The following is a 113,214-nucleotide window of genomic DNA, read 5'->3' on the forward strand; positions in this document are numbered from 1 at the left end:
CTAAGATTATATAAGGACGTTGGGGTAAAAATAATACGGATTCTAGGGAAGGTCGCACCAGACGACCAGTCCCTGCATTCCATAACCCAGCGAGCGCTCTCAATAGAGAACTTTTACCTCGACCACTTGGTCCCACAATCAATAAACCTTCTCCAGGCTGAACTGACAATGACAAGTTTTCGACAATTACCTGCTCATAGTTGGGTGTTTGTAAGGTGAGATTCTCAAAAGCGAAATGATTCTCTTCTATTGTTTTAATAGTACTCACATTTTTGGGTTGTTTAATCACTGCTTCTACGGCATTTGAAAACTCAGATAAACGCTCAACATAACTGGAAAAGCTGCCAGAAGTGCCAAACTCCTCTATTAATTGTCCTAAAGCAGTAGCAAATAAATGACAAGATGTAGCGGCTAGAGTAATTTCTCCAAATTCTATTTCACCTCTAATATCTGCAGGTCCAAATACTATAAAAGGGAATATTTGAATAACAGCTTGATATCCTCTATTAAAAATATCTTTATTTTTCTCCCAGTTTATTTTCTGCCGACTCACTGTTATCAAATGATGAAATCGACGCTGAATAATATTTAATTCTTGCTTTTCTCCACTAAAGAAGGCTATGGATTCAGCATGATTGCGAACATGAGTCAAGCAGTAGGTGTAGTCACCTTTAGCATCAAGTTCTTCTTGGTTAATTTTATTCAATTCTTGATTTAAATAAACAGCGATTAAATTGCCTATGACAGTATAACAAACTAAAATCACTGCAACTTGTTGAGAAATTGACCAAAGAATTATTAGAAATGCTATCATTTGTAACACTTTTTCTAAAAAAGTAGCTGAAAAACTGAGAGCATTACTGGCAATGGGTTCAATTTCTTGAGATAAACGTTGATCGGGATTATCTATATCGGTAGAGAAATTTATTTTATAATAAGCTTGCTCCTTTAAATATTTTGATAAAATCTGATGATTTAGCCATTGATACCAATCAAGAGAAATTAATTTTCTAATATTTTTAGACAATCCTACCAAGAGCGTTACTAAGGTCAGGGCAATGCCGTAAAGAATCAAAAATTTCCAGAACTTAGTCAAATCTTTCTCGACAATAACAATATCGAGTAAATAACGATTCATAAAGCTACTAAAAACAGTTGCACTTACCAGTGCTATTATTAATATAATTAAGAAAACGAGCATTCCCCATGCACGAATCACGTCTGAAAATGCTCTTCCTCCTACTTCTGTAGGATACCAGTAAGGTCCAGCGACTACTTTTACATCTTGCCAAAATTGAGTAAAAGCTGAAGAAGTATTTGTTAATGATTTTTCTTGAATAACTTGAGTTGGCATATCTGGAAATAAACAAAAATTATTGTGGACAAATTTCTTTTTTTTCAGCTAGTTAATGAGTCATAAATTTTCATGAAAAATAGATATACGTTTAACCAGCTTGAATATAACAAGTTGCATGGAATTGACTTTGGCAATTACCATTTTCATCCACTGCGACAGTGTAGAATTTGCAAGAGAAGTATATAGACTGGTTGAATCCAAGCTGGTAAATTTCTGGCTAACAAATTTTGCATTCTATACATTGCTTGACTTAACTTCTGACAATGATACCACTTAAGTTTTTGGTTGACTATCTTGACTGACAAATATATATCTGACGTCTTCTCCAATCGCGCCGACTCACTTGAGTTTCAGTTCGTAAACATTCCAGAATGCCCCTGCCACAGCAGAAAATTTTATATTATGAATATGATTTCGCACTGCTGCCATAGCGAAAGGGTTAACTATATAGATAAATGGCAGATATTCCTGAGCAATCCGTTGAGTTTCTGCATAGATAGCTTTACGCTTTACTGCGTCCAATTCCCTCGCCCCTTGAATATAGAGATCGCCAATTTTCTGCTCCCATTCTGCTACTTCGTGCCCCACTATCAACGGCTGCCCTTTTGAAGGTTTTCTGTTAAAATAGTGCCAACTACTTTCAGGTAACCAAACATTAGCCAAATCATTCGGTTCCATAGTAGCACTATTACCAAACAAAAGAAATTCCCAATCCCAAGAATTAAAGATTTTATCTAGAAAGAGGCTATTCGCCAGGGGATTCAAATCAACTTGAATACCAATTTGACTCAAATTTCGTTTAATCTGTGCTGCCATTGGCTCGCGGATTTTGTTGCCAGCATTCGTCATTAAGGTAAAACGCACCAAATTTCCTTCAGAATCTAATAACTGTCCTGTACTAGTGTATTTAAAACCTGCTTTTACAAGCAATTCTTTGGCTTTTTGAGGGTTGTAGTCATATACTTTTAAACCTTCTTTAGGAGAAAGATATTCGGGGCTTTGTACAGGAAACGAAGAATTTTGTAAGTTACCCAATCCCCTAAAGATATTGTTAAGCATTTGCTGACGATCGATTGCATACGCAATTGCTTGTCTAAATTCGAGTGTATTGAACCAGCGGGATTTGATTGGGTCAACAATTGGTTTACCGTTCCTAATTCCTTTGTTGAGGTTAAAACTAACAAAAGTCATAAATCCACTCGAACCACCATTATAAATAGTGAATTTACCTCGCTTTTCTTCACGCTTCAGTAAAGAAAAATATTCAGAAGGTACATCTATATAATGTAATCCGCCAGAGCGAAACTGTATCAAAGAAGTACCGGTATTGTCAACAATTTGCCGAATCACGCGCTTAATATAAGGCTGAGAATTGCCTTGGGCATCTTTTCGCCAATAATAAGGATTCTTTCGGAAAATTATCCGTTCGCTCGCGGTGAAAGCCTCTATCTTGTAAGGACCATTAACAATAATTTTTTCTGGCGGAGTATCTATACCCCAAGTTGAGAGAAATTTCGGTTTGCCCTCAGCGTCTTTTGTATTAACTGATTCCTTCAAAGCGTGCTCTGGTAGTATTGGCAACCTGGTTGTGCGAAGGAATGGGGTAAATGGTTCGGGTAAGGAGAACTCAACTCGCAGTTCGTCAAGCTTTCGTATAGTAGGTAAGGCTTGATTTTTACCAATTTTTAGCAAATCTCTAGCATCTGTAGGAATAGCTTCATTAAGGTAAACGTCGTTGTAAGTGAACAACACATCATCTGCCGTTAAAGCTACTCCATCTGACCATCGAAGACCTTTTCTCAAAGTAAAAATAATCCTTTGACTATTTTCTGAAATTTCCCAAGCTTCGGCGAGATATGGTTCAACTCCCCCCTGACTATTTTCTCCTACTAGCCCCTCAGAGGTGAAGTTTAAAGTATCGGCTTCCGCTTGGGCAAGAGCCGGGTTAAAAGTCTTGGGAAAGATTGGAGAACTGAAAACCAATTGGGATACTGAGGCGGGTGCAGTTTTTAGGCTAACTAAGTTGCAGCTAATGAGTGCAATCGCGGTCGTTAAAGCCAGTAGAATCGCCAGCCAACGACGGTAGACGGCAGTGAAAATACTATAAAGCCTCATACATAGTTTTAGCGTAAATTACTACTGTTTAGATAAGCAAAGTTAGGAGACAGGAGTCAAGAGTCAGGAGAGAAACATTTAGAGGGTGTTTGAAAAGTCGGGTATTTTGTAAAAAAGCTCTCTCAGTATACGTCAGTAAAACCCATGTGACGGTCTCCGTAAATTTAACCACAGCCCTAATTTGTAAATTAAATTAGTATTGTCATCAGGTAAGGATTCTTCTTTTGTATTTTATGAAAGTATCTAAGTTTATTTACTATCTAATGTTTCGTTGAATTCTTTGGGTGACATTACTGGAATTTCTGCATTTACAAAACCAGATGCATCACGAGTTACAATTATATCCACCCCGTTCGCTATTCCAGAAGCAAACTGTACCGCATCCTCAAAATCTCGAAAATTTAACGCAAGCGCTTGTTCCAAAATACTTCTGTCAATCGCACAAATGCGTAAATCAGTCAATACTTGAGTAATTGCATTTTGAGCAGCTTGCAAACCTGCGGCTCTGCGAACGATATAATAAATATTGGTGATTGTTGTTGCTGCAATAAACCCTTCAACCTCACCAGTATCAACCCTCTCGAAAAGTAGCGCAGCATCTTCCACAAAAGGCTGTCTTTCTTGCAGAAAATCAAGAACAATATTTGTATCAATTAATGCTTTCATTATTTATATTTCTCAGTGAGATAATACACATAATCTTCTGTAATGCTTTCATCATCGGATAGGGTAACATTTTTAGCAATACCTCGTAACCTAGACAAATTTCCTTTCTTCTGCACTGGGTTAGTTTCTTGCTTTAGTGATTCGAGCAAAGTTTGCACTAACTGCCAACGTTTATCAATTGGTAATTTTAACGCTTGTTTTTGCAATTCTGGCAATGTCATTAGTTTCTTCCTACTTACTACTATGTGTATACTTCTCGGACATAAAATTTATTACTCCAACTACATTTGTAGTTTTGAGTATGCAACCTGAGTGTAGACTCTTAATTATAATCTACACTACCTGAAGAAAGTGCAAGACAGTGCAATTTAAAACTGACTTTCAATTACCCCTTCTGCTTCATTGACTAAACAACGCAATTTATCAATAATTTCTCCTGACACATTCTCCCACAAACCTCGTTGGTGAGCCTCTAATAATCTTTCTGCCATATCCCGCAATACCCAAGGATTATTTTGTTGAATAAATTGTTGAACTTTGTCATCAAATAAATAAGCCTCAGCTATTCCTTGATACATGAAATCAGCAACACAGTTAGTCGTAGCATCAAAGGCAAATAAATAATCTAGGGTTGCTGCCATTTCAAAGGCTCCTTTATAACCGTGACGCATGGCTCCTGCAATCCATTTTGGATTCACAACTCTGGAGCGATAAACGCGAGTTATTTCTTCTGTAAGCTTGCGGACTTTTGGCTGTTGAGTACGAGAATTGTCACCAAAATAAGTGACGGGAGCTTCTCTGGAAACTGATTTGACAGCAACAGTTAAACCACCTTGAAATTGATAGTAATCATCAGAGTCTAATAGATCGTGCTCTCGATTATCTTGGTTCTGCAAGACGATTTGCATGTTGTGCAACCTTTGGGTAAAAGCTTCTGGTGCAAATTTCCCCTCAACTTTACGGCTGTAGGCGTAAGCACTCCAATTAATATAAGCACGAGCTAGATCGTCTTCGTTTGTCCAGTTTTGCGATTCAATTAAACCTTGTAATCCAGCACCATAAGCACTCGGTTTTGAACCAAAAATTCGATAGAGCGATCGCGCTTTTGCTTGTTCTGCTGTTAATCCTTGGGTTTGCCAAAACTCTGTTTCTGTTTTCACTTTAGCAGCCAAGGGATTTATATCTTCAGGCTCATCTAAATTAGCAACAGCAGTGACAGCACTATCGAACAAATCCATTAAATTAGGGAAAGCGTCGCGGAAAAAACCGGAAATTCTTAAAGTCACATCCACACGCGGACGACCTAAAATTGAAGGAGGTAAAATTTCAAAATCTACAACTCTTCTAGATATACCATCCCAAACGGGTTTAACTCCTAATAATGCCAAAGCTTCCGCAATATCATCTCCTCCTGTTCGCATGGTAGAGGTTCCCCAAACAGATAAACCTAATGTTTGAGGATATTCTCCGTGTTCTTGGGTATATCTTTCTATTAATGTTTCTGCTGCTTGACGACCTACATCCCATGCAGTTTCTGTGGGAATAGCACGAATATCGACAGAGTAAAAATTCCGTCCTGTGGGTAACACTTCTGGTCTTCCCCTGGTTGGAGCGCCAGATGCACCACTCGCGACATATTTACCATCTAATCCTCTTAATAAATTAATAATCTCTTTCTCTGTTTGTTTGAGTGCTTTTAGGAGATAATTTTGAATCCATTTTAACTCTTGAGTTGTTGCTTCACCGCTTTGAGGTATTTCTTTGGTTTCAATTAGATAAGTTACTAAGTCTGATGCATAATTTTCAATGACTTGAATAACATCACCTGTAATTCGGCAGTTTTTTACCCCCCTTAATCCCCCCTTGTAAAGGGGGGAAACTTCGGCTCCCTCCCCTTTACAAGGGGAGGGTTGGGGTGGGGTAATCTCAAATCTTTGACTAAAATCTACAGTTAAAGGGTCAAAATCTAATTGCCAATCCTTTGCGGTCGCCCTCGTTAACCCCAATCTACCAACACCAGGATTTCTGGCAATAGCAACAATTAAATCTCGTAATTGTTCTCCTGATGGACATCGACCAAAAATGTGCAACCCATCACGAATTTGAGCTTCTTTTAATTCACAAAGATAACCATCAGCCGCGTTCAGAAATGAGTAAAGAGTAGTTTTATCAAAACAGGAAATATCTATTCCCAAATCTTGATGGAGATTTTCTTGCTCAATCAATTGAGTGATGCGATCGCTAATTGCGGGTAATCGTGATGGCTCTAAACTTTGAGCTTCATAATACTCATCAATCAATCCTTCTAAAGAGTTTAAACCGCCATATAATTCCGCACGAGTCATGGGGGGAGTTAAATGGTCGATAATGACTGCTTGAGAACGTCTTTTGGCTTGGGAACCTTCTCCCGGATCGTTGACAATAAAAGGATATAGATGAGGAATTGCTCCCAAGACTGCTTCGGGATAGCAATTTTCAGAAAGTGCTACACTTTTGCCTGGTAACCATTCCAAATTACCATGTTTGCCAACATGAACGATCGCATTTGCACCAAAATACTTGACGAGCCAATGATAAAAAGCCACATAGCTGTGGGGAGGCTCTAAGTCAGATGCGTGATAATTCAAAGATGGATCGCGATCGTAACCCCGTGCTGGTTGTATTCCAACAAAGATATTACCCAACTGTATACCAGGAACGGGGAATGAATCAGTCTCTTCAGGGAAACCCCAACGATTTTTTATTCCTTCTTGTACTGCTTCAGGTAAGCTATGAAAATGTTCTAGATACTTCTGTAAAGACAAAGATTGTCGCACGTTTCGGAATGGATATCCCTCTAAGTCGTTAGTGACACCAGTTGTTAATAATTGAATTAATTCCTCTCCCGTATTGGGAATATTATCCACATAATACCCCGCTAACTGTAAAGCCTTTAGAATTTCTATGCAACTTGCTGGTGTATCCAATCCCACACCATTAGCTAACCGTCCATCACGATTGGGATAATTAGCTAATATCAAGGCAATTTTGCGATTTTGTGGTGGAGTGTGTCGTAATTTTACCCAATTTGCAGCCAAGTCTGCTACAAATTCAATCCGAGAAGCAACGGGTTCGTAGGTAACAATATCAGTTTGTAGTAGAGGGTTTTGAGTTTGTACTGCTTTGAAAGAGACTGCTCTTGTAATAATTCTGCCATCTACTTCCGGTAAAGCAACATTCATCGCTACATCTCTTGGTGTAAGTCCAGACGAGCTAGATTCCCACTGTTCGCGACTGCTACCACTGAGAATGACTTGTAACACTGGGACATCTAATTGTTCCCAAAGTTCTACTTGTGGCGTTTCTGCTTCTAATTTTGCTAGAGAAAAACTCGTTGTATTTAATAAGAGCTCGGTATTTTGACTGCAATATTTTAACAACTCTGCTTGAACATCTGGCTCTCTCAGGGAAGAGACAAAAATAGGAACTGCTGTGAGATTTCTTTGTGCTAAAGCTTGACAAAGTGCATCAATGGCTGCTGTATTTCCAGCTAAATAATGCGCTCGATAAAAGATAATGCCAATAACACCAGATTGTGGATCTAGTTTGTGTGGAGATGTGAAATTATTCTCTTGTTGCTCGTAAATAATGCGATCGCGTGGCGAATATATTCCGACACGAGGGACTGGCTGGGGTGGATTAAAAGTATAGGTACAACCAAGGAAAGTTGTCGCGACAAATTTCAGACTATTAAGATAATTTTCCGTACCACCCTCATTGAAATACTGCCATATCCGATTAGCTTCTATTAAAGAAACATTAGAGTGACCGATTAAATTTGGGTCGGGTCGTTCGTCTCCTGGTAAGACAATTAATTTAGCCCCTGTCTGCTGAACCGTTTGTTCGACAACTTCTAATCCGTAACTCCAATAAGCACGACCGCCAAGTAACCGTACAATAATAATTTCGGCTGCACTTAATACATCTTCAGCATAAGTATCAATTGTCAGTTGTTGCTGGAGTTGTAGCAGATTGACAACCCGTAACTGTGGAAATTCAGAGGGGAGTTGAGTCACAGCGACAGATAGAGTTTGAATGTCCGTATCTGCAGCTGTAATCAGGACAATAGGTGCTCTTTGCTGTTCGATGAACACTACGCCTTCTACAGACGGATTCCAACCTCCTGGTGTAGTTGCAAGACGATGCATAGATTTTAATTAATGGATTTTCCGGTTTTGAGTGAGAGAAGTTTAGCATAAGAGCAGAATATTACCAACATTTTCGCGTCAAAGCCTCTGTCATTTTTTTATGACTTACGCATTGGTTTGTGACTAAGACGGGCGGGGACGCCCGTTCCACAAGATTGATGTCATTTTTTATGACTTATGCATTGGTTTGTGACTGTGACAGGATGAGGGAGTAAACAAGGGCTGGTAGAGATTTACACTTGGCGTTTGAGCAAACAAAATTACATTTCCACGAGTATCGAGCGCCCAGCCCTGTGCCTCTACAATTGAGGATGGGGAGATGTTTTCTCTTGCTTCCCTTGTCCTTTGTTCTCCTGCTGTTTCCTCATCCAGCTTTACCCAGTCTGCCAGTACATCATCACCCATTAACAGCTCGGTTGGACTGGGCGGTAACCCTCCGCGTCCAGAAGTGGAGCAAGAACGCCAGCACCGTTATTGAAGATGTTCCCCCTGTCGCTATAAGGAAGGTTATCCGAACTAGAAATTGCCAGGTAGTAAACACCAGAGTTAGAGGGAGTCAACAAATCATTTGCTGGCAAAGTAGATTGAGGACTCCTTCCACCCGCATCATTGCCATAAATTCCCCTACCGCTAGCATCGAACAGAAACAACCGGGTATCTACTTCAGTTCCACCAATGGTGGTTGCTGAGAAAGTCCGATCGCCAGCTAGGAAAATTTTGTATAAATCAACATCATTATCGTTACTCAGTTTTCCTGAGATGCTGGTGATAATTGTACCTGGTTGGGTGGACAAATCTTGAGCAGAGTCAAGGAGCGAACCAGCCTCACCATCTTCTTTTGCCGCAACGCGATTACTTGTGCTAACAGATGCCTTAGTGCTGGCGAGTAATCCAGTATTCTTACCAGAAAGAAAAATGTCTTCTAATACGTTAAGTGTAATATCACCGGCTTTTCCAGAGCCTGCCGTACTGGTAACAACCTGAGCACCATTGGATAATGAGAGCGATCGCGCCCCTATTTTAATCTCACCTCCATTTCCTGTAGCTCCTGGTTCCACACTGCCACGGATTTGTGCGTTATCCCTTGATAAGAATGAGTCAGCTACCTGTACCCGAATATTTCCAGCATTCCCACGTCCAAGAGTCTGCGTTTGCACAACACTTCCTGAGGTTAACAAAAACGAACGACTTTGGAGATCGATCGTCCCGCTATCACCTACTGCTCCTGGAGCTACTCCACTGAGGATAGAGCCGTTGCTAATAGAGATGTCGCCTTTTGCCCGCACAGAAATCTTACCTGCGTTTCCCGTACCAAATGTAGTGGCGGCGATCGCTGAGAGATCGCGAATCATCAGTTGTCCTGCTTCGATCGACAAGTTTCCCGCATTGCCAGTAGACCCAACAGAAGTTTGCGTGAATATCCCACTGGGATACTGGGTGTTATCGGAGAGAGGTTCGCCTAATTAATCCGCCAACCCCAGAAGTCGATGAAACTGCTGATGAGGAAACTTGTGTAAATGAATCAGTTGTTAACCCGCCAGTGCTGATATTATCATTGGCATCAATGTTTATACTACCTCCATTTCCAGAAGAAGTAGGTAAGGGAGAAGATAAAGAAAGGGAACTTGAAGAAGTGGAAGTGTCTATATTCTTTGTAGTGATACTGCCGTTAATAGCTTGAAGGCTAACATTACCTCCATCGCCAGAAATATTTGTTGCTTCAGCCAAGTAAGCGGGAAAGCCAGAGTAAGAGTCTATACTACCTGCATTAATGTTGCCATTAGCAGCTAGCAATCTAATCGCGCCTCCACTACCAGAGGGAGCAAAGGGAGAGGCAGAAGAGGTGTTTAAGTTACCAGTACTAATACCGCTTCGAGCATCAATAGTAATGTTGCCCCCATAACTCTCTCGCAAGTCAGTACTTGTGTAGATCCCTTGAGTACTTATTGTTCCTCCAGAAAGAGTTGGATTTGGTTGATACTGGTTTGTTAAAAAGACTGCTCCTCCTGAATTTATAACTGTACCGCCGATAGAAATGTTTCCACTACTACGCCCACCTGTTTCCGGAAGTGGTGAGAAACCATCGGTTGCTCCCGCAATCCCGGTAGTCCCAAATGCTGTTGTCCCCGCTCTAATATCCAGTGTCTGTTGAGTATTGCCATTGATTGTTACTGAAGTCTTACCGTCCGATAACAGTACATTCTCGACGAGTGCATCTCCGGTTGTATCTGGACGCGCGATCGTAACATCTCCGGTTATAGTTACACTTCCCCCTGCTAAAATATGCAGTGATGCTCCTGTGTAGCTATTTAAGCTAACATTGCCACTGGCATGCACAATAGGGTCGAAGGGGCTGAATAAATTCCCCAAACTACCATTTAACTGCTCAATTCTGAAATTTCCTCCACTAAAATAGTGAGCATCGCCTTCAATTTTATTGGCACGCAGCACCATATCTTTTCCAGAGAAGAAACCGCTGTTTTGATGATTAATGGCAGAAATATCAACTTCGCGATCGCCTTGAATCACCATTTGACCTTTCGCTGTAGCAATGAAGGGAGCAGCGACAGTATCTCGAATTTGTAACGTATCCCGTGCTTGCAGGGTCAAGTCCCTTCCCGAGCGCAGTTGACCTTGCAACTCAAGCCTGTCAGCCACCAACGTCAAATCCTGTCCCGTTGTTAAATTTCCGGTACTAGAAATGGTTGCGCCTTGTGGACTCGTCCCATACTGTAATCCTGGCTTGAGATTTACTATCAGCAATGGCGGTGCTTGGGGATTCGTGGCACTAAATTTGCTACCATCAGGAAAGATAAAATGGCTTGCTGTACTTGCAAAAAAGGAACCAGCTACATCCAGCCGCGCATTGGCACCAAAAATAATACCATTAGGGTTGAGCAGGAACAGATTTGCCCCACCGTTTACCCCCAAAGTTCCTAAAATCTTTGAAGGGTTAGTTCCGGTAATGCGACTGAGAATATTTTCAATTCCACTGGGATTAGCAAAGTATACTCGCTGACCTTCCCCCACATTAAACTCTTGGAAACTGTGGAACAGGTTTACACCTCTGAGCGCCCCGCCCTGAATTATACTGGCCGGGAGTTCCCGAACACTAACGTTCGGGGTAATGACAGACGATTCAGTACCTAATGTATTGTCAGGTATAATTTGGGCAGTAGCATATTCCATGAAAAAACTGACATACGCCCCAATCACCACCAACCCAGACATTAATCTCCGATGGAGGGAAAGACGCATATATTTACCCGGTGGCAACACTTGATGCCATATTATACCTAAGAGCTAGCTCGCAAAATGTTTTGTTTTGCTAAATTTTGAAAAGCTTGTGTTGTGAGGTGAATAACTAAATGCACGATTAATTATCAGTGATGAGCTTTTGAAACTTCTCGTTTTAAGAGGTACTTTCCAGGCTGCAAGTGAGAGGAGCATACCACAAGAGCGAAACATTACCAACATTTTCGCGCTAGAATATTACTAATGGAAGAATTGCGTAAATTGGGTTTTTATATTATGAAAGAAGCAGGTAATCCTACTTACTTCGCTTGCTAAAACCAAAATACTTTATGCGGATATTACTGGTAGAAGACGACCCAGAACAATTAGAGCCATTACAAGGTGTGCTATCGGAAGCTGGATATATAGTGGATGGTGTTGAAGACGGAGAAATTGCACAGTGGTTATTGTCCAAAAAAGAGTACGATCTATTAATTTTGGACTGGATGTTGCCCACCGTGAGTGGGTTGAGTCTGTGTCGTCAATATCGACTTCTTGGCAAAACTGCACCCGTGCTGATGCTCACAGCCAAAGATACCACCCCGGATAAAGTCACAGGTTTAGATGCAGGAGCAGATGATTATCTTGTCAAACCTGCTGACTTGGTGGAACTATTAGCGCGGGTACGTGCGCTGTCGAGGCGATCGCCCAGTTGGCAGGGAGATATCCTCCGTGTTGCTGATTTACAATTGCACCTGAGTCAATTAACTGTTGAACGGAATCAAGTAAGTGTGGAATTATCACCACGGGAAGCTCAATTGCTAGAGTACTTGATGCGTCATTGCAATCAAGTCTTAACCCGCGAGCAGATTGAAGAAGCATTGTGGGAGTGGGGTTCGGAACCGGAAAGCAATGCTTTAACCGTCTTAGTACGCAAGTTGCGCCAACGTTTGCAGTTGGTTGGTGCAGCAGATTGGATTAAAACTGTCTACGGTATGGGTTATCGATTTAACCTCCCGGACAATTGAAAATTTTCAATGCGTGCTAATTTTTTATCCGGTAGCTGACTAACATTGTGGCATCTTTATCGGACAGTCCAAGTTCCCGAGCGATCGTAGCTTTTACAGAGCTTAATTCTGTGGCTGGAAACTCAAATTCTAACTTTTTCAGTACGGAATTGGCTGTGTTGACCTCAACTAAAGTAAACCCTTGCTTCTTTTTAATTTCAGCGAGAATTCCTAATACCTTGACGGTAGATCGCACCTGCATTTGTGTATTAGCTTGCATTTTTACTTCACCAGACAGCCCCAGTTCTTGAGCGATCGTAGCTTTTACCTTGTTTAATTCTGTAACTGGAACCTCGAATTCTAATTTTTTGAGTAATGAGTTAGTTGTTTTGAGTTCAACTAGGGTAAATTCTTGCTCTTTTTCAATTTCAGCTTCGGTTACTAACACGTTGAATACAATTGGTGTCTTTACCGTATGTGTATCAGCTTGAAGCTTGTTTGCTGTACTATACGAACGGTTCAATAGCAGGTTTGTCAACGATTCACCACCCAGTCCAAAAGCAATTAAAAGCAGTGGCAGAGGCAACAAAAATTCTATCTTTAAAGAGTGCAGTTTTTGCAACCAGTGAGATAAAGACATAGGACAATAAACTTGGTTTGATAACAAATAAATCTTCTTTTCCACGTATCTTACCTCTGGCATAAGCGTGATGTTTCATCGTAGTCGTAGCAATTTAGCTCAGTGGTTTACCTTAACAATGGGGAGTATTTTGGTCGTTTTTGCAGGAGTACTTTACTACCAAGCAGTCTTTAACGAGTTAAAGGATCTCGATCGCTTACTCTACCAAAAATCTAGGCTGATAGCAGTGAACGCGAGGTACGATCCGCGCCAGCGACAACTGGATCTGGAAAATGTGCCGTTTATTGGGAGTAACGTGCCTCCCTTGGGGAGTGAAGCTGTATATGCGCGTTGGTACGATACCAAAGGGCAAATTGTGCAATTTTTCGGTGCTGCTCCAGAGGCGCATTTAGCAATCACTCCTGGATTTCACACTATCAAAACCGCGCTTCCTTCTTCAAGAGCAACGCTAGATACTATTTGGCTGCGTCAGTTAACACTGCCCGTCTACCAGGATAGTTTGTTAATCGGCTATCTCCAAGTTGCAATCCCCTTGACATCCGCTCAGAATAATCTAGCTCAGTTACGGTTAGTTTTGCTTTTGACAGTGCTAGTAACTTTAGGAATAATAGGTTTGGCTGGCTGGTTCCTAGGAGGGCTAGCTATGCAACCGATTCGTGAAAGCTACAACCAGCTACAACGCTTCACAGCTGATGCTTCCCATGAATTGCGATCGCCTCTGTCAGCTATTACCAGCAATGCCCAATACGGATTAATTTCTCAATCTAGTAGTCTCGAAATGCAGCGTCAGCGCTTCGAGAAGATTTTTAATATCGCTAAGTCAATGAGCACTCTAGTGAATAATCTACTTGTTTTGGCGCGTTATGCAGGTCGATTATCTGCTGAATCTTTACTTGAAGTTGACTTGAGGAATTTGCTAGGAGAGATAGCAGATAATTATACAACACAAGAAGCTGGACAACATCTTAATCTAACTTATACTTTACCAACTGATAGTGTGAATGTACTGGGTGATGCAGAGTTGCTGCGTCAAGCAGTAGTTAATTTGCTCAATAATGCCTGCAAATATACGAACGCCGACGGTCAAGTTCAGTTGCAGCTGTTCATTCAGTCAAATTGGGCTGTAATTCAAGTTACAGACAATGGAATCGGTATTCCCGAAGCTGATTTGCCACATATTTTTGAGCGATTTTATCGAGTTGATAAAAAGCGAACGCGCAAAACTGGTGGATATGGTTTGGGGTTAGCAATTGTCCAGCAAATCGTCTTTGCACATGGTGGTCATATTAGTACCAAAAGTATAGTAGAGAAAGGGTCAACTTTTCAAATTTTTCTGCCGCTTAAGTAGCGTTGTCATTAATCCAATACTTAATTGTTTCAATTCATAGGAATGTCAAAAACGCGCCACTCCTGAATACCACAACGCCTTAGAACAGGTTCTGCATAACGAATATCTTGCTTTGTGCCTTCTAGCGTCATCAAATAATTACCTTGGAAGACTCTGTTGTTATAAAGTTGGGCGAATTCTTTGGGAACAAACCAACCCTGTAGCGCACCAACCAGACTACCAGCTGCTGCACTAGCTCCAGTCCCTAAAAGGATGAGTAGAATAGATTCTGCTGCTAGCGCCAGACCAATTCCAGGAATGAGCAAAGCAGCTAGACCACCGACTAAGGCAAGTGAACCTCCTGTCGTAGCGCCAGCCACCGCACCCGCAACCGCACCTTCAGATGGAGTGAGAGCGGGCTCACTCATATCCACTCCATCAGATTGCTCATCAAGTTTGGTTTTTTTGGTGATGACAGAAACTTTTTCCATGGGAAAGCCATTACTGCTCAATTCGTTGAGTGCCTGTAGCGTACTTCTACGGCTAGGAAATACACCAACGGCGTGCTGAAGTTGATTGGACATTGTGTCTTTCAAAAAGTGTACTGATGATCCGTAAAGGCTGTTGCCATTACCTGATTTATCTCCAGTCTTGACAACAAATGTGAGCAGAAAGTGATAGTACTTAATAGGATTCAGGGTAGATAGGAAATTTTTTCTCTACGGAGTGACAGAAGAGGGATCGCCCGTTACGAATAAACCGAAATTGAAAACGCAAATTGGTAAAGCTTTATTGCTTTGAGCTTCCACCACCTGCGTTTGAATCTCCTGAAAGGAGCAAAGGCGAAGTTCCATTGCGATTTCGCCACAAAGCTAGTAGTGTACTTGCAATAAAAATACTGGAATAAACGCCTGCGGTAAAACCAACCATGAGTGCTAAGGCAAAGTTTTGCAGCGTTTCTCCACCAAACCAAAAAATGGCTATCAAAGGCAGTAAGGTTGTGAAACTGGTGTTGATAGAGCGGGTTAAAGTTTGATTTACAGCGTCATCCACAACTCCATCGAACGACCTACTAGGATTCATTTTAATATTCTCCCGCACTCTATCATAGATCACCACGGTGTCATTGACCGAGAAACCCACAATGGTAAGCAGGGCAACAATAAATAAGCTATCTACTTCAATCCCCTGAACCAGTCCCAAAAGGGCGAAAATGCCAACCGTCACTAAAATATCGTGGAAGAGAGCAATAACGGCAAAGAAGGCATAATCGAACTGAAATCGGAAGCTGAGGTAAACAGTGATTCCGACAAAAGAAACCAATAGAGCCAGTAGTCCAGAGTTGAAAAGCTGACGACCTAGGACAGGTCCAACACTATCAACCTGAGTCTTTTGAGGATCAAAGACACCAATTGTTTCACTGAGCGCAGTTTGTAGCTGTATTCGTTGCTCTCTACTCAAAGGTACCGTGCTGATTGAGACAGCCTGTTGGTCACTACCCAGAATTTGAATGCTACTGTTCGCCTGTAAACCCTGACTTATCAAGACATTACGTACAGAAGCAGTATCAATCGGACTAATACAGGCATTAGGTTGGGTACAATCTCGTTCAAACTGCAACCGGGTGCCGCCCGTAAAATCAAGACTGGGTCTTAGAGGTGTCCCAAGCTGCTGCCAAGAGATTACCATTGCTATCAATCCGACCAAGATAATGATTCCTGAAATAGTCCACCATAGCGCTCGCCACTTAATCACGTTTAACTTCATTGCTTCCTTTGTTTGTCGAGGAGACTACTCTACAGATTTTGAATCTTGATAAGATCGGCTCTTTCAAGGTGCAAGTCGAAAGATTAAGGTGCTCTTCGTGTCTTCATGGTATAAAAAATTCTTTTAAACCGTAAAGGAACGAAGAGCGCGAAGGTCAAATATTGAAAATTGGGTATGATTTTCCAGGTTTTTGGTTCACCTTGAAAGAGCTAGTCCTACCTGATTGCTCAGTTTTCTATAACTTTATTGCTTCCATCTGCTTAATCCAAAGGAGCAAAACGCTTTAACAAGAGGGCTAAAACAATCATAGGTAAGCCTGCCCCAACGCAAATTAAAACTTGAGTTAAACTCAGTGGTGCAGTACCAAATACTTGATTCATAACGCTCCACTGACTGAAAGGAACTTGCAAAATGACAACAGTGATAATACCAATTGCGGGTGCATAACCAATAGATTTCGTTTTTCCCCGAGCAAGAGCAAAAACTGAGGGTAAGAATCGGCTGATTCTCAGTAGATAGAAGATTTCTGCTGCAATTAAAGCATTAATTGCCATTGTACGGGCTAAATTCATGTTCTCCGTTGCTCTTAGTATCCATTCATACATACCAAAGATGACAATCCAGTTAAAAATAGAAATTGCCACGACGCGCTTGAGCAAACTGCCTGAAAGTAAAGGTTCATTGGGGTTACGTGGTAATAAGCGCATGGCTTGAGGAGATTTTGGCTCAAATGCTAATGGTAAGGAGAGGGCAATAGAACTTACCATATTGAGCCACAGTATCTGCACGGGTATAATGGGCAGGGTTTCGGCAAAAAGCATACCAATCAAAATCGTCATGGATTCTCCGCCGTTGATCGGTAAGATAAAGGCGATCGCCTTGAGCAGATTTCGATAAATTGTCCTACCTTCTTCAACAGCAGCTTGTATTGAGGCAAAATTATCATCAGTCAGGATCATGTCAGCTGCTTCCTTGGCAACTTCAGTCCCAGCCATCCCCATAGCAATACCAATATCTGCTTGACGTAGAGCGGGAGCATCATTGACACCATCCCCCGTCATTGCCACAATTTCGCCTTTGGATTGTAGAGCTTCAACCAGCCGTAGTTTCTGTTCCGGTGCGACACGGGCAAAAACCATACTATCTTCTGCCGCTTGAGCAAGTTCCTGCTCGTTCATCTGAGCTAATTGCTGTCCGGTGAAAACACGAGATGTTGCACCTTTTTTTATACCAATTTTTTGAGCGATCGCATCGGCAGTTAAGGCATGATCCCCCGTAATCATCTTGACTTGAATCCCTGCATCTTGGCAGGCTTTCACGGCACTAATTGCTTCAGGTCGAGGAGGGTCAATCATACCCTGTAAACCCAGCAAAATCAGTTGCTCATTGATATCAGAACGAGCTACAGAATTTTGGTTAGCTGTTGCAGGTTTTTTGGCAAAAGCTAGCACTCGTAAACCTTTTTGTGCCATTGCATTTGCCTGGTGCTCTACCTGTTTGGGGTCTAGCGGTGACATTTCCCCCCTTATGTCAAGCATCTGATGACAGCGATGCAAAATTGCTTCCACTGAACCCTTAACATAGATAACCTTGCCTGAATTGGTTTTGTGCAAAGCCGCCATGTATTGAAATTCAGATTCAAATGGTATAGAATCTACTCTAGGCATTTCAGAATCAAGAATTGACTGGCTCAACCCTGCTTTACCAGCGACGACAATCAATGCTCCTTCTGTTGGATCTCCAGCCACCACTAGCTGTCCGTCTTGTTCTTGTAAGTGAGCATCATTGCACAACAGCCCTGCGAGTAAACATTCATGTAAAGCCGAATCCTCCCTCACATCAACGGGCTGTTCATCCAATAAAATTTCACCGTCAGCAGCATAACCCACGCCACTCACTGCATAATGCCTACCGCTGACAAAGATATCTTGAACCGTCATCTGGTTTTCAGTAAGTGTACCAGTTTTATCAGAACAGATAACAGTCGTACTGCCTAAAGCTTCAACAGCTGGCAATTTCCGGATAATCGCATGACGACGAGCCATGCGGGAGACACCAATCGCCAAAGTAATTGTGATAACTGCAGGTAACCCTTCTGGAATTGCACTGACTGCTAGAGCAACAGCTGCTTTAAAGCCATCAACCCAAGATTCTCCCCGTCCTAAACCAACTACAAACGTTAAAGCAGCTAGTACCAGGATCGCGTAAAGCACTTTTTGACTGAATCTATCAATCTTGCGCGTCAGGGGTGTTTCTAAATCTGTACTTCGATCGATCAACTGTGAGATTCTGCCTGTCTCAGTTGTGGAGCCGATCGCCACAACAATGCCGCTTCCTTGTCCAGAGGTCACCAGAGTGCCAGCATATGCCATATTCGTTCGCTCTGCCAGTGGGACTTCTGTTTCAAGTGGCTCAACTGCTTTCTCAACCGGAATAGATTCCCCAGTTAAAGCTGACTCATCAACTTGTAAGTCCCGGACTACGATGAGCCGCAAATCGCCTGGTATTCGGTCACCGGAAGACAGCAAAACTAAATCACCTGGTACTAACTTGTTGGAGGAAACACGTGATTTTTGACCGTCGCGCATCACAGACGCCTCTGTGGTTGTCATCTCTGCCAAGGCGGCGATCGCACTCTCCGCTTTGGATTCTTGGATAAACCCAATAATTGCGTTAAGCAGTGTCACAGTAAAAATCACAAAAGCATCTACCCAATCTTGAAGTAAAGCTGTGATGGCTCCAGCTACTAACAAAATGTACAGTAGAGGCTGATGAAATTGCAGCAGAAATCGTAACCAGGGGCTTTTCTTTTCCTGACCAGACAGTTGATTAGCACCAAAACGCTCTTGCCGATTGGCTACTTCATCAGAGGTTAGACCATTTTCACGGTCACTGTCTAAATGCCCTGCCACTTCCCGTGTAGAGAGAGTGTGCCATTCGTTTTTCAATAAATCCTTAGTAGCTGTGACTGGCATATCGGCTCCAAAATCTAGTAAATGCGTCGCTTAATTGGCTTAATCCCTTCAATTTATGGAAATATCAAAAACACGCCAATTCTGAATGTTGCACTGTTTTAAAATAGGTTCGGCACGACAGATATCCTCCTGTGTACCTTTTAGCGTCAACAAATAATCTTTTTGGTAGACTGGGTCATTGTAGAGTTGAGCGACTTCTTCAGGAAAAAACCAACCCCGTACTGCGCCAATAAGACCACCAGCAGATGCACTTCCCAAAAGAGCTATTAAAATAGATCTTGCTGTCAGTGCCGAACCAATTCCAGGAATTAGCAACGCAGCAAAACCTCCGCCTAAAACAAGTAAACCTACCGCCGTAGCTCCTGCTACCCCACCCGCCGTCGCACCTTTTGCTGGAGTCAGATTATTTTCAGTTGTGTCAGCACTATCAAGTTCAGGTTTTTTGGTGATTACAGACACTTTGTGCATTGGGAAGTTAATACTTCTCAATTTGTCAAGTGCCTGTACCGCACTTTCACGGTTAGGAAATGTACCAGTAGCTTGTTGGAGTTGATTGGAAGCCATTTGCTGCTCAAAAAGTTCTGATGAACCAAGATTTTTGCGTTGTCTGCGTTATCTTGAATGTAAACAACAAATGTGACCAGAAAGTGATCGTCTCTGAATTTTTTGTCTTTTCAGTAAGTGGCTAAATGCATAAATGGTTATCAGTAATCAGCTTTTGAAACTGCTCGTAGTCGTTGCGGGTATCGAGATCGAATAGACCTTCTGGAAAAGGAAGACTGACAACTTCCCTAGCATATTTTTTAATCACCTGTTTTGCACCTGCAGCACCACTAAGTGTCAGTAATTCTGCCAACAAAGTGCGTTTGAATAATGCTGGTACACCTTGGACTCCTCCGTATTCTGAAGCAACAATTTGTCCACCTGTATCCCAGAAGACGTTAACAATCGTTGGAGAATTCATGATTATTCAGAAGCGCTCGCACAACTTTGTTAACTTTCGTTTGTCCACATCATAATCACGTTACCACTGCTTGGATACGGTCTTTGACCTGTAGCTTGCTCAGAATTACTGAGCGACTACTCTCAGTAAACCAAAAAGTTTTTCCCAAGAGCGATGCCTGGGGCAGGCTACGCCTACGCCAAGAATAAATATCAAGTCGTTCAAGGTATTTATCTTCCATCGAGTTAATATCAATAATTTGCAACTAGTTATGCATAAGTAATCTTAATACATACTCTGTTAAGTGGTTAACAAATTTGGGATTAAAAAGTATTTTAGGCTACAAAATATTCGACAATTACCTTTTGGAAAAAACTTTTTGCTTTACTGACTCTTGTAAGACTTGTTTAATGTCCAAAAAAGGAGAATCAATATCTAATTGCCAATTCTCATCTATGAATTCTAGGTTTTCATCATAAATTAGATCCAAGTTGCCAACTATTGTTAGTAGTGCCAAAATCGGAAACAGAGACTCATTACTTCAAAAGTACCGTATTATGAACGTACATCTTGGCGAAACTCTGGATAAATTCGTTGCCAATCTCATTGACTCCGGACTCTACCAATCGCAAAGCGAGGTCATCCGCGAGGGACTTCGCCTTCTCAAGGAACGAGAGGATTTGCGCGTGCTCCGTCTTGAGGAACTTCGTCTAGAGGTACAGAAAGGACTCGATTCTCTAGCGCGAGGCGAGGGTACTCCGCTTGATATGGAGCATATCAAAGCTGAGGGACGTAAAAGGGTTGCTTCACGGCGCAACAATGGAGTGTAATCTGTGGGACAAGTCATCAAATCACCAGAGGCAGAAGTTGACCTCATCGACATTTGGGATTACATTGGGCAGAACAACGAAGTTGCCGCCGACCGGGTTCTTAATGAGATTGACCGAAAGCTCAAACTTCTGTCGAATTCACCCTACATAGGGCGCGAGCGAATTGACCTAGGTAACAATTTGCGTAGCTTCCCAGTCGGAAACTAAGTCATTTTTTATGTCCCCATTGAGAATGGTATCGAAGTTGTCCGCGTCCTTCACGGTGCAAGGGATATCGAAAACCTCTTATAAGAACCTTCCTCTTTGTTCTTATTTTTACCTCTTGCCACAGACTAGATGCACAATCGGTTATCAGCGATAAGCTTTTGAAACTGCTCGTAGTCGTCGCGGGTATCGAGATCGAATAGACCTTCTGGAAAAGGAAGACTGACAACTTCCCTAGCATTTTGTTTAATCACCTGTCTTGCACCTGCAGCACCACTAAGTGTCAGTAATTCTGCAAACAAAGTGCGTTTGAATAATGCTGGTACACCTTGGACTCCTCCGTATTCTGAAGCAACAATTTGTCCACCTGTAGCCCAGAAGACATTAACAAGTTGATTGATGATTTGGGTAGAAACGAATGGCTGATCGCACAGCATCAACACAACAGCATCCACATCCTCATTGAGGGCTTCTATCCCAGACCGAATTGAAGTACTCATACCTTCAGACCAGCAATGGTTTTCAACAATTCGTACATTGGATAACTCTATCTCCGATCGAATGCGGTCAGCATATGCTCCCAACACAACGATAACGGGGTTGCAGACTGAAGCCACCGCTACCTCAACCATATGGCGAAGCAAGCTCTGCTGTTGGTACTGTAGCAATTGCTTTGGTGTACCCATGCGAGTGGATGCACCAGCCGCTAGTAAAATCAAACCAATATTAGACATTTTTGTTGACTTTCAGTAAGCGGACTTGATTTATTTCACCATAATTTTCAAATGCTAGCAACTACGAGTGTGGCAAATCTCTCACCTTATTTACTCTAAAAAATAAGTTCCTAACTCTTTTATTCTCTCTACCCAACCTTTCACCTCATCAGCCACTTTATACTTCCATTGAAGTTGAAGTACTTCTCTGGTATGAGAATCATCAAATATAACTTTGTCTTTGTTTTCAAAGACTGGCGCAATAAATTCTACCCTCGCAGCCCGGGCAAACAAAGTTGCCACCTGGCTAATACTCAAATTTTCAGGCGCAGCAAGGTAATGTCCTCCTTTAGAGCTTTTGAGCGCTGCGGCAATGTAGCAGTCTGCTAAATCTTCAACATGAATCCACGCTGTCATAAAATCTGGTGGAAATGGCTGAGAGCCTTGGTATGGTTTCCCTGTAATGAACTGCTGAATTGCAAAATCCCAGAAACCGCCACGAGTTGGTGCCCAACCATACACTGATGAAGGATACACAATCGAGGCGTTACCTCCATTGCTGATATACTCTTCTACTAGCCCATCTTTCAACGCATTTACACCTGCGAGTAAGTCAAGACATACTAAATATTCGGGCAGTGTATAACCTTTTGGCGGAGGTATTTCTGTTATTCGTCCTCCATTGGCGGTAATCAAAGAGAAATTCCCACTAGTTGTAATTACATGAATATCTGGTGAAACTGCACTAGCACCGTGTAAAGCGGCTTCTAATGGTATACGGTCACGAGCGAATTGAGCTTCTTTGGTTGATTCTAGAGGCATGTGCCACGCTACATTAATTACCGTTGTAATATCATGCTTACGAATTGCTCTAATAACATCATTGCTGGAAATTTCTACCTCTTGAGAGCGGATTATTTCCTTGCAGAAAGGCTTTATACCCTCAATATCACTACTTGGACGCACAAGTGCCAATACGGCAAAATCTTGTGTTTGAGAAAACCGACGGCACAGTGCTCCGCCAATATAGCCGCTTGCACCTATAATCAAAATATTTTTAATGGAAGAGCTTTTTTCGTCTGAAAATTCTTTGTTGTCTGACATATTTTTGTCTATTACCCTTGTCACTCACTTTCACAAACGGAAACCTATTGCCTAAAAAGACATTGTAAACTTGTAAGGGAATAGTTAACCATAATGTAATCAAAATACCACAAAGAGCCACTTATGAAGAAAAAAGAAATAATTGTTGATGCCAGTCGAAAAGAGTCTGTGAGTCAAGTTTCTTCGCATCAACCTACATTATCTAGCTACAGTACACAATGGGCAAATATCAGCTTGGTTTACCTACAAAACCCACAGAATGAAACACCAGAACATTCTTGCGTCAATCATATTATTGGAATACAACTCAAAGATGTACTCGGTTCGGAGCGACGATTGGATAATATCCACAAGCATGAAGACCGCAAGTTAGGTGAGATGGCGATTGTACCTGCTAATGTATCCCATTGGTCTTATAGTGGTGAGGATACTAAGCTCCTCATTCTCGCACTCAATCCAAGATTTGTTTCTCACATAGCCTACGAATCCGTCGATCCAGATCGAGTTGAGATTATACCCCAGTTTTCCCAACCAGACCCACTTATTTATGGAATCGGATTGGCTTTGAAAGCAGAATTAGAGTCGGGGGAAGCTGACAATCAACTTTTTATCGATTCCTTAAAAAATTCTTTATGTATACATCTATTGAGAAAATATTCTTCTCGTCAGCACTCTATTAATGAACAGAGTCATGAAATACCAAAAGCTAGTTTTAGGAAAGTCATAGAGTATATTCACACACATTTGCACACCAATATTAACCTTGCTACTCTCGCGGAGTTACTGGGGATGAGCCAGTGCTATTTTTGCGATATGTTCAAGCGATCGCTAGGTGTTTCTCCTTATCAGTACGTGTTACAACAACGAGTTGAACGAGCAAAGGAGTTGTTGAGACAAGATGTCCCGATTGTTGATGTTGCGCTTGAATGTGGCTTCGTCAATCAAAGTCATTTTACCAAACAGTTCCGCAAACTGACAGGAGTTACACCTAGTAAGTATCGACAGGAGTAGTAGGGAGATTTAGTTTTTTTTAAGATTCTAAAGAATTGAACAATTTTCAAAAAAATAGAGAAGACGGCAGTATTGCTTTCTATATAAAATTCCAATGAATTCGCTCTTTAGGTGAAATTCGTAAGAATTTGTATTGCACCAAAACTCTTTAGGAGAAATAAACAAGATGGCAACCGAACGCTCTACAGATTTCCGGTTCTACGAACAACTAACACCTGATAATGCAGCTATGCTGTTGATCGATCATCAGGTTGGGACATTATCCTTTGGAATCACCGATATCGATCCAGTGAATCTAAAAAATAATGCGCTTTACTTAGCTGAAGTTGCAAAGCTGTTCAATCTCCCGACACTCTTAACGACTAGCAATCCAAATGGTCCTAACGGACCTTTATTTCCTGAATTGATTCAAACCTTACCAAATGTACCGATTATTGACCGAGTCATCATCAATGCTTGGAACGATCCAAATTTCGTGACTGCTGTTGAGCAAACTAATCGCAGCAAACTGATTATGGCAGGTGTGACAACGGATGTTTGCTTGGCATTTCCTGCAATTTCAGCCGTTGGTGCTGGCTACGATGTTTACGCTGTTATTGATGCTTCCGGGACATGGAATCAAACTGCTCAAAATGCTGCGATCGCTCGCATGAGTCAGGCGGGTGTAAAGTGCATCAATACAATAGCAGTAGCTGCAGAATTGCAAAAAGACTGGACTTTACCCACGGCTCCGCAAATGGGTAGTATTTTCGCACAACGATTGCCAAATTTTGGTTATGTCTTCACTGGCTTAGAACATACCAAAAAATTAGCCGTTCATTAATTCGATCGCCTAGATTATCCAAAACAGGACTTACGCAAACTCAACATATTTTCTTGTATTCCAGATGTTGTAGATCCCCCCATTTCCCCCCAACCCCAGAGGGGACCCCTAGCCCCCCTTAAAAAGGGGGGCTATGCGTAAGTCCTACAAAGGTGGTGATGAACAGCATTGGATAGGTTCTGTAGAGTAAAAAGTATGGCGAATGAAAGAATAGAACAAACAAGTCATGACACAACTATCACCGCTACCGTTGAGACTAATTTGAGTCAAGCGCTCGACCTCATTCTTAATGAAAATACGAGAGTTTTGAAAACTCTTAACTATGGAGCGATCGCGCAATTGATTCAAGCCATCCTTAATACCAAGCGTATTTTTGTTGAAGGGGAAGGGCGCAGTGGATTCGCTATTCGGATGGCTGCTATGCGACTTATGCATCTGGGGCTTCAAGATTATGTGGTTGGCGAAACCACAACGCCTTCAATTGAGAAAGGCGATCTCTTGATTGCGTGTTCTGGATCGGGTAGGCTGCTTGTTCGCAGTAAGCTGCTGTTGCCAGGGCTGTTGCGATCGCTTTCCCATCCAAGTCTACTGTCTCCCGGCTCCAGGTATCGAGCAAGTCTGCCACTACCCGACGAAAATGCTCAACAAGTGCTAGAACTGTTAATCGAAACAGCTTTGGAAAATGGCGAATCTCTTCCAAATCCAAAAACGTTAGGGCAGTCCTTCCAAATAGTATAGTGCCGTCTCTACCTGTGAGTGGAGTTTTCTCCAAGAATTTTTTTTAGTGCTTGCTGCATGACTTTGACTTCTTCATCACTCAGTCGCTCGCCAAAATATTCTGCAATTCCTTCAGAGTAAATAGCCCACATTTTCTCTTGCATTGCTGCACCCGCTTCAGTTAAGACAGCAAAAGTACCCCGGCGATCGCTAGGACAGGATTGACGCTGCAATAATGCATTTTTTTCCAAGCGATCGAGCAAACGGGTGAGATTACTCCGGCTCAACAGCACTCGCTCTGCCAGTTCGCTTAATCGTAAACGCCGATCGGGAGCTTCTTTGAGTTCCCACAGCACATCATACCATTCCAACGGCGGCAGGTCGGCAGCTGATAGTTTGTCTTGAATCTTCTCGACCACTTGGATTTGAGCACTCAGAAACAGTCGCCAAGTGGAGTTTCGCATTTCGTCTAATCGCTGCTTTGCCATCGGTGGATTTTGGATTTTAGATGCGTGGATTTTGGATTGAGATAGTCTTGACTGAATCGATCTCCCAACCATCTTTCAAATGGGTGTCAAAAGAATTTCTCCAAAAGTAGTTGCAATTTCAATTATTGCATACTACTATAAATTTAGTTTTAAATGCAATTATTGCAAATGCAATTATAGCTGAAGAGTTTGCGATCGAGAAGGAGCGAGGTAAGAAGATAAGCAGCAGTTAAAATTTCAACTATCAAATATTAAACTACACACGGGCATAAATTGCGCTTTGCCGTGGATCGCAATATCCAATCCAAAATCTAAAATCTAAAATCCAAAATGAATAAAAACTACCTTTGAGGCTAAAATGATGGGAATAAAATCGCCTCATGTACCCTGGAAATCTCGTTTTAGAATCAGCCAGTTTTCGCCTCATCTCATCGGGCTTTTGGCAATGCTCTTGACTGTTGTTGCTTGGGCGATCGCGGCAAATGTTGCCAACCGCTTATTCCTTGCAGGCGTGCAACCATTTGAGTTGGCGGGAGCAAGCGCAACGATCGCCACCTTTGGACTTGCTATTCTGGATAGCTTATTTGGTCGCTCTCACGCTAGACCGCTCGACCGTCAACAATTTGCCCTGGGACTGATTCTGGTTGGCTTAGTCGGTGCCGATTACTTGGCGATTCAACGCCTACCTGTGGCTGTTGCGATCGTGCTGCTGTTTACCGCTCCTATTCTGGTGGTTCTATGGACTGCGCTGACTTCCCGATGTTTGCCTTCTCGCCCTGTTCTGGTGGCGCTGAGTCTCTCAATTGTTGGCATAATGCTTGTTTCTAATTTACTCGTCAGCAAAGAACTTGTAGACTGGTTTGGGATTCTGGTGGGATTGAGCACAGCGGTCTTTTTTGCAGCTTACATTGTGCTGAGCGAGCAGGTGAGTGCATCTCGGGAAACGATTGGCGTGATGTTGAAAGTGTTTGCGATCGCCAGTCTTTTTTGGATTGCCTATCAATTGACTCAAGGAATTCCCTGGAGGCTTTTTGCACCGGAGAATATCCTCAGCGTTTTTTATGTTGGTTTGGCAGGTAATTTGCTGCCTTATTTGCTGTTCTTTTGGTGTATCCAGCGAGTTCAGGCAGAACGGGCGGCGATCGCTGCCACGCTAGAACCTTTCGTAGCGGGTGTATTGGCATGGGTTTGGTTCGGTCAAACCCTGAGCCTAATGCAGATTTTGGGTGGATTTCTGATAGTTGCAGCCATTACCTGGATGCAGTTTCAAACCGTAAAAGAACCCAACATCTGAGGATATCCAGCGCTACTAGGTAATTAAATTCAACACAATCTATTTGGAGGAAGGGATTATATGGTTCGTATTTTACAGATTGATACTAGTCCTCGTTATGAATACTCCCATTCGCGGACGCTGGCTCAAGAATTTATGGAAAAGTGGAGCAGTCATCATTCTGAAACACAAATCTTCCACAGAGATTTAGGGTTAAATCCTGTACCTTATATTGATGCAACTTGGGTGAAGGCAAAGTTTACAGTGTCAGACCAATACACGCCAGAGTTAGCAGCAGCTATCAAACTCTCAGATACATTAATCGATGAGTTTTTGGCTGCCGATCGCTACGTTCTATCTACCCCCATGTATAACTTCAGCATTCCGGCTGTTCTCAAATCCTACATTGATTACATCGTCCGTCCCAGACGCACTTTTACAATCGATGACAACGGGTTCAAGGGGTTAGTCAACCACAAAAAGATGCTAGTTATTACGGCTCGCGGCAGCGATTTTCGCCCCGGTTCTGCGTTTGCTTCCCAGGATTTCCAAGAACCTTTTTTGAGAACTGTATTTAACTTCATTGGTATTACAGATATTCAGTTCATCCATGCCAATGCACTCAACTCCGATCTGCGAGAGCAATCTTTAGCAGAAGCCAGAACTGCAATTCAAGATTTGGCACCTTTCTGGTAAAGTTCTTTTCCGTGCGATAATTGTTCCCTGTAAAAGCGCCTGCTATTTGTCTATACACTTATTATAGAGGTCGTTCGAAGATCGGCTTTGCCAACACTGGTTAAGGAAGCGAATCACGGCAAAAAATATGCGTCCAAATGTTAACTCTGAGAAGATAGAGCGACTTATGCAAGCTTTGGGTAGAGAAGCTGAAGGTTCGGGATGCATTTACTTTACAGGTGGTGCTAGTGCCCTACTGATTGGATGGCGTAATTCCACGGTTGATGTTGATATTCGTCTAGACCCTGAACCCCCAGGTATTTTTCAAGCAATTGCCAAAATCAAACAAGAATTGAACATCAATATCGAACTGGCTTCCCCTCAGGATTTCTTACCTCCTCTTCCAGGGTGGCGCGATCGAAGCGTATTCATTGGCAAACGAGGTAAAATCTCGTTTTACCATTATGACTTCACAGCCCAAGCCCTTTCTAAACTATCCAGAGGATTTGACCGTGACCGAGACGATGTTCAAGCCATGTACGCGCAGAGATTATTTTCCTTGAGAGAGTTACGTGATTGCTTTGAAGCCATTGCACCCGAATTAATCCGATTCCCTTCTCTCGCTCCTGATATGCTTAGAAGCAGGGTCGAGAACTTTATCGAGCGAAATGAAGGTAAACCAGAGGAAGGTCAATCATGAATCTAGAGGAGTTGCCAGGAGCAGAGTTAATCATATCAGGAATAGACGATCTTCATAATGGCAAGACGAATACAGTTGCATCTTTGTTAGTTGCGATCGCAGCAACGCGCTTAACCGAAGCAGGCTTAGACATCCCAAAAGATCGTCTAGCCCCAGAGCCTGAACTGACCTTGTATGCCCGTCTTCTTCATGAGCGCTCCGATGCCTACTCTTACTACAATGCTTTGCTTTCTAGGCTCAATAGCTTTTGCAATGCACTTGAATTCAGTTATAAATATGGGGCGTCTAACAATCCCAATACACCGGGACAAAATTAAGCCAACTGTGTCACTGACTCAGGATTCAGTTTTGAGTTGCTAGACTGAACAGCAGTAAACTGTCCTTTGGTACAGGTCTCGCACCTAAAACTAGAGACTGGCAATTCCCCGCTTCAGTGCAACAATCACCGCTTGTATCCTATATCTTAAGTACTTGATAGAAACTGACTGTACTCTAAAGCAATGATTTGATTAGGTGCAAGTACACCACCCACAGTTACGACTTCCAATGTTCCCACCACTTCTGGGTACTGGGTGCGTACCATCGCAACAGTACCCTCTAAGTTAGCTGCTTGAGCGATGTACAGTTTCTCACTTGTTGTCAACACCCAAATAGGATTTGGCCAAGTATGGTGCGGTTGAAGTACCGATTTATGAATCGCTTGGCGTGTAAACTGAAGAATTTGTGTAATAGAAATTTCAGGTAAAAACTTGCCTAACTCAGAGTAAAACAGTTGTTGGAGACAATGTTTAGGAATATGTTCAACTAGAGAGGTATCGTTTACAGGTTGATTTGTAGTTACTATATCTACTCCCATAACTAATGATTCGATTCTTCGGCTAACTTGAGAGATAATCAAGTCAAAGTCGCTTTCAGTCAGAACGTGTCCTAAGTGTTCCCTGAGTAAATTTCTGAGATTATTATCGTTGATGTTGATGCTGCGATTCTCTAGATACGCTGAAAAGTTATTACCTACCATCTGACCACAGCTCACTTCACCGTTAGCAGCATCCTCAGCAGCGACAAATTCTATCAACTGTTGATGTTTTGCTACATCATCCATTGTAGAGTCTGATGGCGAAGGGATGGATTGAGTCATGAATCTCTCCTTAAGGTTTCAAAATAAACAAGGTTATCTGGTTCGTCAGGATCGGAACCGTAATCGAGGAGTCCTACTTTTAGCTTTCTGTAAAATCCTAACGCACGCTTGTAGAGCATGGAGTCCAATACGCCCCTGGTATCCTAACTCATAGCTACGAGCAATAGTAAAATGAATGAGGTTGCTACCCACGCCTTTATATGTAGGAGGGTTATTGATGGCGGGACGATTCCAAGGGGCTGTTGCTAACGCACTTACGTATACCAATCTTCGTCTAAGTTGGGATTGAATTTGACAACGTTTTTTCAAAACATCAATAAGCATCAAGCCTTGAGTCATACCTTCACATTCGATGGCATAGAGTTCATCTCCCGGCAAAAGTTTTGCCATTCGGCTTTTGACTTCCCAATTCCAGTACTCATCCTCTTTCCCCGTACCTGTAAGTTCAGGTTCCCAAAATGTTTTGGCGTCAGAGAGATGTTTGTCAGTTACAGGGGTAAGGATAGCATCAACTATCTGGTTATCACACACCTGTAGCAGTTGGATAGGGCGGTTAAAATTTGTAACCACAATCTTGGAACTGTTTAATAATTAAAAAACAATTCTGCCATAGCTGTTGAATTAAAGAGCCAAAACAACACTAAAGCCTCACAAACAACATCAACTCAAAGTCAGACTACACTTCAGCAAACTCAGGACTTGACAAATCAGCAAAAATTAGAGCAACTGAAAGCAAATCCTCCTCAACAGCAGCACAAGCAACTAACTCCAAATCAGCAGAAATTGGAGCAACTGAAAGCAAATCCTTCTCAACAGCAGCAGAAGCAGCTAACTCCAAATCAGCAGAAGCTAGAGCAACTCAAGCAGCAATCTCCTCGTTCATCGTCGCCGAATCAATCATTGAGTACACCCTCTACTCCTTCTCCTAGTTGAGAAAAGCGCCCACTTAAAACAAGCAGTATACAAATGAAAATTTTCATTTGTATCTCAACGTAAAAGATAAAAATCAGAAATTTTTAGCTCCTGAAAATATATATATTAGTTTATGAAAAGATAAAAAAACAGCAATTTCTTTGTCCGAAGAAGTAATAAAAGATGCTATTGATGTTATTTGTTCAGTCATTAATTAGGAGTTATTAATAGTGGATAAATCCATATTACAGTTGTACCTGAAAACTTTATGTTTTGTAATAAATATTTTATTTCAGGTATTTAAATTTGTCAGTACTTCTGTCAACAGTAAAAATATTTTGATTCTCAGTCCTAAAGAGTCACTGAAGCCAGGTGTGGGATATCAAGAACTTTTTGATTACTCGCAAACAGCAAGCAAACAAGAAGTTAGCCATTTTGTTACAGGTGACGAAAAAAATGGTGATGTTTGGCTGGGAAGGTACTTAACCTTCAGAAGTAGTAAAGCATTGATAAGTGCAGATATTTGGCTTCCCAACGAATTTTTACATCAGCACGTTCTGATTGTTGGTGCGCCTGGTTCAGGTAAAACAGAGTTTTTGCTGAAATCCGCACAGAACTTGATGCTAAAAGGAAACTTAGTTTGCGTTGATGCTGCTGGTTTTTTGGGTGATAGATTTGCTGGTTTAGCAAGCAGTGCAGGGTCAAAGTTAGTTTGTTGGGATCTAAGTACAACTCGAAACCGAGGAGTTTGGAACTTTTTGGAGGAGTTGGAAAAGTTTGGTCGGGAGAAAGAAATTAGGGCGATCGCAGAGGCGATTTACGGCAACTTTAGCGAAACAGACCTTTGAATATTCCACTTATGTTTGAAGACCCAGAGGTTATTTCTTCAATAATATCTGCAATTAACCAAGGTGCTGCTCCTTTCCTCGTTTCTGCTATGGGTTGAGGTAAACAATTCCAAGGTACCGAGCAAAGTATATTTATTAGTACATATTGTTGCCGTTCGTCATATAAATAAATTTCTCCAATTCTATATTCAATAATTGCACCAGCTTGGAGCATATTATCACTTACTACTCCTCTAAACATGGTTGGATTATCACGAGCATAGTCTAACAACTCAAACGACTTAGATATACAATCTCCAAATGTAGTTCCTAAAGGATTGCGTCTATCTCTACTGTAAAATTCTATCAAATAATTTTGTATTTTATCTTACCAATATAATAGATTGCTAATTACCCTTCTATCAGCATAGTTTACGTAAGAAAATTGATTTCTTGTCATTTCAGTATATTCGGAGAATATCAATATAGATTTTACTATATTTAACAATCCCGACTTAACAGCAATTGTCCATCCGGTAATCTATATAATCCTTGTGGCTCCATGATTGGGTCGCCTTTTTTCCAAGTCCGCGATGTTGGTTCAACATAACGTACATCACAAGTTGTATAGGCGGAAATTAATATATCATCTGGATTATTGCGTAAAGCACCAGAACCTTGCTAATTCAGCTAAAATATCTTCTGTTTCATAAGGTAACTCGAAGTAAGAACGAAAAGTGTAACTAGTTCCTTCTTGCAAAATTTTGGGTTTAGACATAATCAATCCAACATACAGCTATAAGAAAGCGTCCTAACTGTCTTTAGAGCGGCGTCTCAGTCCCTTAGAGAAGTAAGCTAGTAAAAATGCTGTCATCCCCATCATTCCTAAATTCCAGTTTGCTGTAGTCAGAACTGTTGTAACAATGATTAACAATAAAATTAAAATATATTTAACCTTCATGTGTATATTCACTCATCTTCTCTTTGCGATTTAAGCTCTCGCACGCACTCTTGTGCAACACCTACAACTAGTCCTACGCTAGCACCAATTATGGCATATCTGTTGTGCAAGTCTTGGTAGTACTGACCTTCAAATTTCAATTCGTTAAAATTACGCTGACCAATTTGAGCAGCAGCCAAGCCTATTACCGAGCCTATGCAAGCAGTTACGACACCTGAGAAAATGACCAGTTTAATATTCATAATTTTCTCCTATTGCGATGATTACACTTTCCATTCACCACGTCTCTCAATTCCCTGTTTCTGGTTGGGAATACAGAGAGGCGGAGCCTCTCAAGGAGGCATTCCTAGGCTGAGCCTCGGAACGAGAAATAAAAAAGCACTAGTGGTGCAAAAAGAAATTGTAGAACAGATATACAACGGTGATTGTAAATAAAATGTGATTGATCCAATCATCTGCATTCCATTTCTTAAACATTTTTGTTACTTTTATTTATAAAGGTTTTTCCTGACAGTATTGTACATTAAATTTTTTCTTTAGAACGATGGACTTTACGATTGATAATATTGACTAAATGTAAAGTGATACAAATCTTGAAATTTATATAGAGAAAAAAAGAAATTGATTTAGAACTTAGGCAATCTCAAGGCTTTTTGGGAATTTCACACGTTGTCGATCCCCCCATTTCCCCTTAAAAAGCTACCGTGTACACACAAGTCTGAAGTAACTAATGGACTGAAGTTTAAGCGTTGTTTTTACCCCACCCTAACCCTCCCCTTGGAAAGGGGAGGGAACTAAAAATTCCATTTCCCCCCTTTCCAAGGGGGGACTAAGGGGGGTAAATTAAGTTGTGTGTACACCGTAGCCTTAAAAAGGGGGGCTTTGCGTAAGTCTTATGATTATTCACCCCATACTTGAAAGTAGGGGACTTACTGGTCACTGGTCACTGGTCACTGGTCGCCGATCGCCGATCGCTGCTCACTCTTCGGTTGATACTCCACGAAACGCTGGGAGTACTTGTTCTTTTGGTTGCTGAGGTGTATCTGATGGCTGTCCCGATCTTGGTGGCTTATCGGACTTACCTGATTTCAAGAAGCGATCTTCTAGGTTTTTGATAACAACATACAAGACTGGAACTAAAAACAAACTTAAGACTGTTGAAATCAAATAACCACCAAACAGTGCAGTTCCTAAAGCCCATCGACTCATTGCTCCAGCGCCAGAAGCTATCACTAATGGCCAAAATCCTACTAAGCCTGCAAAAGCAGTCATTAGAATTGGTCGCAAGCGTTCTTCACAAGCGCGGATTGCAGCTCTGGTATAGTTCATTCCTAGCTCTGCTGACTGGTTGGCAAATTCGACAATCAGAATTGCGTTTTTACTTGCTAGACCAATCAGCATGACCAACGCTACTTGAGCATACATATTATTATTTAGCGTAGGCCAAACACCACCTTGCTGGAAAATATTGGCGCGGAACACGATCGCACCAAGTGCGCCCAAGATTGCCAAAGGTACGGTAATCATGATGATAGTTGGATCGACGTAGCTTTCGTACTGCGCCGCTAACACCAAGAAAACCATAACAAAGGCTAAGCCAAAAATAATTGGTGCTGCTCCACTAGAAGATCTCTCCTGAAAAGCAGTTCCAGTCCAAGCAAAACCAAATCCTGGTTGCAAAACTTGGTTGGCTACTTCTTCCATTGCTTGGATTGCTTGTCCTGTACTGTATCCTGGTGCGGGAGCACCTTGAATTTTAATTGATGGATAAACGTTAAAGTGAGTGACAACAGGCGGATAGGTTAATCTTTCCATCTGCACCAAAGTGCTCAATTGGACGAGATTACCATCCTGAGAGCGCACGTATAGACGACTGACATCATCAGGATTAGACCGAAGTGTCCCCTCCGCCTGAGCATAAACTCGGTACAAGCGCCCACCTAGTACATATTGGTTAACATAGCTTGCACCCAGATAGGTTTGCATGGTGCTGAAAATATCACTCACTCGGACATTCTGTGCTTTGGCTTGGTTGCGATCGATGGAGATCTGCATCATTGGGGTATTGAAGGTGAACTGGGTAAAGACACCTCCTAGTTCCGGTCTCTTCTGGGCTGCGGCGATCGTCTTTTGGGTGTTGTCGATCAGTGCTTCCATGGGAAGGGCTTGTCTGTTTTGGATGTACATCTCAAAACCACCCGTACTTCCCAAACCATCTACTGGTGGAGCGTTGACAGCGATCGCTACCGCCCCAGGGATTTTTTCTCGCAACCCTTTATTGATTTTTTGCAAAATGCCAAAGACGGAATGCTCGGAACCATGACGTTCTTCCCAATCTTTCAGCTTGACGAAAAACAGTGTTTTGTTACTGGCGTTCCCCTCAAAACCAAAACCAGCATTACCAACAACGTGCTCAACTTCTGGTAGTGGTAGCACGACCTCCTCAGTAATTTTCTTAACTAAATCGACACTGTAGTTGAGAGACACTCCTGGTGGAGATTCAACAATTGTGAAAAAATAACCCTGATCTTCTTCAGGTATAAATCCCTGGGGAGTCGTTTGGTATATCCAACCCGTTGCTAGTAAACCCGCAATAAATATTGGAATCACGAGCCACCAAATCCGGATCAGGAATTCTACGATTTTGACGTATCCCCCCTTAAACCAATCAAACACCCGGTTAAACCACCGGAAAAATACACCTAAAGGACCATGAACTTCCTGTTGTCGCCGCATAATAATGGCGGACATACTGGGAGAGAAGCTAAGGGCGTTGAAGGTGGAAATGGCAATGGAGAAAGCGATAATCAGCGCAAATTGCTTGTAAACGATACCCGTTGTCCCTGGAAAGAAAGTTACGGGGATAAATACTGCCATCAGTACTACCGATGTCGCAATAATTGCTCCGGTCAGTTCTTCCATTGCATCTAGAGCTGCTTGTAGGGGTTTCATCCCCTGTTCGAGTTTAGCTGCGATCGCTTCCACGACAACGATCCCATCATCCACCACCAAGCCTGTTGCCAAGATGATACCAAATATCGTTAACTGATTTAAGGTAAACCCAAGCACGTAAGCAATTGCCATCGCTCCAATCAGCGATACGGGAATGGCGAGGGCGGGAATAATTGTGGTGCGCCAATCCTGCAAAAAGATAAAGATGACAAGGAACACCAGAGCGATCGCTTCCAACAGGGTTTTAAAGGCTTCATCTAAAGAAGCTCCTACAAACAAAGTATTATCTAAACCAATCGTCGCCTTTAATCCTGGTGGAAAATTCGTTTGTAGCTCTGCCATTTTTGTTTTAATAGCTTTAGCTGTATTCCAAGCATTTGTGCCGGGTAATTGGTAAGCTAACAAAATCACAGATGGCGAACCGTCAAACAGAGTTGTTGCGTTGTAATTTTCCGCTCCTACTTCGGCTCGACCTACATCTTTTAATCGAATGAGCGTACCATCCTGACCGACTTTAACCACAATGTCCTCAGCTTCCGCAGGAGTGGTAAATCGACCGTTGGCTCGCAAAGCAATTTCATATTGCTGCTCGATTGGGGTGGGCTGTTGACCAATTCTCCCCGCCCCCACCTGGATATTTTGTTCGTTAATAGCGCTAATGACATCCTGTGATGTCAAATTTCTAGCAGCAAGGGCTTCGGGGTCGAGCCAGATACGCATGGCGTATTTACGTTCCCCCACTATTCTGATCGAACCTACACCCTCAATCCGTTTGATTTCATCAAAGATTTGTCGGTCAACATAGTTACTTAAAAAGATATTATCGTAGATGAATTTTCCGTTCTGGTCTTTTTCCGAATAGAAAGCATAAGCAAGCGTGATCGTTGGAGACTGCTTCTGCGTAGTCACACCAATACGGTTGACTTCCTCTGGTAAATTTGGTTCTGCGACCGCTACATTATTTTGGACGAGAACTTGAGCAGTGTTTCTATCCATCTCCGTAGGAAAGGAGACGTTAATAGTAGCATTGCCATCATTCGTCGTCTGCGAGGACATATACACGACCCGTTCCGTACCGTTGATTTCCCGCTCTAGCACGGTGGTAACGTTTTCTTCTGCTGTTTTGGCATCAGTACCCAAATAGTTAGCAGTTACAGTCACCTGCTTGAGAGCCATTTCTGGTAGCTTATCCAACGGGAGCAGGGGAATACAGATTCCTCCAACTAAGAGAATAAGTACAGTACAAACTGTAGTAAAAACAGGTCGCCTGATGAAAATATCCGCAATACTCATAGGATTAGGGATTAGGGATTGGGGAACTCGGGGCCCCCTCTGGGGATAAGGGGCAATGGGGATTGGGGATTGGGGGTTAGAGAATTAATCGGTCACTGGTCACTGGTCACTGGTCACTGGTCACTGGTCACTGACCACTGATTGGAGCGCCATCTTTTAAGGTAAGAATTTGGGTGACTGCAATTCGATCGCCCGGTCTGACGCCATTAACAACTTGGTAGCTTTGACCCTGAATGGCTCCGAGTTGGACTGGTTGACGCCGTACAGTTTGTTTTGAACCTTTTTTCTGAGCTACAAAAACAAAGCTCTGTGCTCCAAGGTTGGATACAGCTACCGTAGGAATCAAAATACCCGAACGTTTATTCCAAATCACTCTTGCGCGGACAAATTGTCCTTCTCGTAAATTTTTGCCTGAGTTGGAAAAGCGGGCTTTGGTTAAGATAGCTTGAGCACCTGTTTCTACTTCTGGCGAGATAAAGTTGATATTTCCAGTACTTAAGGGTTTTCTTGTTTTGGCATCTACAAGCTCTACTGGTAACCCCCGTCGCAGGTCTGAGGAACGATTGCTGGGGATTGAAATTCGCAAGTAAAGATTGTCATTTTGAGTAATAGTGGTTAGGGTTTGACCGATGTTAACAACGTCTCCTACCTTAACTGGGAAGTCTCCTACGTCCCCAGTAATCGGTGCTAGTACTTGTTTAAATTGAACAGACACGCGAGCAGCTGCTGTCTCAGCCTCAGATTGTCGGACGTTAGCTTCTGCTTGATTGACGCTGGCTTTCGCTGCTCCTACTTGCTCTTGAGTGGCGCGAAGTGTTGCTAGTGCTGTGTTTAAGTTTCTTTGAGCTATGTCTAACTGCTGTTTTGCTTGCACTCCTTCAGCAACCAACTTCTGCGCCCTTTGGAACTCAACTTTTTGTAGGTCTACATCGGCTGCATCTCTAAGTTGTTGTGCTTCTGCTGCTTTGAGTTGCGATCGCGCTGTCATATAAGCGGATTTGACTGAGTTAACTCTAGCCATAGCACTCACTAATTCTGGTTGGGTACGATCTGGTCGCAGTAGCACAATTGGCGTTCCTTGCTCGACGCGATCGCCTGACGAAACCGGAATTGATTCTATCCGACCTTCAATCTCTGGTCGCAACGAGACTCTTTGCTGAGCTTCTAACCTACCTACAAATTCCGAGACATCTTGTAGTGTCGTTGACTGTAATGACTGCAATTTAACTGGTATTGGTGGGGGTTCGCTGGCTGTAGCTTTGGGTTTATTTTGACTACAGGCGCTTGTCAAGATGGAAGCAAGAAGAACTGGAAATAAAACTTTATACGCAAATAGAGAGTTGGATTCTTTAAACATATTCTGACCTCTAAAGAATTTCAACTGAGGCAAAGTTAGTCATGACTCAAAACCCGTTTTTAAATTCCAAATGACCAGTAGTGACGTATTCGGTTCTAGTCCCTAACTTTATTAATGAAATTACTGGTCACTGGTCACTGGTCACTGGTCACTGGTCACTGATTACTGATTACTGGTCACTGGTCACTGATTACTGGTCACTGTTAGATACTGCAAACTAACAGACGATTGAAGAAATAATTTGTCATTTTTGAACCAAAAGGAGAATTCCACCACCGTGAAGGATGACAGCCAATTGGTGCAGTCAATGTATAGTCCAAATCATCGCACTTTTTCCATTGATTATCCTCACGCCATCCCACATGCTCGCCAAATAGCTCAATCATTTTATTATCTTGATTAATAGTGGTATCAAGCGAACCACCAACGCTTTGGTAAATTTGTATTTGTACGCTGAAACCAAAGCGACCTTGACTGTATTTTGTCCATAAGTTGTCTATCACTCGCAGTTCATCACAGGGAAATTGCCTCATATCATCTGGAGTGATGTCTCCCAATTCGGGTTCTCCCGTTATTGTCTGGATAACTCGAATAGTCTCCCAGTCTGCTTCTCTGAAGTTTCCTGTTATTAACAGTTCTTGTAGCTTTTTGTATTTGTGGACATCGGCAACTAGTAGGAAATTATCTTCCGATTTAGTAATGCGATCGCTAATATTTGATAACAGCTGATTAAATTGCTGTAGCTGCACTTCTATCGCAGTTAAGCGAGTCGTGACTTCTGATTCATGGACTTCATTAGACATTGATTCCTCTCAAAAAAGGAGATTTTCAACTGAACTTGTAAATACTGTGTAATTTGTTTTCGAGGAGACGAGTTTGCACTCCTTAAAGTGCTGAGGATAATTGCAGCCGGAACATTAAATAATGCTAAGAAAGCTACATTATTATAATGACTCACTCAATCTATAGTACGCTCTACAGTGGCTTGCTGTAAATTCATCTAAAAGCAGAGGACTGAGCCAAGCATTCTTGAGGTCTGGTACGAGCAGGAGCTACAGATTTATTTGTGAACGGAGTTCTAATGTTGTTACCTCCCAAGGTTTTGACTTTTGTGCCATTAAGATATCTTGCCATGAATTTGCTCAAAAGCGTCTACTCTAAATGAAAGTTGAAGTGACTGCTTCTTTGTTTCCGTAACCGAACTTATAGCTTGTTTTTCAAGTATTAGAGCCGATTTTCTGCTTTTCCGTTATTTCCAGTTGTTGAGTTTGTCATAAATCTCTGACATAACGAGTTTGCTTATACGAAGACCTGTTGAAGATTTGCTTCTCTCCACATGGCTCTTCTGTCTACCCCATATCTCGAAATAATTTATTTCCAGGCAATTCTTACTGCAAGAATCTACTTTTTATCGCAAGAATGTACAAGACAATCCATGTGAAATAGTCTATTCTTAAAAAACTCTAATTTGTGAGGCGCGTGGTTATGTAACAATGCCAGTAACCATCAAAGTCAGCAATCTGTTGGAGAAAGGGGCATGGAATATCGAAAACTTGGCAATAGCGAGCTAAATGTTTCTGAAATTAGTTTGGGCTCGTGGCTCACTTATGCAGGAGGTGTCGCTCGCCAAGAAGCTGAGGCTTGCGTTCGTAAGGCATTTGAAGTAGGTATTAACTTTTTAGATACTGCCAATGTTTATGGTACTGGTGCGGCTGAAAAGTTCTTAGGTGATGTGCTTCAAGGTATCGATCGCTCTTCTTACGTCCTCGCCACCAAAGTCTTTTTCCCCATGTCACCCACAGATAGTGGGCTATCTGCTGCTCAAATTTCCAAGCAGATAGATGCATCTTTACAACGGTTGCAAACCGACTACGTTGACCTCTACCAATGCCATCGTTATGACGTGAATACACCACTTGAGGAAACGATGGAGGCTTTGACGGAAGTCGTGCGTCAAGGTAAAGCACGTTACATAGGGTTTAGTGAGTGGAATCCATCTCAAATAAAAGCTGCGTTGGCTCTTCCAAATGTCGAAAGGTTTGTTTCGAGTCAACCTCAATATTCTATGTTGTGGCGCAAACCTGAATCTGAGGTCTTTCCACTTTGTGCTGCTAATGGTATTGGTCAAATTGTTTGGTCTCCATTGGCTCAAGGTGTTCTCACAGGTAAATATCAACCGGGACAACCACCTCCTCAAGACTCTCGTGCAGCTAGTGAGAAGATGGGTGTCTTTTTTAGTGAGAGGTTGCGAAGCGATCGCGTTTTAAGTGCCGTGCAACAATTAAAATCAATAGCAGCTAAGATAGGATTATCAATGCCTCAGTTAGCTTTAGCCTGGGTGTTGCGAGATGCTCGTGTTTCATCTGCGATTATTGGTGCAAGTCGCCCAGAGCAAGTGGTTGATAATGCAGGTGCATCGGGCGTAAAGCTAACTGATGAGGTGTTAAAGGCAATTGATGAAGTGCTTGCGCCAGCTGTTCAAGATTAGGAAATGTATAATCTCTACACAACTGGTAAAACCATTGCTATGAACAAAAAAAAATACGCACTTGTGACGGGGGGTAACAAAGGGATTGGGTTTGCTATCTGCAAGGGATTGCTGAATGCAGGATTTGAAGTGATTCTAGCAGCGCGATCGCTCTCCAAAGCACAAGATGCAGTTGAAGAATTATCTTCACCCTCCAATGTCAGACCTGTTGTTCTTGAAGTCACGGATGATAACTCCATTCACCAAGCTGTTCAAGAGTTATCTCAACACATCAACCATTTAGACGTGCTTGTCAACAATGCAGCTATTTATCCTGATGAAGGAGTGAATATTCTCAACATTTCTCGCGATTTGCTCGATCGCACCCTAAACACCAACACCTTGGGTCCCATTAGTATCGTTCAAGCCTTCTTGCCTTTATTGGAAAAAGCATCTAGTGCAAGAATTATTAATGTATCAAGTGGATATGGAGAGATAAGCGGTCTTTCGGCAGAAGTACCTAGTTATTGCTTATCCAAATTAGCACTTAACGGTGCTACAATTATGCTTGCTGAAGCTTTAAGACCAAAAAGAATTGCTGTTTACGCTATGTGTCCTGGTTGGGTGAGAACTGATATGGGTGGTGCTTCCGCTCCAAGGTCGCCAGAAAAAGGAGCGGATACTGCTATTTGGCTAGCGACAGAAGCTTCATTGAGTCAAAGTGGTAAGTATTTTCGCGATCGCAAAGAAATTTCGTATTGTTAAAGTAGGCGCAAAGCTGACTGATTCAACACAGGTTGTTTTGTGGCTGCTAGCTTTTCTAACAGTTCTACCGCAATGACAAGAGAATTGTATCGTTGAATTTCCTGTTTCATCTGCTGTACTTTTTGTTTGTAGCTTGGTGATGCCAAAATGGTTTTAACAGCATCACGAATCCGAGCGGGAGTTGGCGTATTGGTTTTGAGATTAATTCCTGTCCCTGACCACTCCACTCTCGCACAAATTTCCGGCTTCTCTTCGGTCTGTCCCGCCGTCACCATTGGTACACCATTTGCTAAAGCAGTTTGTACTCCATTGAAGCCTGCATTTGTAACCATTACATCCACCTGTGGCAACAGATGAGTATAGGAAATAAAGGGTTCAATGCGAGTATTCGCAGGCATCGGATTGAGATTAAGGGCTTCAATTGGTTGTCCTCCTGTTGTCGCGATCGTCAACATCTCTTCATCAGCTAATGCTTGAATAGTTGGCACAAGTAAATCAGTGGTTTTAGTAGCGATCGTCCCTTGGGTCACAAAAATAACTGGCTGACCCGTGTTGAGGTCTTTCCACCAAATAGGAGGAGTAAAATCTGGTGGTGCGGGCGGAATCAATGTACCTATGAAGTGAACTTGAGGAGGCAGATCGCTGCGAGGATATTCAAACGAAGGAGTGGTGCCTTGTAGGTAAAGAAATGGGGATAATGCTGCGCTAAAGAAATCTTGTCCTTTTGTAGAGAGTCTGACACTCTGCCGCACGTTATCGAGATGAACTGTGACATCTCTCATCAAAACGTTTGTTGAGAACCAATTCAAAGCCCGATTCCGAACTCGCCCCAATGGTGAATCATTTGGTAGCAAGCCCAATCCAAACGGCGCTGTATCTCGACTCCTAAATGGTAAAGCTGACATCCCAAAAGCTGCCCAAGGTAATCCTGTTTTTTCAGACAACCACGACATCCCCAAAAAAAATACATCACACAGCAGCACATCGGCTGGAAATTCTTGCAGGATATCCGTTAAATCCTCTAGCTGCGTGGCTGCTGCATCAATAAAACCATGCTTGAGATAAAACTTAAACTGAGCCACGCCTTTTAATGCGTCTTTTCGGGCAAGCCATTGAGCTGGAATTGTTTCTGGTAGTGTGAAATCAATACCGCGACAGATCGGTACATGACGCGATCCCGTTGCTTCTACTTTCTCTTTCAATCCTGCTCCGGTATACCACCAAACTTCGTGTCCTTGCTGCACCAGTTGCCGAGCGATAGGTAGAGCTGGATTCACGTGTCCAGCCGCCGCAATCGTGCCAATGAGGAATCGAGCCATGATTCAGTTATGAATTAAACGTTTATTTCATAAGCATCAGTGATGAGAGGTTAGATTGTCAAGTATGAATTAAACGTTTATTTCAATCTCAAGTACTATAGAATACAGTTGCTTGCTCGCGCTTAAGATCTATGAACAGCTCCGAAAAGACATCATCCCGTTCTAAATCGACTCGAATCACTCGTGACGCAGAAGCAACAAAGCTACAGATTCTAGATGCGGCTGAAATTGAGTTTGCACAGCACGGCTTACACGGGACGCGGGTTGATGCGATCGCAGAACGTGCAGGAGTTGCCCCGCGCATGATTTACTACTACTTTGAGAATAAAGACGGTTTATATCAAGCTGTTTTACAGCGTCCTGCAACTTTGCTTCACAATGTTTTCCGCGAACTTAACTTAGATCGATTGCCACCCGAACGAGCGTTAAGTTCGCTGATTCGAGCCACAATTGAATATGAGACATCCAATCGCTGTAGAGGAATGCTACTGTTTCAAGAAGCGATTCAGAATCAAGGAAAGTACTTCAAATTGACTAACTGGCAAGAGCCGATTAGCCTGTTAGCAGCAATTTTGGAACGTGGAATGCAATTAGGAATATTTAGACAAATTGATGTTCAGATGACAACGCTCAACATTATTGGAGTTTGCACGGTTTACGCGAATGCTTATGAAAATGTGAAACACTTAGATCCCGAACAAGACTTTCTCAGTCAGGAGATGATTGAGCGATATACACAGGCAGCAACTCAACTGGTTTTAAGTGGTGTTCAAAGGAAGTAATGTTGCAAATCTCTCACCGATGACTTTGATACTGCTATTTGGCTAGCGACCGAAGCTTTATTGAGCCAAAGTGGGAAATATTTCCGCGATGCAAAAAAATTTCTTATTGTTAAAGTAAACGCAAAGTGGATAGTAGTGTGTGGAGTAACGTTAATGATGCACGAAAAGCCGAGTTTGTAAAGTGAGAATAGGAAACACGAGGTATAGTCAAAGTGGATGACACCGAGTGACTGCTTAGAGCTTTGTAAAAACTTATCTGACAGGGTTAGATATGTGCTCGTGGATAATACGCCATTGTCCTTCTCGGTTTTCCCAAACCTGCGTTGCATGAGCCGTAATCTCAACAGGTTCTTGAGCGGTGGTCGTTCCTGTACCATGCCAAATCAAAGCAGCAACAGCGATTTTGTCTCCTGGCAAAATCAGAACATCTCCCACTGGCTCAATTTGCCATTGCGCTAGGGTTGCCATAAAAGGCTTCCAGATTGCCTCAAAAGTTTGCCATCCTTGAATGCAAGTTGTTTGTGGTGAGAGCGTGTCAAAGGCGAGCAGTCGTTCATCTGGCCAGTAGAGATTGTTTAAGCCAGAAAAGTCAAACGGTTTATTACCTGGACTGAATGCTGCAAGCCAATCAATAGTACGTTGTTTGATTTCTGTTTCTTGTAGAATTTCATTCATACTTCATCCCCTACTTTCACGAGCATTTTGCCGACATTAGCTCCGCGAAAAAGACCTAGAAAAGCTTGCGGTGCATTTTCCAGACCCTCAATTTCCGTCTCAAGGAGTTTGAGTTTTCCTTGGTTAATCCAATAAGCCATTTGAGCAATACCTGCTGGGAAAAACTCAGCATAGCTGTAACCCACAAATGATTCCAGCCGCAGTTGATTCATGTGAATAGGCCAAATATTCACTAACCAACCACCATCAGGGTCGTCATAAGTAGAAATTTGACCGCATTCAATTATTCTTGCGGGATGGTGCATAGTCCACATCACTGTCTGGCTTGTCTGTCCGCCGACGTTATCAAAGTACACATCGGGACCGTTGGGACAGGCGGCACTGATCTCTTCTACGAGTTGCTTAGATTTGTAATTTAATGCCAAATCAAATCCTAAATCCCGTTGTAGCATCTGAATTTTTTCTTCGGAGCCAGCTAACCCGATAACTCTTGCACCCAGTAACTTAGCAATTTGTCCAGCCGCACTGCCAATTGCTCCAGCCGCACCAGAGATCAGAACGGTTTCACCACGCTTAAGGCGGGCAACTTCAACCATCCCGAAATAAGCGTTCATACCTGGCATCCCTAGAATGCCAACCGCATGGGAAAGTTTTTTAATATTTGGGTTGACCTGACGCAAGCCCTTGCCTTCACTTAGCTCACCCAAACCATCCGAAACGGAAAAATCCTGCCATGCTATTAAGCCTTCGACTAAATCCCCTGGCTGGAATAGTGAATGCTTAGACTCAATGACCTTTGCTACCCCATTGGAAACAATGGGTTGTCCTAATGGAAATTGTGGGTAGTAGTAGCCCTCGATCCCTGTCATGCATCCACGCATATAAGGGTCTACAGAGAGATACAAAGTTTTCAGTAACACCTCTCCTTGTTGAGGCGTAGGAATGTCACAACTTTGTAATTTAAAGTTCTTTTCAGTTGGATTAACACCATTAGCGTATTCTGTAAGAACAATGCTCCGATTGATTGCCATATGCTTAATCTCTTGAGTAGTTAATTTCTAATGAATTAGTGATGACTTTTCTGTTAGATGTAATAGCCTTCACTTGCTTCGATGACTTGCCCAGTAACGAACCCAGCATCAGCTGATGCTAAAAACAAAAGCTTTTACTCAACTGTTTGCAGCAAAGCGCCACCATTCACCGGAATTGTGATACCTGTTATGTAGCTGCTTTGGAGTACGTGAAGGTAGATAGGAGCCACGTCGTCAATCGTTGCGACTCGACCAATAGGCAATTGTTTTCCCACCCGCTCGAAGAGTTGCTGGCGTTCTTCATCGACCATCCCAGCCCACATCGGCGAGTCAATGTAGTAAGGAGCAACGACATTCACCCGTACAGGAGCAAGTTCTTTAGCCAGTGACTCAGCTAGCAAGCTCACACCAGCGTTAGCAGCAACCGTCGCAATTGCTTGATGCGGACGAGGACCCGATCCAGATGTAAAAGTTAAGGAACCACCACTGGACTTGATTCTAGGTCCGCCGTAACGACCAACGTAAAACTGTCCCCAAAACTTGCTTTCCATAGCGTTTCGAGCAGTTGCAATGTCGGTAGTGAGAACGCCTCCGCCCATGCTATCGCCAGCAAAATTGAGTAAGTGGTCAATATCATTTAGATTAGCGAAGAAATCTTTTACTGAGTTTTCATCCAATGTATTAATAATTCCAATTTGCACATCGCTATTAATTTCATGTGCTGCTTTCTCTAAGCGATCGCGAGAGCGGCTAGCAAGAGTCAGTTTGGCACCAGCAGCAGCTACAAGTTTAGCAACGGCAAGTCCAACTCCAGAACTCCCACCAATAATGACAATGTTTTGGTTTTCGAGTGTAACGTTCATTATTATCTTCTGGTGTCTATATTTGTGTTGATGACGAAAATGCTGTACTGTCTTTGCAGTAACGTTTATTTACACTCCTTCAGATTACAAACGGCACACTGCTGCGGTCTTTCAAATTTCTGCTCGTTTTTACAGATTTCTGATGCAATCTTTATTTCGGTTTAATCAAGTGGCAGGTTTGCTACAGCGTTTTAATGATTTCATTTATATGCAGTAAGCCGAAGCTATCTGAAGACTACACCGACCAGACTATGAAGCGGTTTGAGCAGTCTAGTTGACAGGAGTAGCTTATGAGGCTTGTCTGTAGGATTTAGGTGTCACACCAGTTAGCTGACGGAAGACTGTGGTAAAATGCCCTTGACTAGAGAAGCCAAGTTCTAGGGAAATCTCGGTCAGTGGCAAGTTGGTATTAGACAATAAGTTCTTAGCTCGCATAATTCGTTGCTGTGTCAAGTATTTGTGTGGTGGAATTCCGGTTGATTGTTTAAAGGCACGGGCAAAGTGGCTAGAGCTAACTTCAACCGCGTTAGCAAGATCGGTAAGCGAAATTGTTTGGTCGAGATGGTCATTGATGTAGTCAATCGCACGTTGCAATTGGCGTGGCGACAATCCGCCAGAATAAACTTGAGTATGGGACGGAGAAGCAGAGTAGTTTTTGACTAGATGAAATGCTAAGGCGTTAGCGAGCGATTCAGCATAAAGTCGGTTAGTTAATCCTCCCTGTTCCACTTCACTCATAAGCGCCAGCGCAATATGCTCAATTAAAGGATCGCGCACGTCAAAGCGCATAACCATCTCTATCCGCCCGGTAGGCATAGACTCATCAGCGATACGAGTGATTAACTGTGGCTCGATAGCAACAAGAATAAATTCTGCTCGCTCTTCCCATTGGGGTTTAACAGAGTTCCTAAAAGGATTAATGGTGATGTCACCAGGAGCGAAAATTGCTCTCTTCGTTCGACCTTCAGCTGTCCATTCTAAAGTTGCCGAATTACCATAGTGGACAGTTACTAGGTGTCCAGGGGCGATTGTCTCGTGGGCGTCAATAGCTGAATCTACATTGTGTTCGACAACTATGCCATTCCACGCTGCCTTGCTACTCGATAAAGTTGTTAAGTAAGGTTTAATCTGGGAACACTGGCTTACCGTTGTTGATTCAATGTTTTGTGAGATTTCCGAGACCTTTTTCATTACTCCCCTTCCCCCGCTAATAAGATTGCCAAAAATGTCTTACAAAGAAGCCTATTATACTACAATAAAAATTAATTTTATCAAGGAAAAAGTAAATTGCTTGGCAGGAAAACTAAAATAGAATACAAATAATATTAAACTCTTTACTGAATCGATCGCACAATCCTTTTACCTACTTTATTAGCTAAAATAATCTACATCTTTCTGTATATATAAAAAATTTTGTCAAGCATATTCTTGTTCTATTTTAATGCGTTTGCCATAAAGTAACTCCGCCTAATTACTCTGAGTAATTAGGCGGAGTTGGCATAATAATTAGCGCTTATTTCTCACTGTGGCTACTAAGTTAAATTACTGAATGGCAAATCCTTGAGGTCTCACCACATCCTCTAGATCGGCTCCTTGGAGATTGGCTCCCAATATATTCGCATCTGTTAAATTTGCCTTCTCTAAGTCCGCATCAAAGAGGTTTGCGCTTGCTAAATTTGCACCCATTATGTTTGCCTTACCTAAATCTGCTCCTTGTAAATTTGCACCTTGCAAGTTTGTTCCTTGTAAATTTGCTCTTTCTAAATCAGCATCTTGTAGGTTTGCATTTTCTAAATTGGCAGCTTGCAGGTTTGTATCTTTCAGCTTTGCTCCAATTAGATTGCACCCTACACATTCGTTGGTTTCTAGTAAATGTCTAACGTTTGCTGCTACAGATGTGACTGGTGCTGGTGTAAATTGTGTGGTTGTAGTTGGTGTTTGTGTTTGAGCGCTAGCACTTGGCTGCTCGAACAATGAAAAGGTAACTACAAGTACTAAAAAGACTACTGTTACAAGCCAGTTTATTGATTTTTGGGAATTAAATTTATTCATTTTTCCTTCCAAGGCTTTGGTTTTATACAAGCCACTACTAAACTTCTTATTCATTACTTTAAAAAAGTCGTTTGATAAAATCAAACATTATTTTTATTCAAATTTATAAATTCAAGTGATTAAAAGCATTTTGATATAGAGAAAGTACTTACAGCGCTTTGCATCTGAATGAGGTACACCCCCCTTTCATCCCCCCAAGGCATCGGGGGGACAGAGGGGGTAATTTTTGTACCTCACCAAGTTGAAATCTGCTGTACATAAGCGGCTGTCCTTTTTAAAATTTAAGGGAGCATCCCTACGAGTGCAAAAGCCTGCAAGAATGGAATTCACCGACGGTAGGCACTTCAACCCTTGGAACCCCCCGGAGGGACGAGCGTTTATATAGAAGCGATTTCAATCGCAAGCGTGTTTTTTCCTTTAATGCGAGGTGCTGACCTGCTTTCTGAATTCTCTCAAAACTTTACTGCTACCTTCTTGAAACGCCTGCTTTACCAACTTGGGAATTAACTCAAGAATTGGTAAATTGGGAAAGGTAGGGCTAGTAGTAGATTCTATGTATTTGCCATCTGTAAGGACATTAATCGTAAATTTTTCCTCAGTGTAGATCCAGACTTCAAGGACTTTTAAAGCTTCATAGGCATCTAGGGTAGTACTAGAAGTTACATCTGCTTCAATTGCCAAGTCAGGGGGTGGGTCGATTGTCAGATCGATTCTCATACGATCGCGGACTTTACAAGCATTTTGAATGTAAAAACAGGTATCGGGTTCAAGTCCTACAGCATTTGCTTTTTTTCTAAATGTTGTTGAGCCAAAATCTTCCCAATCTCGCTCTTGAACATCGAGCAAAATCTTCACGATGTCTCCAATAATTCTATATGGTCTTTCATGAGCAGGTAGGGGTGACATTATTTCTAAAATTCCTTTGCTGTAGGCAATTCTATTTTTTATTTCTGATGCTTCTCGTTCCTCCAAAATAGCTTCAAATTGCTCCCAAGTTACATCATGGATGGTAATCGTACTACCTGGTTTTAACTGAATATTTTTGATAGCAATTGTGACGGGGGTTGCAGGTGTCATACACTGAAAAAATGCCTTTTGCAATAACACTATAGTAGCTTCTCCAACGTCATTGGTAACTCGTGGATGTGTTTCCCAATGCAAGCAAAAGCTTTTTAGATTAGAATTAGAGTGACTTGAGCGTGAGGTGTAACAATGCCTTCCCCATTTCCAGGCATGAATCCTTATTTAGAAAATCCTGACTTGTGGCCAGAAGTGCATCATCGCCTGATTACTGCCATTGCGATCGCCATCGCCCCACCACTCCGTCCTAAGTATCGAGTCGCCATTGAAAAACGAACTTACTTCAGTGATGGGCAAGAGTCGCTTGAGGTAGGCATTCCTGATGTTTCTATCATTTCTTCAAAATCGGGGACAAGCCAAACCCCATCGATTGCTACTCTACCTGCTCAATCGGAATTTGTGACAGTGACAATTCCAGTACCACAAGAGATTAGGGAAGGTTACTTGGAAATTAGAGAAGTAGCAACTGGACGTGTAATAACAGTCATAGAAGTTCTTTCTCCCACTAATAAACGAGCAGGCAAAGGACGAGAGGCATATGAAGAAAAACGAAAAGCAGTACTAAGTAGTCCAACTCATATGATAGAAATTGACTTACTTAGAAGTGGAAAATCTATGCCAATTTTAAGTAAAATTCAGCCAACAGATTATAAAATTATAGTTGCTCGGAAAAACCGTCGTCCCTTAGCTCAGTTATATGCTTTCAATATTCAAGAAGAAATTCCTAAGTTTTTACTACCTTTACAATCAGAAGACATAGAGCCTTTAGTAAATTTACAATCTTTGTTATTGGAAGTTTATGAACAAGCGGGATTTGATTTAGCAATAGATTATCGTCTCGCTCCCGTACCACCACTTCAGGAAGAAAACAAAGTGTGGATAGATACGCTGCTACGACAACACAGACTCCGGTAAAGATAAAGATATGAAAACAATCATAGAGCGCTTGCCCTATGATTGCAATCTGTTCCCTGCATTATCCTGTTATGAAAGGTAAGAGGTGTTAACCGTTCTTACTATTTCAACAGTAAAAGACTTTGCACGAGTTGTCTTGCCAATTCTTGTGAATTACAACAATTTCTTGCTATTTCTTATGAAACTATTTCTCTCATCACTGGTCATTGGTTACTGGTCAGGTGGTCACTGGTCACTGATTACTGGTCACTGGTTACTGGTCAGGTGGTCACTGTTAAAGATTGACCGCACTCATATGTTGCTCTGGATAACGCTCGCCTGCTGCAGATCCCTTGGGTGCTACCTCTTCAATCCGTCGAAGATCGTCTGGTGTAAGTGTAATCTCTGTTGCTGCTATGTTCTCTTCTAGATAGCGTCGTCGTTTTGTCCCTGGAATAGGAACAATGTCATTCCCCTGAGCTAATAACCATGCTAATGCTAGTTGGCTGGGAGTTGCACTTTTTTCAGCTGCGATCGCTTTCACTTGATTCACCAGTTCTAGATTCTTATAAAAGTTATCACCCTGAAACCGAGGAGACATACGGCGATAATCGTCGGGAGCAAAATCATCTGGACTAGTAATAGCTCCTGACAAAAACCCTCGTCCTAAAGGACTGTAAGCAACAAACCCAATACCTAACTCTCGTACTGTATCTAAAATTTCGTCTTCAGGCTCGCGACTCCAAAGAGAGTATTCAGTTTGCAATGCAGCAATAGGGTGAACGGCTTGTGCTCGTCGAATTGTTGCAGGGTTTGCCTCTGAGATTCCGAGGTAACGAACTTTACCCTGTTGTACTAATTCTGCCATTGCCCCAATTGTTTCTTCAATTGGTACAGTCGGATCGACTCGGTGTTGATAATACAAGTCAATGACATCAACTCCCAATCGTTTCAACGAAGCATCACAAGCTTGATGTACATATTCTGCTTTGCCGCTCACGCCCAACCAACCACCGTCTTCTGTACGAACATTACCAAATTTTGTTGCTAGCACAACCAGATCTCGGCGGTCTTTAATTGCTCGACCTACTAACTTTTCGTTGGTAAAGGGTCCATACATATCCGCCGTATCGAGTAACGTCACGCCAAGATCGAGAGCATGGTGAATCGTGGAGATTGCCTCTTGTTCGTCGCGATCGCCATAAAATTCTGACATACCCATGCAGCCCAGTCCTAATTCTGATACCACAAGTCCTCGATCGCCAAGTTTGCGTGTTTTCATAGGTTTTGCTCCGTTTGCTTGCAGACTAGCTCGGTTGTGCTTTTATGGTAAAAAGTCTTACAGAATCTGTCTTGCCAATTATTGCGATTCATCTGTTATTTCTTGCGATTGCCGTCACAACATAGCTTGTTACTAAATTTTTATGCGATGGTGAAAGGTAGTCGCAATGAAAAAGCTGAAATAAAGTGGGACAATGCCCAATGCCCTATTCAAAAAAATGTCTCTTCAAGTTAACAATAAGTAAAGTTTTATTTTTATTTCTAAACTTTTTTGTGTAATCAATAATTTGTTGTCTAAGTTACAGAAAATTATGACTTTTTTCGGAAATAAAATTAATGTGCTGAAAAAATAAAAAGAAACAAATGTCATCCTTTAGAAAGATTGAAGTTGTAAATTTTCTTCTAATGCTCGTTTCGAGACAGTCATTCACGGGAAAATCCCACAACCAAACACGAAAGTATCTCTTTCCTATTCCCCAATCGCCAATGGCTAGTCCCGATTCTCAAGACAGAAGCATTGTGCTTACAGCAACTAGCTGTATAAGAAAATCATTTGAAATATCCGGAAATTAACTGGGATGTTGTGTACTGTGAGGTGTCACTGTAAAAAGTGGGTAAGTATATTCCCGTGTCATTTAAAAATTAGGAAAGGTTACAACCCAACAAATGGTTAACATCAAAGTTTATGTATGTACGTAAGCCAGATAAAATTGTTAAAGGAATAACATCTTATTAGGTAAAATTTAAAGAGAGATTAAACTGAGTATTGCCATTTTGGCAAGTGTCAATTTTTAAAATAGGATATTAATAGTTTATACAAATGGGAATTGATATCAGGCTTGCTGCTACCTACTTATTGCTGAAGTAAAATCAAACCCTATTACAACAAATTGTCTACGCAATCTTTCGATGAGTGGAAATAGTGCATGTTAACCTCACTGTCTTCTCATAACGTTATCCAGTACCTGCAAGAAGCAGGTCTGTGTAGCCCAGAAGAAGGCGTTTCTACCGACTCTGAATTGCCACAGAGTAGCAAGAAAAATTTTAATTTGCTCGTTACTCTAAAAGGAAATCGGAAGCTGTTGGTCAAACAGGAACGCCATATTGATAACGGAAAACCGCATGAATTTTTCAATGAATGGCTGTTTCACCAATTGCTTGAACGCTTTCCTGCTTTGGGGAGTATTTCCGCGATCGCATCATTGGTGGTGTACTTCGATAGTAAGAAATCTGTCTTAGTTCGCAATTACTTAAAAGATTATTCTGACATTGCCAGTTTCTATCAACAAAACTTGCGGTTTCCCAAAGCTATTGCCAGTGCGATTGGTACTTGTGTGGGATTGTTACATCGCGCAACCTTTAAACGCCACGAGTATCGCGATTTTATGGCAACTGCACCAGAAGGTGAGTATCGCTATCATTTATATAATCCAGCACAAGGGCTTGGATCGATTGGACCGGAAATCATTGGTACGGTTCCTACTAACGCCTTAAAATTCTATACGCTCTACCAACGCTATGAAAGCATAGAAGGAGCGATCGCGGAATTATCTTATGAATGGAAGCCTTGTTGTCTAACTCATAACGAGTTGAGATTAGACAACATTTTGCTTCATTCCAAATGGGATCGACTAGACAACTGTTTGGTACGACTGATTGATTGGGAAGCCTGTGCTTGGGGCGATCCCGCCTTTGACTTAGGAACTTTAGTAGCCAGTTATTTGGCAATGGGGTTAGACAGTTTGGTAGTAGACCCCACTCTAGAGTTAGATGAATCTCTACATCTAGCAGCTATTCCATTAGACATTCTCCAGCCTTCACTGTTGGCTTTGATTCAAGCTTATCTCGATACTTTTCCAACAATTCTTGAAGAGCGTCATGATTTTCTTCTCCGTACCGTTCAATTTGCAGGTTTATCTCTGCTTCATCAAATAGATGAAAAAATTAAACAGCATCGCTACTTTGATAACTCAGGTATCTGTACGTTTCAAATTGCTAGAGCGTTACTGACTAAACCTGAAGAATCCGTGATGACTGTTTTTGGTGTTTCAGAAGTAGAGATCGCCAAACCATTTGTAAAACTCACGAAATCTTCTCAAGCACAAAAAGAAGCCAATTTACTGCGCCTTTACAACAACAATAAAGCCCGTTTGCGCGGCTGTTAGCCAAAGGGAAGACAGGACGAAAAGGATATAAGAGCAATATTCTTTTCCCTGACTTCCCCCATTCCTCAACTCCCTTATTGTCGCATCATGTTAAAATCTTCAAAACCACTCTTAAAATCTCTCTTAGATATAGCTAGCAACATTCAAATCGAATCGAGTTTTTCCATTAGCCATCCTAAATACCAACCTTTTGCCTTACCCGAACAAGTTGTAGATAGATTTCAGCAAACTTCACCCAGTTTACAACAAAAATATCTCTCTCTATTACTGAGGAATTTTCTCCACGGTATCTATTACAATGGTTCTTTAAAAAAGATACTGGTAGAAAAAAATGGCATTTGTCCTAGTAACCTTCCACATAAAAGTTTAGAGAGCGATTATAACTTTAAAATCGACTTACCATTTTACGAACAACTACACGCCAGCAACCATGGTGTTGGTTATTTTGATTCTGGTTGGGAAGTATTGCGCCAAGAACCAGATGGTAGTATGGCAGTTGCCAAAGGTGGTTTAACATTATACGTTGAGCGTCCAGCCAACTTAGAAACTATAATCCAGTCTTCTAAAGTTGGTGAAGTCACAGCGATTTGGATGCCGAAAAATCGTATAGAAAATGGCTTTTATATAGCAGTTAGCAATGTCGGTCAGGATTTACAAGTCAATTTAGAAGGTGAATTCGGCGTGGGGCGAATTTACTTTAATATAACCCCAACAGGTGCGATCGCCCTCATGAATAGTCTCACTAGGCTACTCAATTCTGCTGAAATTCCATTTAGTTTCCAAGTTTTACACAATCGTTCGAGTTACGGACGCTACGATTCGGGAGTCCTTTACTTTGAACGTGAAGATTACTCAGCAGTGCGAAAAATTTTGAAAGTTGTATATGTGAAGCATCAAGCTCATTTTCACAAAGACATTCCTCTATTCACCAAATTTTTAGCCCCAGGGCTTGGTCTTGCAGAAGAACCAAGTCAGAAATTTGCATCTCAAGAAAGCTTTGGTATGAACCGTTGCCAAATTGTGGCTAATGCTTTGTTAGAATCTTGGGAAAATGGTGATAATTCTACCGAAAAGAGGATGTCAGCCATTTACCAGCATTTTGCTGAGTTAGGTCTCGATCTACAACGTCCATACCTCAATCCCGATTCTGAGGATATTTATTCACCTTTAGGGACTTCCAAATAAAAAATCTTCCAAAATTTCCTTGGGTAAGGTTCTTGTGGTGTCTTGTGATGAGGTTCTTGTGGTGCGGGCTTCTAGCCCGCTACTAACTTAAGACGGGCGAGGACGCCCGTACCACTCACTGCCACTGCTTACAAAAGACGGGCGAGGACGCCCGTACCACTCACTGCCACTGCTTACAAAAGACGGGCGAGGACGCCCGTACCACTCTGCCACTGCTTACAAAAGACGGGCGAGGACGCCCGTACCACTCTGCCACTGCTTATAAAAGACGGGCGAGGACGCCCGTACCACTCTGCCACTGCTTATAAAAGACGGGCGAGGACGCCCGTACCACAAGATGGATAATTTATTTCCTAGAAACAAACCCTTTAGATCGAACAAACAAATAATTGGTAAACTTGGTTACAGTGGCAGGCAAACAGTCTGTTATATACTTCCTACCTAAGATTTTTTCAATATGGCTTTTACATACAAGCACACCGTTCGCTTTCGAGATACAGATGCCGCCGGAGTTGTGTACTTTGCCAATGTCTTGGCTATATGTCATGAAGCCTATGAAGAATCTCTAGCCACAGTTGGCATTAATCTCAAAGAATTTTTCACGAATCCATCTATTGCATTCCCCATCGTTCATGCGAATGTTGATTTTTTTCGCCCATTGTACTCTGGGGATAATTTAGTTATTAGACTCATACCCCAACAACTCAGTGGGGATAGATTTGAAGTTAGTTATGAAGTTGTTGTTGGCGAGGTAGTTGCTGCAAAGGCAATTACTAGACACGTTTGTATTGATACATCCACCAGAACCAAAACAGAGTTACCAGAACACATGAAGCAATGGTTGGAGACAAATCGCAAAGGTGCTGAAAGTGTAGAGAGAAGAAAATCGAGAGAAACTTTATGAATGATGAATTATAAATTATCAATTATGAAGTTAAATGATAGTTAATATGAGTTTTTTTTAGTTTGCTGAAGTACAAGTCAATCGGGAGCATCTTGTTTTGGCAAATATGCCTTCAGAATAGAATTCTGGGGCTACACAAACAAAGTCCACGCAGGTGGACTTTATATTAAATCCGCGTAGGCGGACTTAGCTTGTATAGCTGCGATTTCAATCGCGGGCGTGTTTGTTCCAAATTAGGATACTCCCAATCAATCCGCGTCCGTCTGCGTTCATCTGCGGTTAACTATTTTTTAGTTACCCTCACAATTTGAGAATTAACTAACGATAAACAACCAAGGACAATACTCAATAGTTAACTTGAAACAAGATTGTTTTGCAAAAGATTGCTAGCTAATTCCTGTAGTTGCTGTCGATTAACTTTACCTTGAGAATTTCGAGGTAAATTCTCTACTTTTATCCAATGTTTTGGAACTTTAAAACGACTAATTTTATTTTTCAGGGATGTCCTAATTTTTAACTCAGAAATATTTGAGTTTATGGGTATGTAAATCGCTGTTATTGCTTGTCCCCAAACCTTATCGGGTACACCAATTACGCAAACATCTGCTACCATTTGAGTTCTTCTAATAGCTGATTCCACCTCCATAGCATAAACATTTTCTCCACCTGTAATAATTTTGTCACTAATACGTCCAGAAATATGTAAATATCCTTGTTCATCAAAAAATCCCAAGTCATCTGTTTGTAGATAATCTTGATTATCTCTAATATTAGGATAGTAACCAAGGGCTAAGGAGCGAGAATATATCTTGATATTACCTATTTGATGGGGTTTTAAAATTCCACTTTGCTCGTTATAAATCTTGACTTTAGCATGAGGTAGCAGCTGAGTACAACCATCTTTCCCGCTCAGAAAATCATCAGGTTTGAGGGTTGCGATTTGAGATGCTGTTTCTGTCATACCATAAGTAAGAGCCAACGGAATTTTATGAAACCTTGCTGCTTCTAAAATTTCATTCCAAGCAGGCGCACCTCCCAAAAGAACTGTCTGAAACTGTGCAAGCCATTGGGTTGATTCTGAATTTTGCAGGAGACGCTGTAACTGTGTTGGTACTAAAGATATAAAGAATTTTCGCGGTTGAATATTATATTTTTCTCCAGATTCTAACTCTTTAAATGGTAAAATCGCCAGATGACCTCCTGTTGTAAAGGAGCGCATAAATTGCATTAAACCGCCAACATGATAGAGAGGTAGTACGCAAAAAGAATTTATTTTATCTATCTGAAAATATTCTTGAAATCCCCGTACTGATGCCATTAAAGTTTCCCAAGTATGCATGGCAAACTTAATTTTTCCCGACGAACCCCCAGTGGGAATCATGATGAGTGGCGATTGGCGATTGGCGATTGGGGGCTGGGGAGTAGGAATTGAGGTTCGGTTATTAAGTATTTCCCTAGTCGCCAGTCGCCAGTCGCCAGTCCCCAATCCCCAAATAATATCCGGTTGCACCAAATCAAAAACCTGTTCCCATTCCTGTTGTCCCCAATTGGGGTTACAAAGGAAAACTGGGCAATTTGCTTGACAAGCTGCTATGAAACTTGCAAGAAACTTGATGGGTTCGGGTTCTGCTAAGAGAATCTTTGGTGGTGTTTCCCAGTGGGAAAACTGTATTAACTCTAAATATCGTTGTTCGGCAATGAGGGGAAATAAACGCTCGCTACAAGCCAGCTGTTTACGGGCTGAAGCCGTATCGCAAATTAGCCAATTTGAAGGTAAGCGAAAGGACTGTTCTACAATATTCTCTAACGTTTTTACCATAAATTTTTCAACCAAATTTCTTCCTCTTCTGCAAAAAAATGATTGACTCCAAAACCTACCGCTCTGTTGTTTCGCGATAATTCAACAGCAAGTTGGAGTGCTGCTTTTCTACCAATCGAAGTTTCAAAAACAGAAGAAAATACAGTGTCAACTTCACACTCTAAGCAAAATTGACGCAAACGCGAGGGCGAACCAACTATTCCCGGCTTAATGACAAAAATCCCTCGCCAGCCTTTTTGGTAACAAGTTGTTAGTTGGTGGAATGTCGCGACAGATTCATCTAAGGCTATTGCAGTGTTATAGCAATAACTTAATTCCAACACAGAATCAAACTTATCTACAGACAGTGGTTGTTCGATAAATTCAATTTCTAAATTCAAGCTACTGTCAGCCTTAACATTGTCGCAAGTCCAAAGCCACAAGTTAGCCTCTTCATAACTCAAGCCCCCGTTTGCATCTAACCGGAGTTTTGTCAAGGATGGTAAGGTTTGAGCAAGTCTTTCAAAAATTCTTAATTCTTCAGCAACAGGGTAAACGCCTATTTTCCATTTAAAAGTACGATACCCCTGCTGCCAAAGTGTTTGCCACACCTCCAATGCTTCTTCTCCTGCAGGTAATAAGGCGCTGTATGTTGGGGATTGGGGAACTCGGGGTCCCCTCTGGGGATAAGGGGCGATGGGGAACTCGGGGTCCCCTCTGGGGATAAGGGGCGATGGGGATTGAATGATGAAGTAGGATAAATTCCCTTGTCTACCTCGTCCTCTAGTCCCCAGTCCCTAGTCTCCAGTCCCCAAAAAGCTGATTCAAAACCAAATTGACAAGCGGGTAACTCGTCAGGAATTGAGAAAATTGTTTCTTCTGTTATTGTCTTTGGTAACTGATGACAGAATAAAAGAGCTTCCTCTTGGTTTTCAGAACCAAACCAGTTGATGGGTGCAATTTCACCCCAACCCACTCTGCCTAAATCATCTGTCAGTTTGAGGATTATACCTTCGCGTGTATCCCAAACACCATGACTTGTAGTTAGCGATCGCACAAATCTCCGTCGATAGGGACGAAACTGAAATTGGTAATGCATTGCTAATGGCTAATGGCTAATTGCTAAGAGGTCATTTATTCTTAAATCGCCAAATGTATTGTGTGGTTTGGGTAGAACGAAATGACACCTAATAATTGGATTAAATGTTGGGTTTCGTTCCTCAACCCAACCTACTAACTAACCAAATACAAACCCTAAGCCAAATAACAAACAAATCCAAAAATGGACTGATACAGCAATAAATTTACAATTATTTACCTTGTCTGGTTGGTTGTGATTTGTCTGGACGTGATGACATAACTGTCTTGCAAAGGGTAAACTGACCCAACTGAGTAAAGTCCAACTTGGAAAAATTCCCCAAAGTACGCCAATGAAGGTTAATGCATAAATGCTGCCTGTAAACAACTGTAAGAGTTCGGCTCCTCTTTGCGTACCCAAACGGACAATTGGAGAACGCTTACCTGCGGCTATGTCGTCCTTCACTTGATGGAAATGAGAACAGAACAAAATTAAACTTGTGGCGATCCCAACGACTATCGAAGCTACCAATGCTCGCCATGACCAATTCGCTGTTTGACTGTAGTATGCAGCGGATACAGCCAACGGTCCAAAGGCAAAAAAGCAAATGATTTCCCCCAAACCTTGATATCCTAGACGGAAGGGAGGTCCTTGATACGTATAGCCTAAAGCACAGCACAACAAGATTATTCCTATTACGGTTAAATCCTGTTGCCACCAAGCTATTGCTAATATTCCTAACAAACCCAACCCTAACAATAAATTTCCTAACCAGAAGATGAGGGTTTTATTACCAGTCAGATTTACCAAAGAATGGTGTTTATTTTTATCAATACCTGTTTCCGAATCAAAGACATCATTACTGAGATTTTCCCAAGCTAGGATACAAATTGCAGCCGCTACAAAGGTAGAAAAAACTGCTCCATGAAAAGTCTTTGTTTCAGAAAAAGCAATAGCTGTACCCACCCATATGGGCATAATAGCAACACTATACATTGGCGGTTTTAGTGCCGCCATCCATAACTTCTTGTTGGGATAAGAAATCAGCTTTGTAGTCATTGGTCGCGATTTACTAAAATTGCTAGTACTTCCCAATCCACAAAAATTTATGGTTTGGAAATAAACTCTATGCAGGTAACAACTCAAGAGTTGCCACTTTTTGTCTCAGTCTCAAATTACAGCAGAAACAGGACATTGCAGGCAAGTTTTTGCAAAACTACAACTTTGCAAAACTCACTCTGGTTAAAAGGGTCTGTTTGTGTTACCTGTAGAAATACGACCATGATTTATGACTCTTTTGGAAGATAACTTAAAAAAAATTTACTATTTTTAGATCATGACAGTTTCACAATGTCGCGCTGACTTTTTTGTATACAATAAAGAGCTATACCACTTTCTTTGGGCAATTCAGCAAAATTGCCTAAGAAGGAATTGCACCCAAATTGCTAGTGTTTCCATAGAGATTGCCCCAGTCGATCCTCTGGTTGTACTTGGTAAATTGACTCAACCTCAGCAGGTTAGTTTTTATTGGGAGAATAAAAGCAAAAAAGAAGCGATCGCGTCTTTTGATGCTGCTGCTAAATTAGAAATAACAGGCAAAAACCGCTTCAAGGAGTCAGAATATTTTATCAAAGATTGTCTGGATAGAACCATTTGTTTTTCCGAAATTGATAGAGCTTTTTCTAAACCCCAGTTTTTATGCAGTTTTAGTTTTTTTGATGAACTCAGTCAAGCTGATTATCCTTTTCCATCAGCTACTATTTTTCTTCCCCGTTGGCAAGTGGCTGTTAAAAACAATCGATACACTTTTGTTGCAAATATACCCATCGACGCTCGTGTGGATATTCAAAAAATATTACAGGTTCTATGGAGTAAGCTAGAAACTATTCATTCTCTAGAATATGACTTTCCATCTTTGAAGATAAGACAACCAAAATTTAGTCAAAAATATGTAGCTAATCCAGAACACTTTAAGCGTTCAGTGTTGGGGGCTTTGGAAAGTATTCAGTCAAATCGTCTTAGGAAAGTTGTCTTAGCAGATGTGCTAGATGTTAGAGCCAATATTCGATTTAACTTACTACAGTCTTTAAATAATCTAAGACAGTTCCATTCCAATTGTTGTATCTTTTCCATTAGTAATGGAAAAGGACAGAACTTTATAGGAGCGAGTCCAGAGCGTTTAATCGGCATTGACAAGCAGCAATTAATTACTGATGCTCTAGCTGGTTCTGCACCACGGGGGAAAACTCCAGCAGAAGATGCACTGAATGCCAGTCGTTTGCTAAGTAGCATAAAGGAAAGACACGAACATTCTCTGGTGATTGATTTTATTACACAACGGCTGTCGCAACTGGGTTTACTACCTCAAGTGTTAAAACCTCGTTTGCGACAATTGTCTAACATTCAACACTTATGGACTCCCATAAATGCCGTTGTTCCTAATAACGTACACCCTTTAAGGATAGTCGCGCAATTGCATCCAACACCAGCTGTTGCGGGTGCAGCGAGAGAGATTGCTTGTCGTGAAATTCGCCGTTATGAAAACTTTGAAAGAGGATTGTATGCAGCACCATTAGGTTGGGTGGACTCTGAAGGAAACTGCGAGTTTATCGTAGGAATTCGTTCAGCACTTATAGATAGCGATCGCGCTAGACTGTATGCGGGTGCTGGTATTGTTGCTGGTTCCAATCCTGAAAAAGAACTCGCAGAGGTTCAGCTTAAGTTACAAGCTTTGTTAAGAGCATTGGTTTAGGGGTTAGGGAATAGGGATTTTCATACTTGGTGTAAGACAGCTAAGCTATGAATTGAACTCTCCAACCCCTAACCCCTAACCCCTATCAGACTTTGTAACATTTGCAATAACTGCTGAACGGTATACGGCTTTGGCAAAAACTGGTGAATACCAACAGATTCTGCAATTGACTGATTTTCTCGAAGCCCGCTAGAGGCAAGAATTTTAACAGATGGGTTAATTTTTTTCAGAGTTTGGATTGTGGTAAAACCATCCATTGCGGGCATCATCATATCTAACAAGACAACACGAACATCAGATACGTATTGAGCATATAATGAAATAGCTTCGATCCCATCGCTAGCAGTTAGGACTTGATAGTTGTAATTTTCTAACGTTGTTTTGGTAATCTCTCTAATTTTGGCTTCGTCATCTACCACCAAAATTAATTCTCCATTTCCTACTGGTAGTTCCAAATTTTCTACCGAGCGTGTTTCATTTGCCATCACAGCTTTTAAAAACACTTGAAATTCTGTTCCTTTACTAACAGAACTAAAAACATTGATAAACCCATCATGGCTTTTAACAATACCAAGAACAGTTGAAAGACCTAATCCCGTTCCTTGTCCAACTGCTTTAGTGGTGAAGAAAGGTTCAAAAATCCTATCTAAGATTTCAGGCGACATACCTATGCCTGTATCTCTAATAGAGATAATAATATGGGGTCCAACAGTTGCTTCAAGATTCATCTTGACATAATTTTCATCAATGAAAAAATTATCAGCAGAAATCTCTAAAATCCCACCTTGTGGCATCGCATCACGAGAATTGATAACTAAGTTCATCAACATTTGATAGAGTTGTGTTGTATCTCCACAGATAGTCCATAAGTTTGGCGATATTTTACCTATAAATTGAATAGATTTAGGAAAAGCTTGTTTAGCAAACTGCTGAATTTCTATTATTAAATGCTTAATTTGTAAAACTGTGCGATCGCCTTCAGTGCCACGAGCAAAAGAAAGCACTTGCTTGACTAAATTAGCACCACGTTGAGCGTTAATTTCTAAAGTTTCGAGTAGCTGATGGTGCTGTTCATTTCCAAGTTTTATTTGTAAAATTTGAGCGGATAACAGAATGGGAGACAATATATTATTGAGGTCATGAGCAATACCACTAGCAAGTGTGCCAAGACTTTCCAATCGTTGAGCGCGAAGAAATTGAGTTTGAAGTTGTTTTTTTTCTGTAATATCTGTATCAACAGTAAGGATTGATTTTGAATTGCCATTTTCATCTCGCACGAGTGTCCATCGGCTTTCTACGATAATTTCCCTACCATCTTTGCGGACTTTGTTCAATTCACCATACCATTCGCCTGTCTTATTAACTTGATGCAGCGCTTCTTGCACTTGTGGCGTAATTTCTTTATATAATAAATTTTTAGCATTTTGTCCTAAAACTTCTTGTGCTTTCCAACCGTAAATCCGCTCGGCACTTTTGTTCCAAAATAAAATTTTGTGGTCTAAGTCTCGAACTAAAATAGCATCTGTGGTAATGTCAAGCAAGGCAGCTTGTTGGCGTATTTTCTCTTCGGTTTGCTTGAGTTCGGTAATATCAACAGAAATACCAACAACTCCAATCAATATTCCTTGGTCATTGTAAATTGGGGAGTCGGTCACTAGTGCCAGGAAAGGAGTCCCATCTCGATGCCGAACAAGAAATTCGCCCGACCAACTTTTCCCTTGTTGCAAGTCAGACATAATTTCAATTGCTTGCTTTCGTGAAGCCTTGGTCAAGACAACATCCATAATATCTTTACCAATGACTTCTTGTGCTAACCAGCCATATAAAGTTTCTGCAAAGCGGTTCCAATAAATAATTATTCCATCTAGATCGGTAGCAATAACTGCTTGTTCTACTGCTGATAATAAATTCGCTTGAAAGTAAATTGCTGCTTCTGCTCGTTTGCGTTCGAGTAGTTCGCTTTGTACTTGTTCGTAGAGGGTTGATTGCTGTATGGCGATCGCTAATTGGTCAGCTACAGCGCATGTTAATTCCACATCCTCCTGCTGCCAAGGGGAAGATTGGTGAGTGCGTATAACGCTGAGACTACCCCAAACTGAAGAGTTAACGTGTAATGGTACGAGCAACCAAGCTCCAGAAAAAGTTTCAGCAAAATTGCGATTGATTTCGTCTGAATGAGTGCTTGCATCTTCAATAAGAACAACTTCCAATCGCTTGAGTCGAGATGCAACTTCATTATTGGTATCAGGAATCTCTAATCCCAAAGCACTAGGTAACTGTGGATTTTTACGGTAATCCGTTACGTTTAACCACAGTTGCCTTTCTGGTAAATATTGTACAATTTCTGCTCGGTCAGCTTTAACGAGTTGGGCAATTTCACGAGCGGCTGTGGAAAAAATTGTTTTTATGTCTAGTGAATTGCGGATGCTTTGAATAACTCGATTGAGTGCTTGCTCTCTTTGTATTTGCCGTTGACTGTGTTCGGACAATGCTGTTTCTGCTTGTTGCTGTTGAGTTGCTAATGTTTCTAGACTACAAACACGCTGTCGTAGTTCAGCTATTTCTTGAATCAACTGTTCTTTTGTCTTGTTTTCATCTCTCATTGCATTAACGATTCACACCAAGGCGTATTAAAACTTGATTTACAGAAGAATGAAAAATAAATACTATATATAGCAATCCTATTTGATTTATGAAACACACATAGGGTGGGCAATACCCACCAAAAGTCTTAGTGGTGGGCAATGCCCACCCTACGGTACTGGAAATTTTTACAACTGATTTAGGACTGCTATATTTGCCCTGATTATACTCTTACACTTATGTAATAGCATAACCAGTGGGTATAAGATACACACTCCTAAATTTATTTATGGAGAAAAGAAATTGATTCCTGATTTAAATCCCCTACTTTTCAGTATGGGGATTAACTAGTCACTGGTCAGGTGGTCACTGGTCACTGTTATAGCAAATCCCGATGGGTAAAGGATTTAGCGTTTGCTCCCGTGTAAGTTGCTGCAATATGACCGTCACCAACCATTTGATATTTGTAAGTTACCAAACCTTCTAAACCTACAGGACCGCGAGGCGGCATTTGTTGAGTGCTAATTCCAACTTCTGCACCAAAACCGTAACGGAAACCATCTGCAAAGCGGGTAGAACAGTTGTGGTAAACTCCAGCTGCGTTTACCAATGCCAAGAACGTTTGAGCTGCTTCTTCATCTTCAGATACAATTCCATCCGTGTGTTTGGAACCGTACTCGTTGATATGAGCAATAGCTTCTTCTAAGGAATCCACAATCTTAATTGATAAAATCAAAGCAGTGTATTCTGTTTCCCAATCTTGTTCGCTTGCTTCTAAGATATCGGGTAGAATTTGGCGCGTGCGTTCATCACCTCTTAATTCAACCTTAAGTTTTTGCAAAGCTTCACATATTTGTGGTAAGAACTTTGAGGCAAGATTGGCATGAACGAGTAAAGTTTCAATTGCATTACAAGCAGCCGGATAGTTTGTTTTTGCATCAACTGTAATAGCAACAGCTTTTTCTAAATCTGCGGCTTTATCTATATAGAGATGACAAACTCCATCAGCATGACCGAGGACTGGAATGCGTGTATTGTCTTGAACAAAACGGACAAATGAGTTAGAACCTCTGGGAATAATTAAATCTACATATTTATCTAATTTCAAAAGTTCTAAAATTTCTTCTCTTGTTGTTAACAATTGGACTGCATCTGGATTGACTACAGTTTGAGATAATCCTTGTTTAATGGCTTTAACTATTGCTTCACAAGAACGAATGGCTTCTTTTCCGCCTTTAAGAATAACGCCGTTACCTGATTTGATAGCTAGGGAAACAATTTGAATAGCTGCTTCCGGACGGGCTTCAAAAATGATTCCCAGGACTCCTAAAGGACAAGTTAATCGCTTGAGGATTAAACCCGTATCGATTTCGCGATGAATTTGTATAGTCCCTACGGGATCGGCTAATTTGCCAACATCTCTCACACCCGCGATCGCATCTCTTAATTTATGTTCGTCCAATTTGAGACGTTTGTAGAGCGGTTCGGCAATTCCTTCTACAAGAGATGTTTCGCAGTCAGCAATATTTGCTTGCAATATCTCATCTTTTGCCGATTCTAAAGCTTGTGCGATCGCCTCTATTGCTTGATTTTTTGCCTCTGTTGAAAGCACTGCCAATTTGAGGGCAGCCTGTCTTGTTTTTTGAGCAACTGTAATTAAGTTTTCCATATGTAAAGCAAACTATAAAATTACATAAAGAAAGCCACCTGATACCTCACGTACCAAGCAACATATTAAGTAGATTTAAACACATCTCTAATAAAAGCTTAGCTTAGAGGAGGGCCAGATGGTTACAGCACTCAAACTAGAAAACCAAGTCAAAATCGGTCCAACCAATCTGCTGATTAATAATGAGTGGGTAGAAAGCGTTAGCGGTAAGCGTTTTGAAACAATTAACCCTGCTACGGGTGAGACGATTTGCAGTGTAGCAGAGGCGGATGCAGCAGATGTAGATAAGGCAGTGCGTGCGGCCCGTGCTGCTTTCAACAATGGAGAATGGCGTAAGATGTCCGTAACTCGTCGCGGCGAATTACTCTACAAACTTGCTGACTTAATCGAGCAAAACAAAGAAGAATTAGCACGCTTGGAGACATTGGACAATGGCAAACCCCTCTCAGAGTCGATGAATGCCGACTTACCATTAGTCATTATACGCTTGAGCAAATCATCTATACGCCCTCGCTTTAGAGCTAACCGTGCCTGCTTAAATTCTGCCTGCACTGTTGCTAGTTTGGTAAAAGCCGTTTCAACAAATAGCTGTATGGCTTGCGGCTGAAGTGCATAGAGAACTGCAAGCACAATCTTTTAGTTAACAGTTGGAACTAATCCGCCATCAACACGCAAATTAGCACCGTTGATATAGCCAGCGAGCGGACTAGCGACGAATGTAGCGAGGTTAGCTACCTCTTCGACACGTCCGAGGCGACCAGTTGGATTAGGAAACATCTCCCGCACGGCACTCTTCTCGATTTTGTCCCAGTCAGTAGTACCCCAGTGTTGTTTAGCGATCTCACTCAACAACCGTTCCACTCCTGGAGTTACAATTGCGCCAGGACTAATAGTATTTACAGTAATGCCTGTGAGGGTTAGGTTCTTAGATAAGCTGACTGTGAGATTAACGCAAGCCGCCTTAGTTTCCAGTCTCCAGTCTCTCATTAGCTTTAGCTTGTTGCCAAAGAGCTTCTAATTCTTCTAAGGTGTAATCGGAGAGAGGACGATTGACAAATCCCTCCATTTGTTCTAAGCGCTGAATAAATTTCTTATTTGTCCCTTGTAAAGCTTCGCTGGGGTCGATATTATTCCAGCGAGCAAGTTGGACAATAGAAAACAGTAAATCACCCAATTCCGCTTGTTGTCTTTCTGGTGTTTCGTGGGCTAAAGCTTCTTTGAATTCTGCTAATTCTTCATTAAATTTGTCCCACACTCCATCAATATTCTCCCACTCAAACCCAACTGCAGCAGCTTTACGGGAAATTTTCATGGTTACCATTAATGGGGGAAGTTTGCGCGTATAACCTTGCAGTTTGTAACTGAGTTTTTGGCTCTCAGGAGAGGGTTCTCCTTTTTCTTCAGCTTTGATTTTTTCCCAGTTTTGCCGCACTTCATCAACGCTTTGCACTGCGATCTCGCCAAAAACATGAGGGTGGCGTCGGATGAGTTTTTGTGAAATGCCTTCAGCAATTTCCTTCAGGGAAAATTGTTGGTATTCGCTGGCAATTTGAGCTTGTAAAACAACTTGTAAAAGTAAGTCGCCTAGTTCTTCAGCTATGGCGTTTTTATCTCCACTGTTGATAGCATCTACAACTTCATATGCTTCTTCTATGACGTATGGTGTTAGTGTCTGGGGAGTTTGTTCCAAATCCCAAGGACAACCTCCGTCAGGCGATCGCAATTTTGCCACCACGTCAATCAATTCTTGCAAAGCCGCTAATGTTTCAGAATTTTTCATAATTAGTTAGTGGTTAGTGGTTAGTTGTTCTTCCTTGTCTTCCTTGTCCCCCTTATCTCCTTGTCCACCTTGTCCCCTTGTCCCCCTTGTCTTCCTTGTCCCCGTACCCCTCTCACTTTACTTTTCTTCATTTTCCCATGAGGTAGCAATCCACTAACTCCTTGCTTTTTCACTCGCTTGTATGCTGAACCACTCCAATCACTTAGAGAATGACTCATAGCACCTATTTCTAGCCCCAAGAATAGCGCAAGAAGCTCTGTAGAGTAATTAAGTAGCGTACTTGCTGTATTTTTACGTAATATTTGCCAGTCTAGCTGTATATTGCACATCTTTTCGCCAATGACGATCGCTAAAAACCCTAAGATAGCCACTAAGGTGCTGAGGTAGATAACTCGTAGTGTTGTACCAATAATCGGACCGTGGGATAAGAATGACCGATGACGCAAGCTTTTTTGATAAGGTAACCAAATAAAACGTAAAAACCCCCAACGCTGGTAGTGGCGTGAGTAAATGTCTAAGTCGGGACCGAACATCAGCCCCCCAAACAGAAACCCTCCTGCAACAAGTAGTGTCAGGTTACCGCTTTTGGTTTGCCAGAAAGTTACCCCAGTCACAAGTGGCAAAGCCCATAGAGTAATGCGATCGTGAGTCCGACCAGAGGGCATAGGAATGTGTAGAAAAATTTTTCTCAAAAATACTATCGCGTTTTCAAAATTTATGTGCTAACATAATTTCTTGTGAGTGAAAACACCACGGGCGGTTAGCTCAGTTGGTAGAGCGCCTGCCTTACAAGCAGGATGTCACAGGTTCGAGTCCTGTACTGCCCATTTAGAAAAAAATAGTTCAGTAGATTTCCAGATTACACGAAAATTGCTGAAAAGTTAATCTTGAGAGGTATTTGTATCCTCAGAGGTATAAAGTTGCACTTTATCAACGAGTGCTTGTCCGGGGATTGGAGATTGATATCGATGAAAAACCAAACCTCTCTATTGAAGCTTACCCTAATCTTGTTATCTTTATCTGGTTTGAACTTTGTTCCTAGTGCTTTTGCTGGTACGGGAAACCAAAAAATTATTGCTCAACAAGTTAGTTGTACGGTAACGAATCTTCAAACAGGTCAACTGGCTTTGCGCCTTCAACCAAATGGTAAGTCAAGAGCTGGTCTAAATAATGGCAATAGCATACAATTCTTGAGGACAGGAAGTACACCTTGAGTTTATGTTCGTGTGCTTCAAAGTCCAAATAGCAAAGTGAACGGTTTAGAAGGTTGGGTAAATTCTGGCTATCTTTCTTGTGTAAGTCATAATTAAACATGATATGGGAACATAAATGATTTATGAAATATAAGTAGGGTGGGCATTACCCACCAAAAGCCTTAGTGGTGGGCAATGCCCACCCTACATAGTGTGTAATAATTAATTGTTATTAGGAGTATGACATGATGGGAGCAGTGAGAGTCCCAGTCAGGTTAAAAAATGCTGTGGATGAAGAATTAGTAGTTCGTGGGTTGTTAGCACCGCATTTATTACGCCAAAATGAAGTGATAGGATTAGTAGACACAGGAGCAGTTTCCCTGGTTATTCCCTCAGAAATGGTAGAGCAATTAGGGTTGCGAATTATTGGACAAAGAATTGCACAGTACGTTAATGGTAATCAAGAAACTATTGGAGTCACCAGACCAATAATTATTGAATGTGAGGGACGTATAACAGTTGATGAAGCTCTTGTTATGGGAAATGAAGTTTTAATTGGTCAAGTAATTTTAGAAAAATTAGATTTACTTGTAGATTGTAAAAATCAACAATTGATACCAAATCCTGCCAATCCCGATTATCCAGTGGCAATGATTAAAGGATATAAAAATGCCTAAGTGGAAATTAGTCACTGAATTTACATTTGATAGCGCCCATTACATCCGAGACTATGATGGGCCGTGTGGTCGATTGCACGGTCATACCTACAAAGTAAAAATTGAAGCAACTTCATCAAAACTGCACTCCTCACAGTACTGTCCTCATGAAGTTATGGTGGCTGATTTTAGAACCTTGCGCTGGGCTAAACAGGATGTCAAAAAAGGAGGGCTTGACCATTGCGTACTTAACGAAGTCATGCCACCTGAGTATGAAACCACTGCTGAGATGATTGCTAAGTATATTTATGATGAAACAAAAAAAAGAGTACCCCCTGGCGTGCAACTGAAAGTAGCAGTCTCCGAAACTCCAAATTCATGGGCAGAATACGAAGATGAATGACGCGAGTAGTACTATAACAGCACAAAAATAGGTAGTATCTTTATGCAGTTAGAAACACAAAAACGCTCTTACACACCAGAAGAATATTTAGAACTAGAAGAAAAAGCAGAATATAAAAGCGAATACCGCGATGGAGAAATTATTCCGATGACGGGTGGTACTACCAACCATAATAAAATTGCCTTAAATTTAGCCGCATCATTAAAAATTTCTTTAAGACGGAAAAATCATGATGTTTACATCGGTGATGTGCGTTTATGGATACCGAAGTATCGGCAGCATACATATCCAGATGTGATGATAATTCAAGGAAAACCTGTTTACACAGGAACTAGTACCACAACGGTTATGAATCCGATGTTAATAGCAGAAGTTTTATCTAAATCGACCAAAAATTATGACCAAGGCGATAAGTTTTTATATTATCGCTCTATCCCGGAATTTAAGGAATATATTTTAATTGACCAATATCAGTATTATGTGATGCAGTACGTGAAAACTGCGGAAGGTCAGTGGTCATTCACTGAACTTGAAGGTGAGTCTACAGTCTTATCACTTCAGACAATTGATTTTCAAATTGCACTCAATGAAATTTACGACCAAGTAAATTTTGATGAAAGTGGTGAAAATTAAGATTTTTCCACTAATATGCCTGCTAAAAATACCAAACAGTTCAATATTTGGAGATTTGTAACGCTCGCTGGTCACTGGTCACTGATTATGGAGGTAAGGAGACTCGAACTCCTGACATCCTGCTTGCAAAGCAGGCGCTCTACCAACTGAGCTATACCCCCTTATGATGGAAAATGTACGTTCTTAACACTCACAGAAGTATCATAGCTTAGATTCCTGTTTGCGGAAAGGGGATTAGTCAAAAAATGTCTTTAATCGTTGCTACACTCTACAAATTTGTGAGTTTGCCAGACTTTACTGAGAAACAAGAGCCTTTGTTGTCTTTTTGTCAAGCACATGATATTAAGGGGACGATTTTGCTAGCACCAGAAGGTATTAACGGTACGATCGCAGGTTCTCCTCAAGCGATCGATTCCGTGCTATCCTTTTTGCGTACCGATCCTCGCTTGGCAGATTTAGAATACAAAGAATCACACGCCGAGTCCCCACCGTTTCAACGCATGAAAGTGCGACTTAAGAAAGAAATTGTCACTATTGGGTTATCAGAGGTCAACCCAAACGAACAAGTAGGAACTTATGTCGATCCCAAAGATTGGAATACTCTCATTAACGATCCAGAAGTCACCGTTATCGACACGCGCAACGACTACGAAATCAGTATCGGTACTTTCCAAAAAGCACAAAATCCCAACACAAAGTCATTCCGTGAATTCCCAGAATATGTTTTCCATCAGCTAGACCCCAAAAAACACAGAAAAGTGGCTTTGTTTTGTACGGGTGGAATTCGTTGTGAAAAAGCCTCCTCCTTCATGCTTTCTCAGGGATTTGAAGAAGTTTATCACTTAAAAGGCGGAATTCTAAAATACTTAGAAGAAGTTCCAGAGTCAGAAAGTTTGTGGGAAGGTGAATGTTTTGTTTTTGACGAACGTATCGCTGTTCGCCACAGTTTAGAACCAGGAACTTACGATTTGTGTGCGAGTTGTGGACATCCGATTTCTGAGTCTGAGAAAACCTCTCCTCAGTATGAAGAAGGTATTTCCTGTCCTCACTGCTTTGATACTCTTTCTGAGGAGAAAAAAGCACGTCAGATGGAAAAGCAGCGACAGATCGAATTAGCGAGGAAGAGAGATTGCTAAGGCTAATAGTTTTAGATATTAAAATTAAGTATATATAAATGTAATAAATATGACACAAGCCTTACCCAAATTAGTAACCTATGAAGAATTTATCGAGTGGTATCCCAACGATTATTTTTTCAAAGCCAAGGTTAAACCATCAGCAATCGGTACTAAACTGATTGCCACTCTTGAATCTTGATATAATTTCTGGTTAAAAGCACGGATGCGATTTGTTCTATTATCCTGCACTTGAGAATCTGCAACTCGTCCCGACCATAAAACATTATCAATGGCAATTAGACCCCCAGGGCGCACCAATTGTAATGCTTGCTCGTAGTAATTATCGTAGTTGCTTTTGTCCGCATCGATGAAGGCAAAATCAAAAGTTTCTCCTTGCGCCCGCAATCGATCTAATGTCTCCATAGCAGGGGCAATGTGTAGCTCAATTTTATCTGCCACACCTGCTTGTTGCCAATAACGGCGTGCGATCGCTGTATACTCTTCACTGATATCACAAGCTACTACTTTACCCTCTGGTGGTAATGCTAAAGCGACAACCAGGGAACTATACCCAGTAAATATCCCTATATCTAATGTTCTTTTTGCTCCCATTAGCTGAACCAACAAAGCCATAAACTGTCCTTGTTCTGGAGCAATTTGCATTTGGCTCATTGGGTGTTGGGCTGTTTCTTGTCTCAACTTTGTTAAAACTTCAGGTTCCTGTACGGAGACCGATAATAAGTAATCATACAGATTTTTTTCAAGTCCTAGTGTTTGGTTTGCCATAGTAAAAAATTTTAGGTTGGGTAGCTTAGTAGTTCTTGTAGTGCGGGCATCCTGCCTGCCACTCAGATTAGGACGGGCAAGGATGCCCATCCCACAAGATAAAATTATTCATTTTTCTAGTTCCCTTATCCCATTTTGTCAGAGAACCGTAACATTTCACTAAAAGAAATTTCCGTAAAAAATGACTAATATACAGATATTTTAAAACAACGATATTCATATCGGATTTCTTGGAAAAAGAAGCAATAAAAATTCTTAAATACTTATTTTACACGGGTTTGAGACTATAGGATTTCAACCAATTAAAGACTTCAATGAAATTCCGAGTTTTTCGGTTGTTTAAGTGGGGTTTAGATTTTATTCGTACTTAAAACCAGTAGAAATGCATGGACATTTACGAAAGAGATGAACTAAGTTTTGTATATATACTGAAATAAATTTAGTTTTTCCTATGCATAACTCTATTTTAAATCAAACTGTTTCTCCACAAACAATAGCTATTATTGGAGGCGGTTTAAGCGGTTCTCTTGTAGCTGCTAATCTTTTACGTAATGCAACAATACCAATTTCTATCAAATTAATTGAACGCCATGATGAAATAGGTAAAGGAGTAGCTTATGGTACGCGAGTCAATTGTCATTTGCTAAATGTTCCTGCAGGTAAAATGAGTGCATTTCCCGATGAATCAGATCATTTTTTGAAATGGCTGCACGCAAATGGACATACACAAGTCACTGCTTCGACATTTGTACCGCGTACTGTTTATGGAAGTTATATCCAATCGATTCTGCAAGAAGCACAGGCAAAGGCTCAAGCTGGTGTGGAGTTTGAGAGGATTGTTGGTGAAGCTATCTATATTGACACTACAACTTACACCGTCAGAGTGTACTTGAATAATGGCAGGCGCTTGCAGGTACAAAAGGCTGTGCTGGCTTTAGGTAATTTTCCGGCTTCTTTACCCGAACCAATTGCTGCTTTGGGCAAATCTAATCCCTATGTAAAAGATGCTTGGGCTGAAGATGCGATAAGCCGGGTACGGCTTGCGCCAAGGGCGAACGCAAATCTCGCTCCTGATGATTCTATCCTATTAGTCGGATCTGGATTGACTATGGTAGATGCCGTTGTTGCCCTGCATCAACAAGGATTTAAAGGACAAATTCATGCTGTTTCCCGTCATGGTTTGAAGCCCTGTCGCCACAAACAGACAACTCCTTATTCAGCATTTCTCAATTTAGAGACAGCACCAAAAACTGCAAGAGGGTTGTTCCACCTAGTCCGTCAGGAGATAAAAGTCGCGATGGATCGAGGACAGGACTGGCGTGCAGTCATTGATGCTCTTCGTCCGGTGACCCAAGAACTTTGGCAAGCACTTGCATTTAAAGAACAGAAAAGATTTCTACGCCACGTGAAAGCTTACTGGGAAGTTCATCGCCATCGAATTGCTGAAGAAATTGCAGAAGTTTTGGATACAGCCGTTCAATCCGGTCAATTACGCTACTACGGAGGTCGGATTCAAACTTGCCAAGAGTTTGAGAAGGGAGTGAATGTGACCATTCGTGAAAGGGGAACAAATACAGATATTGTTCTACAAGTAAACAGAATTGTGAACTGTACGGGGTCGAATTGTAACTACCGTCGATTGCAGCATCCTTTGCTATCTAGCCTCCAAGAACAAAGGCTGTTCCGTTCCAACACTCTATCCATTGGTATCGATACGGCTGCTAACGGTGCTCTAATTGATGCCGATGGCAAGGTTTCCGAACTTTTGTATACGTTAGGAACGCCGCGCAAGGGTAACCTTTGGGAAACAACTGCTGTTCCAGAAATCCGAGTTCAGGCAGTTTCTTTGGCTCAAGAGTTACTGAAATCTCTCAATTTCCAACCCTATGCTGCTATTGAAGTAAGCAAGTTGCCTAAACCTGTTATGCTATTTCGCCAATTGTTCGATAAAGAGTCAAGTACTTACACTTACCTCATTGCCGACCCAGAAACGAAAGAAGCTATCCTGGTAGACCCGGTGTTGGAACAAGTCGAACGAGACCTTCAAGTTTTGCAAGAACTAGGACTGACTTTACGCTACTGTCTGGAAACCCACATTCATGCCGACCACATCACTGGGGCAGATAAATTGAGAGAATTGACGGGGTGTTTGAGTGTTGTCCCGGAAAAAGCTGCAACTCTCGGTGCTGATGACTACACCATAGATGGGGCGATAATGGAATTAGGAAGTGTTAGAATTCAAGCGATCGCAACTCCCGGACACACAGATAGCCACATGGCATATCTCGTGAATGGAACTCATTTATTAAGTGGAGATGCATTGTTTATTCGAGGTTGTGGTCGTACCGACTTCCAAAATGGTGATGCTGGATTGCTGTATGATGTTGTCACTCAAAAGCTGTTTGCTTTACCAGAAGAAACCTTGGTGTATCCCGGTCATGACTATCAAGGACGAACAGTATCTACCATTGGGGAAGAAAAATCCTGGAACCCTCGGTTTGCCGGACGTAGCCGCAATCAGTTTATTGAACTAATGAATAACCTAAATCTCCCCTATCCCAAGAAAATGTTGGCAGCTGTACCTGCAAATCAATTTTGTGGCAAAGTTTCGATGTGGAACTATCAGATTTAAAGATTCGGTTCTTCTAAGAAGATGTTTGAAAAGTCCTGTCATCAGTAGCAAAACATTCAATAGCCTCCATTATCCCACGATAAATTGGGGGACTTTCAGAGTATTTTTCCCCCTTTTTAAGGGGGGCTAGGGGGGATCTTGATACAATAGTAGACTTTACAAACAACCTCTAAGAGATTTTAAGAAAAATAACAGTTCACTTGCACGCAATACATAGATGTAAAGACGCGCCATAGAACGTCTTTACGTTATTTGCTGAATGTTTGCGCTTGCTAGCAACATTGCGATTATATCCAGCAAGAACGAGTTTAATTTCTGGATTTATCGATACATATTTGGAATTGAATCGTCAAGAAGAGCAAAGGTTTCAAGAAGAAATTGGTAAACTGAAAGAACCAGACAAAGAGGAGATTATGGAAATTGTTACTAGTTGGGGAAAACAAGCAACGCGATCGCTTATCATTCGTCAATTAAATCGACGAGTGGGACAACTGCCAGAAACAATAACTTCGCAAATTGAAAATCTACCCATACAGCAACTAGAAGCGTTGGGAGAGGCACTACTCGATTTTACAACTCTAGCTGACCTTGAAACCTGGTTAGAGGTCAATCACGGGTAATGATATTCCTTGAGTTTATGCCAGAAGCGATCGCCCTTAGCGGCGGCAACAGCAAAGCGCAAACAATATTAATATCCTACTTTGAGGCAGAGCCTCGAAATATGCATTCCCAGGTTCTACCTGGGAACGAGAAACGCAAAATACAAAAAAATCTCTTATTATTTTAATAATTCCTTGAGAGATTGCAAACTATAATTCAAGACTTTACTAGTCTTAAATAACTGATACCCAGCCGCAAACAAAGCAGAGGCGAAAAGAATAGCCAAAAGATTAAACGAAGCAAATAGATTACCTGTAAAAAGCATAAATGCAACTCCTAGCCCTATCAAAATCCATCCTATAGTGCGGTAATCGCGACGCCACAACACAAGAACAGCCCCTGCTATTAACATCAAAACAGTTGGGATACGGAGAAAAATACCAATTTGCGTGTTAGCTGCAAATAATAAAATACCGATGAGCATCAAACCCGCACCTACAAACTTGCTATTTCGATCCACTTGAGTTGTTTGGTTATGTTGGGTATTATGTACGATTTCTGGTTGTAGCACTGTAGGTTTACTTATAGGGGCATTAGAAGGAACAACCAGATTTTGTTTATATTGAAATATAAATGTCACTTTTTCTTCCTGACCGAGGTTGATTTTGTCACCAACTTGAAGAGGGTAGCGCTTTCCGGGTTCTAACTTTACCCCATTGAGAAAAGTACCGTTAGAACTACTGTTATCAGTAATATAATAAGTATTATCTTTTACTTGAATTTCTAAGTGCAATCGAGAAACAATGTCGGTATCTGGTAAGAAAGTGACATTAATATCTGGTGCAATTTGCTCGTTTTGTTTGCCGACACGAATCACAGCAAGATTTGGAGGCAACTCAAAAGGTGTATTTGTTTGAACGTGAAAAAGCTCGAATCCTAGCCCTGTTGTTTGGGATGTACTTAAATTTTGCATAACTCACTTCTTGTTTAAAAGAATTTCTTCTTTTGTTATTCTCTATTCTAATTCGAGCTAATGGGAATCTGAATCAGAAACTCTGTACCTTTACCAGGTTCTGATATACATTTCAAACTTCCGCCATGCTTTTCTACAATAATTTGGTAACTGATTGATAACCCTAGTCCGGTTCCCTTTCCCACAGGTTTGGTTGTAAAAAATGGGTCAAACAATCGTTGTCTGACATTTTCTGTCATCCCAACCCCGTTATCAGCAATCTGAATGACAGCAAAATTGTTACTTCCAACTGTAGTGCTAATATGAATTGTAGGGATTGGCGATTGGGGAACTCGGGGTCCCCTCTGGGGATAAGGGGTAATGGCGATTGGGGATTGGACATTTATAGTTCCTTGTCCCCAGTCCCCAGCCCCCAGTCCCTCTTCCAAAGCATCAATTGCATTAGTCAAAATATTCATAAAAACTTGATTCAATTGACCTGGGTAGCAATCCACTGAAGGCAAATGACTGTATTCTTTGACAATAGAAATATTGTAATTACTTGATTTCAGTCTGTGCTGTAAAATCAACAGTGTATTTTCTAAACCTTCATGAATATCTACTGGTTTCTTTGCTGCTTCATCAAGACGGGAAAAATTTCTCAAACTTAGAACGATCTCGCGGATACGATGAGTTCCTATTCTCATAGAAGAGAATAGTTTACTGAGGTCATCAGCAAGAAAATCGATTTCGATTTCTTCACAAAAAGACTGTATCTCTGGATGGGGAGCGGGATAATGTTGGTTATAAAGTCTTAATAGATATTGCAAATCTTGTATGTATTCACTTGCGTGAGTAATATTTCCGTGAATAAAGTTAACTGGATTATTAATTTCATGAGCAACTCCTGCTACAAGTTGTCCCAAGCTAGACATTTTTTCCTGTTGAATGAGTTGGGTTTGAGTCTCTTGTAACTTTTGCAAAGTTTCCGAAAGTTTTTCTGCATGAGTTTGTGCAGCTAAAGTAGCAGCACGGCTCTCTCTATAGAGTTGGGCATGATCTATGGCAATTGCTAATTGATCTGTCACAGCTTGTAGCAAACTAATTTCGCTATGACTCCAAGTACGTTTCTCACAGCTATGACTGCAAACAATGGCTCCAAATTCACCTGATTTATTCTTGACTGGTAGTAACAGTTGGGCTTTTATATCAGATTTGAAGAAAAACTCTTGCGTATCGCAATCTAATATACCTGCACTATTTGTTGAATCAATACAAATGACTTCCTCATTAAGCAATATATTGACTAAAAAAGCAGCTTTTTGTATTGGAAGATTCCCTATCATAGTAGGAAGTTCGGGGTTTCGCGCTTCATGGGTAATAGTCAGTGTTGGCTGAGGCAAAGTTGGCAAATATCGGAGAAAATAGCAACGGTCAATTTGTAATAAAGTGTGGATTTCACAAACAGCTTTTGCCAGAATTGTATCGAGTTCTAAAGAATTTCGGATTTGGTTGGCAAGACGTAGTAGCAAGGCTTCTCGACGACTGAAAAGTTCTTCTCGCGCCCAGATGCGATCGATGGCTACTGCAATATTGTTAGCGATCCAATTTAATAAATTATGAGTTGAATTGGTAAATAACTCTTGACTAAATAAAGCAATAATTCCAATGGAACGCTGCTCGATGATTAAAGGATAGGCAGCTAAAAGGAAATTTGATAAAAAAGGCTCTAAAAAAGCTTCTTCATTTTTTAGGGTGACTTCTTCATTAAAAAGAGCTTGATTGTTTTTTGTCATCAAACCAATGATACTATTAGCTAAAACAGTATGATTGGGAAAATCTTGACTATTAGTTAAAGTTTCACAAGTCCTATCCGTACAGCGAACACCTGCTTGTAATTGGATTTGATGTGTTTGGTTCTCGAATGTCCAGATACAAACAAAAGCAATTTCTAAATACTGAGATAAAGTTTTTGTACAGCTTTGAAGGATTTCAGGAAGGGAACTGCTTTGTGATAGAGCTAAGCTGATTTCTGCACTTAGTAATGATAAACGCGATCGCTCCAACAAAGCAAGTTCTGAAAGTTTGCGCTGTGTAATATCTGTACGAATTGCTACATACTGATAAGGCTTGCCAATTTTATCTAAAAATGGAACAATTAGAGTATCCACCCAATAATACGTTCCATCTTTGGCTTTGTTTTTAATTTCTCCTTTCCAAAGATGTCCTAGAGAAATTGTTCTCCACAAATTTTTAAAAAACTCTTTAGAATGATAGCTAGAATTGATAATCCGATGGTCTTGTCCTATTAATTCGGCTTGCGAATATTGTGAAACTTCACAAAACTTTTCATTAGCATAAGTTATTTTGCCTTGTTTATCAGTAATAGCCACTAGCGAGTGAATACTTAAAGCAACCTTTAAAGCTTCTAATTCTTTGATATACTGTTGTTGTATTACTTCGTTTTCTTTCTTAGCAGTGATATCACGAGCAACCGCATAAATTAATCGTTCATTACTAGATGCAGTTGCGTTCCACGATAACCATTTGTGAGACCCATCCTGACACAAAAAACGACTTTCTAAACCAAAAATTTCCTCACCTGCTACCAGTTTTGAATAAGCAGTCATACAAGCGTCTCTATCTTCAGGATGAGCAAAATCAATAAATGGTTTATTTTGAAATTCCCAATCTGACCAATCAAAAGTCTTTTTCCATACTGGGTTTAAAAACTTAAAATAGCCATTAAAACTAGCAATGCACAGTAAATCATTAGAGTGGAGAAAGAATTGTGAGTAGTTCTTCTCTATGTCTCGGTCATCACTCATACTAGTTTTTCTCATTTTATAAATTCAGTCATAGTAATTAAAAAGCCCGCATATAGCGGACTTTATCGCTCTTGCGTAGGTAGATTCTGTCTAAGAACCGGAAGCTGAAAACAACCAAACCCATGCAAGAAGTCTATTTCATCCTTATTTAGGTTTCCCCAAATAGACTAAAAAAGTATGGTTGAGAATGTTAAATTAAAATACAAAGTTTTATAAAAACTTTACAAAATAATCAAAAGGTCTGAGATGCTAACCTTAACGATTAGAAATTGTAACTATACAGACAAAACCCACCTACGTGGGTTTTAATAGCTTATATTTTCTTAGTTCGCCTACACAAACAAAGTTCGTGTAGTTGTGAATTCTATTCGCCTAATAATTTCCAAACATTCTCTAAAAGCCATAATCAATCCTTGCACCTTCACTCAATGTCATATTAGGAAGATTGACCAGCTCGTAAATATCAGTAAAAGAAAGTTGAAAGTCAATAGAATCAAACGTTAACACAGAATTAACAGTATCGTACTCAGTTAGTATCCAATTGCCTTTTGAATTTTTAGTATATTGTTCTGCATAACAACTATTTTGGTCAATTGAGACATATTCTCGGAATTCAGGAATTGACCGATAAAAGCGAAATCTATCTGAGTCAGTATGATTGGTGGACGATCTTGATGAAACTTGAACAATTAACGAGGGATTGGTTACTGTTGTATTATCCGTACCCTCATAAAATGGTTCTCCATCAATAACCATGATATCTGGAAATGTGTATTGATTGTAACGCGGTATCCACAAGCGGACATTACTGAAATACACGCGATAATTTTTTCCTTTGAGACCAAATTTGAGATAGGCATAAATATTACCTGTAATTTGATTGTGTTCAGTTGTAATTCCCTTCATCGGCACTATTTCTCCATCTAAATATTCACTTTTATAGCCAGTTGTTTGGTCAATGGCTAGATACTCGTCACGGGTATAATAGCGTTTTTCCTGTGGCATGCACTTTTGTCCTCCTGATGCTGTTGCTCATTATGCTATACTTCCCCGCTTTCTGGCTTCCTTGTATGAAGTTCCTACATTTTTTAAACCCGCCCTAATCATTTGCCTTTCTAGCAGGGAAAAGAACCTTGCTTTGTCCCCGCCTTTAACTACAGCTTGATTGTGTGCTTCAGCTATAGCCACGGGGTAACCATATCCTTTCTGTACTTGTCCGAGCATTAGCCCTAAAGCTCGCTCAAACATCTCTGTATCTTGAGCTACCCATGATGGTACTTCGATTCGAGCAATTTCTGCACCGACATGGATATAACAAAAGTAAATCTGTTGGTCTTCATATAAATCAAGAATACGAGCATTGCTACGCCACAAAGGACCGCGTTGTCCGGGTTTGAGTTGAGTTGACCAAAGAGCAGTGTCTCGTAGGGGTTCAAAGATTTTACACGGAACTTTCTCTAGTTGATTGGGGCAAAAACTGGCACAATCGGGGACTGGATGGGTACAAGCTAAAAGACGTAAAAAGTTTATCCCTTCGACATTACGAGAGGCGCTAAGATAGCCCATTAAGGGAATTTTTGCCTCCTGCAATTTTCGCCAAGCTTCCAAAATAGGAGGTAATATTTGATTGCGGGCATCAAAAGGCAATTGTTCCAAGAACCAGTAAATTAAAGACCCATCTACCATCGCTAACGTGGGGACTTCTTCCTTGTCTTTGTCTCGATGTCCTCCCATTGCACTGCAAGCCAGTTCTGCTAATACAGTTGTTTCGCTAGCTGTCCGTCGGAAACTCATCCACTCTTCAGTACGAATACCCCATTGACGGGAAGCGTATAAATCTTCTGGTCGATAGAATATCTCAGGTAAGCTGTCTAAAAGTGGGTGACGATTTTGTCCGTAATGTAAAACAACTCTACCAATGTTGAGGAGATAGCAATACGCTATTTCATGATGGCTAGGCGCTATTTGGGAACCATCTGTAGCAATTACTGTATGAATTTTAGGAGGCGCTTGAATCTCAATACAGGTATTCAGTGGTTCTACTGGAGTTGCATTGGCAAACACAATGCGATCGCGCCACTGTTCTTGTCTCTGTACTAATTCTACCTGAGAGGCTAGTGCATCTTGAAGGTGTTTTTGAGCTAGTTCTAAACGATAGCGGCTAGCTGCAGCTTCTTGAGTCAAGTGCTGACTCAAACCTTGCATTTGTAATGTCAGTTTGGTGAGATCTAGCATAGTAGTTAGTAGTTAGTTGTTAGTTGTTAGTAGGGGCGCTTTTAATCTCCACAGATAAACGGGCGAGGACGCCCGTCCCACAGGAGTTGGGTTGAGTCCGATCTGTACAAATTAAAGAATTATTAGCCTAGTAGTAAAAAAGTACCACTAAGTACTAACCATTAACCACTAACCAATCAGAAAAATCTCTAGCAAACTGAGCGAGTGATAGCAAGCGAATTCGGGGATCGTTTTTAGCAGTCACCTTTTCTACCGCCGTGTTGTAGCCCCAGTCTGCAAAAAAGAGTTTAACTTCCTCCAAGTTCGATTGCTGTTTGACTAACTGTAAAGTTTTCAATCGATCTTCTACAAACCACAAACTTTCAGGCGCAATCTTTTCCGCCTGAATTAATTCTTGCAAAATCTCATACTTGGGACGCTTCACTTCTTTACCAAAAATAACCTCTTTTGGTAGTTCGACCCCTTGCTGTGCTAGCAGTTGTTGGGCGAAGCGACCTTCTTTCGTAGTGACGACATATAACTTAATTGAACTTGAGATTGTCGCTTCAAGTTTCTCAATGACTCCTGGATAAAATCTGTGCCGACTCAACCAACCATCCAAATCGGTAGCAATCCATTCATCTCGACATTTGTCCAGTTTACTACCAATGTCTGCTGGTTTAAAATTGTCTGCTTGTAAAATTTGTTGTGCGATCGCATTCCAATCCTGAAGAATTTTTTCTTCGGCGATTCCTTGAACGAGAGCTTTAACGAGTACAGGCATTTCCCAACCTGTTTCAATCACTGGTCTTAGTCGGTAGAACTGAGAAGCCAAATCATCAGGTGGAGTTTGGTCGTCGGGTAACCAAACTTGACAATAGGTATGCCAAGATACCTCAAAGTACTCAATCAGTCCGTCGCAAATGACACCATCGAAGTCTAAAGCTAGAATTGTCGGACTATTTGCCATGATCTTTTTGAGGATTAGACTGCTGTTGTTAGCTTAGCTGACTTCTCAGAAATATAGGGAGTCAATAGATGAGGTTAGGACTTACGCACTGTACAAATTGACATTATATGCATCAACGGATAATGCTTGTTTCAGGCTTGTAGGGGCGCAAGACCTTGCGCCCCTACGGTAGGTGATGTTGGTTCTCATTTATTAAAAAATCAAACGTTGAAGCACTAAAAATGCAAATTTCATATCTGATAGTTTTTGTCAATGCGTAAGTCCTAGAGGTGAATGAGATGGATAATTTCCGTAAAACCTACTTAGTTAAGCGTATCCTTTTGATATGGCTTAAGAAAATTCACTTATTAGGAACTACTTACTAGAATGAAACCTACAGCAATTAATATAAAGTAAAATTTACAAAAAATTACGTATCATTATCAATACAGTATATAAAACTTCAAAGTTACAAAGAGAGAGGAGGCATTGCCAATAAAGTTTTTCCAATTTGTAACGTATGAAGACTAAGTTTTTAGCTGTATTAACCCCCGCTATCGCGATCGCAATAACAAGCATTGTCGCAACGACAGGAGTTGCTCGTGCAGATATTCTGGAGTACACTGCAGAATACAAACCATCTGCAGATGAAGCTGCACCTTATGCTGGATACGGTGTTACAGATATCTTAAATGCTCCTTTGAGTATCCAAAAGTTTAAATCATCTTGGGGCATACTCAATAGTGTCAAGATTGATTTTATCGGTGACCTTACAGGAGATGCAGGTTTTGAAAGCAGAGACGCAAAAGCGCGTACAGTAACAGTAGACCTTTCCGGTTTGCTTAAGTTACAAACAACTGATGGTACAAGCCTCTTTGAGTTAGACCCAACACAATCTTACAAATACGATGTTAGCAAATATGATAACAAACTTGATTTTCTTGGCACTTCTGGAAGGACACTAGAGGGTCTAACCGCCAGCGCCTCCGGTACGAAAACGTACACCGATAGTAGCTTATTGCAATCATTTATCGGTACTAACAAGTTTGATTTTTTGTTCACAGCTAATGCGAAATCAACCGTCAAGGGATCTGGTAACATCACATCCTACGTTAATACCTATGCCAAAGCGAGTGTCAAAGTAACATATGACTACCGTCGGAGGGTACCAGAACCCTCTCTTCTAGTTGGTGTAGGTCTAGTTGGTGGGGCTGGTTTATGGTCAAAGAGAAACAAAAATTTCAGCAAGGCTTAACTGTCTGAAATCCAAAGGCTAGGTCTTACGTAATTAGTTATGCAAACGGACTGAACTTTACTTGAATGAGTGTAAAGTAGAGTTCAGTCGTTTAATTATTAAGTTTTATCTCTCCAAACCTACAATATTTCTTTTACGAATGTTAGCAAAAATCCCGTGTCGGGGACTAAAAAGTAACGCCAATACAAACAATCCCGACACAACCAATACAATTGCTGGACCTGAAGGAAAATTATAAAAATAGCTGAGGTACATTCCAGTAATACTAGAAAATACCCCTATAACTGAGCCCAGAATCATCACTTGATACAAGCGTTTTACTAATAAATAAGCCGTAGCTCCTGGTGTAATCAAAAGCGATAATACCAGAATAACGCCCACGGCTTTCATACTAGCAACAATCGTTAAAGCAATAATTACCATAAGTCCAAAATTAAGACCATTGACTGGTAATCCTGCTGCTTTCGCACCCAAGGGATCAAAGGTATAAAACAAAAGTTCTTTGTACACCAAAACGATAACGAGCAAAACTAAAGCTGCAATAATAGAAGTATCGCGCACTTCATCAAAAGTCACACCGAGAATATTTCCAAAAAGGAAATGGTTTAAGTCAATCTTGTTGTCTTTTTGAATGACAGTAATCAGCGTAATTCCAAGGGCAAAAAACGCCGAAAAAACTATCCCCATGGCAGCGTCTTCTTTGATAGGCGATCGCGTTCTAATAAAAGCAATCGCCATAGTACTGATGATACCAGCAATAAATGCCCCAACAAAAATATTACCACCTAACAAAAAAGCGATCGCAAGTCCCGGTAATACTGAATGACTAATAGCATCACCCAATAAAGCCAACCGTTGTACCATTAAGTAGCTGCCAACAACGGCACACAACAAACCCACTATAATGGCAACAATCAGCGACCTTTGCATAAAACCATATTGTAAAGGCTCAATTAATGATTGAATCATAGTTAATTGTTAATTGTTAATTGTTAGTGGTTAGTTGTTCTTGGTCACTGGTCACTGGTCACTGGTCACTGGTCACTGGTTACTGGTCACGCCGCCTCTTTCCAAAACATAACTTGACCGCTATAGGCGCGGGACAAATTTTCTTCAGTAAGTACCTGCTGTCGGGAACCTGTGGCTATCATTGTCTGATTTAATAAAATTAAATCATCAAAATGAGCGATCGATTCCCCCAAGTCATGATTGACAACAAGGATAATTTTTCCCGCAGCCGCCAGTTCTTGGAAAACTTCAAAAATGACTCTTTGGGTTTTTTGATCGATACCTACAAAAGGTTCATCAAAACAAAAAATTTCTGCTTCTTGCGCTAAAGCACGGGCTAAAAAGACTCGCTGTTGCTGTCCTCCAGAAAGTTCTCCAATGGGGCGGTTGCGATATTCACTCATCCCAACACGTTGTAACGCACTTTTTGCGACTTGACGGCTGACTGTTGAAAACTGGCGAAACCATCCTGTTTTCTTGACTCTTCCCATCATCACGACATCCCAGACGGTAGCGGGATATGCCCAATCTATCTGGCTTCGTTGTGGTACGTAGGCAATTTTCTCCAATTGCTGCGTTAGAGGTTTTCCTTTATATTGCACGTTTCCGTGGGCAGGAACTAAACCTAACATAGCTTTCAACAACGTACTTTTGCCAGCACCATTGGGACCAAAAATTCCTGTGAGTCGCCCTGGTTTCACAACACAGTTGATATCTCTCAGCGCTTCTGTTGCTCGGTAGTATACCCCCAATTGGGAAATCTGGATCGCTTCATTTAGATCGGTTCCTTGAGGAGACACGATAGGTGGCGTGTCTACACTTGGGTCATAATGCGTTTCTAGATTAGGCATTTCGCCTATATTTTTCCTAAATAATGGGAAATCTGGTTGAAAAGAGGCAGTTTTCATAATGGTGTTTAAATACTTGCTTTCTTGAGATTACTATAAAAATGAGATAAAAATGAAAACCTCTATAAAGAGAAATAATATCTAACATAAATGAAAGTAATACTTCAGAGAGACGGCAGCACTTTGACAGGGAATGTGTTCTACTTTTTACCAAAACTGGGTTTAAGTATGCTGTTGTCCTTGAGCTTATTCAGTTGTAGTCAACAAAGCTCTACCTCTAACACCCCCAATAAGGATAAGCCTCAAGTCGTAGCGACTAGCACCATCATTGCGAACCTTGCAGAGGAAGTGGGAGGAGATGAAGTTCAAGTCACTGGAATCCTTAAACCAGGAACCGATCCCCACGTGTACGAACCAGTTCCTCAAAATACCAGGGTGATGGAAGAAGCGGACTTAGTTTTGTATAACGGTTACAACCTAGAACCAGGATTGATTAAGTTGATGAAATCTGCTGCGGGAAAAACCCGTCAGTTAGCTGTGGGTGAGGTGGTCAAGCCTTTACAGTTAGCAGAAAAATCCAAGGGGAAAGTCCCAGACCCACACGTATGGGGAGATGTAAAAAATGCGATCGCAATGACTCATGCCATTCGAGATGCTTTGATTAAGTTATCACCTGAAGACAAAGAAGAATTTACCAAGAACGACCAACGACTGACTAAGGAGTTAGAGCAGTTAGACAGTTGGATAAAAACCCAAATTCAGACAATCCCGGCAAATAAACGCAAACTAGTGACAACACACGATGCTTTTCAATACTACGGACGTGCGTATGGGATACCTATCGCGGGTACTTTAATTGGTATAAGCACTGAGGAACAACCTAGCGCACAAACAGTCAAGGGGCTAGTAGAAGAAGTCAAAAAGATTGGAGTTCCAGCAATTTTTGCAGAAACAACAATCAATCCTGCTTTGATAAAAACTGTTGCCCAAGAAGCAGGGGTAAAATTAGCACCTAGCCAACTCTATTCTGATTCCATTGGTGCGCCCGGAAGTCCGGGCGATACTTATATCAAAATGATGCAGTCAAATACTCAGACTGTTGTAGAAGCGTTGGGCGGAAAAAATGTTAGTCGTTAGTAGGGGCGCAATGCCTTGCGCCCGTACACAATTAGTCATTCTTGCTACTAACCACTAACCTTTAACAATCGATCCCTAAGACTTTTTTAATAAAATAAGTCTATCCCCAGGAAAATATAAGATATAATTATATCTGCCTTGGGATAGATGTGGATTGTGAAATTTTAAGAATAAAGTACACGAAGCTGCACTTTAGCTGGTCAGCATCAATTTGGAGGTGGCGCATAGAGGGTGCTAGATTAACCAAAAGACGCCGTATAAGGCGTATGCGGTTGGTTCCAACCTTAGGAAAAGGAGGAATGAATACCTAAAGCAAAAGGATCTCAATCCTTGTCCAACGACCACTTTACCAGCTGAACCAAGGAAATTTATGAAAATAGCTCAAGTAGCCCCCTTGTGGGAACGAGTTCCACCTTCAACTTACGGAGGCATTGAACTCGTGGTGAGTCGCGTAACCGATGAACTCGTGCGTCGGGGTTATGATGTGACTTTGTTTGCATCAGGCGATTCGCAAACACTGGCTGAGTTAGACGCAATTTGTCCTCGCGCATTGCGTTTAGACCCGGACATCAAAGAGGGTATGATGTACGAGATGCTTGAAGCCAGCCACGTTTACCAGCAAGCGGCGGAATTCGACATCATCCATTCCCATGTAGGAATTTGGACTTTGCCTTTGGCAAGCATGGTGTCAACCCCTACGGTACATACCTTGCATGGCAATTTTACCCGTGACAGCAGCAAAGTATATAACCTTCATAGAACGCAACCATACGTCAGTATTAGTAATGCCCAGCGCCAAATAGACCTAAATTATGCAAGCACCGTGTACAACGGGATAGATTTAGGTGACTACCAATTTGTATCTCAACCAGCACAGCCACCCTATATTGCCTTTTTAGGACGCTTTTCTCCAGAAAAAGGGCCTCAGCACGCGATCGCCATAGCTAAGAAAACTGGTTGGCGCTTGAAAATGGCAGGAAAAGTCGATGTCGTAGATAAAGAGTTTTTCGAGAAAGAGATTGCCCCCCAGATAGATGGTAAGCAAATTGAATATCTAGGTGAAGTAGACCATGCTGCAAAAGTGGAACTTTTAGGCAATGCATCTGTTACCCTTTTCCCCATCACTTGGCGAGAACCCTTTGGCTTAGTGATGATCGAATCAATGGCTGTTGGTACACCAGTCATCGGGATAAATATGGGTTCCGTACCAGAAGTCATTGCTCATGGCAAAACAGGTTTTGTTTGCCAAAGCTATGAAGAAATGGCGACAATGATTCCAGCGGCGTTGGAACTCGATCGCCTGACTAGCCGAGAACACGTGGAAAACAACTTCACTGTCACTCAAATGGTAAATGGTTATGTAGCGGTCTATGAGAAAATTCTTAGGGATCGCAATGAGAGAAATGGACGAATTCCAACTCTTAAAACTTCGTTAACATCAATTGCTTGATAAAGCTCTTATCCAAAGGCTGAAGCTTGAAATGAAAAATTAACTATTTCATTCTTTAATCCTTTACACTTTATCCTTTCTTCAGACTTTACAAGCTTTTGTGACAAGGAGAATCAACATGAGAACGACGACTCACAGTTGTCTTTGCTGCGGTAATTCTTTGTTACGACACGTGCGTCATCAAGGAGTTTACTGGTTTTGCCAATCCTGTCGGCAAGAAGTGCCTTTACTATCTGTTAGTCAATCGCACTTTCTAAGCCAAGGAAGGAACACAAAGCACTCGATGTCACCCCAATTGATTTTGACGTAAAACAACTAAAGTGCAGCAAAACTTATAGTTGTCTTTCACATTCTTGCCTCCAAAACTCATTTTAATGATGCTTTAAACTCAAGATTTTTTCAGCCAATAGTGCAGCTACCAAATTCTCTATTTCTTTTTTTCTTTGCAGAATCTAGCAAATCCCCCATGATTCCCTTATATAGGGATAGTGGTGGGTTTTTTATGTTAGTAAATTGACGTAAGATATTATCGTTTGTTTCCATTATTTTGATATATTTTTTTAAATCTTCTCTTATATCCTATTAGAAAAAATTATAAATAAAGATTCGTTAACATTTAATTTTCCCAGGTAGGGTGGGCAATGCCCACCGTTAGATTTTGGTGGGCATTGCCCACCCTACTACAAACCGTATTGTTTTACGAATCATCTGATTATTGCGATCGCATTTCAACACATGACGTTTTCCAATTCTTATCATAGATAACTTTCAAACTTCCCGTTCATTCCATAAGAGAGAAAGTAAAAAGAATTTTCTCCCGTCTTGCCATAAATCAAGGAATTACTCAATGCATCACCGCGATTGGAAAGAATGACTTGGCTATCTTTGTGTGCTTCTTCAAACGAAAATGGTATGCGATCGTACTTCTTGTGAAAATCAAGTATGATTTTGCCTAGCTTCTCTTTAATGTAGGAACAATTTTGAAACCGTTGCTGCTTTGGACTAGTATAACAAGCTACCAGCAAAAAAGCTAAGAAGATGGAAACAAGACTTTTAGGCAAGAGTTTCTCAATCCAAAATGTTTTGCTAGTGTACCAACTAAACTAGTGAAATGTAAGCGATCGCACAGATTGAGTGAAAAATTTTAGATTTGATAGTTAGTATACGGCTATCGTGCCATTTTGGGGCTAACCAAATTGCGATCGTTCCTCTTCGATGAGTTTTACATTAGATAAAAACTCTAAGGCGATAAAAACTCAGTCTATCACTTCAATAAATACTGGAAGGATTTCATGATGGATCTACCCTTTCTTCCTCCAGATGATATGCCTCCTGCTGAGGTTACATTATTTGATGAATTATTACACAGACACCTAGAACAAGTTTCTAGTAACCGCTTCTATGAACTTTGCGACTCTACACAGCAGGCTTTACTATCACTTAGCCAGTGGTACGTTGAGACAATCGCCGGTACTATGACATTGGTCATTCTTTGTCAAGACATGGATAGTTATCCGCAAATTGTCGAAGTTCTTCCTCAACTTCTCGAACGCTTAAAGCTGCTGTCGAACAATTCCAAGATCTGCATTCAACGTCCTACAGATAGAGGAATAATATGGAGATTTGAAGTAGAAGAACTTTCTACTGAAGGATAAAGAATTCAGAATAAAATTAAACGCTATCAAGAAATGTAGGGAGACTAAGGAGGCTCCCTCTTAATTTTTCTTACTAGTTGACACTCACTACGAAGACAGTGATTCTTACTTCCTTTCCAGTCTAAAATTACTGAATAACGCAAGTACCACAAGAGAGAACCTAAAAACTTATCTACCTTGCGGTAGAATTTATGTTGAATATTGTTTATCAAGTTATAGATTTTTTTAAATGAAAATAATTGTATACATAAGACGCCACTTACATATATTGAAATCTCGTAAATATAACAAGCATTTTGGCTCAGAATTATACAAAAGTCATCGCCGTGGGTTCATAGTTAGGACACTTTTGGTAACTATTGGGAGTGCAATGGGAATCTTAAATCCATTGTCACCTACAGCAGCTGCAACCACTTCTGCACCTAACAAGCCAGGTTCGTTTTCTGAAGAGGTGATTAAGCTAGCCAACGGCATTTCTTTAGAAAAGATAATGCAAAACAATGAATTTTTGGGCTTTGGTCGGATTACTGCAGGTGATATACTGTTGCGTCATGGACGAAGACCAATGTTTGTAGAAATCCGTAATCCTAACGGAATTACCTTATGCAATTATACTATTGTTCGCCAGCAGATTACAGATAACTCAGTTGTATTCGAATTTGCCATGCACTATCGTGAAGGTGGATTGATGGATTGGATGGTTCATTCAGTGCGAAATCGTTACAACACGGCGGATTGGACTGCCGAATCTCAACCAGCTACAGATACTAAATTGTGGCTAGAAATTCGTCCAGTTTTTCGCGATATTGGTAACCGTAGATATATTGGTTTTAGTTACCAGTACCGCTACCAAAGCGATCGCATTCCCATTTACAAAATTCTCGATCGCGGTACTTGGGAACCAAGCGGACGTGCAGTTGGGAGTGAGTTTTGGCTGCGTAACCCTTTTGTACCGTCCATAACTCCAATTGATTCAATAGAACAATTTTATTCTACTGAAGCGTATTTACCCTCAGCGAAAAATCCCAATATCTTTCAGTTTTTGCCCTTGCAGTCTGCATTGCAAGGTTTCACCTTCACTGCTACAAAAGAAGGAACACTGGTAACGTGGGCGACAAAGGTAAGCCATATCCGCTCGCTATTTGAAAAACTTAATCAAGTTAACGACTTAATGGTCAATCGTGAAATCTTATCTGATGAGAAAGGTGTCGTGTATCGTAAAGGCGAGCGTCTAGTTCTCTGGGCTTTCCAAAATTTTGACTTTAACCTTCCTGCTCGTTCATCAGTTATAAATATAAACACGGGTAAAAATACGCAAACTCGTATATTGAAAGCTACTAAATATCATGTCGATCGAGTTACACCTGGTTAACTTTCTCAGTCCAAAATCTAAAATTAAATATAGTCTTGAGTTAATATATCCCAGTGTCAAAGAATCAACAAGAAACTCACTTAAATCGCGCTCGTGCTAGTCTCAGACAAGCACTCTCTTGGTATGGGCATCTTCGTAAAGCCGGACAGTCACAATCAAAGTCGCAATTAGCAGGGTTGGTTAAACCAGAGTTAGAGATTTTGACCTCGACTCTCAACAAATTGGATAACAATGTGATTCGCATCGCTGCTTTTGGTTTGGTGAGTCGCGGTAAGTCAGCAGTACTGAATGCTTTACTAGGACAAAAGATTTTGCAAACAGGACCTTTGAACGGGGTGACGCAGTATCCTCGTTCTGTACATTGGAATCCTGGGGGGAAAGTACAGGTAGAGTTAATTGATACACCGGGATTGGATGAAATTGAGGGAGAAACACGAGCGAAAATGGCACGAGAAGTATCTCAACAAGCAGATTTGATTTTGTTTGTAGTCTCTGGTGATATTACTCGTACTGAATACCAAAATCTGTGTAATTTAAGACAATCTCAAAAACCTTTGATTTTGGTCTTTAATAAAATAGATTTGTACCCAGATACAGATAAACAAAAGATTTATAAAAATTTGCAGCAGTTGGGTAGTGGGAGTTTTCAGACAACTCCTTTGCAACCGGATGAAATTGTTATGGTAGCTGCAGAACCCGCACCAATGGAAGTTCGCGTGGAGTGGCAAGATGGTCGAGTCACGCAAGAATGGGAAACTCCACCCCCACAAATAGAGGAACTTAAAGAAACAATTTTGAAAATTTTGAATCGCGAAGGACGTTCTCTTCTGGCTTTAAATGCTCTGATTCAAGCACGGGATGCAGAAGAAACAATCGCCGAAAAAACCATCAAATTACGTCAGGAAGAAGCAGAAGATTTGATTTGGCGGTACACCAAATACAAAGCGTTAACTGTTGGTCTCAATCCCATCGCCTTTTTGGATATTCTGGGTGGCACTATTGCCGATTTAGCTTTAATTCGATCGCTCGCACGCCTGTATGGTTTGCCCATAACTAATTATGAAGCTGGGAAAGTTTTAAAAACAATTTTATTAAGTTCTGGTGGTTTGTTGCTAGGTGAAATAGGCAGTAGCATCCTTTTAGGTTTGGGCAAAAGTGCAACTGCTATTGCTTCGGGAGAAAATCCCATTAATGTGACGGCTTATGCTGGAACAGCCATAACTCAAGCAGGAATTGCTGGTTATGGAGCATACGCTGTAGGTAAGGCAGCACAGGTGTACTTAGAAAGAGGCTGTTCTTGGGGACAGTTAGGAGCAAGTACGGTGATTCAAGAAATTCTCTCGGAAGTAGAACAGAATACAATCTTGTATCGATTGCAACAGGAGCTAGAACACCGATTTAGTAACAGGCGATCTTAGGGTAAGTCAACAAGCTCTGTCAAAAAAGTTGGTAAGTAATAGCTGTATGAAGGAATCCAAAAGCAAAGGTGACTGGAGGAGAATGAAAATCAAGTGGTCAAAATCAGTAGACCAAAAACTTTTAACGCTTTCCACAAGGGACTCGAATCAAGTGCCGTTTTCCAGTCATCACCATCCGAACGCCACCCATAGGAGCAAGGGTAAACCCACGACGTTGAAGTTTAACTGGGCGATCGTCCAAATTGGCGAGTTGATACTTCGATAAAACCGTTGCAACAACGAGTTTCATTTCTAACTGAGCTAAGGCATATCCCAAACAGTGGCGACTTCCACCACCAAAAGGTAAATATTCACTCTTGGAGTACTGGCGCTCAAAAAAACGTTCTGGTTTAAATTGTCGTGCATTAGGATATAAATCTTCTCGATAATGGACGAGGTAAATACTTGGCATTAAGGTTGTCTCAGCATCAAACTGGTATCCTCCAATTTTTATTGGCGATTTGGTGATGCGTGGCAAAAGCACGGGAAGGACAGGATACATCCGCAGTGTTTCTTGACAAACTGCTGTTAAATAGGGAAGCTGAGCAATTTCCATGGGGTTTGAGCTTTCTCCCAAGCTGTCTAGTTCCTGTAACAATTTTTCAAGAACCTCTGGATGTTGGTGAATTTGATAGAAAGCCCAAGCGAGTGTTGTTGCAGTAGTTTCATGTCCAGCAAATAAAATCGTTAGCAGTTCATCTTTCAATTCTTCGTTGCTCATCGCTTGACCTCGGTCGTCCCGTGCTGCCATCATCAAGCTGAGGATGTCACGCCGCCCCGCATCTCCCTGTATTCTTCTTTCCTCAATTTCTGCAATCAGTAGGTCGTGAACTTTGCGTTGTCGCTGTTTCATTCGTCCCCAAGGAGTCCAATCTCCCCAATCTTGTTGTAGAAACCGTAAAAATAGAATACTGGAGCGGAGTGGAGAATCAATCATATTAAGCCAATCCGTAAGTAAGGGTTTAAGTTGTTGATAGCGTTCCCCTTCGCTCAAGCCAAAGACGATTTGCAATATCACTTCTAGGCTAATCTTTTGCATCACAGATCGAGCCACAAAAGGCTGACCGACAACCCACTGACTCGTAACTTGTTCGCTCAAGAGGCAGATTTGTTTGGCGTAAGTTGGTAATCTATCCCCATGAAAGGGAGGCATTAATAATTTTCGTGCTCGCCGATGGCGATCGCCATCCATTAACATCAAAGAGTTTTTCCCGATGAGAGGTTCTGCAAGTGCATTTCCACGTCCCACATCAAATTGTTTAGTATCTTGATTAAAAATCTCTTGAATTGCTTGAGGATTACCGATAAGTACGTAACTTCCCAGACCACTCAGCCGCATAGTAAAAATGTTTCCATATTTTTGGCTGTATTTGTCCTGAAATGCGAGGGGATCGGCAATCCAATTTATGAGTTGCCACCAAGAAAAACTGGTGATGCGATTCGGTAATTGACTCAACATGGCACTTTATTATTGCTATAACTTAACTTTAGCAAAACAGATTATTGTAAGTTTTGAAGAGAGTAGTTGAGCGATTTTTCATTGGTAACTACCGTCCTACCAAACTAGCAATTGCCTCAAGCAATACCCGCTACTGAACCCCCATGTAGTTTTGTTAAATGACGAACAATGGCTAATCCAAGCCCCAATCCACCATACTTTCTGGTTGTAGAAGTGCTTTCTTGACTGAAGCGTTCAAAAACGTGAGGGAGAAATTCAGGGCTAATGCCTTTCCCTGTATCGCTAACTTGTATTTGGGCATAAGAGTCAAAATATTTTAATGCGATCGTAACCCGTCTTCCTTCGGGTGTAAATTTCACGGCATTTAAAAGCAGATTCCAAATGATTTGTTGTAAACGGGTCGAGTCTCCTTCGACATAAAAGGTTTTATCGTCTAATATAGTTTCAATTTGAATAGCTTTAGCTTCGGCGAGTTGACGAATCGTTTCTACAGAGTTTTTAATAATAAAAACTAAGTTAACTAGTTTCATATTTAAGTTCAACTTGCCTTGAAGAATACGAGACATATCTAGTAAATCTTTAATGAGTTGAGTCTGTAATTTAGTATTCCGTTCAATTGTTTCTAAAGCACGAGCGGTGGTTTCTTCGCTTAACTTCCGCGATCGCAAAACTTGCGCCCAAGCTAAAATTGGATTGAGTGGAGAACGGAGTTCGTGGGAGAGTATAGTTAAGAATTCGTCTTTCAGTTGACTTGCTGTTTCTGCCGCTTCTTTTGCTTATTGCAAAGCTAACTCAGTGTGTTTGTGCTCGGTAACGTCTAATGATGTTCCAATGAGTTTGATTGGTTGTCCTTGCTCGTTAAATATGGTCTCTCCACGAGAATCAATGTATCGAATAGAACCATCATTTAAGACAATCCTCAGATCGAAAGCATAAGGCATTTGGCATAATCTTCAATCTGGTGCAATGTGCTACTCAGTGTTGACATTGTTTAAGGTAAATAACTTGCTCACTTCTCCTTTTTTCACATAGTTATAAAGGATACCTTCTGCGATCTGCCCCCAGCCTTTTGCCCTCTTCACCTAGAACCTCCGCTCGTCGGGGAAGCCTCGTGTCTTTAGACCGAGGAGGAACCGCGACTCGTCCAGTTTTAACTGGAGTCCAAATATCTTAGAATGCATAGCTGTACCCATCCTTCTTGTGAATGTGTTTACGAGAGAGTCGCATTTGCTGAATGTGTTATTTGCTGAATACTTTCTAAATCGAGCGGTTGAGTTTCGCTTTCCATTCCCAACCACAACAAGTACTCAATATTGCCTGCTGGTCCGGTAATCGGCGACCAAGTTAAACCTTTGTATTGCCATCCCAACTCTTGAGCTGTTTGCAGCACTTGAAATATGGCATTTGCATGGTCTTTAGGGTCGCGCACAACACCCTTTTTCCCAACACGGTCTTTTCCCACCTCAAACTGAGGCTTTACCAACAAAACGAGTTCGCGAGGGTATAGGAGTAATTGCCACAAAGCAGCCAAAATCTTAGTTAATGAAATAAACGACACATCCACCACTGCTAAATCGGCAACTTTGTTATCACCATACAATTTCTCTAATGTCAAGTGTCGTAAATTTGTACGTTCCTTCAAAATAACTCGCGGATCGTTTCGCAAGCGCCAATCAACTTGTCCGTAGCCAACATCAACCCCATAAACTCGTTTTGCACCTGCTTGCAGCAAACAATCAGTAAAACCCCCTGTAGAAATGCCCCCATCCAAACAAATCCGTCCTTCTACAGCAATGGCAAAAAATTCTATTGCCTTGGCTAACTTTTCCCCACCTCTAGAAACAAAACGCGATCGCTCTTCGATCTGAATTTGAGCAGAAACATCAACTTCCGTACCAGCTTTGTCAACCAGAACACCATTAACCCGAACTTCCCCTGCTTGAATGAGGCGTTGAGCTAAAGCACGGGACGAGCATAAAGCACGTTCTACCAATAAAACATCAAGTCTTTGCTTAGCCAAGCGTTCTCTAGTATCCTTCTGTATACAACAATCAGTAACTAGCGATCGTTTATCAAAAATTATCTGATAAGCGATCGCTAGTTACCAATTTAGCAGCAGCAACTTGCTTTCCAATGGTCACTGGTCACTGGTCACTGCTCACTGATTAGAGATCTTTTTCGCTCAACTCTCTAGTCATATAGTCGAACGGCTCATCTAAAAAGGTAGTATCGCTCACACCGGTTGCAGCGACTTGCTCCTTTATAATATCCTTCATAATCTGAATACCGCGAACAGTAGGACCAATGGGAACTCCCAAGGAATTATAAGTTTCCCGTAACCCTTGCAGCACGCGCTCATCTAGAACATCCATACTACCCGCTACGAGAGCATAGGTAGCATAGCGAAGGTAGTAATCCATATCGCGGAGACAAGCTGCATAACGACGAGTTGTGTAAGCATTGCCACCCGGACGAATCAACTCAGGTTGTTCTTCAAATAATTTAGAGCCAGCCTGCTTGACAATGGACGCCGCATTTGAGTTGATAGACGCAGCAGCCTGAACCCGTGCTGTTCCACTTTCAAAATACGACTTGAGGTTGTCGATCGCATTCCGGTCAAAATACCGTCCAGCAACGTCATAATTTTTAATTAAGCTAGTTACTGCATCCCGCATTCCTTTTTCTCCCAATCAATCCTATTATGGTTTGATATTTATCTGATTGCTGTTCGCAATCGGTATCTTTTTGCGCCACTTATTAAAAGAAGCCACAGCACAAAAACAATCTATGCGCTATTTATGGATTCTATGCCAAAGTTGACCCAATAGGGAATGGGGATTGGCGATTGGGAATTACTTTTTCCCAGTCCCCAGTCCCTAGTCCCCAGTCCCCATTATTTAAATAAAAATTAAATGTCATGCTTCTTAATGGCATTTTGTAGTAAAAAGTACAAAATCCAATAATGTCCTGTTTCTAGGATATTTCAGGGGTCTGATGGATTTGCAGTTAGCGAGCTTTCTTCAGCAAACGTTGAACACTCTGGTTTTATTGGTTTTACTATTGATAAATTGGCAGCTTAAGGAGTAACCATGACAACCCCACAAGAAGTCCTGAAGATGATTCAGGATAACAACATTCAGATGATCGATCTGAAATTCATCGATATGCCGGGGATTTGGCAGCACTTGACGCTTTACCAAAACCAAATCGATGAATCTTCCTTCACGGACGGCGTACCTTTCGACGGTTCTAGTATCCGGGGTTGGAAAGCCATCAACGAATCGGACATGGCAATGGTACTCGATCCAAACACTGCCTGGATCGACCCTTTCATGCAAGAACCAACCCTTAGTGTTATCTGTAGCATTAAGGAACCTCGCACGGGTGAATGGTACAGCCGTTGTCCTCGCGTTATTGCCCAGAAAGCAGTTGACTATCTCGTGACAACTGGTCTTGGTGATACAGCGTTCTTTGGTCCGGAAGCTGAATTTTTCATTTTTGATGATGTTCGCTTCGATCAAAACCAGCACTCTGGCTACTACTATGTAGACTCGGTAGAAGGTCGTTGGAATTCCGGTAAAGAAGAAGGTCCTAACTTGGGTTATAAACCCCGCTACAAAGAGGGTTACTTCCCAGTTGCGCCTACGGATACCTCACAAGATATGCGGACAGAAATGCTGCTTACCATGGCAAAGTGCGGAGTGCCAATCGAAAAGCACCACCACGAAGTTGCTACTGGCGGTCAGTGCGAATTGGGTTTCCGTTTTGGAAAGTTGATTGAAGCCGCCGATTGGTTGTTGACTTATAAGTACGTCATCAAGAACGTTGCCAAGAAATACGGTAAAACTGTTACCTTCATGCCTAAGCCAGTCTTCCAAGACAACGGATCTGGTATGCACACCCACCAATCCATTTGGAAAGATGGTCAACCTCTGTTTGCTGGAGACAAGTATGCTGGCTTGAGTGAGATGGCGCTGCACTACATCGGCGGTATTCTCAAACACGCACCTGCATTACTCGCAATCACTAACCCCACCACCAACTCTTACAAGCGCTTAGTACCTGGTTATGAAGCACCTGTAAACTTGGCTTACTCTCAAGGTAACCGTTCTGCTTCTATTCGGATTCCATTATCTGGTACTAACCCCAAAGCTAAGCGCTTGGAGTTCCGCTGTCCTGATGCGACTTCTAACCCATATCTAGCATTTGCTGCTATGTTATGCGCTGGGATAGATGGTATCAAGAATAAGATTGACCCCGGTCAACCTTTGGATAAAAATATTTACGAACTTTCTCCTGAAGAATTGGCGAAAGTTCCTTCAACTCCGGGTTCTCTCGAACTCGCGTTGGAAGCCCTAGAGAACGACCATGCGTTCTTAACTGAACCTGGTGTATTCACTGAAGACTTTGTTGAAACTTGGATTTCCTACAAGTTGGATAATGAAGTGAACCCAATGCGCTTACGTCCTCATCCCTACGAATTTTCTCTCTATTACGATGTTTAATTTTTAGGGACTCGTACAAGATACTGAGATAGGTTCCCGACTTCTTCAATAAGTCGGGAATCTAATCCGCATACAGCCACCCGCTAATGGGTGGTTTTTTTTATTGGGCATTGGGAATTGGGCATTGGGAATTGGGCATTGGGCATTTGCTCCCCTTGTCTTCCTGATTCCCAATCCCTAGTCCCCAATCCCTAACTCATTGACGCATTGCTGCGATCGTAAGTCATGCGAGCAGAGGGGTCAATTTTGCCTTGGGTTGGATTCCAATAGTGGGAAACTTCTCCGGGAAGACCTAGTTCTTCGCCTGCACGACCTAGCATGGATTGTTGACGATTCTTAATTAACTGATAGTGACGCATCATAAGAGCGCGTGCTCTTTCTTGTGTAGACATACCTATTTCCTCCTTAGTGGTTTTTTTATAAATGTCAATATTGCCTGACATATTTCCTTAGTTTTAAGATAGCACGCATTCTGTATCTAAAGTTACGGAATCTCTTATCTTAATAAAATTTAATAATTTGACAGAGAAACACTCTTCTGACAGCCGTTTTCAGGTCAATAAATTGCGCTGTTAATGGTGTACGCGCAAGTTTGAAATACTCCCAGGGAGTGCTCTTATGATTACCTATAGGTGTAGGTGGGGCTATGCCGCACGTTCGCGCTTTGTAAGGCATAGCCCTACCTACAAAAATCGGTAATTTTAAAGCCCAAAGGGAGTAGCTTACGAATCTAAAGTTTGAGCTGATGCTTTACTCCACCCTAGCCCAGACATTGGAAAGGGGAGGGAGTAAATTTTCTGTCTCCCTCCAATCCATCGGTGGGTATAGTATCATTTGCATCTTTCTCAAGAATGAACTTTCTAGGCTGCAAACTCTTCTTCAGATTTATGAGAAACAAGTTACAAATAGTTAAAATATATAAAGATATATTCTAAAAGCCTAATTAAAGGGAATCCTTATGTCCGACACTTTAACCAAGCTGACCTATCAAGCTTTTCAGCAAGGCAAAAGTTATTTTGGTATAACTCACAAAATTTTAAGTACCCGCCTCATGCAGTTCATCTCCCCTAGAGAGAGAACATCTCAGCCTATTCCCACTGAGATTTTACTGAAACTTCAACAAAGGCTAAATAATTTGCAGGAAGTTGATTGGGAGGATGCGGAACTAGGTGTATATCCTAAAAGTTTTTTGTTCGATAACCCTTGGGAAGACTTTTTCCGGTACTATCCTCTGATATGGCTCGATATGCCTGAAATTTGGGATAGGGCGAACCAAAAGAGATACCAAGATTTTGCCCCAGAAGTGGACATTGACGGTTATCCCAGCTACTACGCCCAAAACTTCCATCACCAAACCAATGGCTACTTGAGCGATTTATCAGCCAATTTATATGACTTACAAGTAGAAATTCTCTTTCAAGGTTCAGCAGATGCTATGCGACGGCGCATTCTTGCTCCCCTTAAGAAAAGTTTGGAAGTTTTTAAAGATTTAACTCCTCGTCAAGTCCGCGTGCTAGACGTAGCTTGTGGGACTGGTCGCACTTTAAGAATGATTCGAGCCACACTGCCTCAAGCATCTCTGTTTGGTACAGATTTGTCACCAGCATATCTGCGTAAGGCTAACGATCTTTTGTCTGAAATACCAGGAGAATTACCTCAGCTATTGCAGGCAAATGCGGAAGAGTTACCTTATATAGATAACTATTTCCATGCGGTCACTTCTGTTTTTCTCTTTCATGAATTACCTGCAACAGCCCGTCAAAGGGTTATTGAAGAATGTTTTAGAGTCACAAAGCCCGGAGGCGTTTTTATAATTTGTGACTCAATTCAAATGAGCGATTCCCCAGAAATGGAACCATTGATGGAAAATTTCCATGAAACTTTCCATGAACCTTACTACAAGCATTACATGACCGACGACTTGGTAGGACGATTGGAAAAAGCGGGTTTTGTGAATATTGAGATGCAAGTTCACTTCATGAGCAAATATTTGATTGCTCGAAAAGCCGCTTAAATATTTCCAATAGCTTTTTGTTGACATCGGGTGGTAGATTGAGCCACCCTTTTTTTCATGATAATTACGAACACCAACCTATATGAATTTGAACAAAGAATGTGATAGAGAGTTGGTCTAAATCAAGTCTAGACATAACTTTCTCAATCCAAAATCTAAAATGGTGTAATTTAGCCTAAGCGAGATCTCTCCCGTACAACTAAAAAGTTGCAATAGGATTTTTCTGCGTATTTGAAGAGCTTTCAATACTTGCAATACAAAGCAGCAATCTTACTTCTTGAAGCAATAATTCACTGCTAGCGTAGTATATAAACTAACTGGTAAACCACCGCTATATTACTTAAATTTCTAACAATCCAAATGTTACTTTTTTGCTTTGAAAGGTACGTATCGGATAAAAGCGTAACACCCTGGATTACCGTACTCTTATTTCCTTGTTACAAGGTCTTTGCCATCCCAGGAATTAGCACGAACTTGTAGTTGTTAGACATCAGATTGCGTAGTACTGATAAATTCCATCAATTCTCTACGTCCTGGACCTCTACCACTACCTCTATAAGGAGAACGTCTAGAGGTTCCTGGTGGTGGGGTTGTTGCTCTTCTTGTCGTTCTCGCCAAAATTAACTGGGGCGATTCGTATTTGGATGAGAAAGTGTTCGGTACTTGGTTGTTAATAGCAAAGGAGCTACATAGGAAACCCACGATTAAAAGTGAAACAGCTGCACGCATAATGAATGTTTATTTTTGAACTATCCATTTCACTGATACTGAGTTTTCTTTTGTGCATCCGGATAATTTATTTAATAGTATTGTTTTTTACCACAAAAAAATCCTAATTAGATTCAATATGTTCAACAAGTAACCAATTACCTGCACTGTTAAAACAACCCCAGATTTTGAGTAGTTGCCCGTGAAGATATGTTTGCAACTGCTCGTTAATGCGCGCTCGCAATGTCACAATCTGCCAAGTTTGCCCCTGATAATTACTTGGCGAATTAATCATAAATTTATAATCCTGCTGAGATTGGCACTGAAAAAGCCCCGTGAAACAATCAATGTTTTTTAAATCAACAGAATCGCCATTACAGTAAAAGTTTATAGTCGGCGATACACGGGGGCAATTGCCACTCTTGGGATATGTTTCTGGATTATCTAAATAATACAGTTGCAAATGTAACCAATCCGGAGAATCAGGTGGTAAATTAAAGATTGGAACGATGCCAGCTGCACAATCGCGATCGCGCAATAAAGCCTCTTGCAAAGTTCTTACAGGCAGATAGCGAGGACTTAAATTTAACTCAATACACAGAGCAGCTGCCATACCAGCTGCCTGACCAATACCCATAACTACGGGTTGCAATCGAGTAGAGCCATTAGCAATATGAGAAACCGAAATATTTTTCTCACAAACCAATAAACCATCTGTTTCTATAGGAACAAGAGAACGATAAGGTATTGTAAAAGGAGTTCCCGTCCAACGTCCTCCCCAACGAATAGATTTAGGAAAGATTTCAAATTTCACACCCGGATAATGATGGTCATTAGCATAATTACCAATAGCAATGGCATCCTCATGTAACGGTGCAACTCTACCCTCAGCTATTGGTAGAATATCTTGTTCTCGTATGGTAATCAGTCCTACAAGTCTTCTGCTTTCCCGGTAATAGGGGTGAAGGGCGAATGAATTGGCGATTGGCGATTGGTGAGACAGCCCTGAAGGAGGGTTTCCCGACCTAGGGGACTGCGAACCCGAAGGGCGATTAGGGATTAGGGATTGGCGATTGGCGATTGGCGATTGGGGGTTGGCGATTGGCGATTGGGGAAAAATGCCATTAGCTAAACCGTAGCGATGACCGAGTTGATTTTGGATAAAACGGGCAAAATTTTGGCTGTGCCAACAGCATTCTTGGAGAAACTCGTGCTGCTTCTCAGGTGATGCTATGACTCGCTCGACTCCATGACCGTAATCATTACCATTAATGGGCCAGTTAATCATAAACAGACCCCCAGGTAAACGCCCGTAGTTCAAAAATTGTTCTGCACTATAATCATCCCAAGCACCAGAAAATTGTGAGGGATCTTCATTTGGCGCACTTGGAATTTCAGGAGCAGTGGATTCACCAAAATCTTGCATAACCACAACCCAAGTAGGGGCTTGCACTGGATATTTTTCTGTGAGATGATTAAAAGATGCTGGAGCGCTAATTTCTCCCCATTCAGACCTCAACTCCCAACCCCAACGGTAAGGTACTTCAGCTAAAGCTAACAAATCCCCTAACTCTGTAGCATCAAGAGTCACTTTAGCATTGACAGTGAAATCTGCAAACCGAACACCGCTAACACAGTTATTATGTTGAATAACCTCCAACGGTGTTTGTCCTGCTAGCCAAAGTAAATTTGGCAACTCTTGTACCCAATCTGCGAAAATCTCTGCTCCTATGCGAGGATCGTAACTGAAGAAACTGACCCAACTGTTATCTAACCCCATAGGTTGACGGTGTTGCAATTGTTTTATAAATGCACCCCATAACCCTGTTTGGAAAGCTTCCAACTCATTTCCATCCGGTGCAGATACTCCGGCTGTTGTCAGCATTCCCCCCAGCCAAGGAAATTCACTCACCAAAATAGTTTTTGCCCCCCGTCGAGCTGCTTGGATAGCGGCTGCAGTTCCGCCTGTTCCGCCTCCGACTACCAAGATGTCGGCTGTATACGTCTGATTAACCATTTCTGAATCTCTGGTAGATGGCTGATAGTTTAGTTCTGTATAGTCAAGTGATACTATTTTGGATTTTAGGGACTTCCAAATAAAAAAATATTCAACTTTCTCTTGTGGTGCGAGCTTCTAGCCCGCCACTAGTATAGAACGGGCCGGGACGCCCGTCCCACAACATTGGAGAATTTATTTCTTGGAAATCCCTTAGATGCGTGGATTTTGCGCTACTCCCTACTCCCCACTTCTAAATTGTTCCCTAAGATCGCGGATTGCTGCGCTTGTATTTCGCTCGTAAGCAATTTCTACGCATCTAGCAATGACATCATGAATATTAATGTCTGGAAAATAGATGCTTTGAGTTTGAAGAATATATTCTGTACCTTGTAACTGATAGATAGAAAGTTGCTTTTTCTTAAAAAACCAAACTTCGGGAACTTTGTAGGGAAGGTAATCATTGACATCGGAATAGCTAGTTACGTCAATCTCCAGTACCAAATCAAAAGGAGGATCGATACTCCAGTTAATTCGCTCTTTACCTGATGCAGCCTCCCAATTATCAATGTAGAAGCAGTAATCAGGCTCAATACCGCTTTCTTCTGGGAGTTCCATCGTCACTGGGGTAAACGCATCATATTCGCGATTGGTATAATCCAATAAAGTTGTAATGATATGGGCGATTAAGTGAGCATCACGTCCGTGTTTGGGAAGAGGAGACATGAGAAGAACTTCCTGGTTTTGGTATTTCATGCGTGGGATCGAACTCTCACCTCGTTGTTGAGATAATATTTGATACTCTTCCCACGTAGCAGGTAACCGTACAACAGATCCTGGCGGTAGCTGGATTTTTTCAGGTGAGACGAGAGCAAACACGGCTTAAACTCCCTTTGGCTGTAAGCATGAGACGGCTATTTTTCGTAATGATAACGCAATTTCCCCATCGTCTTTTGTTGTTAATTTTTCGATTATTGCGTTTATGTAATACAATAAGAAATGTAACTTAGTAAGAATTTTTAGATACTGAGTATGACCATTATATTAGGGACGACTACATCGCTAGAGTCTACAGTTGCTCGAGAGCAAGAAGCTCAAACTCTCAAGCAATTAGAGCAAATCTTGCGAACAGAAGGTGACATTGCCAAAATAGTGGGAGCCAACGGAGAACAAATTGAGATTCCTGATTCACTGCGTCAGGTGTTCCATTACATCGTTCAAGCTTCTGTGAAAGGTGAAATTGTATCAATTATTCCTGAAAATTATGAAATGAGCTTTTGTGAAAGGTGAAATCATATCAATAATTCCAGAAAATTGTGAAATGACGACACAACAAGCAGCAGATTTTCTCAATGTCTCGCAACCTTACCTCATTAAGTTACTAGAACAAGGAGATATTCCTTACATCAAAGTGGAGACACACCGAAGAATTCCTTTTCGAGATTTAATGACATATAAACAACAACGGGATATAAAGCGTCGGCAAGCTCTTCAAGAGCTTATTGAGATGACTGAAGAAGCTGGCTTGTATGAAGAGGAAGAATAGAATTTTATGCCAAGTGCTCTTCTAGATGCCTGCGTATTATTTCCTATGTATCTACGTGATACTTTGCTGTCCACGGCTGAAGCTGGTTTGTATGTACCTTATTGGTCGCAAAGCATCTTGGATGAAGCATTAGGCAATCTTGTCCTTTAAAGGGAAAATTTCTGCTGAAAAAGCGATGAATCTTCAAGCAACAATGAAAGCAGTCTTTCCTGAAGCAATGGTTACAGTACCAGTTGAAGTGGAAGCAGTGATGACCAATGACCCTAAAGACCGTTATGTTCTTGCAGCTGCGGTAATGGCTAAAGCTAATACTATTGTTACCCATAACCTTACAGACTTTGCGTCAAAGGCTTTGACACCTTGGAATATGAAAGCACTTTCACCTGATAATTTTTTGACGAATTTATTCGACGACAATCCTAAAGAAATGGTTGAAGTTGTACGTCAACAAGCTCAAAAGTATAAAAGACGTCCTATGAATTTTGTTGAATTACTAGCTTTATTGAGCAAGAAAGATGGAGCTAATTTACAAAAATTTGTCGAGAAAATTCTTTCAAATCTTTAGTAATCTATGAGATGGCTAGTTTTCGTAATGATAACGCAGTTTTCCCATCATCTTTTGTTATTAATTTTTCGATTATTGCGTTTATGTAATATAATATTTCCGAAAAGCAGCTGCTTCTACTGGTATCAACGTACAGAAATTTCTCAAGGAAGAGTTGCCCAAATTGCTGGATTAAACCGTAAGGAATGATGGGATGACACTTTATCAAACTAATTGGGCAACTATAGAGGCAGTTGTGGAACTATTTCTAGAAACTTGGCCTTTAATTAGAGAGGGGAAAAATCAAAGATATCCCCCATTAGGTCAAGGAAGCTACCATACCCTCAAGGACATCATTCCATTTCAAGATGTTTTGATGAATAGTTCACCTGATACACCGATTCGAGAACTGTGCCAAGCAATTCGAGCAAAGGTAGACATTGACCAAATAGTGGAAATTCGTTCGCAAGCGGATTTCTGGATACGCCACCTTGAGCGACAAAGCAGACAAGTCCAAAAATAAGCAGCTAGAACACCGATTCAGTAATCAGACAAGAAAGTAAGAATCACCTGAAAACGAAATAATCCAAGCGTCTTTGTTCCTGTTTGAGTGTTGTGGCAGGTTTATTTTCATCTCTGTGGGTGCGAAAGAAAAACAGGCGATCGCTGATGGGCGGTAGTGTCTGCATCTGTTTTCCTTTCGCTGGGTTCTATTGTGTGAATAGTTGTAGATGTTTCTGCCTCAGATCGCTTGACCACATCCTGTTTTACCGGTTGACTGTGAGCGATCGCACTCCAACCAAGCACCATTGCGATTGTCATCACACTGACTAGTACAAACCAAATTATTGAATGGAGGAAGCGATTAAACAAGAACATAATCTATGGGAAAGTGATTGAATAACTGATATTAGTATTGGTCATCGTCCGACTTTAATTTCTTATCATCAATTAATTTTAGAGATTTTAGGACAAGTAAAATGGCGATTTTATCTCCATGTGGTATTCAATTAGTAGTAGGTCTGAATCCCCCACGCTTTTAATTCTGACTTCCTTTTTCTGGATTCTTCTTCAAGAAAAAAAACTTGGTGCTCGCTTCCTATACAAAAGCTCTAGAATTCAGAAATGGCAAAAGTTTTCGGAGAGTGACAAAACGAAATAGTTTAAAAATATTTTGTAAGTGTTAACTAGCAAACGCACATTTATGAAATAATATCAAATGTCATATTCTTTGTCATAACTCAGGAGTTTTATGATAATGAAATCTTCAAATTCGTTTTTAGCGGTAGCACTGGCGATCGCTTCTTTAAGTTTTCCCGTATCCGTCAAAGCCGATACCGTGAATGCCCGTTGCGATGTGTTCCTAAAAGGAGAAGATCGCGCCACATCCTCTGGTCGGTGTACCTTTTCCCAACGGCAGGGTGCGGTTAGCATTCAACTGGAAAATGGTCGTAGCTATGACCTACTCCCTGTGGGTAATCGACCCGGTAATTATCGCGATCGAAATGGTAATGCTGCCTATCGACAAGCTGGACTTGGCGATCGAGGACAGATTTATCGTCTCGCCAATGAGTCGATTTTTGTCTATTGGGATACATCTGCCAATCGACAAAACTCAGGTAACACAAATGGTAGTACTGCTGCTAAGCGTCAGCCTGAAGCGGGTACTACCGTCGCTCAGTTGAGTGATTTAGTGGGGGCAAGGGCAGGACAGGCAGAAAACACAGTGAAAGAACGGGGCTATCGATGGGTCAAGAGTGATGATTCGGGCTACAGCTACTGGCTAGAAGGCAGAACTAACTACTGTGTAACGATCCGAACAGAGGAAGGACGCTACCAATCGATTATTTATACGGGTGGTCCAGTGGATTGTCAGAATTAGTTGTTATCTGGACAAACAATCCAATTTAGAGACTCATAGAAAATAAATTATCCCATTTCACGCCCGTTAAAACGACTTTCTTTCCCCCTGCCCTCAAAACGATGGAATATTTTTTAATTGGAAGTCTCTTAGAGGGCACTGAGAGGATGTATTAAGCTGAGAAAGCTGAACCCCCCATTCCTTGGTTAAGGCACAATCAGTAGACCGAAAACTTTAGCCTCAATAATCACGATACATTTTTAACATGAAGCTTAAAAATTTGCTTTTGGCAGTCGTAACCGCGATCGCGAAATCGTAAAAAGCTGCATTCCTACCCTGATTCTCCAAGAGCGCTATGATGCTCAAACACTTACAACTGTGGGCAAACAGGCACTAGCAGGATTAACAAATGGCCATTGATAGAATTTTCCAATTTCGGGCATGGCGCTCTTGTATTTTCGCAATGTGCTAGAGATGTCGGAGTCGCGTTTGTGATGAATCCCACTGCTTCTCCTAATGCAGTGTGCAGGGAAGCTTTGAAACCCAAGTTCGTGCTGCCTCTCGCTTCCCCAAAGTAGGTTCTCATGCAGCATCCTGCCGCCATCGGCAGCGATTTGAACGGGTGCAAGGTGCAATTTGTGCAATCCAAAGCGGTTGGTTGGGTTCGCAGCGACTTCATCACCTTTGCCGATGGCGGCGAGTAGGTATCACTCGAAGTTTTGGTCAAGTTTTGTTTCCATTATGAGATATCTATGTTGTTAACCAATCGAGCCAGACTTTTCTATGGTTCGCCCTTAAGTCGCCCCCGCAACGCTGTATCGATCGGCATTGTTTTGGCTGTATTAATTGTCATCAGCGCGTCATCCTCGATCAAACAATTCTCACGCGTTACCCCGGTTGGTTTCCAGGTCTATTTCATGGCTCTGGCAGCGTCAATCCTACTGGCGCTTGTTCCCCTGGTAATTTTGTGGTTTCTCGATCGTCGCGAACCAGAGTCGAGATGGCTTTACTCGATCGCGGTGCTGTGGGGCGCTCTGATTGCCACCGGGTTAACCTTCCCGATTAGCGGTTATATGCACGCTGCTGTAGACAGCTATGTGAAAGTGCATCCTGATGTCCAGGCAATTTTTGGGGCGAATGCCAAAATGGTTATAGGTTCTCCCATTGCAGCTCCACTGGTGGAAGAAACCATGAAAGGGCTAGGGGTGTTGCTGTTGTTCTGGTTGCTGCGGGCTGAATTTGATGGGGTTCGAGATGGCTTTATCTACGGTGCGCTAGTAGGGCTTGGCTTCGACTTGTTTGAAGCCCCTTTGTATATACTGCGAGGATATGTCCAAACCGGGGATGCACCCCTGTCTTTCCAGCTAGCGGATCGGTTTGCTGTGTTTGGGCTATCAGGACATGCGCTCTTTACAGGGATGTTTGGTATGGGACTGGGGCTGGCTCGGCAAACCACCCGCCGCCGATTGCGCTATGCGGCTCCTGTAGGAGGCTGGCTGTTGGGATTTTCGGCACATTTTCTCAATGATGCTATCGCTCTAATAGTGTACCTGTACACCTTTATAACGACCGGGAAGCCATTTCATGACGAATCAACGCCCCAAGCGGTTTCCGAGGTGACTGAATCCTTCTTCAGCCTGTGGGTCAGTCATAGTGCCTTGAGATTACTTGGCTTTTTCCCATTTTTTCTGATTGTCGGGGTGATGCTGTGGCAGAGCGGCATTTGGGAGCGGCAGGTGATTCGGGAAGGGTTGGCAGATGAGACCGAACCTGTGATTACGCCAGAAGAATATGAACAGGTGAAAAGCGATCGCATCTTCAGAACGCGCCGCATTCCCCATCTCAAGGGTCGCACCTCAAGGGCGATCGTGCGGGCGCAGGATGAGCTAGCAATTCGTAAATGGCGGGTGAAGCACATTGGGCAATCTGTGGAAAGCGATCCACTGGTCGCCTCTTGGCGAGACGAACTGGTGCGATTGCGAGGTTAGCGATCGGTTCACTCATTACATGAGGTTAATAGTATTCTTGTGAGGAGCGATCGCAGTTTCAAGATGAAGACGCACTTTAACCCGTCGTCATGAAAAAATATCCAACACAGTAGATTGGCATCGCTATGAGAACTAATTCACTGCTTCTCCCTATCATCATCAAGCGTCTATGTTGTTAACCAATCGAGCCAGACTGCTCTATGGATCGCCCTTAAGCCACCCCCGCAACGCTGTATCGATCGGTATTGTTTTGGCTGTATTAATTGCCTTCAGCGCGTCATACCATATCAAAGAATTCTCACGCGTTACCCCGATTGGTTTCCAAATCTTTTTGATTGCTGTGGCTGGGACGATTCTACTGGCACTTGTTCCCCTGGGAATTGTGTTGTTTCTCGATCGCCGCGAACCAGAATCGAGGTGGCTTTACTCGATCGCGGTGCTGTGGGGCGCTCTGATTGCCACCGCGTTAGCCCTCCCGCTTAACACCCACATAATCGCTGCTGTAGCTGGCTTTGTGAAAGTGCATCCTGATGTCCAAGCAATTTTTGGGGCGGATGCCTCAATGATTCTGGGTGCTCCCATCGCAGATCCGCTGGTAGAAGAAACCATGAAAGGGCTAGGGGTGTTGCTGTTGTGTTGAAGACAGATAAGTTTTTTTATGTCTATGTTTTTATTCCATCGATTCCGCCGATTAATCATTCGGTTTGTGCCGCTCGGTTTAACGACGATCTTGCTGGTGCTTGGCTCTTGTGCGATCGCCCAGAGCCAACTGCCCTCACTATCAGTATCGGCTGCCAATGATTCCTTTAATCCTCCATCTACAGTTAGCCGCTATGGGGAGTATGAAACAGCTCCGATCCAATCGCCTCTGGATAAAAACAAATTGTTTGATGTCACTTCTCCCACGATTTTTAATCGCGATCAAGTCCCGTCCGGGAAACTCCCAGTTGAAGTCCGGGCACAAGAGGTGAATGAGCGGTTGTGGAGGATTCTCGATCGAACCATCAATGCTAAACAGACACCAATTGTCACTGTTGCCACCTTGAATAACCGACCTGTCCTGGAAATTCGTAATGATAAATCCACCCGTCCTATTCGTTTGGTAACTGTAACAGAACCAGATGCCGACTTTAATGGCAAAACCCTGGACAATTTAGCCCAGGAATGGCAAAAGATTCTTCAAGATGAAATGGTTCGGTTCAAGCAGTTGACTGCACATAAAGTCCTTGCTCACCGTGTAGGACAGGCATTTCAAATCTTGCTGGGCTTGTTAATTGCTAGCGCTACGATCTGGTTTCTGAGACGAATGTTAACCCGTCAGCAACAAATCCTAGAAGCTCGTTATCAACAGCAACTAGCGATACTTGCAGAAGCGGAAAAATCACAGAAATCAGAAGCAATCGCCTCATCAGAAACTACGGAAAGAGAAGAAATGAAAGCAAGAGAAATTGCGGATTTGCGAGCGCAATTTTTGACAACTTTCCAACACCAATTTAGTCTGAAGCGTCGATTAGACATTAACAAATTTCTCAAATGGGCACTGTTGTGGATTTTCATTTTGATATGGTACATTGGCATTGCTCGCATCATCTCCACAGTCCCCCTATTGATGCGATGGAGTCTTTACGTATGGACAACACCACTCGCATTGATTGCGATTTGGTTTGGCATTAGTTTAGCGCTCCGCATCAGCACAAGTTCGATCGATCTCTTAATGCATTCCTGGAAAGCCAATCCCCTCCTCCCGTTCGGAGAAGTACAACGAATTGCTCTGAGAACTACAACGATCGCGTCCGCTTTAAAGGGATTCGTTAGTTTTGTTTTGGTGATAGCAGGAATTATTTGGACTCTCAGTTTATTCAATGTTCCAACCAGCTCAATTTTTGCGGGAGGGGCAGTCATTGGTTTTGCGATTTCCTTTGGTTCCCAGAGCTTAGTGAAAGATCTCATCAACGGATGCTTGATTTTGATGGAGGATCAGTTTGCCGTAGGCGATGTGATTCAAATTGGGGACAAGAGCGGACTGGTAGAAAATCTCAACCTACGAGTGACTCAGTTGCGAAATAACGAAGGTCAATTAATTACCATTCCCAATAGCAACATCACGAATGTCAGCAATCTAACCCGCCTCTGGTCACGAATAGACTTTTCTATTGTAGTTGCCTATGAAAATGACCCAATGCATGTACTTGATGTCTTGCGGCAAATATCCAAGCAACTATATAGCGAACCTGAATGGCGCGAGCTCCTGCCAGAGCTACCAGAAGTCCTGGGCATTGATGAACTCTCCCATACAGGAATGCTAGTACGTGTTTGGATAAAAACGGCACCAATGGAACAATGGCGCGTTGGGCGAGAATTCCGTCTACGTGTTCGACAAGCCTTTGAAGCAAAAAATATTCAGATTGGCACCCCATGAATTACTTACAACACGGATTTGGCAAAGTCTCCCTAATCCTTCCTCTCCTTAGTATTGCCAATGCCGCAAGCTGTTCGACCCAATTTACCGGAACGAGTCAGTTTTAGTAGTGGAGCCTAATTTATAACCACATGAGACAGATTTACCGATATTTATTGCTCTTGCTACTGGCGATCTCCTATACCCTGTTCCTCGCTACTGCTGGACAGTTGACTGTGTTCTTCTACTGAACATACAAGGGATAGAAACTGCGAAGAGATGGGTTTTGTCTTTGTCTTGACGAAACCCAGCAAAACAACAGACTAAAAACGAGTTCTGCCACTGCTCCAGTCGCCTGAATCGCAAGTACCACGGAAACGCTCAATCCCATTAATGGCAATCCGTCCACTGCGTCGATCGATCTCAACACGCGGATGATTTAGCTCATTCACCTTGTATTTTCCCGCGATTTGCTCAGGTGTGACACGGAGATCGTCGAGGTTCCACCATCCATTAGTACCGCCTGAATTAATTGGCGGGATGAGCTTTCCGGTCAGATGAATTTTTCCCTGCGTATTACGAATCTCGACTTGAACCTCGGAATCAAACTCATTTGTCGAAGACTCTATGCGATTTCGCAGTTCGTAACGGTTGCGGCGGGGGTTCCATTCATAACTGTCACGGCTTTCGAGACTGGGTTTGCGACCTTCACCGTAACAGATTAAGGTCAGTCTTTGCTGTACTGAGTTGCTGTTGCGTTCCGGTGCGTTTTGTTCTCGGAGATAGGTATCGATTGCAGTTTGAGCTTTCCCAATTTCTCTTGAACTACAAGAGCGACCATTTTGCAGTAGCTCCCCTTGAGGGTTAAAAACGACAGTGCAACCGCTTCCGGGTATCATGCCCGTTACACTGAAATTACCGTTGTCTATAGTGTCGATCGTCGCTTGAGCATTCACAGAATTCGCGATTGTCAGCGTGAGTAAAGCCAGCGAGATCGACGTTAAAGTTCGTAATGTTCTCATTGTTACGTTGATTGTTGTTCTGAATCGATATGAATTGATTGACTCAATCTATCACGAAGAGGTTGAATGGTAGAGTAACCATTCTCACTTTGACTGATTGTATAAGACTAGTATTTGATTTTTGAAAAAACTCCAAATAGTGTTAGATCTAATATCGTTGAGCGGTGAAAAATCAAGGTGAAAGCACAGGTCTTTAGAGGTGTCAATCAACTTTCTTACGAAGAGATTCCCGTACCAACACTGGAACCCAATGAAGTCCTGGTTCAAGTGCGCGTTGTGGGATTGTGTCAATCTGATATAAAAAAAATTCGTTATCCCCTGTACGAACCACCAAGGATCTTTGGACATGAAACTACAGGAACTGTAGCAGCGATCGGTTCTGAGGTCACAGGCTGGTATGTTGGACAAAGGGTAGCAGTCATGCACCACATACCCTGTATGCGTTGCGCTTATTGCTTAAATGATAACTTTTCTATGTGCGATACTTACAAAAACATTTGTACTACGGCAGGGTTTGTACCTAGTGGAGGTGGTTTTGCTGAGTATGTTAAAGTACCCGGTCATATTGTGAGAAACGGTGGGTTAATTCCCATTCCCGATAATATCAGTTTTGAAGAAGCAAGTTTTGTAGAACCGACTAACTGCTGTCTCAAAGCCGTGAAAAAAGCCCAAATTGCCCCAGGTCAAACAGTTTTAATTACTGGTGCT

110 protein-coding genes, 2 tRNA genes and 2 pseudogenes are annotated in these 113,214 nt (G+C 41.6%); 50 read left to right on the forward strand and 64 right to left on the reverse strand.

What is annotated here, in order from left to right:
• The 8 genes from ACKTT2_RS37740 to ACKTT2_RS37775 form a co-directional block, all read right to left on the reverse strand.
• Positions 1 to 1,354: ABC transporter ATP-binding protein/permease (locus tag ACKTT2_RS37740; protein ID WP_407896106.1), on the reverse strand; the 1,354-nt coding region annotated here is incomplete at its 3' end.
• A gap of 342 nt (positions 1,355 to 1,696) precedes the next feature.
• Positions 1,697 to 3,472 carry an ABC transporter substrate-binding protein gene (locus tag ACKTT2_RS37745; protein WP_407896107.1) on the reverse strand — a complete coding sequence of 592 codons (1,776 nt, stop codon included), beginning with the start codon at positions 3,470 to 3,472 and terminating at the stop codon, positions 1,697 to 1,699.
• A 249-nt stretch (positions 3,473 to 3,721) separates the two neighbouring features.
• Positions 3,722 to 4,138: a type II toxin-antitoxin system VapC family toxin gene (locus ACKTT2_RS37750; RefSeq protein ID WP_407896108.1), complete on the reverse strand. Its 417-nt coding sequence runs from the start codon at positions 4,136 to 4,138 to the stop codon at positions 3,722 to 3,724.
• The gene (locus ACKTT2_RS37755; protein ID WP_407896109.1) at positions 4,138 to 4,359 is read right to left on the reverse strand and encodes a hypothetical protein; all 222 of its coding nucleotides are present in this window, start codon (positions 4,357 to 4,359) and stop codon (positions 4,138 to 4,140) included. The genes ACKTT2_RS37750 and ACKTT2_RS37755 overlap by 1 nt, the downstream gene beginning before the upstream one ends.
• Before the next feature lie 147 nt (positions 4,360 to 4,506).
• Positions 4,507 to 8,325, reverse strand: a complete 3,819-nt coding sequence (gene cobN, locus ACKTT2_RS37760) for a cobaltochelatase subunit CobN (protein ID WP_407896110.1) — start codon at positions 8,323 to 8,325, stop codon at positions 4,507 to 4,509.
• A gap of 168 nt (positions 8,326 to 8,493) precedes the next feature.
• A complete protein-coding gene (locus ACKTT2_RS37765; protein WP_407896111.1) occupies positions 8,494 to 8,730 on the reverse strand; it encodes a hypothetical protein in 237 nt (78 codons plus the stop codon).
• Positions 8,730 to 9,701 (reverse strand): DVUA0089 family protein, encoded by a 972-nt coding sequence (locus ACKTT2_RS37770; RefSeq protein WP_407896112.1) that lies wholly within the window; start codon positions 9,699 to 9,701, stop codon positions 8,730 to 8,732. Before ACKTT2_RS37770 ends, ACKTT2_RS37765 begins: the two co-directional genes overlap by 1 nt.
• A gap of 64 nt (positions 9,702 to 9,765) precedes the next feature.
• A complete protein-coding gene (locus ACKTT2_RS37775; protein ID WP_500691415.1) occupies positions 9,766 to 11,556 on the reverse strand; it encodes a filamentous hemagglutinin N-terminal domain-containing protein in 1,791 nt (596 codons plus the stop codon).
• A 353-nt stretch (positions 11,557 to 11,909) separates the two neighbouring features.
• Here ACKTT2_RS37775 and rppA point away from each other — a divergent pair, with 353 nt between their 5' ends.
• The gene (gene rppA / locus ACKTT2_RS37780; RefSeq protein ID WP_407896114.1) at positions 11,910 to 12,587 is read left to right on the forward strand and encodes a two-component system response regulator RppA; all 678 of its coding nucleotides are present in this window, start codon (positions 11,910 to 11,912) and stop codon (positions 12,585 to 12,587) included.
• Between the two features lie 16 nt (positions 12,588 to 12,603).
• On the opposite strand, the gene ACKTT2_RS37785 is transcribed toward rppA, so the two are convergent.
• A complete protein-coding gene (locus ACKTT2_RS37785; protein WP_407896115.1) occupies positions 12,604 to 13,206 on the reverse strand; it encodes a hypothetical protein in 603 nt (200 codons plus the stop codon).
• A 70-nt stretch (positions 13,207 to 13,276) separates the two neighbouring features.
• Between ACKTT2_RS37785 and ACKTT2_RS37790 the strand changes: the two genes are divergently transcribed.
• Positions 13,277 to 14,554, forward strand: a complete 1,278-nt coding sequence (locus ACKTT2_RS37790; RefSeq protein WP_407896307.1) for a sensor histidine kinase — start codon at positions 13,277 to 13,279, stop codon at positions 14,552 to 14,554.
• A 29-nt stretch (positions 14,555 to 14,583) separates the two neighbouring features.
• On the opposite strand, the gene ACKTT2_RS37795 is transcribed toward ACKTT2_RS37790, so the two are convergent.
• The 5 genes from ACKTT2_RS37795 to ACKTT2_RS37815 all read right to left on the reverse strand — a co-directional run bounded on the left by ACKTT2_RS37795 (position 14,584) and on the right by ACKTT2_RS37815 (position 20,239).
• The gene (locus ACKTT2_RS37795) at positions 14,584 to 15,117 is read right to left on the reverse strand and encodes a hypothetical protein (RefSeq protein WP_407896116.1); all 534 of its coding nucleotides are present in this window, start codon (positions 15,115 to 15,117) and stop codon (positions 14,584 to 14,586) included.
• 205 nt (positions 15,118 to 15,322) lie between these two features.
• Entirely contained in the window at positions 15,323 to 16,300 is a 978-nt protein-coding gene (gene secF, locus ACKTT2_RS37800; RefSeq protein WP_407896117.1) for a protein translocase subunit SecF, read from the reverse strand.
• A 260-nt stretch (positions 16,301 to 16,560) separates the two neighbouring features.
• Positions 16,561 to 19,275 (reverse strand): cation-translocating P-type ATPase, encoded by a 2,715-nt coding sequence (locus ACKTT2_RS37805; protein WP_407896118.1) that lies wholly within the window; start codon positions 19,273 to 19,275, stop codon positions 16,561 to 16,563.
• A gap of 48 nt (positions 19,276 to 19,323) precedes the next feature.
• Complete coding sequence (locus ACKTT2_RS37810; RefSeq protein WP_407896119.1) at positions 19,324 to 19,839, reverse strand: hypothetical protein; 516 nt, start codon at positions 19,837 to 19,839, stop codon at positions 19,324 to 19,326.
• Positions 19,840 to 19,960: 121 nt separating this feature from the next.
• Complete coding sequence (locus ACKTT2_RS37815) at positions 19,961 to 20,239, reverse strand: nucleotidyltransferase family protein (RefSeq protein ID WP_407896120.1); 279 nt, start codon at positions 20,237 to 20,239, stop codon at positions 19,961 to 19,963.
• A 536-nt stretch (positions 20,240 to 20,775) separates the two neighbouring features.
• Between ACKTT2_RS37815 and ACKTT2_RS37820 the strand changes: the two genes are divergently transcribed.
• Both ACKTT2_RS37820 and ACKTT2_RS37825 read left to right on the forward strand, forming a co-directional pair.
• On the forward strand, positions 20,776 to 21,048 hold the full coding sequence (locus ACKTT2_RS37820) for a type II toxin-antitoxin system ParD family antitoxin (RefSeq protein WP_407896121.1): 273 nt from the start codon (positions 20,776 to 20,778) through the stop codon (positions 21,046 to 21,048).
• 3 nt (positions 21,049 to 21,051) lie between these two features.
• Positions 21,052 to 21,255, forward strand: a complete 204-nt coding sequence (locus tag ACKTT2_RS37825) for a type II toxin-antitoxin system RelE/ParE family toxin (RefSeq protein WP_407896122.1) — start codon at positions 21,052 to 21,054, stop codon at positions 21,253 to 21,255.
• A 125-nt stretch (positions 21,256 to 21,380) separates the two neighbouring features.
• On the opposite strand, the gene ACKTT2_RS37830 is transcribed toward ACKTT2_RS37825, so the two are convergent.
• Both ACKTT2_RS37830 and ACKTT2_RS37835 read right to left on the reverse strand, forming a co-directional pair.
• Entirely contained in the window at positions 21,381 to 21,986 is a 606-nt protein-coding gene (locus ACKTT2_RS37830; RefSeq protein WP_407896123.1) for a nucleotidyltransferase family protein, read from the reverse strand.
• 90 nt (positions 21,987 to 22,076) lie between these two features.
• Positions 22,077 to 23,069, reverse strand: coding sequence for an NAD-dependent epimerase/dehydratase family protein (locus ACKTT2_RS37835; RefSeq protein WP_407896124.1), 993 nt, complete (start codon positions 23,067 to 23,069; stop codon positions 22,077 to 22,079).
• Positions 23,070 to 23,192: 123 nt separating this feature from the next.
• Between ACKTT2_RS37835 and ACKTT2_RS37840 the strand changes: the two genes are divergently transcribed.
• The 3 genes from ACKTT2_RS37840 (at position 23,193) to ACKTT2_RS37850 (ending at position 25,641) form a co-directional block, all read left to right on the forward strand.
• Positions 23,193 to 24,080, forward strand: coding sequence for a helix-turn-helix domain-containing protein (locus tag ACKTT2_RS37840; protein ID WP_407896125.1), 888 nt, complete (start codon positions 23,193 to 23,195; stop codon positions 24,078 to 24,080).
• A gap of 166 nt (positions 24,081 to 24,246) precedes the next feature.
• Positions 24,247 to 24,903, forward strand: a complete 657-nt coding sequence (locus ACKTT2_RS37845; protein WP_407896126.1) for an isochorismatase family protein — start codon at positions 24,247 to 24,249, stop codon at positions 24,901 to 24,903.
• Positions 24,904 to 25,098: 195 nt separating this feature from the next.
• On the forward strand, positions 25,099 to 25,641 hold the full coding sequence (locus ACKTT2_RS37850; protein WP_407896127.1) for a hypothetical protein: 543 nt from the start codon (positions 25,099 to 25,101) through the stop codon (positions 25,639 to 25,641).
• Positions 25,642 to 25,649: 8 nt separating this feature from the next.
• Here ACKTT2_RS37850 and ACKTT2_RS37855 read toward each other — a convergent pair whose 3' ends face one another.
• A complete protein-coding gene (locus ACKTT2_RS37855; protein WP_407896128.1) occupies positions 25,650 to 26,108 on the reverse strand; it encodes a MarR family winged helix-turn-helix transcriptional regulator in 459 nt (152 codons plus the stop codon).
• 358 nt (positions 26,109 to 26,466) lie between these two features.
• Between ACKTT2_RS37855 and ACKTT2_RS37860 the strand changes: the two genes are divergently transcribed.
• From ACKTT2_RS37860 to ACKTT2_RS37875, 4 genes are all read left to right on the forward strand, one after another.
• The gene (locus ACKTT2_RS37860; protein WP_407896130.1) at positions 26,467 to 27,402 is read left to right on the forward strand and encodes an EamA family transporter; all 936 of its coding nucleotides are present in this window, start codon (positions 26,467 to 26,469) and stop codon (positions 27,400 to 27,402) included.
• Between the two features lie 60 nt (positions 27,403 to 27,462).
• Positions 27,463 to 28,077: an FMN-dependent NADH-azoreductase gene (locus ACKTT2_RS37865; protein WP_407896132.1), complete on the forward strand. Its 615-nt coding sequence runs from the start codon at positions 27,463 to 27,465 to the stop codon at positions 28,075 to 28,077.
• A gap of 127 nt (positions 28,078 to 28,204) precedes the next feature.
• On the forward strand, positions 28,205 to 28,756 hold the full coding sequence (locus ACKTT2_RS37870) for a DUF6036 family nucleotidyltransferase (protein ID WP_407896134.1): 552 nt from the start codon (positions 28,205 to 28,207) through the stop codon (positions 28,754 to 28,756).
• On the forward strand, positions 28,753 to 29,073 hold the full coding sequence (locus ACKTT2_RS37875) for a hypothetical protein (protein ID WP_407896136.1): 321 nt from the start codon (positions 28,753 to 28,755) through the stop codon (positions 29,071 to 29,073). The genes ACKTT2_RS37870 and ACKTT2_RS37875 overlap by 4 nt, the downstream gene beginning before the upstream one ends.
• Before the next feature lie 146 nt (positions 29,074 to 29,219).
• Here the strand turns inward: ACKTT2_RS37875 and ACKTT2_RS37880 are convergent, their stop codons facing one another.
• Both ACKTT2_RS37880 and ACKTT2_RS37885 read right to left on the reverse strand, forming a co-directional pair.
• Positions 29,220 to 29,894, reverse strand: a complete 675-nt coding sequence (locus ACKTT2_RS37880; RefSeq protein WP_407896138.1) for a hypothetical protein — start codon at positions 29,892 to 29,894, stop codon at positions 29,220 to 29,222.
• A 45-nt stretch (positions 29,895 to 29,939) separates the two neighbouring features.
• Positions 29,940 to 30,464 carry a hypothetical protein gene (locus ACKTT2_RS37885; protein ID WP_407896141.1) on the reverse strand — a complete coding sequence of 175 codons (525 nt, stop codon included), beginning with the start codon at positions 30,462 to 30,464 and terminating at the stop codon, positions 29,940 to 29,942.
• 129 nt (positions 30,465 to 30,593) lie between these two features.
• Here ACKTT2_RS37885 and ACKTT2_RS37890 point away from each other — a divergent pair, with 129 nt between their 5' ends.
• Together ACKTT2_RS37890 and ACKTT2_RS37895 are read left to right on the forward strand one after the other, a co-directional pair.
• Positions 30,594 to 30,827 carry a hypothetical protein gene (locus tag ACKTT2_RS37890; protein ID WP_407896144.1) on the forward strand — a complete coding sequence of 78 codons (234 nt, stop codon included), beginning with the start codon at positions 30,594 to 30,596 and terminating at the stop codon, positions 30,825 to 30,827.
• Positions 30,828 to 31,036: 209 nt separating this feature from the next.
• Complete coding sequence (locus ACKTT2_RS37895) at positions 31,037 to 31,654, forward strand: type IV secretory system conjugative DNA transfer family protein (RefSeq protein ID WP_407896148.1); 618 nt, start codon at positions 31,037 to 31,039, stop codon at positions 31,652 to 31,654.
• Here ACKTT2_RS37895 and ACKTT2_RS37900 read toward each other — a convergent pair.
• From ACKTT2_RS37900 to ACKTT2_RS37935, 8 genes are all read right to left on the reverse strand, one after another.
• Complete coding sequence (locus tag ACKTT2_RS37900; RefSeq protein ID WP_407896151.1) at positions 31,635 to 32,003, reverse strand: hypothetical protein; 369 nt, start codon at positions 32,001 to 32,003, stop codon at positions 31,635 to 31,637. The two genes, ACKTT2_RS37895 and ACKTT2_RS37900, sit on opposite strands and share 20 nt — an antisense overlap.
• A 285-nt stretch (positions 32,004 to 32,288) precedes the next feature.
• The gene (locus ACKTT2_RS37905) at positions 32,289 to 32,411 is read right to left on the reverse strand and encodes a hypothetical protein (protein WP_407896153.1); all 123 of its coding nucleotides are present in this window, start codon (positions 32,409 to 32,411) and stop codon (positions 32,289 to 32,291) included.
• 33 nt (positions 32,412 to 32,444) lie between these two features.
• Entirely contained in the window at positions 32,445 to 32,594 is a 150-nt protein-coding gene (locus ACKTT2_RS37910) for a hypothetical protein (RefSeq protein WP_407896155.1), read from the reverse strand.
• An 8-nt stretch (positions 32,595 to 32,602) separates the two neighbouring features.
• The gene (locus ACKTT2_RS37915) at positions 32,603 to 32,836 is read right to left on the reverse strand and encodes a hypothetical protein (protein ID WP_407896158.1); all 234 of its coding nucleotides are present in this window, start codon (positions 32,834 to 32,836) and stop codon (positions 32,603 to 32,605) included.
• A 736-nt stretch (positions 32,837 to 33,572) separates the two neighbouring features.
• A complete protein-coding gene (locus tag ACKTT2_RS37920) occupies positions 33,573 to 36,839 on the reverse strand; it encodes an efflux RND transporter permease subunit (protein WP_407896160.1) in 3,267 nt (1,088 codons plus the stop codon).
• Between the two features lie 127 nt (positions 36,840 to 36,966).
• Positions 36,967 to 38,196 carry an efflux RND transporter periplasmic adaptor subunit gene (locus tag ACKTT2_RS37925; RefSeq protein ID WP_407896163.1) on the reverse strand — a complete coding sequence of 410 codons (1,230 nt, stop codon included), beginning with the start codon at positions 38,194 to 38,196 and terminating at the stop codon, positions 36,967 to 36,969.
• A 203-nt stretch (positions 38,197 to 38,399) separates the two neighbouring features.
• Complete coding sequence (locus tag ACKTT2_RS37930; RefSeq protein ID WP_407896165.1) at positions 38,400 to 38,999, reverse strand: GUN4 domain-containing protein; 600 nt, start codon at positions 38,997 to 38,999, stop codon at positions 38,400 to 38,402.
• 193 nt (positions 39,000 to 39,192) lie between these two features.
• Positions 39,193 to 39,330 carry a hypothetical protein gene (locus ACKTT2_RS37935; RefSeq protein ID WP_407896167.1) on the reverse strand — a complete coding sequence of 46 codons (138 nt, stop codon included), beginning with the start codon at positions 39,328 to 39,330 and terminating at the stop codon, positions 39,193 to 39,195.
• Between the two features lie 403 nt (positions 39,331 to 39,733).
• Between ACKTT2_RS37935 and ACKTT2_RS37940 the strand changes: the two genes are divergently transcribed.
• Both ACKTT2_RS37940 and ACKTT2_RS37945 read left to right on the forward strand, forming a co-directional pair.
• A complete protein-coding gene (locus tag ACKTT2_RS37940; protein WP_407896169.1) occupies positions 39,734 to 40,684 on the forward strand; it encodes an aldo/keto reductase family protein in 951 nt (316 codons plus the stop codon).
• 3 nt (positions 40,685 to 40,687) lie between these two features.
• Complete coding sequence (locus tag ACKTT2_RS37945; protein WP_407896171.1) at positions 40,688 to 41,428, forward strand: SDR family NAD(P)-dependent oxidoreductase; 741 nt, start codon at positions 40,688 to 40,690, stop codon at positions 41,426 to 41,428.
• Here ACKTT2_RS37945 and ACKTT2_RS37950 read toward each other — a convergent pair.
• Positions 41,425 to 42,747, reverse strand: coding sequence for a glycosyltransferase (locus tag ACKTT2_RS37950; protein WP_407896173.1), 1,323 nt, complete (start codon positions 42,745 to 42,747; stop codon positions 41,425 to 41,427). The genes ACKTT2_RS37945 and ACKTT2_RS37950 overlap by 4 nt on opposite strands.
• 131 nt (positions 42,748 to 42,878) lie before the next feature.
• Here ACKTT2_RS37950 and ACKTT2_RS37955 point away from each other — a divergent pair, with 131 nt between their 5' ends.
• Positions 42,879 to 43,529, forward strand: coding sequence for a TetR/AcrR family transcriptional regulator (locus ACKTT2_RS37955; protein WP_407896175.1), 651 nt, complete (start codon positions 42,879 to 42,881; stop codon positions 43,527 to 43,529).
• 252 nt (positions 43,530 to 43,781) lie between these two features.
• Here ACKTT2_RS37955 and ACKTT2_RS37960 read toward each other — a convergent pair whose 3' ends face one another.
• From ACKTT2_RS37960 to ACKTT2_RS37985, 6 genes are all read right to left on the reverse strand, one after another.
• The gene (locus ACKTT2_RS37960; RefSeq protein WP_407896177.1) at positions 43,782 to 44,204 is read right to left on the reverse strand and encodes a YybH family protein; all 423 of its coding nucleotides are present in this window, start codon (positions 44,202 to 44,204) and stop codon (positions 43,782 to 43,784) included.
• Positions 44,201 to 45,235, reverse strand: coding sequence for an NADP-dependent oxidoreductase (locus ACKTT2_RS37965; protein ID WP_407896179.1), 1,035 nt, complete (start codon positions 45,233 to 45,235; stop codon positions 44,201 to 44,203). The genes ACKTT2_RS37960 and ACKTT2_RS37965 overlap by 4 nt, the downstream gene beginning before the upstream one ends.
• Before the next feature lie 134 nt (positions 45,236 to 45,369).
• Complete coding sequence (locus ACKTT2_RS37970; RefSeq protein ID WP_407896181.1) at positions 45,370 to 46,098, reverse strand: SDR family oxidoreductase; 729 nt, start codon at positions 46,096 to 46,098, stop codon at positions 45,370 to 45,372.
• 288 nt (positions 46,099 to 46,386) lie between these two features.
• Positions 46,387 to 47,289, reverse strand: a complete 903-nt coding sequence (locus tag ACKTT2_RS37975) for a helix-turn-helix domain-containing protein (RefSeq protein WP_407896183.1) — start codon at positions 47,287 to 47,289, stop codon at positions 46,387 to 46,389.
• 351 nt (positions 47,290 to 47,640) lie between these two features.
• Complete coding sequence (locus ACKTT2_RS37980) at positions 47,641 to 48,204, reverse strand: pentapeptide repeat-containing protein (RefSeq protein WP_407896185.1); 564 nt, start codon at positions 48,202 to 48,204, stop codon at positions 47,641 to 47,643.
• 363 nt (positions 48,205 to 48,567) lie between these two features.
• Complete coding sequence (locus ACKTT2_RS37985) at positions 48,568 to 49,227, reverse strand: Uma2 family endonuclease (protein WP_407896187.1); 660 nt, start codon at positions 49,225 to 49,227, stop codon at positions 48,568 to 48,570.
• 135 nt (positions 49,228 to 49,362) lie between these two features.
• Here ACKTT2_RS37985 and ACKTT2_RS37990 point away from each other — a divergent pair, with 135 nt between their 5' ends.
• Positions 49,363 to 50,145 carry a DUF4058 family protein gene (locus ACKTT2_RS37990; RefSeq protein ID WP_407896189.1) on the forward strand — a complete coding sequence of 261 codons (783 nt, stop codon included), beginning with the start codon at positions 49,363 to 49,365 and terminating at the stop codon, positions 50,143 to 50,145.
• A 274-nt stretch (positions 50,146 to 50,419) separates the two neighbouring features.
• On the opposite strand, the gene ACKTT2_RS37995 is transcribed toward ACKTT2_RS37990, so the two are convergent.
• Positions 50,420 to 51,406 carry an aldo/keto reductase gene (locus tag ACKTT2_RS37995; RefSeq protein ID WP_407896191.1) on the reverse strand — a complete coding sequence of 329 codons (987 nt, stop codon included), beginning with the start codon at positions 51,404 to 51,406 and terminating at the stop codon, positions 50,420 to 50,422.
• Between the two features lie 925 nt (positions 51,407 to 52,331).
• Between ACKTT2_RS37995 and ACKTT2_RS38000 the strand changes: the two genes are divergently transcribed.
• Positions 52,332 to 53,570, forward strand: a complete 1,239-nt coding sequence (locus ACKTT2_RS38000; RefSeq protein WP_407896193.1) for a phosphotransferase — start codon at positions 52,332 to 52,334, stop codon at positions 53,568 to 53,570.
• Between the two features lie 87 nt (positions 53,571 to 53,657).
• The gene (locus tag ACKTT2_RS38005; RefSeq protein WP_407896195.1) at positions 53,658 to 54,755 is read left to right on the forward strand and encodes a T3SS effector HopA1 family protein; all 1,098 of its coding nucleotides are present in this window, start codon (positions 53,658 to 53,660) and stop codon (positions 54,753 to 54,755) included.
• 87 nt (positions 54,756 to 54,842) lie between these two features.
• Here the strand turns inward: ACKTT2_RS38005 and ACKTT2_RS38010 are convergent, their stop codons facing one another.
• Entirely contained in the window at positions 54,843 to 54,968 is a 126-nt protein-coding gene (locus ACKTT2_RS38010) for a hypothetical protein (RefSeq protein ID WP_407896197.1), read from the reverse strand.
• Positions 54,969 to 55,212: 244 nt separating this feature from the next.
• Here ACKTT2_RS38010 and ACKTT2_RS38015 point away from each other — a divergent pair, with 244 nt between their 5' ends.
• The gene (locus ACKTT2_RS38015; RefSeq protein WP_407896199.1) at positions 55,213 to 55,659 is read left to right on the forward strand and encodes an acyl-CoA thioesterase; all 447 of its coding nucleotides are present in this window, start codon (positions 55,213 to 55,215) and stop codon (positions 55,657 to 55,659) included.
• A gap of 352 nt (positions 55,660 to 56,011) precedes the next feature.
• On the opposite strand, the gene ACKTT2_RS38020 is transcribed toward ACKTT2_RS38015, so the two are convergent.
• The 3 genes and pseudogenes from ACKTT2_RS38020 to menA form a co-directional block, all read right to left on the reverse strand.
• Positions 56,012 to 57,478, reverse strand: a complete 1,467-nt coding sequence (locus ACKTT2_RS38020) for a 2-succinylbenzoate--CoA ligase (RefSeq protein ID WP_407896201.1) — start codon at positions 57,476 to 57,478, stop codon at positions 56,012 to 56,014.
• Positions 57,472 to 58,556, reverse strand: a pseudogene (locus tag ACKTT2_RS38025) (o-succinylbenzoate synthase). Before ACKTT2_RS38025 ends, ACKTT2_RS38020 begins: the two are co-directional and overlap by 7 nt.
• 138 nt (positions 58,557 to 58,694) lie before the next feature.
• On the reverse strand, positions 58,695 to 59,594 hold the full coding sequence (gene menA / locus ACKTT2_RS38030; protein ID WP_407896203.1) for a 2-carboxy-1,4-naphthoquinone phytyltransferase: 900 nt from the start codon (positions 59,592 to 59,594) through the stop codon (positions 58,695 to 58,697).
• Positions 59,595 to 59,871: 277 nt separating this feature from the next.
• Here menA and ACKTT2_RS38035 point away from each other — a divergent pair, with 277 nt between their 5' ends.
• On the forward strand, positions 59,872 to 61,287 hold the full coding sequence (locus tag ACKTT2_RS38035; RefSeq protein WP_407896205.1) for an isochorismate synthase: 1,416 nt from the start codon (positions 59,872 to 59,874) through the stop codon (positions 61,285 to 61,287).
• Positions 61,288 to 61,355: 68 nt separating this feature from the next.
• Here the strand turns inward: ACKTT2_RS38035 and ACKTT2_RS38040 are convergent, their stop codons facing one another.
• Both ACKTT2_RS38040 and ACKTT2_RS38045 read right to left on the reverse strand, forming a co-directional pair.
• Positions 61,356 to 63,890: a hybrid sensor histidine kinase/response regulator gene (locus ACKTT2_RS38040; RefSeq protein WP_407896207.1), complete on the reverse strand. Its 2,535-nt coding sequence runs from the start codon at positions 63,888 to 63,890 to the stop codon at positions 61,356 to 61,358.
• A gap of 359 nt (positions 63,891 to 64,249) precedes the next feature.
• Complete coding sequence (locus ACKTT2_RS38045) at positions 64,250 to 65,539, reverse strand: glutamate-5-semialdehyde dehydrogenase (RefSeq protein WP_407896209.1); 1,290 nt, start codon at positions 65,537 to 65,539, stop codon at positions 64,250 to 64,252.
• Between the two features lie 118 nt (positions 65,540 to 65,657).
• Here ACKTT2_RS38045 and ACKTT2_RS38050 point away from each other — a divergent pair, with 118 nt between their 5' ends.
• On the forward strand, positions 65,658 to 66,146 hold the full coding sequence (locus ACKTT2_RS38050) for an aldehyde dehydrogenase family protein (protein WP_407896211.1): 489 nt from the start codon (positions 65,658 to 65,660) through the stop codon (positions 66,144 to 66,146).
• Positions 66,147 to 66,175: 29 nt separating this feature from the next.
• On the opposite strand, the gene ACKTT2_RS38055 is transcribed toward ACKTT2_RS38050, so the two are convergent.
• The 3 genes from ACKTT2_RS38055 to ACKTT2_RS38065 are packed head-to-tail and all read right to left on the reverse strand — an operon-like array spanning position 66,176 to position 67,984.
• Positions 66,176 to 66,526, reverse strand: coding sequence for an SDR family oxidoreductase (locus ACKTT2_RS38055; RefSeq protein ID WP_407896213.1), 351 nt, complete (start codon positions 66,524 to 66,526; stop codon positions 66,176 to 66,178).
• The gene (mazG, locus tag ACKTT2_RS38060) at positions 66,501 to 67,319 is read right to left on the reverse strand and encodes a nucleoside triphosphate pyrophosphohydrolase (RefSeq protein ID WP_407896215.1); all 819 of its coding nucleotides are present in this window, start codon (positions 67,317 to 67,319) and stop codon (positions 66,501 to 66,503) included. Before mazG ends, ACKTT2_RS38055 begins: the two co-directional genes overlap by 26 nt.
• Before the next feature lie 20 nt (positions 67,320 to 67,339).
• The gene (locus ACKTT2_RS38065) at positions 67,340 to 67,984 is read right to left on the reverse strand and encodes a metal-binding protein (RefSeq protein ID WP_407896309.1); all 645 of its coding nucleotides are present in this window, start codon (positions 67,982 to 67,984) and stop codon (positions 67,340 to 67,342) included.
• Positions 67,985 to 68,073: 89 nt separating this feature from the next.
• Between ACKTT2_RS38065 and ACKTT2_RS38070 the strand changes: the two genes are divergently transcribed.
• The 5 genes from ACKTT2_RS38070 (at position 68,074) to ACKTT2_RS38090 (ending at position 70,204) form a co-directional block, all read left to right on the forward strand.
• Positions 68,074 to 68,146, forward strand: a tRNA-Val gene (locus ACKTT2_RS38070).
• 141 nt (positions 68,147 to 68,287) lie between these two features.
• Entirely contained in the window at positions 68,288 to 68,533 is a 246-nt protein-coding gene (locus ACKTT2_RS38075; protein ID WP_407896217.1) for a hypothetical protein, read from the forward strand.
• Between the two features lie 224 nt (positions 68,534 to 68,757).
• Entirely contained in the window at positions 68,758 to 69,189 is a 432-nt protein-coding gene (locus ACKTT2_RS38080; protein ID WP_407896219.1) for an aspartyl protease family protein, read from the forward strand.
• Positions 69,182 to 69,571: a 6-pyruvoyl trahydropterin synthase family protein gene (locus ACKTT2_RS38085; protein WP_407896221.1), complete on the forward strand. Its 390-nt coding sequence runs from the start codon at positions 69,182 to 69,184 to the stop codon at positions 69,569 to 69,571. The genes ACKTT2_RS38080 and ACKTT2_RS38085 overlap by 8 nt, the downstream gene beginning before the upstream one ends.
• Before the next feature lie 42 nt (positions 69,572 to 69,613).
• The gene (locus tag ACKTT2_RS38090; protein ID WP_407896223.1) at positions 69,614 to 70,204 is read left to right on the forward strand and encodes a Uma2 family endonuclease; all 591 of its coding nucleotides are present in this window, start codon (positions 69,614 to 69,616) and stop codon (positions 70,202 to 70,204) included.
• Between the two features lie 88 nt (positions 70,205 to 70,292).
• On the opposite strand, the gene ACKTT2_RS38095 is transcribed toward ACKTT2_RS38090, so the two are convergent.
• A tRNA-Ala gene (locus ACKTT2_RS38095) sits at positions 70,293 to 70,365 on the reverse strand.
• Positions 70,366 to 70,449: 84 nt separating this feature from the next.
• Here ACKTT2_RS38095 and trhO point away from each other — a divergent pair.
• Complete coding sequence (gene trhO / locus ACKTT2_RS38100; protein WP_407896225.1) at positions 70,450 to 71,340, forward strand: oxygen-dependent tRNA uridine(34) hydroxylase TrhO; 891 nt, start codon at positions 70,450 to 70,452, stop codon at positions 71,338 to 71,340.
• 111 nt (positions 71,341 to 71,451) lie between these two features.
• Here trhO and ACKTT2_RS38105 read toward each other — a convergent pair whose 3' ends face one another.
• On the reverse strand, positions 71,452 to 72,108 hold the full coding sequence (locus tag ACKTT2_RS38105) for a class I SAM-dependent methyltransferase (protein WP_407896227.1): 657 nt from the start codon (positions 72,106 to 72,108) through the stop codon (positions 71,452 to 71,454).
• Between the two features lie 451 nt (positions 72,109 to 72,559).
• Between ACKTT2_RS38105 and ACKTT2_RS38110 the strand changes: the two genes are divergently transcribed.
• Both ACKTT2_RS38110 and ACKTT2_RS38115 read left to right on the forward strand, forming a co-directional pair.
• Positions 72,560 to 74,740 (forward strand): FAD/NAD(P)-binding protein, encoded by a 2,181-nt coding sequence (locus ACKTT2_RS38110; protein WP_407896229.1) that lies wholly within the window; start codon positions 72,560 to 72,562, stop codon positions 74,738 to 74,740.
• A gap of 269 nt (positions 74,741 to 75,009) precedes the next feature.
• Positions 75,010 to 75,360 carry a DUF4351 domain-containing protein gene (locus ACKTT2_RS38115; protein ID WP_407896231.1) on the forward strand — a complete coding sequence of 117 codons (351 nt, stop codon included), beginning with the start codon at positions 75,010 to 75,012 and terminating at the stop codon, positions 75,358 to 75,360.
• Between the two features lie 158 nt (positions 75,361 to 75,518).
• Here the strand turns inward: ACKTT2_RS38115 and ACKTT2_RS38120 are convergent, their stop codons facing one another.
• The 5 genes from ACKTT2_RS38120 to ACKTT2_RS38140 form a co-directional block, all read right to left on the reverse strand.
• Positions 75,519 to 76,313 (reverse strand): FHA domain-containing protein, encoded by a 795-nt coding sequence (locus ACKTT2_RS38120; RefSeq protein WP_407896233.1) that lies wholly within the window; start codon positions 76,311 to 76,313, stop codon positions 75,519 to 75,521.
• Between the two features lie 47 nt (positions 76,314 to 76,360).
• Positions 76,361 to 79,120 (reverse strand): PAS domain S-box protein, encoded by a 2,760-nt coding sequence (locus ACKTT2_RS38125; RefSeq protein ID WP_407896235.1) that lies wholly within the window; start codon positions 79,118 to 79,120, stop codon positions 76,361 to 76,363.
• A gap of 393 nt (positions 79,121 to 79,513) precedes the next feature.
• Positions 79,514 to 80,125 (reverse strand): Uma2 family endonuclease, encoded by a 612-nt coding sequence (locus ACKTT2_RS38130; RefSeq protein WP_407896237.1) that lies wholly within the window; start codon positions 80,123 to 80,125, stop codon positions 79,514 to 79,516.
• Positions 80,126 to 80,155: 30 nt separating this feature from the next.
• Positions 80,156 to 81,355: a DNA double-strand break repair nuclease NurA gene (locus tag ACKTT2_RS38135; RefSeq protein WP_407896239.1), complete on the reverse strand. Its 1,200-nt coding sequence runs from the start codon at positions 81,353 to 81,355 to the stop codon at positions 80,156 to 80,158.
• A gap of 154 nt (positions 81,356 to 81,509) precedes the next feature.
• Positions 81,510 to 82,304 carry an HAD family hydrolase gene (locus ACKTT2_RS38140; protein ID WP_407896241.1) on the reverse strand — a complete coding sequence of 265 codons (795 nt, stop codon included), beginning with the start codon at positions 82,302 to 82,304 and terminating at the stop codon, positions 81,510 to 81,512.
• A 499-nt stretch (positions 82,305 to 82,803) separates the two neighbouring features.
• Here ACKTT2_RS38140 and ACKTT2_RS38145 point away from each other — a divergent pair, with 499 nt between their 5' ends.
• Positions 82,804 to 83,538, forward strand: coding sequence for a choice-of-anchor E domain-containing protein (locus tag ACKTT2_RS38145; protein WP_407896243.1), 735 nt, complete (start codon positions 82,804 to 82,806; stop codon positions 83,536 to 83,538).
• A 105-nt stretch (positions 83,539 to 83,643) separates the two neighbouring features.
• Here the strand turns inward: ACKTT2_RS38145 and ACKTT2_RS38150 are convergent, their stop codons facing one another.
• The gene (locus ACKTT2_RS38150) at positions 83,644 to 84,507 is read right to left on the reverse strand and encodes a metal ABC transporter permease (protein WP_407896245.1); all 864 of its coding nucleotides are present in this window, start codon (positions 84,505 to 84,507) and stop codon (positions 83,644 to 83,646) included.
• Between the two features lie 86 nt (positions 84,508 to 84,593).
• Complete coding sequence (locus ACKTT2_RS38155; RefSeq protein ID WP_407896247.1) at positions 84,594 to 85,454, reverse strand: metal ABC transporter ATP-binding protein; 861 nt, start codon at positions 85,452 to 85,454, stop codon at positions 84,594 to 84,596.
• Between the two features lie 90 nt (positions 85,455 to 85,544).
• Between ACKTT2_RS38155 and ACKTT2_RS38160 the strand changes: the two genes are divergently transcribed.
• The 3 genes from ACKTT2_RS38160 to ACKTT2_RS38170 all read left to right on the forward strand — a co-directional run bounded on the left by ACKTT2_RS38160 (position 85,545) and on the right by ACKTT2_RS38170 (position 88,291).
• Positions 85,545 to 86,531: a metal ABC transporter substrate-binding protein gene (locus tag ACKTT2_RS38160; RefSeq protein WP_407896249.1), complete on the forward strand. Its 987-nt coding sequence runs from the start codon at positions 85,545 to 85,547 to the stop codon at positions 86,529 to 86,531.
• A 370-nt stretch (positions 86,532 to 86,901) separates the two neighbouring features.
• Positions 86,902 to 87,981 (forward strand): glycosyltransferase family 4 protein, encoded by a 1,080-nt coding sequence (locus ACKTT2_RS38165; RefSeq protein ID WP_407896251.1) that lies wholly within the window; start codon positions 86,902 to 86,904, stop codon positions 87,979 to 87,981.
• Positions 87,982 to 88,099: 118 nt separating this feature from the next.
• Positions 88,100 to 88,291, forward strand: coding sequence for a hypothetical protein (locus ACKTT2_RS38170; protein ID WP_407896253.1), 192 nt, complete (start codon positions 88,100 to 88,102; stop codon positions 88,289 to 88,291).
• A gap of 445 nt (positions 88,292 to 88,736) precedes the next feature.
• Here ACKTT2_RS38170 and ACKTT2_RS38175 read toward each other — a convergent pair whose 3' ends face one another.
• On the reverse strand, positions 88,737 to 89,042 hold the full coding sequence (locus tag ACKTT2_RS38175; protein ID WP_407896255.1) for a hypothetical protein: 306 nt from the start codon (positions 89,040 to 89,042) through the stop codon (positions 88,737 to 88,739).
• Between the two features lie 231 nt (positions 89,043 to 89,273).
• Between ACKTT2_RS38175 and ACKTT2_RS38180 the strand changes: the two genes are divergently transcribed.
• The 3 genes from ACKTT2_RS38180 to ACKTT2_RS38190 all read left to right on the forward strand — a co-directional run bounded on the left by ACKTT2_RS38180 (position 89,274) and on the right by ACKTT2_RS38190 (position 92,426).
• Positions 89,274 to 89,636, forward strand: a complete 363-nt coding sequence (locus ACKTT2_RS38180) for a hypothetical protein (RefSeq protein WP_407896257.1) — start codon at positions 89,274 to 89,276, stop codon at positions 89,634 to 89,636.
• A 370-nt stretch (positions 89,637 to 90,006) separates the two neighbouring features.
• The gene (locus ACKTT2_RS38185) at positions 90,007 to 91,008 is read left to right on the forward strand and encodes a hypothetical protein (protein ID WP_407896259.1); all 1,002 of its coding nucleotides are present in this window, start codon (positions 90,007 to 90,009) and stop codon (positions 91,006 to 91,008) included.
• 53 nt (positions 91,009 to 91,061) lie between these two features.
• Positions 91,062 to 92,426 carry a GTP-binding protein gene (locus ACKTT2_RS38190; protein WP_407896261.1) on the forward strand — a complete coding sequence of 455 codons (1,365 nt, stop codon included), beginning with the start codon at positions 91,062 to 91,064 and terminating at the stop codon, positions 92,424 to 92,426.
• Between the two features lie 121 nt (positions 92,427 to 92,547).
• Here ACKTT2_RS38190 and ACKTT2_RS38195 read toward each other — a convergent pair whose 3' ends face one another.
• The 4 genes and pseudogenes from ACKTT2_RS38195 to apcB form a co-directional block, all read right to left on the reverse strand.
• The gene (locus ACKTT2_RS38195; protein ID WP_407896263.1) at positions 92,548 to 93,924 is read right to left on the reverse strand and encodes a cytochrome P450; all 1,377 of its coding nucleotides are present in this window, start codon (positions 93,922 to 93,924) and stop codon (positions 92,548 to 92,550) included.
• Between the two features lie 131 nt (positions 93,925 to 94,055).
• Positions 94,056 to 94,865: pseudogene (locus ACKTT2_RS38200) on the reverse strand (sensor histidine kinase); the annotation flags it as partial.
• Positions 94,866 to 95,134: 269 nt separating this feature from the next.
• A complete protein-coding gene (locus tag ACKTT2_RS38205; RefSeq protein WP_407896265.1) occupies positions 95,135 to 95,944 on the reverse strand; it encodes a TlyA family RNA methyltransferase in 810 nt (269 codons plus the stop codon).
• 145 nt (positions 95,945 to 96,089) lie between these two features.
• Entirely contained in the window at positions 96,090 to 96,599 is a 510-nt protein-coding gene (gene apcB / locus ACKTT2_RS38210) for an allophycocyanin subunit beta (RefSeq protein ID WP_407896267.1), read from the reverse strand.
• 414 nt (positions 96,600 to 97,013) lie between these two features.
• On the opposite strand from apcB, the gene glnA reads away from it, so the two are divergent.
• Positions 97,014 to 98,429 carry a type I glutamate--ammonia ligase gene (gene glnA / locus ACKTT2_RS38215; RefSeq protein WP_407896269.1) on the forward strand — a complete coding sequence of 472 codons (1,416 nt, stop codon included), beginning with the start codon at positions 97,014 to 97,016 and terminating at the stop codon, positions 98,427 to 98,429.
• A gap of 191 nt (positions 98,430 to 98,620) precedes the next feature.
• On the opposite strand, the gene gifA is transcribed toward glnA, so the two are convergent.
• Positions 98,621 to 98,821: a glutamine synthetase inactivation factor IF7A gene (gene gifA, locus ACKTT2_RS38220; protein WP_407896271.1), complete on the reverse strand. Its 201-nt coding sequence runs from the start codon at positions 98,819 to 98,821 to the stop codon at positions 98,621 to 98,623.
• A 566-nt stretch (positions 98,822 to 99,387) separates the two neighbouring features.
• On the opposite strand from gifA, the gene ACKTT2_RS38225 reads away from it, so the two are divergent.
• The gene (locus tag ACKTT2_RS38225) at positions 99,388 to 100,443 is read left to right on the forward strand and encodes a class I SAM-dependent methyltransferase (protein ID WP_407896273.1); all 1,056 of its coding nucleotides are present in this window, start codon (positions 99,388 to 99,390) and stop codon (positions 100,441 to 100,443) included.
• 483 nt (positions 100,444 to 100,926) lie between these two features.
• Here the strand turns inward: ACKTT2_RS38225 and patX are convergent, their stop codons facing one another.
• The 3 genes from patX to ACKTT2_RS38240 all read right to left on the reverse strand — a co-directional run bounded on the left by patX (position 100,927) and on the right by ACKTT2_RS38240 (position 104,026).
• Positions 100,927 to 101,172 (reverse strand): heterocyst-inhibiting protein PatX, encoded by a 246-nt coding sequence (gene patX, locus ACKTT2_RS38230; RefSeq protein WP_407896275.1) that lies wholly within the window; start codon positions 101,170 to 101,172, stop codon positions 100,927 to 100,929.
• Between the two features lie 103 nt (positions 101,173 to 101,275).
• Positions 101,276 to 103,168 (reverse strand): FAD-dependent oxidoreductase, encoded by a 1,893-nt coding sequence (locus ACKTT2_RS38235; RefSeq protein ID WP_407896277.1) that lies wholly within the window; start codon positions 103,166 to 103,168, stop codon positions 101,276 to 101,278.
• Between the two features lie 219 nt (positions 103,169 to 103,387).
• Positions 103,388 to 104,026 (reverse strand): Uma2 family endonuclease, encoded by a 639-nt coding sequence (locus ACKTT2_RS38240; protein ID WP_407896279.1) that lies wholly within the window; start codon positions 104,024 to 104,026, stop codon positions 103,388 to 103,390.
• A gap of 153 nt (positions 104,027 to 104,179) precedes the next feature.
• Between ACKTT2_RS38240 and ACKTT2_RS38245 the strand changes: the two genes are divergently transcribed.
• From ACKTT2_RS38245 to ACKTT2_RS38265, 5 genes are all read left to right on the forward strand, one after another.
• A complete protein-coding gene (locus ACKTT2_RS38245) occupies positions 104,180 to 104,437 on the forward strand; it encodes a hypothetical protein (protein ID WP_407896281.1) in 258 nt (85 codons plus the stop codon).
• Positions 104,438 to 104,468: 31 nt separating this feature from the next.
• The gene (locus ACKTT2_RS38250; RefSeq protein WP_407896283.1) at positions 104,469 to 104,693 is read left to right on the forward strand and encodes an excisionase family DNA-binding protein; all 225 of its coding nucleotides are present in this window, start codon (positions 104,469 to 104,471) and stop codon (positions 104,691 to 104,693) included.
• A gap of 6 nt (positions 104,694 to 104,699) precedes the next feature.
• A complete protein-coding gene (locus tag ACKTT2_RS38255) occupies positions 104,700 to 104,843 on the forward strand; it encodes a hypothetical protein (protein ID WP_407896285.1) in 144 nt (47 codons plus the stop codon).
• A gap of 25 nt (positions 104,844 to 104,868) precedes the next feature.
• Positions 104,869 to 105,258, forward strand: a complete 390-nt coding sequence (locus ACKTT2_RS38260) for a VapC50 family PIN domain-containing toxin (RefSeq protein ID WP_407896287.1) — start codon at positions 104,869 to 104,871, stop codon at positions 105,256 to 105,258.
• A gap of 193 nt (positions 105,259 to 105,451) precedes the next feature.
• Positions 105,452 to 105,760, forward strand: coding sequence for a hypothetical protein (locus tag ACKTT2_RS38265; protein ID WP_407896289.1), 309 nt, complete (start codon positions 105,452 to 105,454; stop codon positions 105,758 to 105,760).
• Positions 105,761 to 105,867: 107 nt separating this feature from the next.
• On the opposite strand, the gene ACKTT2_RS38270 is transcribed toward ACKTT2_RS38265, so the two are convergent.
• Positions 105,868 to 106,059, reverse strand: coding sequence for a hypothetical protein (locus ACKTT2_RS38270; RefSeq protein WP_407896291.1), 192 nt, complete (start codon positions 106,057 to 106,059; stop codon positions 105,868 to 105,870).
• Positions 106,060 to 106,495: 436 nt separating this feature from the next.
• Here ACKTT2_RS38270 and ACKTT2_RS38275 point away from each other — a divergent pair, with 436 nt between their 5' ends.
• The 5 genes from ACKTT2_RS38275 to ACKTT2_RS38295 all read left to right on the forward strand — a co-directional run bounded on the left by ACKTT2_RS38275 (position 106,496) and on the right by ACKTT2_RS38295 (position 111,505).
• Positions 106,496 to 107,119, forward strand: a complete 624-nt coding sequence (locus ACKTT2_RS38275; RefSeq protein ID WP_407896293.1) for a hypothetical protein — start codon at positions 106,496 to 106,498, stop codon at positions 107,117 to 107,119.
• A gap of 502 nt (positions 107,120 to 107,621) precedes the next feature.
• Complete coding sequence (locus ACKTT2_RS38280) at positions 107,622 to 107,843, forward strand: hypothetical protein (RefSeq protein WP_407896295.1); 222 nt, start codon at positions 107,622 to 107,624, stop codon at positions 107,841 to 107,843.
• A 172-nt stretch (positions 107,844 to 108,015) separates the two neighbouring features.
• Complete coding sequence (locus ACKTT2_RS38285; protein ID WP_407896297.1) at positions 108,016 to 109,086, forward strand: PrsW family intramembrane metalloprotease; 1,071 nt, start codon at positions 108,016 to 108,018, stop codon at positions 109,084 to 109,086.
• A gap of 340 nt (positions 109,087 to 109,426) precedes the next feature.
• Positions 109,427 to 109,726 (forward strand): PrsW family glutamic-type intramembrane protease, encoded by a 300-nt coding sequence (locus tag ACKTT2_RS38290; protein ID WP_407896299.1) that lies wholly within the window; start codon positions 109,427 to 109,429, stop codon positions 109,724 to 109,726.
• 18 nt (positions 109,727 to 109,744) lie between these two features.
• Complete coding sequence (locus ACKTT2_RS38295; RefSeq protein WP_407896301.1) at positions 109,745 to 111,505, forward strand: mechanosensitive ion channel family protein; 1,761 nt, start codon at positions 109,745 to 109,747, stop codon at positions 111,503 to 111,505.
• A gap of 302 nt (positions 111,506 to 111,807) precedes the next feature.
• On the opposite strand, the gene ACKTT2_RS38300 is transcribed toward ACKTT2_RS38295, so the two are convergent.
• On the reverse strand, positions 111,808 to 112,506 hold the full coding sequence (locus ACKTT2_RS38300) for a hypothetical protein (RefSeq protein ID WP_407896303.1): 699 nt from the start codon (positions 112,504 to 112,506) through the stop codon (positions 111,808 to 111,810).
• A gap of 177 nt (positions 112,507 to 112,683) precedes the next feature.
• Here ACKTT2_RS38300 and ACKTT2_RS38305 point away from each other — a divergent pair.
• Positions 112,684 to 113,214, forward strand: a 531-nt coding sequence (locus ACKTT2_RS38305) for an alcohol dehydrogenase catalytic domain-containing protein (RefSeq protein WP_407896305.1), incomplete at its 3' end; no start/stop codon positions are given.

The organism is Scytonema hankhaensis NUACC26, assembly GCF_045865695.1.
GTDB lineage: Bacteria > Cyanobacteriota > Cyanobacteriia > Cyanobacteriales > Nostocaceae > Scytonema.

Bases quoted from the DNA above. Each gene is read 5' to 3' on its own strand.
- ACKTT2_RS37745 (WP_407896107.1), bottom strand. From the start codon at position 3,472: ATGAGGCTTTATAGTATTTTCACTGCCGTCTACCGTCGTTGGCTGGCG.
- ACKTT2_RS37750 (WP_407896108.1), bottom strand. From the start codon at position 4,138: ATGAAAGCATTAATTGATACAAATATTGTTCTTGATTTTCTGCAAGAA.
- ACKTT2_RS37755 (WP_407896109.1), bottom strand. From the start codon at position 4,359: ATGACATTGCCAGAATTGCAAAAACAAGCGTTAAAATTACCAATTGAT.
- cobN (WP_407896110.1), bottom strand. From the start codon at position 8,325: ATGCATCGTCTTGCAACTACACCAGGAGGTTGGAATCCGTCTGTAGAA.
- ACKTT2_RS37765 (WP_407896111.1), bottom strand. From the start codon at position 8,730: ATGGGTGATGATGTACTGGCAGACTGGGTAAAGCTGGATGAGGAAACA.
- ACKTT2_RS37775 (WP_500691415.1), bottom strand. From the start codon at position 11,556: ATGTCTGGGTTGGTGGTGATTGGGGCGTATGTCAGTTTTTTCATGGAA.
- rppA (WP_407896114.1), top strand. From the start codon at position 11,910: ATGCGGATATTACTGGTAGAAGACGACCCAGAACAATTAGAGCCATTA.
- ACKTT2_RS37785 (WP_407896115.1), bottom strand. From the start codon at position 13,206: ATGTCTTTATCTCACTGGTTGCAAAAACTGCACTCTTTAAAGATAGAA.
- ACKTT2_RS37790 (WP_407896307.1), top strand. From the start codon at position 13,277: ATGTTTCATCGTAGTCGTAGCAATTTAGCTCAGTGGTTTACCTTAACA.
- ACKTT2_RS37795 (WP_407896116.1), bottom strand. From the start codon at position 15,117: ATGTCCAATCAACTTCAGCACGCCGTTGGTGTATTTCCTAGCCGTAGA.
- secF (WP_407896117.1), bottom strand. From the start codon at position 16,300: ATGAAGTTAAACGTGATTAAGTGGCGAGCGCTATGGTGGACTATTTCA.
- ACKTT2_RS37805 (WP_407896118.1), bottom strand. From the start codon at position 19,275: ATGCCAGTCACAGCTACTAAGGATTTATTGAAAAACGAATGGCACACT.
- ACKTT2_RS37810 (WP_407896119.1), bottom strand. From the start codon at position 19,839: ATGGCTTCCAATCAACTCCAACAAGCTACTGGTACATTTCCTAACCGT.
- ACKTT2_RS37815 (WP_407896120.1), bottom strand. From the start codon at position 20,239: ATGAATTCTCCAACGATTGTTAACGTCTTCTGGGATACAGGTGGACAA.
- ACKTT2_RS37820 (WP_407896121.1), top strand. From the start codon at position 20,776: ATGAACGTACATCTTGGCGAAACTCTGGATAAATTCGTTGCCAATCTC.
- ACKTT2_RS37830 (WP_407896123.1), bottom strand. From the start codon at position 21,986: ATGTCTAATATTGGTTTGATTTTACTAGCGGCTGGTGCATCCACTCGC.
- ACKTT2_RS37835 (WP_407896124.1), bottom strand. From the start codon at position 23,069: ATGTCAGACAACAAAGAATTTTCAGACGAAAAAAGCTCTTCCATTAAA.
- ACKTT2_RS37840 (WP_407896125.1), top strand. From the start codon at position 23,193: ATGAAGAAAAAAGAAATAATTGTTGATGCCAGTCGAAAAGAGTCTGTG.
- ACKTT2_RS37845 (WP_407896126.1), top strand. From the start codon at position 24,247: ATGGCAACCGAACGCTCTACAGATTTCCGGTTCTACGAACAACTAACA.
- ACKTT2_RS37850 (WP_407896127.1), top strand. From the start codon at position 25,099: ATGGCGAATGAAAGAATAGAACAAACAAGTCATGACACAACTATCACC.
- ACKTT2_RS37855 (WP_407896128.1), bottom strand. From the start codon at position 26,108: ATGGCAAAGCAGCGATTAGACGAAATGCGAAACTCCACTTGGCGACTG.
- ACKTT2_RS37860 (WP_407896130.1), top strand. From the start codon at position 26,467: ATGATGGGAATAAAATCGCCTCATGTACCCTGGAAATCTCGTTTTAGA.
- ACKTT2_RS37865 (WP_407896132.1), top strand. From the start codon at position 27,463: ATGGTTCGTATTTTACAGATTGATACTAGTCCTCGTTATGAATACTCC.
- ACKTT2_RS37870 (WP_407896134.1), top strand. From the start codon at position 28,205: ATGCGTCCAAATGTTAACTCTGAGAAGATAGAGCGACTTATGCAAGCT.
- ACKTT2_RS37875 (WP_407896136.1), top strand. From the start codon at position 28,753: ATGAATCTAGAGGAGTTGCCAGGAGCAGAGTTAATCATATCAGGAATA.
- ACKTT2_RS37880 (WP_407896138.1), bottom strand. From the start codon at position 29,894: ATGACTCAATCCATCCCTTCGCCATCAGACTCTACAATGGATGATGTA.
- ACKTT2_RS37905 (WP_407896153.1), bottom strand. From the start codon at position 32,411: ATGTCTAAACCCAAAATTTTGCAAGAAGGAACTAGTTACACTTTTCGT.
- ACKTT2_RS37910 (WP_407896155.1), bottom strand. From the start codon at position 32,594: ATGAAGGTTAAATATATTTTAATTTTATTGTTAATCATTGTTACAACA.
- ACKTT2_RS37915 (WP_407896158.1), bottom strand. From the start codon at position 32,836: ATGAATATTAAACTGGTCATTTTCTCAGGTGTCGTAACTGCTTGCATA.
- ACKTT2_RS37920 (WP_407896160.1), bottom strand. From the start codon at position 36,839: ATGAGTATTGCGGATATTTTCATCAGGCGACCTGTTTTTACTACAGTT.
- ACKTT2_RS37925 (WP_407896163.1), bottom strand. From the start codon at position 38,196: ATGTTTAAAGAATCCAACTCTCTATTTGCGTATAAAGTTTTATTTCCA.
- ACKTT2_RS37930 (WP_407896165.1), bottom strand. From the start codon at position 38,999: ATGTCTAATGAAGTCCATGAATCAGAAGTCACGACTCGCTTAACTGCG.
- ACKTT2_RS37935 (WP_407896167.1), bottom strand. From the start codon at position 39,330: ATGGCAAGATATCTTAATGGCACAAAAGTCAAAACCTTGGGAGGTAAC.
- ACKTT2_RS37940 (WP_407896169.1), top strand. From the start codon at position 39,734: ATGGAATATCGAAAACTTGGCAATAGCGAGCTAAATGTTTCTGAAATT.
- ACKTT2_RS37945 (WP_407896171.1), top strand. From the start codon at position 40,688: ATGTATAATCTCTACACAACTGGTAAAACCATTGCTATGAACAAAAAA.
- ACKTT2_RS37950 (WP_407896173.1), bottom strand. From the start codon at position 42,747: ATGGCTCGATTCCTCATTGGCACGATTGCGGCGGCTGGACACGTGAAT.
- ACKTT2_RS37955 (WP_407896175.1), top strand. From the start codon at position 42,879: ATGAACAGCTCCGAAAAGACATCATCCCGTTCTAAATCGACTCGAATC.
- ACKTT2_RS37960 (WP_407896177.1), bottom strand. From the start codon at position 44,204: ATGAATGAAATTCTACAAGAAACAGAAATCAAACAACGTACTATTGAT.
- ACKTT2_RS37965 (WP_407896179.1), bottom strand. From the start codon at position 45,235: ATGGCAATCAATCGGAGCATTGTTCTTACAGAATACGCTAATGGTGTT.
- ACKTT2_RS37970 (WP_407896181.1), bottom strand. From the start codon at position 46,098: ATGAACGTTACACTCGAAAACCAAAACATTGTCATTATTGGTGGGAGT.
- ACKTT2_RS37975 (WP_407896183.1), bottom strand. From the start codon at position 47,289: ATGAAAAAGGTCTCGGAAATCTCACAAAACATTGAATCAACAACGGTA.
- ACKTT2_RS37980 (WP_407896185.1), bottom strand. From the start codon at position 48,204: ATGAATAAGAAGTTTAGTAGTGGCTTGTATAAAACCAAAGCCTTGGAA.
- ACKTT2_RS37985 (WP_407896187.1), bottom strand. From the start codon at position 49,227: ATGACACCTGCAACCCCCGTCACAATTGCTATCAAAAATATTCAGTTA.
- ACKTT2_RS37990 (WP_407896189.1), top strand. From the start codon at position 49,363: ATGCCTTCCCCATTTCCAGGCATGAATCCTTATTTAGAAAATCCTGAC.
- ACKTT2_RS37995 (WP_407896191.1), bottom strand. From the start codon at position 51,406: ATGAAAACACGCAAACTTGGCGATCGAGGACTTGTGGTATCAGAATTA.
- ACKTT2_RS38000 (WP_407896193.1), top strand. From the start codon at position 52,332: ATGTTAACCTCACTGTCTTCTCATAACGTTATCCAGTACCTGCAAGAA.
- ACKTT2_RS38005 (WP_407896195.1), top strand. From the start codon at position 53,658: ATGTTAAAATCTTCAAAACCACTCTTAAAATCTCTCTTAGATATAGCT.
- ACKTT2_RS38015 (WP_407896199.1), top strand. From the start codon at position 55,213: ATGGCTTTTACATACAAGCACACCGTTCGCTTTCGAGATACAGATGCC.
- ACKTT2_RS38020 (WP_407896201.1), bottom strand. From the start codon at position 57,478: ATGGTAAAAACGTTAGAGAATATTGTAGAACAGTCCTTTCGCTTACCT.
- menA (WP_407896203.1), bottom strand. From the start codon at position 59,594: ATGACTACAAAGCTGATTTCTTATCCCAACAAGAAGTTATGGATGGCG.
- ACKTT2_RS38035 (WP_407896205.1), top strand. From the start codon at position 59,872: ATGACAGTTTCACAATGTCGCGCTGACTTTTTTGTATACAATAAAGAG.
- ACKTT2_RS38040 (WP_407896207.1), bottom strand. From the start codon at position 63,890: ATGAGAGATGAAAACAAGACAAAAGAACAGTTGATTCAAGAAATAGCT.
- ACKTT2_RS38045 (WP_407896209.1), bottom strand. From the start codon at position 65,539: ATGGAAAACTTAATTACAGTTGCTCAAAAAACAAGACAGGCTGCCCTC.
- ACKTT2_RS38050 (WP_407896211.1), top strand. From the start codon at position 65,658: ATGGTTACAGCACTCAAACTAGAAAACCAAGTCAAAATCGGTCCAACC.
- ACKTT2_RS38055 (WP_407896213.1), bottom strand. From the start codon at position 66,526: ATGAGAGACTGGAGACTGGAAACTAAGGCGGCTTGCGTTAATCTCACA.
- mazG (WP_407896215.1), bottom strand. From the start codon at position 67,319: ATGAAAAATTCTGAAACATTAGCGGCTTTGCAAGAATTGATTGACGTG.
- ACKTT2_RS38065 (WP_407896309.1), bottom strand. From the start codon at position 67,984: ATGCCCTCTGGTCGGACTCACGATCGCATTACTCTATGGGCTTTGCCA.
- ACKTT2_RS38075 (WP_407896217.1), top strand. From the start codon at position 68,288: ATGAAAAACCAAACCTCTCTATTGAAGCTTACCCTAATCTTGTTATCT.
- ACKTT2_RS38080 (WP_407896219.1), top strand. From the start codon at position 68,758: ATGATGGGAGCAGTGAGAGTCCCAGTCAGGTTAAAAAATGCTGTGGAT.
- ACKTT2_RS38085 (WP_407896221.1), top strand. From the start codon at position 69,182: ATGCCTAAGTGGAAATTAGTCACTGAATTTACATTTGATAGCGCCCAT.
- ACKTT2_RS38090 (WP_407896223.1), top strand. From the start codon at position 69,614: ATGCAGTTAGAAACACAAAAACGCTCTTACACACCAGAAGAATATTTA.
- trhO (WP_407896225.1), top strand. From the start codon at position 70,450: ATGTCTTTAATCGTTGCTACACTCTACAAATTTGTGAGTTTGCCAGAC.
- ACKTT2_RS38105 (WP_407896227.1), bottom strand. From the start codon at position 72,108: ATGGCAAACCAAACACTAGGACTTGAAAAAAATCTGTATGATTACTTA.
- ACKTT2_RS38110 (WP_407896229.1), top strand. From the start codon at position 72,560: ATGCATAACTCTATTTTAAATCAAACTGTTTCTCCACAAACAATAGCT.
- ACKTT2_RS38120 (WP_407896233.1), bottom strand. From the start codon at position 76,313: ATGCAAAATTTAAGTACATCCCAAACAACAGGGCTAGGATTCGAGCTT.
- ACKTT2_RS38125 (WP_407896235.1), bottom strand. From the start codon at position 79,120: ATGAGTGATGACCGAGACATAGAGAAGAACTACTCACAATTCTTTCTC.
- ACKTT2_RS38130 (WP_407896237.1), bottom strand. From the start codon at position 80,125: ATGCCACAGGAAAAACGCTATTATACCCGTGACGAGTATCTAGCCATT.
- ACKTT2_RS38135 (WP_407896239.1), bottom strand. From the start codon at position 81,355: ATGCTAGATCTCACCAAACTGACATTACAAATGCAAGGTTTGAGTCAG.
- ACKTT2_RS38140 (WP_407896241.1), bottom strand. From the start codon at position 82,304: ATGGCAAATAGTCCGACAATTCTAGCTTTAGACTTCGATGGTGTCATT.
- ACKTT2_RS38145 (WP_407896243.1), top strand. From the start codon at position 82,804: ATGAAGACTAAGTTTTTAGCTGTATTAACCCCCGCTATCGCGATCGCA.
- ACKTT2_RS38150 (WP_407896245.1), bottom strand. From the start codon at position 84,507: ATGATTCAATCATTAATTGAGCCTTTACAATATGGTTTTATGCAAAGG.
- ACKTT2_RS38155 (WP_407896247.1), bottom strand. From the start codon at position 85,454: ATGAAAACTGCCTCTTTTCAACCAGATTTCCCATTATTTAGGAAAAAT.
- ACKTT2_RS38160 (WP_407896249.1), top strand. From the start codon at position 85,545: ATGAAAGTAATACTTCAGAGAGACGGCAGCACTTTGACAGGGAATGTG.
- ACKTT2_RS38165 (WP_407896251.1), top strand. From the start codon at position 86,902: ATGAAAATAGCTCAAGTAGCCCCCTTGTGGGAACGAGTTCCACCTTCA.
- ACKTT2_RS38170 (WP_407896253.1), top strand. From the start codon at position 88,100: ATGAGAACGACGACTCACAGTTGTCTTTGCTGCGGTAATTCTTTGTTA.
- ACKTT2_RS38180 (WP_407896257.1), top strand. From the start codon at position 89,274: ATGATGGATCTACCCTTTCTTCCTCCAGATGATATGCCTCCTGCTGAG.
- ACKTT2_RS38185 (WP_407896259.1), top strand. From the start codon at position 90,007: ATGGGAATCTTAAATCCATTGTCACCTACAGCAGCTGCAACCACTTCT.
- ACKTT2_RS38195 (WP_407896263.1), bottom strand. From the start codon at position 93,924: ATGTTGAGTCAATTACCGAATCGCATCACCAGTTTTTCTTGGTGGCAA.
- apcB (WP_407896267.1), bottom strand. From the start codon at position 96,599: ATGCGGGATGCAGTAACTAGCTTAATTAAAAATTATGACGTTGCTGGA.
- glnA (WP_407896269.1), top strand. From the start codon at position 97,014: ATGACAACCCCACAAGAAGTCCTGAAGATGATTCAGGATAACAACATT.
- gifA (WP_407896271.1), bottom strand. From the start codon at position 98,821: ATGTCTACACAAGAAAGAGCACGCGCTCTTATGATGCGTCACTATCAG.
- ACKTT2_RS38225 (WP_407896273.1), top strand. From the start codon at position 99,388: ATGTCCGACACTTTAACCAAGCTGACCTATCAAGCTTTTCAGCAAGGC.
- patX (WP_407896275.1), bottom strand. From the start codon at position 101,172: ATGCGTGCAGCTGTTTCACTTTTAATCGTGGGTTTCCTATGTAGCTCC.
- ACKTT2_RS38235 (WP_407896277.1), bottom strand. From the start codon at position 103,168: ATGGTTAATCAGACGTATACAGCCGACATCTTGGTAGTCGGAGGCGGA.
- ACKTT2_RS38245 (WP_407896281.1), top strand. From the start codon at position 104,180: ATGACCATTATATTAGGGACGACTACATCGCTAGAGTCTACAGTTGCT.
- ACKTT2_RS38250 (WP_407896283.1), top strand. From the start codon at position 104,469: ATGACGACACAACAAGCAGCAGATTTTCTCAATGTCTCGCAACCTTAC.
- ACKTT2_RS38255 (WP_407896285.1), top strand. From the start codon at position 104,700: ATGCCAAGTGCTCTTCTAGATGCCTGCGTATTATTTCCTATGTATCTA.
- ACKTT2_RS38260 (WP_407896287.1), top strand. From the start codon at position 104,869: ATGAATCTTCAAGCAACAATGAAAGCAGTCTTTCCTGAAGCAATGGTT.
- ACKTT2_RS38265 (WP_407896289.1), top strand. From the start codon at position 105,452: ATGACACTTTATCAAACTAATTGGGCAACTATAGAGGCAGTTGTGGAA.
- ACKTT2_RS38270 (WP_407896291.1), bottom strand. From the start codon at position 106,059: ATGACAATCGCAATGGTGCTTGGTTGGAGTGCGATCGCTCACAGTCAA.
- ACKTT2_RS38275 (WP_407896293.1), top strand. From the start codon at position 106,496: ATGAAATCTTCAAATTCGTTTTTAGCGGTAGCACTGGCGATCGCTTCT.
- ACKTT2_RS38285 (WP_407896297.1), top strand. From the start codon at position 108,016: ATGGCTCTGGCAGCGTCAATCCTACTGGCGCTTGTTCCCCTGGTAATT.
- ACKTT2_RS38295 (WP_407896301.1), top strand. From the start codon at position 109,745: ATGTCTATGTTTTTATTCCATCGATTCCGCCGATTAATCATTCGGTTT.
- ACKTT2_RS38300 (WP_407896303.1), bottom strand. From the start codon at position 112,506: ATGAGAACATTACGAACTTTAACGTCGATCTCGCTGGCTTTACTCACG.